This window comes from Pseudomonas bubulae, assembly GCF_037023725.1.
Taxonomy (GTDB): Bacteria; Pseudomonadota; Gammaproteobacteria; order Pseudomonadales; family Pseudomonadaceae; genus Aquipseudomonas; species Aquipseudomonas bubulae.
In genome coordinates, this window is sequence record NZ_CP146077.1 from 2,414,451 (window position 1) to 2,529,793 (window position 115,343).

Genomic DNA, 115,343 nt, shown 5'->3' on the forward strand with positions numbered 1-115,343 from the left:
AAGGGGCTGTTCGCCACTGTCGACAATGGCTTTCAGGGCGGCGAGCAGGGCCGCCACACCCGCCTTGTCATCCAGATGCCGCGCACTGATATGGCCACTTTCGGTAAATTCCGGCAGTGGGTCGAACGCTACGAAGTCACCAATATTGACCCCCAGGGAATCGCAATCCGCGCGGGTGGCGCAGTAGGCATCCAGGCGCAACTCGATATGGTCCCAACTGATCGGCAGTTCATCCACGCCGGTATTGAAGGCATGGCCAGAAGCCATTAATGGCAGGACACTGCCACGGATCACGCCGTTGTCGGTAAACAGGCTGACGCGGCTGCCTTCGGCAAACCGGCTCGACCAGCAACCAACAGGTGCCAGCACCAGCCGGCCGTTGTCCTTGATCGCCCGCACGCTGGCGCCAATCGTATCCAGATGCGCGGACACGGCGCGGTCCGGGCTGTTTTTCTGGCCCTTGAGGGTGGCGCGCAAGGTGCCGCGGCGGGTCAGTTCAAAAGGGATCCCCAATTCGTCGAGGCGTTCGGCGACATAGCGCACGATGGTGTCGGTAAAACCGGTGGGGCTGGGAATGGCGAGCATTTCCAGCAATACCCGTTGCAGGTAGTCGAGGTCGGGTTCAGGGAGGCTGCGGTTCATAAAAACTCCTGAGGGCCGGTCAGCTATTGAGCAGGCTGACTGTGGGGAAACAACAGATCGATAAAGCGCTCGGCGGTGGGCTGTGGTTCATGGTTGGCCAGCCCGGCGCGTTCGTTGGCTTCAATAAATACATAGTCGGGTTGGTCGGCGGCGGGCACCATCAGGTCGAGCCCCACCACCGGAATATCCAGGGCCCGGGCTGCGCGAATGGCGGCGTCGGCCAGCACCGGGTGCAGCACGGCGGTGACGTCTTCCAGGCAGCCGCCGGTGTGCAGGTTGGCGGTGCGGCGCACGGCCAGTACTTGCCCGGCAGGCAGGATGCTGTCGTAGTCATAGCCTGCGGCCTGCACGGTGCGCAGGGTTTCGGCGTCCAGCGGGATTCGGCTTTCGCCACCGGTGGCGGCCTGGCGTCGGCGGCTTTGCGCCTCGATCAGGCGCTGAATGCGGTGCTGACCGTCGCCGATCACTTGCGCGGGACGGCGGATGGCGGCAGCCACCACCTCAAAGCCGATCACCACGATGCGCAGGTCGAGGCCTTCGTGAAAGCTCTCGAGCAGCACCCGGCTGTCGAACGCCCGCGCTGCCTCGATGGCCTGTTGCACCTGTTCGATGCTGTCCAGGTCCACCGCTACGCCATTGCCTTGCTCGCCATCCACCGGTTTGACCACCACCCGGCCGTGCTCTTCGACAAACGCCAGGTTGTCATCGGCATTGCCCGCCAGTTGCTGGGTCGGCACGTTCAGGCCGGCCTGGCTGAGCACCTTGTGGGTCAGGCACTTGTCCTGGCACAGGCTCATGCTGATGGCGCTGGTCAGGTCGCTGAGGGACTCGCGGCAACGAATCCGTCGCCCGCCGTGGCTAAGGGTGAACAGGCCGGCGGCCGCGTCGTCAATTTGCACGTCGATGCCACGTTTGTAGGCTTCTTCAACGAGGATGCTGGCATAGGGGTTGAGTCCGACCTCGGGACCAGGCCCCAGAAACAGCGGCTGGTTGATGCCGTTCTTGCGCTTGATGGCAAAGGTCGACAGGGTGCGAAACCCCAGTTTGGCATACAGGTTCTTGGCCTGGGCATTGTCATGCAGCACCGACAGGTCGAGATAGCTCAGGCCGCGGCTCATAAAGTGTTCGACCAAATGCCGCACCAGCACTTCACCCACTCCCGGGCGTGAACAGAGCGGGTCGACCGCCAGGCACCAGAGGCTGCTGCCATTTTCGGGGTCGTTGAATGCGGTGTGATGGTTCAAGCCCATGACACTGCCGATCACCGCGCCGCTGTCCTCGTCTTCGGCCATCCAGTACACCGGGCCGCCGTCGTGGCGCGAGGTCAGCAGGGTCGGGTCGATGGGCAGCATGGAGCGTGACAGGTACAGGGTGTTGATCGCGTTCCAGTCCGCCTCGCTTTGTGCGCGGCGGATACGGAAGCCGCGAAACACGCGGGTGGCCTGGCGGTAATCGGTAAACCACAGGCGCAGCGTATCCGAGGGGTCGAGAAACAGTTGTTGCGGCGACTGCGCCAGCACCTGCTGGGGCGCGGCGACATACAGGGCAATATCGCGCTCGCCGGGCTGCTCGTTGAGCAGCTCTTCGGCCAGGGTGACGGGATCGGGAAAGGTATGCCCGATCAACAGCCGGCCCCAGCCGCAGTGTACGGCCACGGGGCAGGCATTCAGTTCGCTGCCATCCTCGGCAAAGCGGGCTTGCAGGCGTTCATAGGAAGGCGTCTGGCCACGCAGTAAACGCTGGCTATAAGCCGTAGCGAGAGGTTTCATCGATCAGATTCCTTGTTCGCTCAGCCACAGGTTCAGGGCGGCCAGTTGCCACAGCTTGGAGCCGTTGAGAGGGGTCAGCTGGCTTTGCGGGTTGGTCAGCAACTGGTCAAGCATGGCTGGCTGGAACAGGCCGCGATCCTGGCTCGGGTCCAGCAGCAGGTCGCGCACCCAGTTGAGGGTGTTGCCCTGCAAGTGCTTGAGCCCCGGCACCGGGAAATAGCCTTTTTTGCGGTCGATGACTTCGCTGGGGATCACCAGTCGTGCGGCTTCCTTGAGTACCTGCTTACCGCCGTCGGGCAGTTTGAAGCGCGCTGGAATCCGCGCTGACAGCTCGGCCAGGCGGTAATCGAGAAACGGCGTGCGGGCTTCCAGGCCCCAGGCCATGGTCATGTTGTCCACCCGTTTGACCGGGTCATCCACCAGCATCACGGTGCTGTCCAGGCGCAAGGCCTTGTCCACCCCGGCCTGGGCCCCCGGCTGTGCGAAATGCTCACGCACAAAGTCGCCAGCGGCGTCATTGGCTGTCAGCCATTGTGGCTGGACGGTGGCCTTGTACTCGTCGTAACTGCGGTCGAAAAAGGCTTCGCGGTACGCGGCATAAGGATCGCTGGCGCCATCTACTTGTGGATACCAGTGATAGCCGGCAAACAGTTCGTCAGCGCCCTGGCCGCTTTGCACCACCTTGCAATGCTTGGCCACTTCACGCGACAACAGATAAAAGGCGATGCAGTCATGACTGACCATCGGCTCGCTCATGGCGCGGAAGGCCGCTGGCAGTTGCTCGATGATTTCGTGCTCGCCAATGCGCAGTTGGTGATGGCGCGTGCCGTAATGCCGGGCAATCAAATCCGAATACTGGAATTCATCCCCGCGCTCGCCGCCTGCGTCCTCAAAGCCGATGGAGAAAGTCGACAGATCCTGTACGCCCACATCGCGCAACAACCCCACCAACAAACTGGAGTCGACACCGCCAGAGAGCAGCACGCCGACATCCACCGCCGCCCGTTGGCGGATAGCCACGGCTTCGTGGGTGCTGTCGAGGACACGATCGCGCCAATCTTCCAGGGTCAGATTGACTTCATCGGCACGGGGGCCGTAGGGCAGGGTCCACCAGGTTTTTTGCTCGGTGTGGCCATTGGCGTCAATACGCAACCAGGTCGCGGGTGGCAGCTTTTCGATACCGGCAATCAGCGTGCGTGGCGCTGGTACAACGGCATGAAAATTCAGGTAGTGATTAAGCGCCACCGGGTCGAGCATGGGGCTGATATCACCGCCCTTGAGCAGCGCCGGCAGGGTCGAGGCAAAGCGCAAGCGCTCACCGGTACGCGACAGATACAGCGGCTTGACCCCCAGACGATCGCGGGCCAGAAACAGGCGCTGGGCATCGCGTTCCCAGATGGCAAAGGCAAACATGCCATTGAGCTTGGGCAGCAGCGCTTCGCCCCAGGCGTGATAGCCCTTGAGCAGAACTTCGGTATCGCCACCCGAATAAAAGCTGTAGCCCAGGGCTTCAAGCTCGGCGCGCAGCTCGGGGAAGTTATAGATCGCGCCGTTGAAGGCCAGCGACAAACCCAGCTGGCTGTCGATCATCGGTTGGGCTGAACCATCCGACAAATCCATGATTTTCAGGCGGCGATGGCCCAGGGCTATCGGCCCCTGGCTGTGAAAACCCCAGGCATCGGGGCCACGTGGTGCAAGGTGGTGGGTGATGCGTTCGATGGCTGCCAGGTCGGCAGGGTGTTGATCAAAACGTAACTCGCCAGCTAATCCGCACATGGTGTGTAAATCCTTGGTCTTTCGGCATGTGGTGCTACAGGGATGAGTCAGCGTCTTTGCAGGACGCCTGGTAGCGCTTTGGGCCCGGTTTTAAAGGGCGATGCAGTTTTTGACTGCATCGCCAGCCCTTGCGGTGCAAGGCACAAGGCACTCGCTCCGGCATAAATGACCGTGTTTTATCGAGTGACCTGTGCCCGGATCGTTCAATAAAAGTTACAAGTGGTTGTTTTGTCGGGGCTTGGGAGGCCAGCAGGGTTTTGGCTGAAGAGCACTATTTATCTATGTCACATCCCCTGCGACGCCACGTTAGGTTAGGCGCTCTCTGACCTGCAGAAGACCGGATATGCCCCGCCATATGCCCCCGCTGGATGCTCGCGATACCACGCTCAGTGACCTGGAACCCCTGGAGCTGGTCCACAGCCATATGCCCAAATGGTTGTTGGGCGCTGATCCACAGGTCATTGCGGCCATGAATGCATCCATGGCCAGTAGCCGTTTCTATCATGGCCTGGTCGGCAAGAAGTTCGGTGAGCTGCAAAGTGTCGAGGTGTACTGCGGGGCATTGCTGGCAGCCGAGGTCAGGCGTGAGTTCGGGTCGTCACTGAATATTCACCGTGACTATCTGGCGGTGGTGCATGTTCACCTGATCCCCAATATCACGTTGTTCAGTTCCGTTCGCCATTACCTGGTGCATGACGAGCCGAAAACCCTGCTGTGGGCAGCCCTGCAGAATTTTTCGGCCGACGAGGCCCTTGCAAACGGCTTTAATCCGCAAAGCCATATCCGCTACGGTGGCCATCCTCAGCAGATCAGCCCTCTCGAGCCCTGCCACTTTGCCGCGCTATGCCGCAGGCTGGATCTGGGGCTCAAGTATCAACAGTATCTGGAGCATGCTTTGGGCGTTACGGCGTCGGGAACTCCCGGGCCCAGGCATTTGGCGACAGAGTCGAACCTCAGGCTTTTAAAAACCCATGACATGGCGGTCGACGCGCATGTCGCCTACCTCAAGAAACAAATCAGTCAGGCAGCCTATACCACACTGCTTGCCGCCCTGGCTCTGCCCGCCAGTACTGCCCAGGTGCACGGGGTGCAACTGGACGGCAAGCCGATGGTGCCAAGTTCCTTGTCGATACTGGACACGGAAATTGACGGGGTGGTGGTCTTCTCTTCCGACACCTTGTTGTTGCACCCCGGCAACCGCTTGATTGCCTATATCCCCAATGACCCGCGGGCACCCTTGTTCGAGTTCAGTTCATTGCAGGTATTCACCGATGAGTTGAAGCATCGCCTGCTGGATCCGGCGTATGCCAGGTTTTTCTCCCGCTTCACCGCCTTGAATGTACGGCCGCTGTTTATGCAAAAGGTCGCTGGCAGGCCCGAGCATCTGGCCCTTACCGCAACCCCTCTGACCATCAGCGCAGCGCATTACCTGTGCACGGTGCAGCTCAGGAACATGTTTGCCGATGCCCGGCAACTGGCCGTGCCCACCGGCGTGCTGGACGAGCGCGAACGCGAAGAGCGCTGGCAGATGTACAAAACGGCAGGGTTGTTTCTGGTAAACGTCGCGGCCCTTTTTGTGCCGGTGCTGGGCGATCTGATGCTGGCGGTGGCCATTGGGGAGATGCTCAAAGAAGTCTATGAGGGGGTGGAAGACTGGGCCCAGGGCGATGTTGACCATGCTCGCGAGCACTTGCTCAATGTCGCCACGGATCTGGCCGTCAACGCAGGGGTAGTGGTCGGGCTGGGAGCTGTCAAAGCCGCTGCCAGTCGTTTGAGCGCAGCCACCCGGGCGCACTTTGAAGGCTTTCAACCCGTCAGTCGTGATGATGGCACCACCCGGTTATGGAATAAAAACCTGCAGCACTACGAGCATAAAGTAATGGGCGAGCATCGCTATACAGCTGATGCCCAAGGTTTACTCAGCCTTCATGGCAGGCAGTATGTAGACGTGGACGGCAAGCACTATCCTGTCGAATTCGACAGCGAGCGCAGGCAATGGCGCATACCTCATCCGCGCAGGGCCGATGCTTTCAGGCCTGCCTTGCTACATAACAACGAAGGGGCCTGGCAGCATGCCCATGAGCGGCCACTGGAGTGGCAAGACAGTGCGACGCTGCTGGGCCGTTTGGGATCGGCAACAGCAGCACTGGACAGGCAGACACTGGAACGGATTCGGGAACTGACTGACACGGCACCGGGCGTCCTGCGCCGCATGCATCTGGAAAGTCTGGCGCCGCCTTCCTTGCTGAAAGTCAGCCTCAAGCGCTTTGAAATCAACCAGCTTATCGACACCTTTGTCGCACAGATGAGTACCGACCAGTATGCCTCCCGGCGCTGGAGCGAGCTGCAATTACAGCTCTTGCCGGCATTGCCGAAATGGCCAGCGGGCAAGGTGTTGACGGTTGCCGACGATACGGGAAACCGCCTTGCGCACTATGCCAGTGTGATGTGGCCGGCTACGTCCCATATCAACCTGACAAGCTCTGTCGTTGAGCAAGGCAAGTTGCTGGATGCTGTTCTTGCGGCCTTGTCCGACTCACAGGTCAGGGCACTGCTGGGCAATGACCTGCCTGCTCCGGGGGCACTGGCCCGCAGACTGGCCCTGGTATTGGGCAGTCATGCGCGGGATAACAAACGTCAGGTCTTCGAGAGGTTGTATGGGCTTTTCAATATCTCGTCTGCGGCAGAAGCCTTGCCCATCGAACGTGACTTTCCGGGGTTGCCCCGTACGGTAGCGCAAGCGTTGGTTGAGTCGGCCAGTAATCCGCAGCTTGAACATTTGCGCAGGGGCAGAGTGCCGCTGGAACTGGCCGAGCTGGCGCGCATGCACCTGCGTGAGGCCAGGATAAACCGGGCGATCGAAGGCTTTTATCTTGAGCATCAGGCCAATGACGACACTGAGCGGCTGGCCTTGCATTATCTGGATCAACTGCCCGGCTGGCCTGCTGACAAGGCGCTGGAGATTCGCGAAGATTCGATTTCAGGCGCCATGACTCATTATTGGGGCGGCGTACAGACGACCCCACCGCACGTGCTGGTCAAAACGCTGCGGGGCTACGAGCGTTACCGGCCACGCGGTCATGTCCATTTGCTTGAGCCTGGCGGTCCTCTGCCATTATCCACTGCCGTGTTTGAATCCCTGACCGATCTTGAGCGCGATGCCATGGGCTTTGCTGCAAACACGGATGCCCCGGCGTTCAATGCGGCCCTGGCAAAGCGGGCGGCCAATGCCCGTCAGGAGTCCGCCCAGGTGTTGCGCATACAGCCGATCAAACCGGGGTTCAAACCGCCGATTACCCTGGCAGATGGTCAGGTGGGCTACCCCCTGTGCGGAATGACATCCGGTGAGCACTCCTGGGAATTGCAGCGCCGTGTGCGCAGGATTTACTCCGACTTTGAAGATGAGCAAGTCATTGAATACCTCGACACCCTGGTCGAGCGGGGGCTTGAACCGCTCAATATCCTGCGTGAGCGCAAGCGCGAGAGAAGGGCCTTGCTAACGAGCCTGCAAGCCTGGATCGATGCCACTCCGGGTGAAGTTGTTCCGACCGATACCCTATATGACTACCCCGAGAACCGATATCAGGCTGCAGGGCTGATTGAGCGTTGCTGGCGTAAAAACCCCGCTCATATTCCCTGGGCTCACAACGAAGAGTTGCACAGCCTGAGCCTGGACGGCTTTCGATTGGGCAACTTTCCGGATCTGCCAGCCATTGCCGACTTCAGCCATGTGCGGGAATTGAAACTCAGCAACATGAATTGCCGGGACACGGCCAATGCATTCCTTGAACATTTCAGCGGGCTGGTTGCCCTTGAAATGGATAACAATCGCATGGTCAACCTGCCCAGGCAGTTGGAGCGCATGCCCAATCTGCAGCGTTTGTCCCTGGCCCGTAACCTGTTGTATCTGAACCCGGGCAACCTGTCGGTATTGAACTCGCTGGGCAAGCTGCAAGTGCTCAACCTCAATGACAACCTGCTGGGTCCGAACCTTAGCCTCAGTAATCTGGGTTTTTTGCGTCGGGTCTATTTGCGTCGTACCTGGATCGACCAATGGCCGCAAGACCTGATATCCCGCCCGTTTCTTGAGTCGGCCGATCTGCGGGAAAACCGTATTATCGACATACCTGAACATGTCTATCAGGCCTCACCCACTGTGACGCGCAATATTTCCCTGGCCGGCAACCCGTTGTCCGCCACCAGCCGCCTGCGTCTGGCCCGCTATGCCATGCAGGGTGGCAGCAGCATGGGCATCAACAGCGAACAGTTGATGAGCGAGGCGGCGGCGTTCGAGTTCTGGACGGCGGGTATTACCGCTCAGGAATTGCGAAGAAGAGAGCTGTTATGGAACAGCTTGCGAGCCGATGCGGCTTCAGACGATTTTTTTACGGTGCTCAGCCGTTTGACATCGACTGCGGACGCCCATGAAGTGCGTCAGGATTTCAGCCGACGTGTCTGGGAAATGATTGAAGCGGCCAACGAGAGCTCCTCCTTGCGCCGTGATGTGCTGGATATTGCGGCTTCGCCGCGTAGCTGTACAGACAGTGTGGCTTTTACGTTCAGCGAGATGGAAGTGCAAATGGAACTGTCCGGGCTTTCAGGCGCGGGCTCGCCTCAGAAGCAGCAACTGCTGACTCTGGGCAAAGGGCTTTTCAGGCTCGACAGGCTCGCCAGAATCGCCCACGAGCACTTTTTGTTACGCCTTGAGGGGGCAGGCCCGGCACCGGACGAGCTTGAGATGCACCTGGCTTACCGTGTGGGCCTGGCGCGAGCCCTTGAGCTGCCGGGGCAACCTGAAAGCATGGCGTTTAAATCACTGGCCGGGGTGACTCAGGCAGATCTGGACATTGCGCGGCTGGAAGTCGAAAAGGCCGAGAAAACGGCCTCGCTGAACATCTTTATCAGCACCCGCCAGTTTTGGCGGGAGTACTTGATACGTACCCACAGGACGCAATATGGCGCGCTGACCGAGCCGTACTTCGAGGCGTTAAGCAACTTGCTTAAAAGATCTCCAGAAATGAACAGTGAGCGCTATCTGCGCGAGGTCAGCGAAGTTCGCCATCAGATGGACGCGGCTGTCGATGTCTGGAGCCTGCAAAAGACCGAGGCGCTGCTGGCGCCCAAGTCCCTTGAGGGGTCGCCCTCTACAGCCCTTTGATCAGGGCCCGCAGCCCGAACCGGTTCGGCAGGCAGGCTTCGGCCACTGCTCTGGATACGGGCAGGGGTTCATCGTTGATCCAGGCGGCGAGTATTTCGCCAGACAGGGGTGCGGTGATGAGCCCGCGAGAGCCGTGGCCGCTGTTGACGTACAAGCCATCAAGCCACGGGCAGGGGACGTCAGGCACCTGTCGGGCATCCTTGCGCAACACGCCATAGGCGCTGGCGAACTGCTCCGGATCCGCGAGCGGGCCTACAATTGGCAAGTAGTCCGGGCTGGTGCAGCGGAACGCTGCCCATCCACGCAGGGTGTCAGGGTTGAGTTGTTCGTCACCGAGCCGATGGGCCAGGTCCGGTGAGATTTCCTCGAGCAGCTCGAGGTTACCTTGATGCCCCTGCGGGGTGGTGGTCAGGTCTTCGTTATCAAAGTCGAAGCTGGCGCCCAGCGTGTGCTCACCGAGGCGGCCAGGAGCCACATAGCCCTCGGCACACACTACGGTTTTCAATACGGCGCTGGCAGGGGTTTCTACCAGTTGAGTGATTTGCCCGCGAATCCGTTTGAGTGGCAGGCCGCTGCTGGCCGGGAAGCGCTTGACCTCGGCAGCGCCAGCCAGAATGACAACCGGAGCGCTGGCCAGTACCTGGTCGTTGTGGCACGCCTGCCATTGCTCATTGACCTTGTGCAGTTGCAAAATGTCATGGTGGGTCAGCACCCGAACCTTGGGGTGCAGGGCCTGGTAGTGGCAAAGCGCTGGAGGGTGAACCCAGCCGCCTTCGGGGTAGAACAGGCCGCCGTGGGCCAGTTCGATCCCGGCCAGGGCTTGTGCCTGGGGTTGGTCAAGCAGATGCACCAGCGCCGGGGGAAAGGCTGCGGCCAGTTGGGCCTGTCGTGCGGCTTCCTTGGCGTTGAAAGCCAATTGCAGGACCCCGCAATCATCCCAGTCGCGCCCGCGCTGCAGGTGTTCCAGCAGACGACGGGTGTAGCCAAAGCCGCTGACGATCATCTGCGACAAAGTCGTACCGTGTGCCGAGAGCTTGAGGTACAGAACGCCTTGCGGGTTGCCCGACGCTTCCTTGGCCAGTCTTTCGTGGCGCTCCAGCAATATCACCGTCCAGCCGCGGCGGGCCAGGCTATTGGCGCTGGCGCAACCCGACAGGCCGCCACCGATGACCAGTGCTGTACGCGGGCCTTTGATCCGGGGCGGGCGGGCAAACCAGGGTTTGACTGTGGGTGCTGTTGAAGCGGTGTCCGGCAAGCCGACAAAGGTGCCGCGCAGGATTTCCCACTTATGGCCTATGCCTGGCGTGCGGCGCATCTTGAATCCGGCGTCATTCAGTGCGCGGCGTACCCAGCCGGTGCTGGTGAATGTGCTGATTGTCGAATCGGGTGCCGCCAGGCGTGCCAATTGCGCGAACAGTTCCGGGGTCCACATGTCGGGGTTTTTCGCCGGGGCAAAACCGTCTAGAAACCATGCATCAACTTTGGCGTCGAGTTGCGGCAACTGTTCAAGTGCATCGCCGATCAATAACGTGAGCGTGACCCGGCCATCGGCCAGGGTCAGGGTCTGAAAGCCCGGATGGATTGCAAAATACACGGCCAGCAATTGTTCGCTGAGGGGCGTCAGCTCCGGCCACAGGGCCAGCGCGCGTTGCAGGTCGTTGCGGGTCAGCGGGTATTTTTCGACGCTGATGAACTGCAGGCGCGCATCGGGGTGGGCATGTTGCTCGAACAGCTGCCACGCGCACAAAAAATTCAGCCCGGTGCCGAAACCGGTTTCGCCAATAACCAGATGGCCGTCAGCGGGCAGGGCGGCGAAACGCTCTGCAAGGGCGTTCTGTTCGATAAAGACATAGCGGGTTTCTTCAAGCCCCGACTTGTCCGAAAAATACACGTCATCAAACACCCGTGAATGGGGGCGACCTTGGTCATCCCAGTCGATCTGGGCATTGGCAGTTTCAGTAGTCATGTGTGGCTCGGCAACGGCAAGGCAGCCATTCTAGCCGATCAGTCAGGCCGGGACTGATCCATGACAGGTTTGCTCGGTTTCTTCCTGCATATTGCAGAGCAATCCGCTAGGCTTGGTTCATCTTGCCAGGGAGCATTCCATGTTCGAATCAGCTGAAATCGGCCATTTCATCGATAAAGAAACCTACGACAGGGAAGCCCCCGCTTTACGTGAAGCGTTGCTTGAAGCCCAGTTTGAGCTCCATCAGCAAAAGCGTGCTTCGGTCATTGTGCTGATCAATGGCATTGAAGGCGCCGGCAAGGGTGAAACGGTCAAACTGCTTAGTGAATGGATGGATCCGCGCCTGATCGAAGTGCGGACTTTTGATAGCCAGACCGATGAAGAGCTGGCTCATCCGCCGGCCTGGCGTTACTGGCGTCAATTGCCCGCCAAGGGGCGGATGGGCGTGTTTTTTGGCAATTGGTACAGCCAGATGCTCCAGGGCCGGGTTCACGGCCTGTTCAAGAATGCCGTGCTTGATCAGGCGATCACGGGCGCCGAACGTCTGGAAAAGATGCTGTGCAATGAGGGCGCAGTGATCTTCAAGTTCTGGTTCCACCTGTCCAAAAAACAAATGAAGGAACGCCTGCAAACCCTCAAGGATGACCCATTGCACAGCTGGCGCATCAGCCCGCTGGACTGGCAGCAGTCCAAAACTTATGACAAGTTCGTACGCTATGGCGAGCGGGCGATCCGCCGCACCAGTCGTGATTACGCACCGTGGAATATCGTCGAAGGTATTGACCCCTATTACCGCAGTCTGACTGTGGGCAAAATCCTTCTTGAAGGGTTGCAGGCGGCGTTGCATACCCCCAAGGTTGCAGCCCGCCCGGCGGGTGTGCCGCCGTTACCGGACAAGCAAGGCGAATTGACCCTGCTCGATTGCCTGGACCTGACCCGGCATCTTGAAAAAGAGGATTACCAGGAGCAATTGATCACTGAGCAGGCGCGTCTATCGGGCCTGATGCGTGACAAACGGATGCGCCGGCATTCATTGATCGCCGTATTTGAAGGCAATGATGCCGCAGGCAAAGGCGGCTCTATCCGGCGGGTGGCGGCAGCGCTGGACCCGCGTCAGTACATCATTGTGCCTATTGCTGCGCCTTCCGAGGATGAGCGAGCACAACCTTATCTTTGGCGTTTTTGGCGACATATCCCGGCGCGGGGCAAATTCACCATTTTTGACCGTTCCTGGTATGGCCGGGTGCTGGTTGAACGGGTCGAGGGTTTTTGCACGAAAGCGGACTGGATGCGCGCTTATGGCGAGATCAACGATTTCGAAGAGCAACTTACGGCAGCAGGCGCGATTGTCGTCAAATTCTGGCTGGCAATCGACAAGGACACCCAGCTTGAGCGTTTTCAGGAGCGTGAAGAAATCCCGTTCAAACGCTTCAAGATTACCGAGGAAGACTGGCGTAATCGCGAAAAGTGGGATGTGTACCGCAGTGCGGTATGCGACATGGTGGATCGCACCAGCACCGAAATCTCGCCCTGGACCCTGGTTGAAGCCAATGACAAGCGCTGGGCACGGGTAAAGGTGCTACGCACGATCAACGAGGCTCTGGAAGCAGCCTTCGAGAAACGCGACAGGCAGGAAAAAAAGCGCAAGAAGAAGTAACACGGCACTTACCCTGTGGTGCTTCGCTTGTGCGCGGCAACACGGGGTTAGCCTGCGACTATATATCTACCACTGATGCACTCCAGGTTTCTGTTCAGATCAGGTGACTGTCGATCACTTGGGATGAACGCTTTCATGTCCGAAAACAGCCACACCCTTAACGCTGACCAGTACCTTTCATTTGGCAGCCTGTCTATCAATTTGCCCGGTACTCTGCGAGAGCGAAAAGTCTCACGCTACGAAGCAAGCCTGCAGTCATTTATAGGCACTGCTGATCAGGCGATGACTCGCTTGGCCGCTTACCGGGATACTCATGAGCAGGCTCTGACCCAGTGTGCCGAAACTCAACAGGCAACGGACAGGCTGCTCGAGGGGGCCGAGTCTCAGGGCACCGACTTCTGGACCCGGCTGGATGCCGGCGGGCTTAGTCTGTTGCAGCGTTTGTCTACGGGCAGGTCGCGCAGCTTGCTGGCCGAAGCACAGTTGCAAGTGTATGAAGGCCGGTTGAGCGAATCTGCGTATCAACAGATAAAAGAAGTTGTCAGCGAACCCTGGTCTTCACTCCGCGGGCAAAGTGTCAGCTGCGTTTGCGACCTGTCCCTGGGCACCTCGCAACGCTCTTATTTGCTGCAGGGGGCGATGGTGATAACTCGTCAGCCTGCGCTTGATGACCATCAACATCCGGAGCCCGTATTTCTGTTCGTTCCGGGCAATGCGGGCGGTTTGCAAGCATTCACTTCCGTGGCTCAGCTCAAGACCCAACTGGCCCGCAGCGTTCGGGCCGATCCGGACGGGTTCTGGCTCGGCCATGTTTCGCTGAAAAACCGCGCTGCTGCTCGGGCAGCGATAATGCTCGAGGGTACTGAAAGCCCCGTTATCCTGCGTGTGCTCGATGGTCATGCCTTCAGTCTGGGGGTTGAGGATCAAATCGCCGGCTATAAAGAAATTGCTTCGCTTATAGCCAGGGGCCAGTTGTTGTACAGCGAATCGACGGTTGCGCAGTCTCTTGAGCGCTTGCGTCTGGAAACCGCACAAAACCTGCTGGCGCCGGGCAATGAGGCCCGTGAACAGGGCATTGACCTTGTGGCTGAACAATTGCGTACGGCACAGGCTACGCAGGACTTGCCGGACTGGTTGCTGCGGGCATCGGTCGAAGAGCGGGCCGAATATGCCAAGGGACTTGTGGTTTATGCACGTAATGCCCTTTGGCTGGAGGACGATCTGAACCGTCATCTGCCGTCATTCGAGGTGTTTACCCGCGATAAGCTGGCTGAGCGGCTCAAGGCCGATTTAAAACGAGATATCGATCCGGATGCGGTCAGGGTCGATATGCCCGATCGGGTCATCGTTGAGGTGTTGCAAACGAGCGAGAGGGCCGAGCGTCCGCATCTGGCGGGCGATACGTCGGAAAGCATAGCGATCACCGGCTTTTCAACCTGGGATGACGTCAGTCTTGCGCGTCACACCTTCAGCTTGTCCGAGCTGGCTCGCAAGAATATTGATGTGAATGACGAACAGCAGATGCTGCGTCTCAAGCACAGCTACTTCACTCTGGATGGCTTGGATACCAAGGCGCTGGGTATTGACCTTAAGTATCTGCTCAAAACCATTCCGGATCTGGATGTTGCCATGCTTTACAGCATGAGGATCACCCGTGCTTTTCTGGGTCGCACACTAGGGGGTAGCCAGCCCGGAGCTCCCGATATTGCCAGGCGACTGGGAGTGTTCAGGCAAGCCATCAACCTTGAGGCCTGGGTCGCACGTCAGCGCAGCCACCTGTCAGAGCGGGGGTACAGGCTGGCGCAGGCAGCGACCGCACCCGGCAATGGTAATCACAAACCTGACGCCGAATTCGACATCGAATACCGTTATACCTGGTTACGCTCACCAGACCGGGGGGACAGTTCCTATACCGAACAAGCCTTGATCGGGGTGTCTGTGGTGCATGACAAAACCTCTGGGCTGGCGCTGATGTATCTGGCGGGCGCTCCGGGTAATCAGAAGTTCTTCGAAGGTTCCGGGTTCCAGCATCTGATTGAACGTCTCTCCAATCATGTGCTGCTCAACAGGGAGCTGCTCACCTACTTCGCAAACAGTACAGAGACCGGTTCGAGCGTTGCGCGGAATATTCAGAACATCAATGCCATTTTGCGTGTCGGAACTTACGGTTTTCTCGTGATTGACCCGGTCAAGGCGTCCCATGTGTCCCTGACGGACATGCAGTACCTGGCACGCATGGGGCGGCTCAAGGAGCAGGTCTATGGTTCCTCCAGATCGGCGCTGGATATCGAGCGCCGTCAGATGGAGCGTATTGCGCAGCGGGATCTGAGCTACATAAAGATTGGCCTGTCGGTTATTCCGGGTATTGGCACAACCATTGGTGTCTATGACGGCTGGAATGACGCATCTGCGGCCATCAGTGCGTTTGCCCGAGGCGATTACAAGGCGGGAGCGTGGCTGGCTTTCTCTGCCGCGCTTAATTTGGGCGAGGCGGTTCTTACGCTCGCACCTCTGGTGGCGCGCCCCAGAGCAGTAAGCGCAGTGCTGGGCAGCCTGGATGAAACGGTGACCAAGGCCGTAGCAACCCTATATGACGCAGGGTGGAGAGCCAGTAAATCGTTGCAGAAAAAACGCCTGAAGGATCTATTGCCGTCTGTCACTTCCCGCAAGCCCTGGCGTACCAAGGCATTCGAGGGCTATGAGGTCAAAGTCCCGCTCTATGACGCCGTGAGGCTCAGGGGGAAAAACGAAAATGTATATCTCTTGAATAACAAGATGTACATTCAGATCGATGAAAAAGTGTACGAAGTGTATCGTCGCTCAGGTGAGAAAACCCTTCGCCTCAAGGCGCGCCCGCCCAAGAACTATGAACCGCCGATCAGGATGGATGCACGGGGGCGCTGGGAGTATCACGCCGATGTCGGGGGCAAGGGAGGGGCGCCGTTTCCGGAGCTGGAAGAGCTGATTGTTGATTCAACCCCCGTTACATCCACGCGCAAGGTTCCTGATGGATACGCTGTGACGGCCGCGGTTACCCCGGCGCCAATTCCTGCCGTACATCCTCAAGGCGTCGAGTCGATGGACAGGGTGGTTATCGGCCATCGGGATTTGTTTGTTTCCAGCGAACTTGATAGTGCAGGCAATTTTGGAATCTATCGTATTGATCCTGCTGATCCGACCCGACTGCAGGCTCAGGGTGTATTAACGCCCGAAGGGGTATATCGCCTCACCGATCAGCCTCTAGTCTCCGGTAGCGATCTGTTTGAAGAAGTCGCCGAAGATTTTGTCTTTATGGACAACAAGTTCTATCGGGTGCAACTGGATACTGAGCAGTTTTCCTGGAAAGTGGTGCGCACGGGTGATGAGGGTAGCAGCACGCTGTTTATCGAAAGTGATGGGGTATTTGATCCGGTCACACAACGGTTGGTCATCAGCAACTGGCACCTGATGCCAAGGCTCGGAGAACATCCCAGTCTGGAGGCCCTGGTGCGCCAGGCGCTTGACTTGCCTGCAACCGGTTTTGACCACGAAGTCTATGCATTTTTGCGCAACTACACGCGCCAGATCATCCAGTCTGTCGACACACAGGTGATACGGGCACCTGATGTGCTGGAGCTGGAGCGTCTGTGTGAGCAGAGCCTGCGCCGCAAGCAATTCCCGGTGGGCAGGCTGGACGAAGCCTTGACGGCCATGGCCAACAAGCAGCCCCTGCCGATCTGGGCACCGGTCTATGACGAACTGCAGGGTATGCGCTCGGTGTTCCCGACGACATCCGGAAGGTATTACAACATTGATGCCGTGCGTCAATTGCGCAGTCATATGTCGATCCGCGATCTGGATGTGGAGGTTGCCGCCCTTATTGACAACTATGCAGCAATGCGTGCCGGATTGATCTCTACGTTTAATATGAGAAACACTCTGGCCAAAAGCGTCATGCAGTTGGTCTTGAAAAAGCGTGGTTACACATTACTTGATGGCGGTCGCTACAAAGTGGGGGCTGCCGGTTTCGGTATGGTGCTACGTGGTCCCAACGGTGATCTGTATCTGATGGAAGTCAGGCATATACGGGCTACCGGCAACACTTGGGGGCATGTTTTTTTTGATCGTGGATCCGCGAGTAAACTAGTCATGATGTCTGACGAATGGGTCGATATCGTCGTGCGAAAATCCCTGGAGGAAGTGCCATTCAACCCTGCAGCTGTGGCAGTACAGCAAGCCAGGGCAGATGGCCGCTTGTTCAAACTGGTTGGCACCATCACCCCCGACAAGGAAGTGATGGTGTTCAAGGTAGCAACCCCGGGCCCAGGATTGTAAAAAACCGCCTAGCCGTGCTTGCCCGCGCCCAGCATGTTTTCAGGACGAACCCACTGGTCAAACTCGGCGTCCGTGAGGTAGCCCAGTTCCAGTGCTGCTTCGCGCAGGGTCAAACCTTCGGCATAGGCCTTTTTGGCAATCTCGGCTGACTTGTCATAGCCGATATGGGGGTTGAGTGCGGTCACCAGCATCAGGCCGCGCTCCAGGTGTTCGGCCATTTTGGCAGCATCGACCTCAAGGCCGGTGACGCAGTGTTTGAAAAAGTTGCTGCAACCGTCTCCCAGCAACTGGATGGATTGCAGCAGGTTGTGAATGATCACCGGTTTATAGACGTTCAGTTGCAAATGCCCCTGGCTTGCAGCAAAGCCGATGGCAACATCGTTGCCCATCACCTGGCACGCCAGCATCGACAAGGCTTCGCACTGGGTCGGATTGACCTTGCCCGGCATGATCGAACTGCCCGGCTCATTGGCGGGCAGTTTGATTTCGGCCAGCCCGGCGCGGGGGCCGGAACCCAGCAGGCGGAAGTCATTGGCCAGTTTCATGAGGGTCACGGCCAGGGTTTTGAGGGCGCCTGACAGGGTGGTCAAGGGCTCGTGGCCGGCCAGCGCGGCAAATTTATTCGGCGCGGTGACAAATGGCAGGCCAGATAACGCAGCCAGTTCAGCAGCAATCGCTTCGGCAAAACCGTGGGGTGCATTCAGCCCGGTGCCCACTGCGGTACCCCCCTGTGCCAGCTCACACACTGCGGGCAAGGCCGAACGTATGGCTTGCTCGGCGTAGTCCAGCTGCGCGATATAGGCTGACAGCTCCTGGCCGAAGGTGATCGGCGTGGCGTCCATCATATGGGTGCGGCCGGTCTTGACCAGTTTCATATGCCGTGCCGACAACTCGGCCAGGCCTCCTGCCAGTTCATTGATCGCGGGCAGCAAATGATTGTGCACAGCCTTGGCAGCGGCGATATGCATGGCGGTGGGGAAGCAGTCGTTGGAGCTTTGCGAGCGGTTGACATGGTCATTGGGGTGGACTGGCGACTTGCCGCCACGGCCTTTGCCCGCCAGTTCATTGGCGCGTCCTGCAATGACTTCGTTGGCGTTCATGTTGCTCTGTGTACCGCTGCCTGTCTGCCACACCACCAGCGGGAACTGGTCGTCGTGTTCACCGTTGAGCACTTCATCGGCGGCCTGTTCGATCAGGCGGGCGATATCGGCAGGCAAATCACCGTTGCGGTCATTGACCCGCGAGGCAGCCTTTTTGATCAAGACCAGGGCATGCAGAACCGCCAGCGGCATTTTTTCGTTGCCGATGGCAAAGTTGATCAGTGACCGCTGTGTCTGCGCCCCCCAATAAGCCTCATCGGCCACGCTTACTTCACCCAGGCTGTCGGTTTCGATACGGCTCATCGGCTCTTTCTCCTTGAAGTCTGACCTGACAGCTTAGGCGTTGATTCACACTAAGGGTTCAATCTTGCGTTTTCGGTGCTTTTGGTCGGCTGATGAGAACGTCTATCAGTGTCGGGGTTGAGTGACACACTTTATTAGGCGCAGAATGGCCGCCCTTGGGGTTAAACCTCGCTTGCTAGAAAAGGAAACTCGATGACCCGTCTTCGCGCCATCTGTACAGCGGTAGCTCTGGTTTGCGCCAGCGGCCAGGTTTTCGCCGATGCAGCTAGCCACGCTGCCAGTGCTGAAACGTTCCTGAAACTGGCACATGCCGATAAGCTGGGTACCCCGGTGTATATGCAAGTGCAGCAAATGTTCGCTCAGCGTTTCGAGCAAACCAAAGCACCAGCCTCCAAGAAAGCCCTGCTGGAAACTTACCAGGCCAAAGCCAACACCGCTCTGGATCAAGCCATTGGCTGGAACAAGCTGAAGCCGGACATGGTCAAGCTCTACACCACCAATTTCACCGAGTCTGAGCTCAAGGACCTGGTAGCGTTCTACCAGTCGCCTCTGGGCAAGAAAGTGCTGGAAAAAATGCCGCAACTGACCCAGCAATCGGCACAAATGACCCAGGCCAAACTGGAAAGTGCAGTGCCGGTTGTCAACAAGCTGCTAGAAGACATGACAGCCGAGCTGGAGCCAAAAGCGGCCCCGGCCAAAAAGAAGTAAGCGGAGCCTGAATGAGCATGCAACAGCGTATTGAAGCGGCGCTAGGCGCTCTGCAACCCGAGCACCTGAGCGTGCTGGATGAAAGCCATATGCACAGTCGTGGGTTGCAGACCCACTTCAAGGCAGTGGTGGTCAGCGAGCAGTTCGCCGGGCTTAACAGCGTCAAGCGTCATCAAAAGGTCTATGCCACCCTGGGTGACCTGATGGGCGAGTTCCATGCGCTGGCTTTGCACACGTACACGCCTGTGGAATGGGCGAAAATCGGCACGGCCCCGGCATCGCCGACCTGTGCTGGCGGTGGGCACTGAGTTGGCGTAATCCGCCTGCTTTTTGTTAGAATCCGCAACGCGCCGCTTCGTCGGCGCGTTTTTTTTTGCGCCCGGTTCACCCTTTACGAGGGTAGCCACCTGGAGATTGATGCGATGACTTCGCCTGTTGTTGTAGCTGCACTGTATAAATTCGTCACCCTTGAGGACTACGTCGAGCTGCGTGAGCCACTGCTCAAGGCCATGGTCGACAACGGTATCAAGGGCACCTTGCTGATCGCCGAAGAAGGCATCAACGGTACGGTATCCGGCAGCCGTGAAGGTATTGACGGGCTGATGGCCTGGCTCAAGACTGATCCGCGCATGGTCGATATCGATCACAAGGAATCCTACTGCGATGACCAGCCGTTCTATCGGACCAAGGTCAAGCTCAAGAAAGAAATCGTCACCCTCGGTGTTGATGGCGTGGACCCGAACAAGAAGGTCGGGACCTATGTCGACCCCGAGAACTGGAATGCGCTGATCAGCGATCCAGAGGTGTTGTTGATCGACACCCGCAACGATTACGAGGTTTCGATCGGTACGTTTGAAGGCGCTATCGACCCGAAAACGACCAGCTTTCGCGAATTTCCCGACTATATCAAAGCCAATTTCGACCCTGCCAAGCACAAGAAAGTCGCGATGTTCTGCACCGGCGGCATTCGCTGTGAAAAGGCTTCGAGCTATATGCTCAGCCAGGGTTTTGACGAGGTTTATCACCTCAAGGGCGGTATCCTGAAGTACCTCGAAGAGGTACCCCAGGAAGAAACCAAATGGCAGGGCGACTGCTTTGTATTTGATAACCGCGTTACCGTGCGCCATGACCTCAGCGCCGGCGAATACGATCAGTGCCATGCCTGCCGCACCCCGATCAGCCTCGCTGATCGCGAGTCCGAGCACTATCAACCCGGTATCAGTTGCCCGTATTGCTGGGACAGCTTGAGCGAGAAAACCCGTCGCAGCGCCATTGATCGCCAAAAGCAGATCGAGCTGGCCAAGGAGCGTAACCAGCCGCACCCGATCGGTCACAACTACCGTAAAGCTGCCGAGGCCTGATATGACAGCGCGCCTGCTCTATGTGATGGATCCAATGTGCTCCTGGTGCTGGGGTTTTTCGCCCATCGCCCAGGCGCTGGTTGAGCAGGCGCAGGCCGCAGGCGTTGAGTTGCATCTGGTAGTGGGAGGTTTGCGCACCGGCAGTGGCTCGGCGCTTGAGCCTGCTACGCGGCGCTATATTCTTGAGCACTGGCAGGCGGTCACAGAGGCCACCGGGCAACCTTTCAACTTCGAGGGGGCCTTGCCCGACGGCTTTATCTACGACACCGAACCTGCCTGCCGGGCTATTGTCGCGGTACGCAGCCTTGCCCCCGATTGCGCCTGGAAGCTGGTCAAACTGATACAGCAGGCGTTTTACGTACAAGGCCGTGATGTGACCCAGGCCAGTGTGCTGGTCGAACTGGCTGAAATCGCGGGAGTGCCGCGTATCGAATTTGCTGCCGCTTTTGACTCTGCCGAGCAGCATGCAGCGACAGCCGCGGATTTTACCTGGGTGCAGGATCTGGGGATTGCCGGTTTTCCGACCTTGCTTGCCGAGCGCAACGGCCAGCTGGCGTTGTTGACCAACGGCTATCAGCCGCTTGCGCCCTTGTCTGACTTGCTTGCTCGCTGGCTTGAACGCGCTGCACGTGTTTGATCCCTCTGCTGTACCGCCTGCGGCTGCGGTGACGGATCGCCTGACCTGGGCCGAAATCCGCCGCCTGGCCCTGCGCCATAAAAAAGCCCTGTGGCTTGCCAACGGCGTTGCCGTGCTGGCGACCCTGTGCAGTGTGCCGATCCCCTTGCTTCTGCCTTTGCTGGTGGACGAGGTGCTGTTGGGTAACGGGGACGCTGCGCTGAAGATCATGAACCACTGGCTGCCGACTGCGTGGCAAAGCGCGGCAGGCTATATCGGCCTGATGCTGGCGATTACCCTGTTGCTGCGCTGCGGTGCTTTGCTGTTTAACGTGCTGCAGGCGCGGCTGTTTTCGCGGCTGGCCAAGGACATTGTGTTTCGCATTCGCCTGCGCCTGATCGAACGCTTGAAGCGAATATCACTGGCCGAGTACGAAAGCCTGGGCAGCGGCACGGTGACGACTCATCTGGTCACCGACCTCGATACGCTCGACAAGTTTGTCGGAGAAACCCTGAGCCGATTTTTGGTGGCGATGCTCACTCTGGTGGGGACCTCGGCGATTTTGTTGTGGATGCACTGGCAGCTGGCGCTGCTGATTTTGTTGTTCAACCCGCTGGTGATTTACGCCACGGTGCAGTTGGGCAAGCGGGTCAAGCACCTGAAAAAGCTTGAAAACGACAGCACGGCGCGCTTTACCCAGGCCCTTACCGAGACGCTGGATTCCATCCAGGAAGTGCGTGCAGGTAACCGCCAGGGCTTTTTCCTGGGCCGTCTGGGGTTGCGGGCGCGAGAAGTGCGGGACTTTGCCGTGGCTTCACAGTGGAAGAGCGATGCCTCCAATCGCGCCAGCGGTTTGTTGTTCCAGTTCGGGATCGATATTTTTCGAGCCGCCGCGATGTTGACGGTATTGTTTTCGGATCTGTCGATCGGTCAGATGCTCGCAGTGTTCAGTTATCTGTGGTTCATGATCGGGCCGGTTGAGCAGTTGCTCAATTTGCAATATGCCTTCTATGCCGCTGATGGAGCCGTTACGCGGATCAATCAGTTATTGGCGCGCAACGACGAGCCACAATACCCCGGCGGCGCCAATCCATTTGTGGGGCGACAGACGGTCGGCATCGAAGTGCGTGACCTTAGCTTCAGCTATGGCGACGAAAAGGTACTCGATCACCTTAACCTGACCATTGCTCCTGGTGAGAAGGTGGCCATTGTCGGCACTAGCGGTGGTGGTAAAAGCACCCTTGTGCAACTGTTGCTGGGCTTATACACGCCGCAGTCGGGGAGTATCCGCTTTGCTGATGCCAGCCAGCCCGAAATCGGCCTGCAGACCATTCGCGAGCATGTGGCGGTGGTGCTGCAACACCCGGCATTGTTCAACGATACCGTGCGTGCCAATCTGACCATGGGCCGTGAACGAACCGATGAAGCGTGCTGGCACGCCCTGCAAATCGCTCAGCTCGATGGCACCATTGATGCGCTGCCCCAGGGCCTGGACAGCATCGTGGGGCGTTCGGGGGTGCGTTTGTCCGGCGGTCAGCGTCAGCGCCTGGCGATTGCGCGCATGGTATTGGCCGAACCCAAGGTGGTGATCCTCGACGAGGCCACCAGTGCCCTGGATGCTGCCACCGAATACAACCTGCATCACGCTTTGGGAAAATTTTTGAGCGGGCGCACAACTTTAATCATCGCTCACCGTTTATCTGCGGTAAAACAGGCTGACCGGGTGCTGGTGTTTGATGGTGGGTGCATTGCCGAAGAGGGCGATCACCAGCAGTTGATTGCAGAGGGTGGGCTCTATGCCAAGCTCTACGGGCATCTGCAGCAGACGTGATGTCGCAGGGTTGTGGGGGCGAGCCTGCACGCGAAAGCCCATGAACATCGCAGTTATCCGGCCAATACACGGTATTGCTCACGATCTTCTCGAGCAGGTTCTTTTGCACAGGCGCATTGCTTGCTTCAATGAACATAATGATGCGGCTGCACGCTTATTGAAGATTTAGATCGGCTCAGACTACTCAATTTTTGAAAAATTGGCCTAGGCTGACTTGTAGTGAGATTTTCTCTCTGGTTTTCATTTGACTCCATGAAGCAAAGGGAACTCATGAAATCTAAACGCCCCCTTGGTACACCACGCTTATTGGGCATTGTTTGGCCTTTTATTGCTGTCGTGCTGTTCCAGGCGTTATTGGGGTGCGTGAGTCTGTATATGCTTTCTGCCGTGAGGAGTTATGTCGGTGGCGAAAGTTTATGGTCCAAGGGGCAGAAGGACGCCATCTACTTTCTCTATCTGTATTCCGATACCCATGACCCGGTTTATTACGAAAAATACACACAGGCCATAAGTGTTCCCCAGGGCGACCATAAGTTACGCCTGGCGATGGATGAGTCCCCACCCAATGAAGTCGCTGCCCGCGAAGGCATTCTGCAGGGCGGCAACAGCGCGCAAGATGCCTCGAGCATTATCTGGTTTTACCGCTACTTCCGCCATGTAAGCTATATGGAAACCGCCATCGAGAAGTGGGCCATAGGTGATGCTTACCTGCTCAAGCTCGACAATCTGGCCCAGGAGATGCACAAGGCCATCCTCGCCGGCAATGCCGATGCTGCGGAGTCCCAGCGCTGGGAAGACGAGATTTTCGCCATCAACGAGGGTATTGCGCCTTCTGCCAAGGCTTTCAGTGATGCGCTGGGTGAAGGCTCGCGCTTTATCTGGCGGTTGCTGGTGGTCATAAACCTGGTCACGGCGGTGGCGCTGATCCTGCTGGTACTCAAGCGCACCCATAAAGTGCTCAAGCAGAGCCGTGCTTTTGCCGAGGCGCTGCAGCTGGAAAAAGAGCGGGCGCAAATCACCCTGCAGTCGATTGGCGACGGTGTTATCACCACCGACGTCAATGGCGCGATTGCCTATATGAACCCTGCGGCCGAGAACTTGACCCAGTGGAAGTCCGAGCAGGCGCAAGGCATTTCCCTGGCTGCGCTGTTCAAGTTGCTTGATGACAACGATCAGGACGAAGGCCCCAGGCTGGTCGAGCGTATTCTCACTGGCGAGCTGGGTAACAGTCGCGAGCACTCCCGGCAGATTCAACGCATGGATGGCAGTACCGTTGCGGTAACCCTTGTGGGTGCGCCAATCCTTCACGATGGCGATGTCAGTGGCGCAGTGCTGGTGCTGCATGACATGACCCAGGAGCGCCAGTACATTGCCAACCTGTCCTGGCAGGCGACCCATGATGCACTGACCGGGCTGGCCAACCGACGTGAGTTCGAATACCGCCTGGAGTTGGTACTGAAGAACCTGGGGCGCCAGCAGGGCCGGCATGCCCTGATGTTTCTTGATCTGGACCAGTTCAAGCTGGTCAATGACACCTGCGGTCACGCGGCGGGTGATGAGCTGTTGCGGCATATTTGTACCTTGCTGCGTACCGGCCTGCGTGAAGGCGATACCCTGGCCCGGCTGGGTGGGGATGAGTTTGGCATCCTGCTGGAAAACTGCCCGGTGGACATGGCGGAAAAAATCGCCGGCGGTTTGCGTCAGGCGGTGCAAAGCCTGCATTTTGCCTGGAAAGGGCGCCCGTTCATGAGCACCATCAGCATCGGCCTTGTGCATATCCATAAAGCGCCAGTCACCCTTGAGTCTTTGATGCGGGCTGCGGACATGGCCTGTTATATGGCCAAGGAAAAGGGCCGTAACCGGGTGCAAGTTTATCATGTGGATGACACGGAGTTGTCATTGCGCTTTGGTGAAATGGCCTGGGTGCAGCGCTTGCATGTCGCACTGGAAGAAAACCGTTTCAGTCTGTATGCCCAGGAAATAACCCCCCTGGGACCTGTGCAGGACGGGGGCGGGCATATCGAGATTCTGTTGCGCCTGCAAGATGAAAACGGTCGCATTGTATTCCCCGACAGTTTTATTCCTGCGGCGGAACGTTATGGCTTGATGAGTTCGATAGACCGCTGGGTGGTCGAAAATGTGTTCAGGATCATTGCGGAATGTTCAGCCCAGGCGGGTGGGCGGCCAATGGCCATGTGTGCGATCAACCTGTCTGGGTCAACCATTGGCGATGATGACTTTCTTGCGTTTTTGCATGAACAATTTGACTGTTACGGCGTGTCGCCAAAACTCATCTGTTTTGAAATTACTGAAACCAGTGCAATTGCCAACCTGGGTAATGCCATCCGTTTTATCAATGATCTTAAAACCCTGGGTTGTCACTTTTCGCTGGATGACTTTTGTGCCGGGATGTCCTCATTTGCCTATTTGAAACATCTTCCTGTCGACTTTTTGAAGATCGACGGCAGTTTCGTCAAGGACATGTTGGACGACCCGATCAATCGTGCCATGGTGGAAGTCATTAATCATATTGGCCATGTCATGGGCAAACGCACGATTGCCGAGTTTGTTGAAAGCACGCAGATTGAAGAGGCCTTGATTGAAATCGGCGTTGATTATGCGCAGGGCTATATTGTCCAGCGGCCACAGTTATTCACGTTCGATAGTTTGTTGCAGCGTCCTCAGCGTGCCCGGGCGTTGACATTGAAGTCCCCGGGCACGTTGCGTTGATCTGTTCTACATTTCTAAAGTCTATTATCAAAAAGGATTTGGATTGTGAGTGAAGTCTTCAACCGAACGGGGCCTCTTATGGAGGAAGCCAGTTACCCCCAGTGGGCCCGGCAGTTGATTCGGGACTGTAGCGAAAGCAAACGTCGGGCAGTCAAACACGAAATTTACAAGCGCATGCGTGACAACACCTTGAGCCCCAGAGCAATGCGCATGTTTCTCGTGGGCGGCTGGCCGGTAGTCGAGCAGTTTTCGTTGTACATGGGCCATAACCTGGGCAAGACCCGCTACGGGCGTCACCCTGGCGAAGACATGGCTCGCCGCTGGTTGATTCGCAATATCCGGGTCGAGCTTAATCATGCCGACTATTGGGTGAACTGGGCGCTGGCGCACGGGGTCAGCCTTGAAGACCTCAATGCCCAGGACCTGCCTGCCGAGTTTCAGGCGCTGAACGACTGGTGCTGGCATAGCTGTTCCAAGGATTCGCTGGCCGTGGCGATGGCTGCCACCAACTACGCCATCGAGGGTGCCGTGGGTGAGTGGGCGGCGATTGTCTGCTCGGCCGATATCTATGAAGAGTCGTTTGCGGTCGATCAACGCAAGCGCGCGATGAAGTGGCTGAAGATGCACGCCCAGTACGATGACGAGCATCCCTGGGAGGCGCTGGAAATTGTCTGTACCCTCGTGGGAATGAATCCGAGCCAGGAGCAGATCACTGAACTGCGCAAAGCCATCTGCAAGAGCTACGACTATATGTATTTGTTTCTGCAAAGTTGCCTGTTGTTCGACAAGGCCGCTGTGGCGCGTGAGCATCGGGAACTGGTCGAGAGCTGAACACCGGCTTTTCAGTGCATAAAAAAACCGCGGGCTGCATGGGATGCAGCCCGCGGTTTTTGTTTGTAGCCCTGTTACTGTGCGTTGAAAGCCTGCCCGTTGATCCCGGTACTGTCCGGGCCCATCAGGTACAGGTAAACCGGCATGATTTCGTGTGGCTCTGGATTGTTCTCGGGGTTTTCACCCGGATAGGCCAGGGCGCGCATGCTGGTGCGGGTCGCGCCGGGGTTGATGCTGTTGGCACGTACCGGGGCCACGCCGTCGACTTCGTCGGCCAGGGTTTGCATCAAGCCTTCGGTGGCGAACTTGGAGACGCCATAGGCACCCCAGTAAGCACGGCCTTTGCGCCCGACACTGCTGGAAGTGAAGATCACCGAGGCGTCCTGCGACAGCTTGAGCAGGGGTAGCAGGGTGCTGGTGAGCATAAACATGGCATTGACGTTGATATGCATCACGCGCATGAAATTTTCCCCCGATAGCTGCTCCAGCGGCGTGCGCGGACCAATGATCGAAGCGTTGTGCAGCAGCCCGTCAAGGCGGCCGAACTCGGTCTCGATCATGGCGGCCAGCTCATCGTATTGATGGGGTTGGGCGGTTTCGAGGTTGAACGGGATAACCACTGGCTGCGGATGGCCCGCAGCTTCGATTTCGTCGTAGACCTGGCTTAGGTTGGCTTCGGTCTTGCCCAGCAGCAATACGGTTGCGCCGTGTGCGGCATAGGTCCTGGCTGCAGCAGCGCCGATGCCGCGACCGGCGCCGGTAACCAGGATCACCCGATCCTGGAGCAGGTTGGGGCGGGCTGAATAATCAAACATAAAAAACCTCAACAAAATCGGTCATCGTTAGCAGCTGCACATCGCGTTATCCAGCACTTTGCGCAGTTCGGCCGGATGATCGACCACCACGTCCGCACCCCAGTGATCAGGGTTGTCGTCAGGGTGGATATAACCAAAGCGCACGGCTGCAGTTTTGGTCCCGGCATCGCGCCCGGACTCGATATCGCGCAGGTCATCGCCTACAAACAGTACGCTGGCCGGGTCAAGGTCGAGCATTTTGCAGGCCAGAATCAGCGGCTCGGGGTCTGGCTTGCTGTTTTTGACGTGGTCGGGGCAAATCAGCAGCGCCGAGCGCTCGGCCAGGCCCAGGCGCTCCATGATTGGCTGGGCGAACCGCACCGGTTTGTTGGTGACGACGCCCCACACCAGATGGGCCTTTTCGATATCGGCGAGCAACTCTTCCATGCCATCAAACAGCTTGGTATGGACTGCGCAATCGCGCTGATAGCGCTCCAGGAACTCCTGACGCAGCTCTTCAAAGCCAGGTGCGTCAGGGTCCATGTTGAAGGTCGCTGCCACCATGGCGCGTGCACCGCCGGAAATCTCGTCGCGGATAAGTTTGTCTGCGACGGGAGGCAGGTCGCGATCGGCGCGCATGGCCTGGCAGATGGCGATAAAGTCCGGCGCGGTGTCGAGCAGGGTGCCGTCCATGTCAAAAAGAACTGCTCTTAAACGCATGTGTTACTCCTCGCGAAGGGTCTGGATCATGTAGTTGACGTCAACATCGGCGGCCAGCTTGTAGTGCTTGGTCAGTGGGTTGTAGGTCAGGCCGATGATGTCCTTGACGCTCAATCCGGCCTGGCGGCTCCAGGCGCCCAGCTCGGAAGGGCGAATGAATTTTTTGAAGTCATGGGTGCCACGGGGGATCAGCTTGAGTATGTATTCCGCACCGAGGATAGCGAACAGATAGGACTTGGGGTTGCGGTTGATGGTCGAGAAGAACACCTGGCCACCGGGCTTGACCATTTTGTAGCAGGCGCGGATCACCGACGACGGGTCGGGTACATGCTCAAGCATTTCGAGGCAGGTGACTACATCGAACTGCCCGGGCATTTCTTCAGCAAGATCTTCAGCAGTGACCTGGCGGTACTCAACGTTTACGCCGGACTCGAGCTGATGCAGCTGTGCCACGGCCAGCGGGGCTTCGCCCATGTCGATGCCCATTACGGTGGCGCCGCGCTGAGCCATCGACTCGCTGAGAATGCCGCCGCCGCAGCCGACGTCGAGGACTTTTTTGCCAGCCAGTTGTACGCGCTCGTCAATCCAGTTGACGCGCAGCGGGTTGATGTCGTGCAGCGGCTTGAACTCGCTCTCACGGTCCCACCAGCGATGGGCTAGCGCTTCGAATTTGGCGATCTCGGCGTGGTCAACGTTGCTCATGGGTAAATCCTCTAAAGCTGAATAATCTGGTAAAGCTCCGGGCGCAGGCCCGAAGGTACTGAATCAATGAGTATGGCCGCTTATGCGTTCGCCCCAGGCCCTTGCGGTTGCGCAGAGTTGCTGCTCGTCCAGGCGGGTCAGGTGTCGATCCTCGAGCAACTGCTTGCCTGCGACCCACACATGTTTAACGCAATCGCGGCCTGTGGCGTAGATCAACTGCGAAACGGGGTCGTAGACCGGTTGCTGGGCCAGACCGCTGAGGTCAAAGGCTACCAGGTCGGCGGCCTTGCCGATTTCGATCGAGCCGGTGTCGCTTTCAATGCCCAGGGCGCGCGCGCCATTGAGGGTGGCCATGCGCAGTGCGCGGTGGGCGTCCAGCGCGGTGGCAGAGCCTGCAACGGCCTTGGCCAGCAAGGCGGCGGTGCGGGTTTCGCCGAGCAGATCGAGGTCATTGTTGCTGGCCGCACCGTCGGTACCCACCGCCACATTGACTCCGGCTTGCCACAGGCGCTCCACCGGGCAGAAGCCACTGGCCAGTTTGAGGTTGGACTCGGGGCAATGAACCACGCTGGAGTTGCTTTCTACCAGCATGGCCAGGTCGTCATCGCTGATCTGGGTCATGTGTACGGCCTGGAAGCGCGGGCCCAGCAAGCCCAGGCGGGCGAGGCGGGCCATCGGGCGTTCGGCGTGTTGCTCGACGGCCTGATGCACTTCGAAGGCGGTTTCGTGAACGTGCATATGAATGGCGGCATCCAGCTCGTCGGCGATGACCCGGATTTTCTCCAGGTTGTCGTCGCTTACGGTGTAAGGCGCATGGGGGCCGAAGGCAATTTTGATCCGCGGGTGAAACTTCAGGTCGGCAAACAGTTCGACGGCCTGGCGCAGGGATTCGTCTGCGCTGCTGGCGCCGGGAATCGGAAAGTCGAGAATCGGAATGGCGATTTGTGCACGGATACCGCTCTTGTGCACGCACTCGCTGGCAACTTTCGGGAAAAAATACATGTCGCTGAAACAGGTGATGCCGCCCTTGAGCTGTTCGGCGATGGCCAGGTTGGTGCCGTCGCGCACGAACTGCTCATCGACCCATTTGCCCTCGGCCGGCCAGATATGCTGTTCGAGCCAGGTCATCAGGGGCAGGTCGTCGGCCATGCCGCGGAACAGCGTCATGGCCGCGTGCCCGTGCGCGTTGATCAGCCCCGGGCTGAGCAGCATGTCCGGCAGCTCGCGGGTTTGCGTGGCGGTGAGCTTCAGCGCCTGTTCGCGCGGGCCGATGAACACAATGCAGCCGTCGCGAATGCCCACGCCGTGATCCTTGAGTACGACACCGGCCGGTTCTACAGGCACCAGCCAGGTGGGTAACAGCAGTAAGTCCAGGGGCGTGGTTGGGGTCGGCATCGAAAACTGATTCCAGTGCGTTATAAAAGGAGGCGAAGTATACCCGAGCGTCTTGGGGGTGGGCTCGCTATAATCGGCCGCTTTGTTACCAGGTAATGGGGGAAGGCATGCGCGATCGACTGTTGGCTGCGGAAAAGGTTAAGGCCATCGATTGGCGGGATGACGCCCTGTATCTGCTGGATCAACGCATTCTGCCCTTTGAAGAGAGCTGGTTGGCGTACACCGGCGTTGACGGTGTGGCGCAAGCGATTCGCGACATGGTCGTGCGCGGCGCCCCGGCAATCGGTATCGCGGCGGCCTATGGCGTGGTGCTGGCTGCACGTGTGCGCAAGGCTGCAGGTGGTGACTGGCTGGCAGCGCTGGAAGAGGACTTCACCCTGCTGGCGGACTCGCGTCCTACGGCAGTGAACCTGTTCTGGGCCTTGAATCGCATGCGCGAACGTCTGGCTCGAAGCCAAAACCGCGCGGATGTATTGCAGGTGCTTGAGGCAGAGGCTGTTGCCATCCACGAAAGTGATCGCGAGGCCAATCTGACCATGGCGCAGTTGGGTGTCGATGTCATTCGCCGCCATCAGGGCAATGCCCAGGCGGTGCTGACCCACTGCAACACCGGAGCCCTGGCCACAGGCGGCTTTGGTACGGCGCTGGGGGTCATCCGGGCGGCCTGGCTCGAAGGCATGATCGAGCAGGTCTATGCCGACGAAACCCGGCCCTGGCTGCAGGGTTCGCGCCTGACTGCGTGGGAGCTGGCCAATGAAGGCATCCCGGTGGTGCTGAATGTCGATTCGGCAGCAGCGCATATCATGAAAACCAAAGGCGTCACCTGGGTGATCGTGGGCGCTGACCGCATCACTGCGAATGGCGATGTGGCGAACAAGATCGGCACCTACCAACTGGCGGTCAACGCCATGCACCACGGCGTGCGCTTTATGGTGGTGGCCCCGAGCTCGACCATCGACATGGATCTGGCCTCGGGTGATGACATCCCGATTGAGGAGCGTGACGGCCGCGAACTGCTGGAAGTGGGTGGCAAGCGGGTCGGCGCGGATGTGCAGGCCTTCAACCCGGTGTTTGATGTGACGCCTGCGGACCTGATCGATGTGATTGTCACCGAGAAGGGTGTGATTGAACGCCCGGATGCGGCGAAGATGGCGCAATTGATGTGCCGCAAGCGCTTGCATTGAAACGCAAGCCTGTCATCGCTGCCGAAGGTCGCGAAGAGGAATGCGGGTGCTTCAAATCGCCTCCAGAGTCCCTCTGGGGCCCTTCAGGCCGATAAACGTCGTAATTACTACGCTCCATGCGCATCTGAGGGATAGGTGCGTGGCGGCGATTGTGATAACATTCGGCGGTTTCCAGGGTGACCCGCAAGGGTTGCCCTTACTGCGCAAATCCGTGACATAACTTGTTGATTTGTCGTAAGTCGTTGCGTGGCACGTGGCCAGCGGCGGCGAGCTTCGTTCGTCCCGAATGGATGTGGCGAAGTTTCACCCGAAAAAGGAATCAGGCTTCTCATGGGCGAACTGGCCAAAGAAATCCTCCCGGTCAATATCGAAGACGAGCTGAAACAGTCCTACCTCGACTACGCAATGAGCGTAATTGTCGGGCGGGCACTGCCTGATGCGCGCGATGGCTTGAAGCCCGTGCACAGGCGTGTGCTGTTTGCGATGAGCGAACTGAACAACGACTGGAACAAGCCGTACAAGAAATCTGCCCGTGTGGTCGGTGACGTAATCGGTAAGTATCACCCGCATGGTGATACTGCTGTTTACGACACCATCGTTCGAATGGCTCAGCCATTCTCCCTGCGCTACCTGCTGGTAGACGGTCAGGGCAACTTCGGTTCGGTCGACGGCGACAACGCTGCGGCCATGCGATACACCGAAGTGCGCATGACCAAGCTGGCCCACGAATTGCTGGCCGACTTGCACAAAGAGACCGTGGACTGGGTGCCGAACTACGACGGCACGGAAATGATCCCGGCCGTCATGCCGACACGAATTCCCAACTTGCTGGTCAACGGCTCAAGCGGTATCGCCGTGGGTATGGCCACCAATATTCCGCCGCATAACCTGGGTGAAGTCATCGACGGCTGCCTGGCGCTGATCGACAACCCGGAACTGAGCATCGATGAACTGATGCAGTTCATCCCGGGCCCGGACTTCCCGACTGCCGCCATCATCAACGGCCGTGCCGGTATCATCGAAGCCTATCGCACGGGCCGTGGCCGCATTTACATGCGCGCCCGCTCGATGATCGAAGACATCGACAAGGTCGGTGGTCGTCAACAGATCGTCATCACCGAACTGCCGTACCAGCTGAACAAGGCTCGCCTGATCGAAAAGATCGCCGAGCTGGTAAAAGAGAAGAAGCTAGAAGGCATCACCGAGCTGCGTGACGAGTCTGACAAAGACGGCATGCGCGTTGTGATCGAGCTGCGCCGTGGTGAGGTGCCGGAGGTTATTCTCAATAACCTTTATGCCCAGACCCAGCTGCAAAGTGTTTTCGGTATCAACATCGTTGCGCTGATCGATGGCCGCCCGCGCATCCTGAACCTCAAGGACCTGCTCGAAGCTTTCGTACGTCACCGTCGAGAAGTGGTCACCCGTCGTACTGTTTTCGAGCTGCGCAAAGCCCGCGAGCGAGGCCATATCCTTGAAGGCCAGGCCGTAGCCCTGTCCAACATCGATCCGGTCATTGCACTGATCAAGGCCTCGCCAACCCCGTCCGAAGCCAAGGAAGCGCTGATCAGCACCCCTTGGGAGTCGACAGCGGTAGTGGCCATGGTTGAGCGCGCCGGTGCCGATTCGTGCCGTCCGGAAAACCTCGATCCGCAATACGGTCTGCGTGATGGCAAATACTTCCTGTCGCCGGAGCAGGCCCAGGCCATTCTTGAGTTGCGCCTGCACCGCTTGACCGGTCTGGAGCACGAAAAGCTGCTGGCCGAGTACCAGGAAATTCTCAACCAGATCGGTGAGCTGATCCGCATCCTCAATAGCGCCGTGCGCCTGATGGAAGTGATCCGCGAAGAGCTGGAAGTCATTCGCGCCGAATACGGCGATGTGCGTCGTACCGAAATCCTGGATCACCGTCTTGATCTGACCCTGGGTGACATGATCCCGGAAGAAGAGCGCGTTGTGACCATTTCCCACGGTGGCTATGCCAAGACCCAGCCATTGGCTGCGTACCAGGCCCAGCGTCGTGGCGGTAAAGGCAAGTCGGCTACTGGCGTCAAGGATGAGGACTACATCGCTCACCTGCTGGTTGCCAACAGTCACACCACGCTGCTGCTGTTCTCCAGCAAGGGCAAGGTGTACTGGCTGAAGACCTATGAAATTCCTGAGGCGTCCCGCGCTGCCCGTGGTCGTCCGCTGGTGAACCTGCTGCCGCTGGATGAGGGTGAATACATCACCACCATGCTGCCGGTCGAAGAGTACACCGAGGGTCACTTCATCTTTATGGCGACCGCCAACGGCACCGTGAAGAAGACCCCTCTGGAAGCCTTCAGTCGTCAGCGCAGCGTAGGCTTGATCGCGCTGGAACTGGACGAAGGCGACGTGCTGATCAGCGCCGCGATCACCGATGGCGAGCGTGAAGTCATGCTGTTCTCCGACGGTGGCAAGGTGACTCGCTTCAAAGAGTCCGATGTCCGTGCCATGGGTCGTACTGCCCGCGGTGTACGCGGCATGCGTCTGCCAGAAGGGCAGAAGCTGATTTCCATGCTGATCCCTGAGGAGGGTAGCCAGATCCTTACCGCTTCGGCGCGTGGCTATGGCAAGCGTACGGCGATCAGCGAGTTCCCAGAGTACAAGCGTGGCGGCCAGGGTGTTATCGCCATGGTCAGCAACGAGCGTAATGGCCGTCTGGTCGGTGCGGTTCAGGTGCAGGACGGTGAAGAAATCATGTTGATTTCGGATCAGGGCACTCTGGTACGTACGCGCGTCGACGAAGTGTCGAGCCTGGGTCGTAATACCCAGGGCGTCACCTTGATCAAGCTGGCCAGTGACGAAACGCTGGTAGGGCTTGAGCGGGTTCAGGAGCCTTCTGAAGTTGAAGGCGAAGAGCTCGAAGATGAAGGCGGTGCAGAGTTCGACGGTGAGGCCATCCAGGATGGCGCAGACGACGAGCAGCCGCTAGAGGCTGGCGCTGACGAAGAGCCGCAGGAATAAGCGGACACACAGGGGGCGGATGAGAATTCGCCCCCTTGTTGTATGTCCAGTATGAAAGTTTGCGACACTGTGGGAGCGAGCCTGCTCGCGATGGCATCAGCGCGGTATGTCAGATAGACATTACTGCCCGTATCGCTAGCAAGCCCGCTTCTACAAGCAACAATGTGTCGAGAGTTGATTTATTGCGTGACCACCAAATCAGAGTGAGAGTGGAAGTGAGCAAACGAGCCTATAACTTCTGCGCAGGTCCTGCTGCGCTACCTGAAGCTGTTCTGTTGCGTGCCCAGTCCGAGTTGCTCGACTGGCATGGCAAGGGCCTCTCGGTCATGGAAATGAGCCATCGCAGCGATGAGTTCGTGTCCATTGCGACCAAGGCTGAGCAGGATCTGCGTGACCTGCTGTCTATTCCCTCGAACTACAAAGTCCTGTTTCTGCAAGGCGGTGCCAGCCAACAGTTTGCCCAGATCCCGCTGAATCTGTTGCCTGAAAATGGCAAGGCGGATTACATCGATACCGGTATCTGGTCGCAGAAGGCCATTGAAGAGGCGTCGCGTTTCGGTCACGTCAACGTGGCAGCAACCGCCAAACCTTACGATTACTTCGCGATTCCTGGTCAGAATGAGTGGAATCTGTCGAAAGACGCGGCCTACGTTCATTACGCGCCAAACGAAACCATCGGCGGTCTGGAATTCAACTGGATCCCTGAGACTGGCGATGTGCCATTGGTCGCTGACATGTCTTCGGATATTCTGTCGCGCCCGGTTGATGTGTCCCGTTTTGGCATGATCTACGCGGGTGCCCAGAAAAACATCGGCCCAAGTGGCATCGTGGTCAATATCATTCGCGAAGATCTGCTGGGTCGTGCGCGTTCGATCTGCCCGACCATGCTCGATTACAAGGTCGCGGCTGACAACGGCTCGATGTACAACACGCCGCCGACCCTGGCCTGGTACCTGTCAGGTCTGGTATTCGAATGGCTCAAGGAGCAGGGCGGTGTCGAGGCAATCGGCAAGCTCAATGAAGTGAAAAAACGTACCTTGTACGACTTTATCGACGCCAGTGGCCTGTACAGCAACCCGATCAACCTTTCTGATCGCTCGTGGATGAACGTCCCGTTCCGTCTGGCGGACGATCGCCTCGACAAGCCATTCCTGGCAGGCGCTGAAGCACGCGGGCTGCTGAACCTCAAGGGGCACCGCTCCGTTGGTGGTATGCGCGCATCGATCTATAACGCTGTGGATATCAACGCGGTTAACGCGCTGGTGGCTTACATGGCAGAGTTCGAAAAGGAACACGGCTAATGTCCGAGCAAGAACTCAAGGCGCTGCGCCTGCGTATCGACAGTCTGGACGAAAAAGTCCTGGAGCTTATCAGCGAGCGGGCGCGTTGTGCCCAGGAAGTGGCGCGGGTCAAGATGGCTTCCCTGGCTGAGGGTGAAGTGCCGGTATTTTACCGGCCTGAGCGTGAGGCTCAGGTGCTCAAGCGCGTTATGGAGCGCAATAAAGGCCCGTTGGGCAACGAAGAGATGGCGCGGTTGTTCCGCGAAATCATGTCCTCGTGCCTGGCGCTGGAGCAGCCGCTGAAAGTGGCTTATCTCGGCCCCGAGGGTACCTTTACCCAGGCTGCGGCCATGAAGCACTTTGGGCATGCCGTGATCAGCAAGCCGATGGCTGCCATTGACGAAGTATTCCGCGAAGTGGCTGCCGGTGCAGTGAATTTTGGCGTGGTGCCAGTGGAAAACTCCACAGAAGGCGCAGTCAACCACACTCTCGACAGCTTCCTTGAGCATGACATGGTGATCTGCGGTGAAGTAGAGCTGCGCATCCACCATCACCTGCTGGTCGGCGAAAACACCAAAACGGACAGTATCAGCCGCATTTACTCCCACGCCCAGTCGCTGGCTCAGTGCCGCAAATGGCTGGATGCACACTACCCGAATGTCGAGCGTATTGCGGTGTCGAGCAATGCCGAAGCGGCCAAACGGGTCAAGGGAGAGTGGAACTCCGCTGCCATTGCCGGTGATATGGCTGCTGGCCTGTACGGCTTGACCCGACTGGCCGAAAAAATTGAAGACCGCCCGGACAACTCCACGCGGTTCTTGATGATTGGCAGTCAGGAAGTGCCACCCACTGGCGATGACAAGACGTCGATCATTGTGTCCATGAGCAACCGTCCTGGCGCCCTGCATGAGCTGCTGGTGCCGTTCCATGAGAACGGGATCGATCTGACGCGTATTGAGACGCGTCCTTCGCGTAGCGGTAAATGGACCTATGTGTTTTTCATCGACTTTGCTGGTCATCACCGCGACCCCTTGGTCAAAAGTGTCCTGGAGCAGATCAGTCAAGAAGCCGTAGCGCTTAAAGTATTGGGTTCCTACCCGAAAGCGGTTCTCTGAGGCGATAAAACATGAGCGGTGATTTCCTCGCCCTGGCACAGCCGGGCGTACAACAACTTTCGCCTTATGTCCCGGGTAAACCTGTGGATGAGCTGGCGCGTGAACTGGATCTGGATCCGGCCACGATCGTCAAGCTGGCCAGCAACGAAAACCCTTTGGGTGCGAGCCCCAAGGCGCTGGAAGCCATTCGTGCCGAGCTGGCCGAATTGACGCGCTACCCGGATGGCAATGGCTTTGCCCTGAAAAGCCTGTTGGCTGAGCAGTGTGGCGTACAGCTTGACCAGGTAACACTGGGCAACGGTTCTAACGATATTCTGGAGCTGGTGGCGCGTGCCTACCTGGCGCCGGGGCTAAATGCCGTGTTCAGTGAGCATGCATTTGCCGTGTATCCGATTGTGACCCAGGCGGTAGGTGCCCAGGCCCGCGTTGTGCCGGCCAAGGACTGGGGGCATGACCTGCCTGCCATGCTGGCTGCCATCGACAGTGATACCCGGGTGGTCTTTATTGCCAACCCGAACAACCCGACCGGTACCTGGTTTGGCGTCGATGCGCTGAACGAGTTTTTGCAGGACGTGCCCGAACACGTGCTTGTGGTGCTGGACGAAGCTTATATCGAGTACGCAGAGGGCGGTGATCTGCCCGATGGTCTGGAGTTTTTGTCGGGGTATCCCAACCTGCTGGTTTCCCGCACGTTCTCCAAGGCCTATGGCCTGGCCGCGTTGCGGGTGGGTTATGGGTTGTCAACGGCGGTGGTGGCCGATGTGCTGAACCGCGTTCGCCAGCCATTCAACGTCAACAGTCTGGCGCTGGCTGCGGCTTGCGCGGCGCTTAAAGACAGCGATTACCTGGAGCAAAGCCGCCGCCTGAACGAGGCCGGCATGCAGCAGTTACAGGACGGTTTTCGTGAGTTGGGCCTGGGCTGGATCCCGTCGCGCGGCAATTTTATCGCGCTGGATCTCGGTCAGGTAGCGGCTCCCGTCTATCAGGGGCTGTTGCGTGAAGGTGTCATAGTGCGTCCGGTGGCCAACTACGGAATGCCTGACCATCTGCGTATCACTATTGGTTTGCCGGCGGAAAACACTCGCCTGCTTGAAGCGCTGTCCAAGGTTCTTGCTCGTGGTTGATGTAATGTCTGTGCAATCTGTAAGGCCTGTAATAGGGCGGCTGGTCGTTGTCGGGTTGGGTCTGATTGGCGGGTCTTTCGCCAAGGGCATGCGTGAGAGCGGTCTGTGCGACGAAGTGGTCGGTGTTGATCTCGATCCCGAATCCTGTGTTCTGGCCGTTGAGCTGGGAGTGGTCGATCGCTGTGAAGCAAATCTGGCCGCTGCTTGCGTGGGCGCAGATGTGATTCAGTTGGCCGTGCCGATTCTGGCCATGGAAAAAATGCTCGGCCTTCTGGCGGGCATGGATCTGGGTAACGCGGTGCTTACCGATGTGGGCAGTGCCAAAGGCAATGTTGTGCGGGCAGCGGCACAAGCCTTTGGTGGCATGCCTGCGCGCTTTGTACCTGGCCATCCGATTGCCGGGTCTGAACAGAGTGGTGTAGAAGCTTCGAATGCCAGTCTGTTTGAGCGGCACAAGGTGATTTTGACGCCTGTGGCTCAGACCGATGCCGATGCGCTGGCTCTGGTTGATGCGATGTGGCGCGCCCTGGGGGCAGACGTCGAGCATATGCAGGTCGAGCGACATGACGAGGTACTGGCTGCAACCAGCCATTTACCTCATTTGCTGGCTTTCGGGCTGGTGGACTCTCTTGCCAAGCGCAACGAGAATCTGGACATCTTCCGTTACGCAGCGGGTGGCTTCCGTGATTTCACAAGAATCGCCGGCAGCGACCCGGTAATGTGGCATGACATTTTTCTCGCTAATCGCGAGGCAGTGCTGCGCACATTGGATACATTTCGCAGTGATCTCGACGCTTTGCGCGACGCGGTCGATGCAGGGGATGGGCATCAATTGCTGGGCGTTTTCACTCGCGCCCGGGTTGCCCGCGAGCATTTCAGTAAAATCCTGGCCCGCCGGGCATATGTGGACGCTATGAATTCCAACGATCTGATTTTTTTGGCAAATCCTGGTGGTCAAGTAACTGGCCGAATTCGCGTACCAGGCGACAAATCCATTTCCCACCGCTCGATCATGCTCGGCTCGCTGGCTGAAGGTACGACCGAAGTGGAAGGTTTCCTTGAGGGTGAAGATGCCCTGGCGACGCTGCAGGCGTTCCGTGACATGGGCGTGGTGATTGAGGGCCCGCATCATGGTCGCGTGACCATTCATGGCGTTGGCCTGCACGGTCTGAAAGCGCCACCTGGCCCGATCTACCTGGGCAACTCGGGTACTTCGATGCGCCTGTTGTCCGGCCTGCTGGCAGCACAGAGCTTCGACACCACCCTGACCGGCGATGCGTCCCTGACCAAGCGCCCGATGAACCGTGTGGCCAATCCATTGCGTGAAATGGGTGCCGTGATTGAGACCGCTGCCGAAGGTCGCCCGCCGATGACCATTCGTGGTGGTCATGCGCTCAAGGGCATGGATTACACCTTGCCGATGGCCAGTGCCCAGGTTAAATCCTGCCTGTTGCTGGCGGGCCTGTATGCAGAAGGCAAGACCTCGGTAACCGAGCCTGCACCGACTCGTGACCATACCGAGCGCATGCTGCAAGGCTTCGGATACCCGGTAACTGTTAATGGTCCTACTGCTTCGGTTGAGTCGGGCCACAAGCTGACGGCGACCCATATCGAAGTGCCGGGGGATATTTCCTCGTCGGCGTTCTTCCTGGTCGCCGCTTCGATCGCAGCAGGCTCGGACCTGCTGCTTGAGCATGTGGGCATCAATCCGACCCGTACCGGCGTTATCGACATCTTGCGTCTGATGGGGGCGGATATCACCCTGGAAAATCAACGCGAAGTGGGCGGTGAGCCGGTGGCGGACCTGCGCGTGCGGGCTGCTAAACTCAAGGGTATCGAGATTCCGGAAGAGCTGGTGCCGCTGGCGATTGACGAGTTCCCGGTACTCTTTGTGGCTGCGGCCGTGGCTGAGGGTCGTACGATCCTTCGGGGTGCTGAAGAGCTGCGGGTCAAGGAGTCCGACCGGATCCAGGTAATGGCAGATGGCTTGCTGACCCTGGGCGTGAAGTGCGAGCCGACACCGGATGGCATCATCATTGATGGTGGCACAATTGGCGGTGGTGAGGTTCATGGTCATGGCGATCACCGTATCGCAATGGCCTTCAGTGTGGCTTCGTTGCGCGCAACCGCACCCATCCGTATCCATGATTGCGCCAACGTGGCGACTTCTTTCCCCAACTTCCTTGCTCTGTGCAAGCAAGTGGGCATGCGTGTTGCTCAAGAGGCAAACTCGTGATGGTTTCGGCACCGGTTATCACCATCGACGGCCCAAGCGGTTCAGGTAAAGGCACGGTTGCTGGCATCCTGGCCAAGCGCCTGGGGTGGAATTTGCTCGACTCCGGTGCTCTGTACCGCCTGCTGGCGTTTGCCGCAGGTAACCATGGTGTGGCCCTGGATAACGAGGCGTTGCTGGAAAAACTGGCTGCGCATCTTGATGTGCAGTTCATCGGCGCGACGGACGGTAAGCCGGCGCGGATCATTCTGGAAGGTGATGACGTGACTCACGCCATCCGCAGTGAGACCGTAGCGGCCGGAGCCTCGAAAGTCGCGGCTTTGCCGGCTGTTCGCGATGCGTTGCTGCAGCGTCAGCGTGCTTTCCTTGAGTTCCCGGGGCTGGTTGCAGATGGTCGGGACATGGGTACCGTGGTCTTTCCTGACGCGCCATTGAAGGTTTTTCTGACCGCTAGCGCTGAGGAACGGGCCCGCCGCCGTTACTTGCAGTTGAAGGCCAAGGGCGATGATGTTAGTCTCTCGGGTCTGCTAGATGAGATTCGTGCCCGCGACGAGCGTGACACACAGCGTGCAATAGCCCCGCTCAAGCCGGCGGCTGATGCCATACAGCTGGACTCCACGGAGTTGTCCATCGAGCAGGTGCTGGAACGCATCATGAGCGAAATCGCACTTCGCGATATCGCTGGATGACCAAGAAAGCGTGCAGGAGACCAGAAATAGTCCTGCATGCCTTCTTTTATATGAACGTAACCCACATTGTCTGGAATGTGGCTGATGGGCGTATTCCTTCGCCCTTGAACAACAGGAATTAAAATGAGCGAAAGCTTTGCAGAACTCTTTGAAGAAAGCCTAAAAACCCTGAATCTTCAGGCTGGCTCGATCATCACCGCTATCATCGTTGATATCGATTACCAAGCTGGTTGGGTTACCGTTCACGCTGGTTTGAAGTCGGAAGGCCTCATCCCGCTGGAGCAGTTCCACAACGACGCTGGCGAACTGAACATCAACATCGGTGATGAAGTTCACGTTGCGCTGGACGCGGTCGAAGACGGCTTTGGCGAAACCAAACTGTCCCGTGAAAAAGCCAAGCGCGCTGAATGCTGGATCGTTCTGGAAGCAGCCTTCGCAGCAGAAGAAGTGGTCAAGGGCGTTATCAACGGTAAGGTTAAAGGCGGCTTCACTGTCGACGTTAACGGCATCCGTGCGTTCCTGCCAGGTTCTCTGGTTGACGTTCGTCCAGTGCGCGATACTACGCACCTGGAAGGCAAAGAGCTGGAATTCAAGGTCATCAAGCTGGACCAGAAGCGCAACAACGTAGTTGTTTCGCGTCGCAGCGTGCTGGAAGCAGAGAACTCCGCCGAGCGTGAAGCTCTGCTGGAATCGCTGCAAGAAGGTCAGCAAGTTAAAGGTATCGTCAAAAACCTCACCGATTACGGCGCATTCGTCGATCTGGGTGGCGTTGATGGCCTGCTGCACATCACTGACATGGCTTGGAAGCGTATCAAGCATCCTTCCGAAATCGTCAACGTTGGCGACGAGATCGATGTCAAGGTTCTGAAATATGATCGCGAACGCAATCGTGTTTCCCTGGGCCTGAAGCAACTGGGCGAAGATCCATGGGTTGCTATCAAAGCCCGTTACCCAGAAAGCACTCGCGTTACCGCTCGTGTAACCAACCTGACTGACTACGGCTGCTTCGCAGAGCTGGAAGAAGGCGTTGAAGGTCTGGTACACGTTTCGGAAATGGACTGGACCAACAAAAACATCCACCCTTCGAAAGTCGTACAAGTCGGCGACGAAGTGGAAGTTATGGTTCTGGACATCGACGAAGAGCGCCGTCGTATCTCCCTGGGCATCAAGCAGTGCAAATCTAACCCATGGGAAGATTTCTCTGGCCAGTTCAACAAGGGCGATAAAATCTCCGGCACCATCAAGTCGATCACCGATTTCGGTATCTTCATTGGTCTGGACGGCGGCATCGACGGCCTGGTTCACCTGTCCGACATCTCCTGGAACGAAGTTGGCGAAGAAGCCGTACGTCGTTTCAAGAAGGGCGACGAGCTGGACACCGTTATCCTGTCTGTTGATCCAGAGCGCGAGCGCATCTCCCTGGGTATCAAGCAGCTGGAAAGCGATCCGTTCTCCGAGTACGTACAAGAGAACGACAAAGGCGCAATCGTTAAGGGCATCGTGAAAGAAGTTGACGCTAAAGGCGCCATCATCACTCTGGCCAACGATATCGAAGCGACTCTGAAAGCCTCCGAAATCAGCCGTGACCGCGTTGAAGACGCGCGCAACGTTCTGAAAGAAGGCGAAGAAGTAGAAGCCAAGATCATCAGCGTTGATCGCAAGAGCCGCGTAATCCAACTCTCCATCAAGTCGAAAGATGATGCTGAAGAGAAAGAAGCAATCCAGAGCCTGCGCGACAAGCCAGCTACCTCTGACATTGCTGCTGGTCCGACCACTTTGGGCGACCTGCTGCGTGCACAAATGGAAAAACAGAACTAAGTTCTGATTGACCATAGAAAAAGGGCGACTTAGGTCGCCCTTTTTTGTGCCTGCGATTTGTGATGGTGCTTAGCAGGATCTTTTGTAGGTCGGTTTGCTGCACGTCAGGGAGCTAGCTGTGGGGCAGGGTGAGTGCTGTCGCTGTGCGGCCTGTGAGCGACCATGGGCTGTTTGGGCCTGATGGCTATGATGGTGGGTGGTGGAGTCGATTTTTTACAGTGCTTATGCGGGTTGTAAAGATAAGTCAATCCCTGGGCTGTTCAAATTCATTCGATCATGCTAAAACCTTGGGAGCGCTGATCTAGCTGCTTGAAAAAGAAGGGAAAAATATGACGAAGTCGGAGTTGATCGAACGAATTGTCACCCATCAAGGGCTACTCTCATCCAAGGATGTGGAGTTGGCCATCAAGACCATGCTTGAACAAATGTCTCAATGCCTCGCGACCGGGGATCGTATTGAAATCCGTGGTTTTGGCAGCTTCTCCCTGCATTACCGCGCCCCTCGTGTAGGCCGCAACCCCAAGACAGGCCAGTCGGTCAGCCTGGATGGAAAATTTGTGCCTCATTTCAAACCGGGCAAAGAGCTGCGAGACCGGGTGAACGAGGATGAGGAAGACGACATTTAACCTTCAGGGAACAGGAGTTGCCGATGCGTACCTTTAAGCGTGCTGCGTCAGTGGTATTTGGGCTGATTGTCATTTTTGGGGTGCTTATTTTTATCCTGGAAAATCAACAGCCTGTAGCATTGGTGTTTTTGGGCTGGCGCACACCCGAATTACCTGGGTCGTTGTTGATCATCTGCGCACTGCTGCTAGGTATGGCTATCGGCCCTGGTCTGGGTTGGCTAGCCTACAGTCGCAAAGCCCGCAAGCTGAAGCTCGAGCTGATGGTGCAAGCCAAGCCAGCAATTTAGGCGCGTCTGGATCCCATTTGCACCATGGATGGCGCATTAGGCAGGGAAAGGAATGTCTGGATAGTTGGTATTTAAAGAATGGTTTAAGCCTCAAACATTCCGTTGAGCCGGAAACAACATCATTGTGCCACTCTTATATTGAAATGTTCTGGAATGCTGGCAAAATGCGGGCTGCTCTCGATTGCCAGTGATTTTTATGCTTTATCAGGTGCGCATTGATGCTCAAGCCTGATGATTAAAACAATAAAAGCCAGTTAAGCGTATGTAAGAATTCCTGCATAACGAGCCCGCAGTTTCTTTTAGAAGGCAGGCCCCGGTTGTGAATAGCAAATCCCGTATCCCCGCTGGAAATCCGTCGTTTGAAGTGGACCTGTTCACTTTATTTCAGGCGGTCTGGAACAAAAAATCCATCATCATTGCAACGAGCGCGCTTTGTGGCATTGCAGCATTGGGTTATGCCTATTTCGTGACGCCTGAGTACCAGGTGAGCAGCATCTTGCGGCCTGCCGCGATCAACGAACTGGATGCCCTCAATCGTTCGGGTGTTTACACCTTGCCGCCTAAAGAAGCTTTGTTAAAAGTCGGTTCATCACTTGAGTCCTATGAGACGCGCCTGAGCTTTTTCAAAGCTAATCAGGCTCTGTTCAGCCAATTCAAGCGTCCGGGCCGGACCTTGGAGCAGAGTTTTGAAGATTTCAATCGTGACTCGCTTAAGCTGATTCTGCCTGATCCAACAAAAGCTGATTCGCTTAATGTTTCCATAGGCTTGGAGCTGAACTACCCCAAGGGTGTGGACGGTGTGCAAATTCTTAACGGATTTGTGGATCACGCCATTACAGCTGAGCGTGATCAAATTTCCGCCGATCTGAAGGTTATCGTCAATAATCGTTTAACCGAGCTCAAGGGTAAGATCGACGCTGCTCGCTCCAACTATGAGACCGAAAAGCAGGCGCGGATTGCTACCTTGCTCGAGACGGATAATCTCAAGCGCGCGCAATTGCAGGACGAACTCAAGGCTTTGCGTCAACAGCTCAAGACTGGACGCATGGATCGTATGGCCCAGTTGAGTGAGGCCATTGGCATTGCCAAGGCGCTGGGTATACAAAAGCCTACAACCCCCTCCGCTTTGGGCGATTCTGCGCGACCGGCTGATTCCAGTCTTATGCGCACCGAAATAAACAATCAACAGATCCCCTTGTACTTTCTTGGTGTAGAGGCGCTAGAGGCAGAGCGTGCTGCTTTGAAGAATCGTAGTAACGACGATTTTACCGAAAACCGTATCGCCCAGATCGCTCGTGAACTGTTGTTGTTGCAAAGCAACCGTGAAGTCGAAGTTCTTAAGCTGCGTCAAAATGAAGACCTCTTTTTAAGTGGTGTCGAGCCACTGCGTGCAGAAATTGTCCGTTTGGGTGGGGTTAGCAATCTCGATTTTACTAATTTGAAGCTGGTATCCATTGACCGCAAGGCTCTGGAACCCGTGGCTCCAATCAAGCCAAAAAAAGCCTTGATTACCTTGTTGGGGTTGGTGCTGGGCGCTCTGTTTGGCATCTTGATCGTTATCGCCAAGTACTTTGTAGCTCAGCGTCGTGACGGGCTTCAGCAGCCTCTCTCGGTGCAAAGCCGAAGAGATCCGACTGAAACGACGGGTGCTGGTAACCTTTTACAAAAGGATCTGCGCTGATAGGGGGCTGGGCTGACACATTGCAAGCCACTAGTTGATGGATTAATTGCTTCTTCATGGAGCTGTACTGAGAGCAACCTGTACCTTATCAGCTCATGTTTCAACATGGCGCCGTCAACGGCGTCATGGGTTCGCACCATCAGTTGCAGATGGGCACCCTGAGTAATCTGTTAATCGACGGCGGTCTGTTTCAGGGCAATGAGCGCACTGTCAGCGGTGTCATCGGTGCATTGCATCCGCGAAAACTTTGTACTTGCCGGTATCAAAGTGCTGATGCTTACCCATGTCCAAGCTGATCATGTCGGATGCATTCCATAATTTTTTGGCGGCAGGTCTCAAGGATCCGATTGTGTGCAGTGATGCTCCCTCGCCGAAATTATTGGCGTTGGTGCTTTAAGGCTAATTGCGCCTGGAATTGAGCAGAGAGTCGGCACACATTGATCCTTGTCTGAGACGGCTGAAGCAGCACATGACCGAGATGCCTGCTCATCAGTGGTTCTGCATAAGTCAAGAATGACACTCTGCAGACGCAGACCAGATACAAAAGTACGGCCACCCAAGCGGTTATGTTGAATTGGAGGGCAAGCGCTGTATCATTCGCGCAGGCATCAGCACCTTGGGTGGCAATTTTCCCATGCCGATCAGCATGGTTTGCTCGGCTTTGTTTCAGGTATGAAGCATTGGGCCGAGAAATATGCTTGGGGTATGGCGAAATAGTGGCGGAACGGGTGGTGGCAGTGAAATTGTCAAACCTGTATCAAACTCAAAACAGATTCGTTGAGGCATTCATCCCGGCGAGCTGAAGGCCACCCTGTTATTGGCACATGCACTGTACGATGGTAAAACACGGAAGAACTTACTAAATGAATTATCCATGCCCATGATCAGCACCGCAGCAGCTCAGGAATCGACAGTGGCCACAACCGGCGAGTGGTATCTGGTGCAATGCAAGCCCAGACAGGACGAGCGTGCAGAAGAAAACCTTATACGCCAGGGTTATGGGTGTTCACGGCCCACATGCAGGCGTGAGCGAACCCTGCGTGGCCAGATGCACTACGCTGAGGAATCGCTGTTTCCTGGCTACTTGTTTATACATATGCCTGAAGGTGCCAACTGGGCTCCTCTACGCTCCACCCGTGGCGTAGCTCGAGTGGTGGCCTTTGGTGGTCGGCCGCTGGCAGTCGGTCACGAGCTGATTATGCAGCTGCAGAGTCGCGCGAGTACTCATATTATCGCCAAATTTAACCCTGGCGATAAAGTCACCATCCTTGATCAAGGTTTCGCAGGTATTGAGTCCATTTTCATGACAATGGACGGCGAAGAGCGGGTCATCCTGCTTATTAACTTGATGAATCGTCAGCAACAGATCAGCTTGCCTTTGGCGAGTATCGCCAATCGTTGAATAAACGCAGACTAAAGCCGGGGCTATCAATAGTCTTACAACCGTTCTCAGGAAATCGACGAAGAATCCTGGGGCGGTAGCGTACTTTTTTAAAACTCAAATTTATCTCATCACCGGCCAGCGCTGCGAGTGGTGCATTCGAATAATTAAGGAAGTGCTTGAAACATGATCTCGATCAAGCGTAAAGGCATCATTCTTGCTGGTGGCTCAGGTACGCGCCTGCATCCGCTCACGCTGGGAGTCTCTAAACAGATGCTGCCGATCTACGACAAGCCGATGATCTTTTACCCGCTGTCTGTTTTGATGCTGGCGGGGATACAGGAAATTCTGATTATTTCTACTCCGGAAGATCTGCCAAGTTTTGAAAAATTGCTAGGTAATGGCAGTCATTATGGTATTGAGCTCAGTTATGCCGAACAACCTAGTCCCGACGGACTGGCACAAGCCTTTATTATTGGTGAGGCCTTTATTGGTCAAGATCCGGTCTGCCTGATTCTGGGTGACAATATTTTCTATGGACAGCACTTCTCGGACAACTTGCGCTCAGCAATGTCAAAGACGGTAGGTGCTACAGTTTTTGGTTATCACGTCAGTGACCCCGAGCGTTTTGGCGTCGTGGAGTTTGACAGCTCTGGCCAGGCGCTTAGCATCGAGGAGAAACCGCCTAAACCCAAATCGAACTATGCAGTGACCGGGCTGTATTTCTACGACAACCAGATTGTTGAGATAGCGAAGAAGATCAAACCTTCGGCAAGGGGCGAGCTTGAGATTACCGATGTCAACCAGGCATATCTAGAACAGAAAGAACTGAGCGTTGAAATATTGGGGCGCGGGTTTGCCTGGCTTGACACTGGGACCCATGAATCACTGCTGGAGGCGAGTCATTTTGTCCATACCATTGAGAAGCGCCAGGGATTGAAGGTTGCTTGCCTGGAAGAAATTGCATTCAACAATGGCTGGATAACCTCTCAGGTGTTGGCTGAGCAGGCCGAAAGATTTAAAAAAACCGGTTACGGACAATACCTGGGCAAGCTGTTATCTGAGGGGAGCGGTGCATGAAATTTATGCCATCAACATTGCCTGGCGTGGTGATCATCGAGCCGGACGTTTACGAAGATGAACGCGGCTGGTTCATGGAAAGTTTCAATGCTCGCAAGTTTGAAGACGGCTTGCAGCAATTGGGGCTGCCGATTCCTGATCCCTTTGTACAAGACAATCAGTCTTGCTCCAGAAAGGGCGTGCTACGTGGATTGCATTATCAAATCGAGCCTTTTGCACAAGGGAAATTGGTCAGTGTAACCCAGGGTGCTGTTTTTGATGTGGCGGTCGATATTCGTGTGCAGTCGCCGACTTTTGGTCAATGGTTTGGACTGGAACTCAGTGCGGATAATAAAAAAATGTTGTGGATACCTGCGGGTTTTGCACATGGCTTTCTTGCGTTGGAAGACCATACAAAGTTCAGCTATAAAACCACCAATTTTTACGATCAGACATCGGAACGGAGTGTGCTCTGGTGTGATGAAGATCTTGCAATAGAGTGGCCGGATGTGAGGGATTATATAATTAATGAGAAAGACCAGCACGCCCCTGTGCTACGGCCGTAAAAAGTGATGATGGTTTTGGTATGCAGGGTATAAGGTTTTCAAGAAGTTAATGCAAATGGCGGATCGCTTACTGTGTGACTTGGAGGATAAACACTATTAAATCACGAGTGAGCAGGTGGGTGTGAGTGGAAAGTGTCAAAAGCAATGCAGTTTCTTATGGTGTGATACTGAGTGCATGCCTGTTGGTCGTCTTGGGTGATTTGCGCAGTCTAATATCGCCAACAGGATATTGGGCGCTCTGGGGTGTCGTTGTGCTGGTTGGGTTTTTAGCTGCCCCGGAGAGGCTGAACCTCAAGGTGTCTCGAGAGCTAGGTATTTATATGCTCGGATTCTTGTTGCTGTTTTTCGCCTTTGGGTTGTCAGCCTTAGTTAATCTCGACGTTCAGACTTTCTATCAGGCCCTTAAGGTGATGTGCATCGGACTGGTGTTTGTATGCATTTACACACACTCACAACGTCTTGAGCAAAGCAGTTACTTTTCGATCAGCGCGATCTCTATCTGCGTAGGTTTCTGCTGTTTTTTCTTTGCTAAGTACTTTTTGGTGGGCTTGTATATTGAGCTGGGCGATGGAAGGCAGGGCAGTCAGTTTGCATACCCCGGGGTTTTATGGAAAACCTGTGCTTTTTTTGCCGGGTTCGTGATCATTGGCATGCTGTTCGATGCGAAAAATAAAGTAGTTAGCCTTCTGGTCCTGATGGCGGCGCTGTATGTGCTGGTGATGGACTCCAGTCGCACAGGCTTCATAGTTTTCCTGTTCGAGTTGATTTTGATATTCCTGTTGAGTGTGCACGTTAGGCCACAAGTGACTCTGCTACTGTGCTTTCTCGGTTTGATAGCAGTGACAACGGGGTTGATACTGTACAGCAGCGGCTATGATTTTATGAATATGAATGACAGTCCCTTGGTGGTGGACAGACTCGCCGCAGGTGATCCTATTCGTTCTAGAATGCTGGCAGACGGCCTAAATCAATTTGAATCCTGCATGCCGTTTGGCTGTGGCTTCGGATCCACGACTACGCAAGTGGATGGCGAGCCGATGGTTGTACATAACGCATTTCTTACGTCTGGCGGAGACATGGGTGCATTGGGATTGATAGGTTTGCTGATCCTTGTGTTTACACCGTTATTGATCTTTATATCAAGGCTGTGGCGTTATGCGAAGTACCAGTACAAAGAAAAACAGGTCTTCATCTACTCTGTCGCTGCGTTCGGCGGTTCTTTGGGATTTGCGCTGTTGTTGATGCTGCATCCTTTCAGTACCGAACTGTCCGAGTGGGGGATCTGGATGATCATGACGTCCGCGCTATCCGTGTTGTCGCATCAGTTTTTGGTCGGCGAGCAGGGCCCACAGTCATAGTTCGGTGTCTACAATGAGAGTGCAATTCAAAAATGTGAGTTTGCTGTTTATAGCTCAATTGGTCAGCTATTTAATACCCATCCTTGAGATCCCTATTCTGGCGAAGTCGCTTGGGGTGGATCAATATGGTCAGGTCCTGCTCATTCAGACAACGGCATTGTTATGTTCTTTAATCGTCGAGTATGGGTTCTCGCTTAGCGGCGCAAGGCAGGTTGCCGTTTGCGGCATTGACAATAAATCGCAGCTTTCAAAGATTTACAATGGCGTGACGTCGGCCAAGGTTCTGTTGTCAGGCTCGATGATTGGCTTGTCAGTACTGGTACTTTCATTGGCGGATCTGAGTATCGGTTTTGAAGCAGTTGTGTGGGGGTATTTATATTTCCTCGCGTTCAGCTTCAGTAATATCTGGTTGTTCCAGGGGTTGGAGAAAATCACCTTTGTAGTGGTATTCGAGTTGGTACTCAGGTTTATAGGTTTGGGGGTGCTGTATCTGGTGTTGGCGCACTCTGCAAAAGCCGGTTTTGCGCTTATGATTATGTCCTCGTTTGCACTGTTGAATACAGTCATTGGCCTTTACCTGGCCCATAGGGTGGTCGGTTCCTTTTCAATCGACTTCAAGGCCGGCATGGAACAAATTAAAAACGGTTTTCATGGATTTATATATAAAAGTTCCAATAACATCATGCTGAGTGCTGGCCCGGCTTTGGTAGGCGCTATGTGTGGCCAGGCATCCGTGGCCAAATTCGTTCCCGCCGAAAAAATAATAAAAGCCTCTGTGGGATTGGTGGGGCCGGTCCTCATAGGTTTGTACCCCTATTTGAGTCGGCGGCTGTTACAGACATCAGAAATAAACTTGAAGCTGTCGAGTGTGATTATCGCTTTTCTGTTCGCAGCGGGGATCGTAGGCGCGGCAATTATTGCCTGGGCGGGTGAGTTTTTAATCCATCTGATGCTCGGGTCTGGCTTCGAAGAGGCGGCCTCGATCCTGCAGGTGTTTGTGTTTATCATCCCGTTTCGTATGATGAACCAGTCTATTGGTCTCACCATCTTCATGCCCCTGGGTAAAGATAAAGTATTGAGCATGTGCTTGATGCTTTTCTCGATGCTGTCTTTGTGTTTAGCGGCGGTCTTGTCGTATGAGTATGATTTGGCAGGTATAGTTTATGGTCTGGTGCTGGCAGAGATTCTGTTTTCAATCACGTTGATCGTGCTGGCATTCAAAATAAAATAGAAGGGCGGGTTTTATGATTACTGTACTGACAGCAACTTATAACCGTGCCTATACCCTGAGTCGGTTGTATGAAAGCCTAGCGCGGCAGACCAACGAGTCTTTCGAGTGGGTGGTTGTTGACGATGGTAGCACTGATAACACCCTTGACTTGTTAGCTGGTTTTCAAAAAGAGTCGAGTTTCCCGATTAAGGTCTTGCGGCAGGAAAATGCCGGAAAGCATATTGCTATCAATACTGGAGTATTGGCAGAAGGGCATGATTGGATATTGCTGGTGGACAGTGACGATGCCCTCTCACCGGATGCGATCGAGGTTTTTTTAAATGACTTAAGTGCCCATAGTGCCCAGGATATCGTGGGTTACTGTTACCGAAGAGCCGATCTTGACGGGCGCTTGATTGGTAATGTCATTACTGACGTTGCCGATGATTCTGCAATCATGCTACCTGTCGTGGCTGGCCCCTTATACGGTGGCGACTTGGCTTATGTGTTCAAGAGAAGCGTCTTGCTCAAACATCCATTCCCGAGGTTTGAAGATGAGAAGTTCGTGCCTGAACTGTTGATCTGGAACAGAATTTCTGACGATGGAAAGATTCTGTATTTTCATCATAAATTCATCTATCTGTGTGAATATTTGGCAGATGGCTACTCGGCCAATTTTTATCGAAACCTGCAGCGAAACCCAAAGGGCTTTGGGTCTTTCTACAAAGAGCAAATAGGTCGTGAAACCAACCTGGTCAGGAAATTGAAGTGTACGATCCGCTATGTACAATGTGTTCTGTTTAACTTCAAAAACAGGCGTGTAATGTGACATGAAAATTTTATATATCATCACTGGGCTGGGAGTTGGTGGGGCAGAACGACAGGTTCTTGATCTGGCTGAACGATTTCATCGGCAGGGCCATGAAGTGAAGATTTGCTATCTCACCGGCTCGGCTTTATTGCGCCCCCAGAGCAGTGACATTGAACTTATTGCCTTGGATTTTGAAAAAAGTATTTCTGGAGTCATCGGCGGCCTATTTAAGCTAAGAGGGTTAATCAAAGATTTTGCTCCTGATGTGGTGCACGCCAATATGGTGCATGCTAACTTGGTCTCACGGATTATTCGGCCTTTCTGCTCAATAAAAAAACTTGTCAATACCGCACACAGTACGAATGAAGGTGGCAAAGTAAAAATGCTGGCTTACCGGCTAACACATTCATTGGCTGATGTGACAACAAATGTCACACACGAAGCGGTGAGGGTATTCGAGCAAAAAAAAGCGTGCCCAGTAGGCGAGATGTTAGCGATACCCAATGGGGTTGATACCGAGCGTTTTAAACCCGATCCAGTCGCACGGGCAGCACTGAGAAGTTCCGAAGGTCTTGACGAGCAGGACGAGCTGATTCTTGCAGTAGGTCGGTTAGTTGAAGCCAAAGACTATCAAAACCTGTTGCATGCCTTTAGCATTCTTTCTGAAAGTCGCCCAAAAGCAAAGTTGTGGATTGTAGGGGATGGCCCGCAAAACCAGTTCTTGGCGGATCTTTCCGGCTCTTTGGGACTGGATCATGCTGTCAAGTTTTTAGGCGTTAGATCTGACGTCGATAAAATTTATAACGCTGCAGACCTCTATGTGCTTTCCTCCGCATGGGAAGGATTTGGCTTGGTGGTTGCTGAGTCCATGGCCACGGAGAAACTTGTTGTCGCTACCGATTGCGGGGGGGTCAAAGAGGTGGTGGGTGGATTGGGTTTCCTTGTGCCTGCAAAAGACTCACAGCGTCTGGCGCAATCCATGTGTGCTGCTTTGGATTTAGCTCCGAGTGAGAAAAACCGAATGACAAGTTCGGCAAGATCAAGAATTATTGATCATTACTCGATTCATAAGATTGTAGAAATCTGGGCGGGTGTATACACGTAATAAAAAGGGTGTTCATTGAGTGCGATAGTCGTCAGGTTCAAACATAAAGATCGCAGCGTTGAAGAGTGCTAGCGATAAAGATGATGAGTAAAAGTATAAGTTGTATTTGTTGTCTGGTTAATGTGTGTTGAATTATTTATTTTGGCTGTTCATGACTTTCTGGTCAGTGAGCCACAGGTTTTAAAAGATAAGGGTATATTCGATGACGCTGGCTGATTCTAATATTTGGCAAATGGTATGATTAACAGTATTGCTCTTGTAGGCACTGTCGCCTCCTGCGTAACAGGTTTTCGCAGAGACTTGATTAAATATTTAGTGGGTAAAGACATTACCGTTTATGCGTTTGCACTTGATTATGATGACGCTAGCAAGGCAGAAGTCAAGAAGCTGGGTGCAGTGCCTGTGGATTATACATTGAGCCGCTCGGGCCTCAATCCTTTCAAAGATATATCAGACACCATAAAGCTATCTAGAACTCTCCGTTCAATCAAACCTGATCTGGTTTTTTGCTACTTTTCCAAACCTGTCATTTTTGGAACCCTGGCAGCTAAATTAGCTGGGGTCAAAAGACGGATCGGTATGCTGGAAGGTTTGGGCTATGCTTTTACCGAACAACCTCACGCAGTGAAATTGAAAACGAAAATACTGAAAAATGTTCAGGTTATCTTGTATAAAATCTCAATGCCATTTCTGGAGCGTTTGATTTTGTTGAACGGCGATGACAAGAAGGACCTTGTCGATGCGTATGGTATTAACGTAAAAAACGTCGATATTATTGGCGGGATTGGCCTTGATTTAACCAGTTATCAGTATTCGGAACCGCCCCAAACACCGGTTGTATTTGTTTTTGTCGGACGTTTGTTAGCGGAAAAAGGGATACATGAATTTGTTAAGGCTGCTGAGCTTGTCAGGGAAAAATATAAAGACTCGCGCTTTCTTGTACTGGGCGGGATAGACATTGCCAACCCGGGAGCTCTCACCGAGGATGCCCTCGACCATGCCATAAAAAGTGGGTTGATAACCTACCCTGGGCATGTAAATAATGTTATCGAATGGCTGCATACATCAAGCGTTTTTGTGCTCCCTTCTTACAGAGAGGGAGTACCCAGGAGTACCCAGGAGGCGATGGCGATCGGTCGCGCTGTCATTACCTCCGATGTGCCGGGGTGTCGTGATACCGTGGTTGATGGTGTCAACGGATTCTTGACCACCCCGTGGTCCACATTGGATTTATATGAGAAAATGGAAAAGTTCATGATCGACAGAAAATTGATTGTAACGATGGGCGTTGAAAGTCGCGAAATGGCTATGCGCGATTTTGATGTAAACAGCGTTAATGATAAAATCTATGGGTTTTTGAGTTGATCTTTGAAGTTCTAAAAAATATTCAAATACCTTAGGTGTGTTCATGATGGGTAAAGATCAACTCAATGCCTGTAATAAAATACTCGTTACTGGTGCCAGTGGCTTTTTAGGTTCTGCACTTGTGGACCGGTTAGCCTCCCGCGAAGGGGCTGCCGTTTTGGCAATGTTACGCAGTGAGCATGCGTTTTCCAGCCCAAATGTGGAACCGCTTTATGCTGATCTGGACAATCTTTCATCACGCGCTTTATCACTAGCTGGGGTTGATGCGATTGTTCACTGCGCTGCGCGCGTACACGTAATGGATGATGGTTCCAGCGATCCTTTGACGGCATACCGAAAGATTAACGTGCAGGCCACTTTGGAGTTGGCCAATCAAGCGGTGTTGGCTGGCGTTAAGCGATTCATTTTTATCAGCTCAATCAAGGTTAACGGTGAAGCGACAGCTCCGGGCAAACCATACACGCCTGATGATCTTCCAGCCCCATTAGATCCTTATGGGGTGTCCAAGATGGAGGCGGAGGAGCAACTGAAGCTCCTCGCGGCTGCCTCAAATCTTGACGTTGTTATAATACGTCCGGTCCTGGTGTATGGTCCCGGTGTAAAAGCAAACTTCCACAGCATGATGCGATGGCTGAATAAAGGCTTGCCTTTGCCATTGGGTGGCGTTCGAAATCAGCGCAGCCTGGTTGCATTGGATAATTTGGTAGATCTGATTGTCACATGCCTTAACCATCCGGCTGCTGTTAATCAAACATTTCTGGTCAGTGACGGCGAAGATATGTCAACGACCCAATTGCTTAAGCGTATGGGAATTGCATTGTCACGGAGGGCACGTTTAGTGCCTGTGCCTGCAGCTGTTTTATTGACGTGTGCATCCGTTTTGGGACGCCGAGGGGTAGCCCAGCGCTTATGTGGTTCATTACAAGTAGATATTAAAAAAACACAAGATTTATTAGGCTGGTCCCCACCCATGTCGGTTGAGGATTCCTTGCGCAAAACCGCAGAAGCTTTCAAAAAGGCGTGAGTGGATTAATGAATCCTATGTTTGTAATGATGCGGAGTTGTCAATGAATTATTTGCTGTGGCTGGTCCCTGCTGTTGCGATACTGGCGCTTCTATTAACGTGGTTGTTACGACGGTACGCACTGGCGCGCAGCCTGATCGATATACCCAATGCGCGCAGTTCTCACTCAGTGCCTACACCCAGAGGTGGGGGTGTGGCTATCGTTATCAGTTTTCTTATTGCGCTTCCTTTTGTTTGGCTTGAAAACGCAATTGACAACCCTGTTTTTTTTGCACTAACAGGTGCGGGTGCTGCCATAGCATTGCTTGGATTTCTCGATGACCATGGCCATATTGCAGCGCGCTGGCGATTGCTTGGGCATTTTAGTGCCGCGGGATGGGCTATTTATTGGTTGGGAGGGCTGCCCGCGTTAAGTATTTTTGGACTCGACGTCGATATGGGTTGGCTGGGCTACATTTTCATTGCTCTATATCTTGTCTGGTTGCTCAATCTTTACAATTTCATGGATGGTATCGATGGCCTTGCCAGTATAGAAGCGCTGTGCGTGTGCCTGGGGAGCTGTTTGATCTACTGGTTGATCGGGGCCAGAGAGCTGGTTGTCCTTCCATTGCTCCTGAGCGCAGCCGTTGCTGGTTTCCTGTGCTGGAACTTTCCTCCCGCTAAAATATTCATGGGTGATGCGGGCAGTGGTTTTTTAGGCATCACCTTGGGTGTGATTTCATTGCATGCTGCATGGCATGATCAAACCTTGTTATGGGTCTGGTTGATACTCCTTGGGGTTTTTATCGTCGATGCGACTGTCACTCTTATTCGTCGCTTGCTGAATGGATGCAAGGTGTACGAGGCTCACCGTAGCCATGCCTATCAATTTGCATCCCGCTCCTTTGGGGGCCATTTGCCAGTGACAATGGCTGTTTTGGCGATAAACTGTTTGTGGCTGCTGCCCATAGCGCTATGTGTTGCCTTGCTGGGGCTCAATGGTGCAGTGGGACTGGTTGTCGCGTATGTCCCCCTCACGGTACTGGCCTTCAAGTTTCAAGCCGGGACAAAGGAAAATTCTTGAGGCTGGATGTTTAGTCAAGGATAGCGCATTGATTTTTTTGATGATGCATGCTCTGGCCGTGTGCGGGTTTGCAGTCATTATGTTTTTTGGTTGTTTTAGGGGGCAATATTTTCATGGATGGTATTAGGGCATATTTATTGAACTTATCGCGTAAGCAAAAGCGATTTATTCAAGTTGCGACAGATATTATTGTAGTCTGGCTGGCCCTATGGCTTGCATTTGTCGTGCGCCTCGGGATTGACGATATGATCAACCCGGTCAAGCTGCATATGTGGCTGTTTATCGGCGCCCCCTTGATTGCCATCCCGCTGTTTGTCCGTTTCGGTATGTACCGCGCCGTAATGCGCTATTTCGGCAACGATGCCCTGATCGCCATTATCAAGGCTGTCAGCCTCTCCTCGCTGATTCTGGCTGTGGTGGTGTACTGGTATAGCAACCATGAAAATGTCGTGCCTCGCTCGATCATTTTCAACTATTGGTGGCTTAGCCTGATCATGCTCGGTGGCCTGCGCCTTGCGATGCGCCAGTACTTCCTGGGTGACTGGTTCGCTGCCGCCCAACATGTGCCGTTTACCAATCGTGACGATGGCTTGCCCAGAGTAGCCATTTATGGAGCCGGCGCAGCTGGCAATCAATTGGTTGCCGCCTTGCGCATGGGCCGGATGATGCGCCCGGTCGCTTTTATTGACGATGACGGCAGCATTGCTGATCGCATCATCTCCGGCTTGCAGGTGTATACGCCTGCAAATATTCAACAGATGATCGATCGTACAGGTGCGCAGGAATTGCTTCTGGCGATTCCGTCCTCTTCCCGGGGGCGCCGTCGGGAAATCTTAGGTTTGCTTGAAGGTTTCCCGCTCCACGTCCGCAGTGTTCCCGGTTTTATGGATTTGGCCAGTGGCCGGGTCAAGGTCGATGATATCCAGGAAGTGGATATCGCCGATTTGCTGGGTCGTGATGCAGTCCCTGCTCAAGGTGAACTGTTAGAGCACTGCATCAAGGGGCAGTGCGTGTTGGTCACCGGTGCGGGTGGCTCCATTGGCTCGGAGCTGTGCCGGCAGATTCTTGCGCTGAGGCCGACGACGCTGCTGTTGTTTGAGCACAGCGAGTTCAATCTTTACAGTATTCTCAGCGAGCTGGAACAGCGGGTCAGTCGTGGGTCGCTGTCGGTCAAGGTTTTGCCGATTCTGGGGTCGGTGCGTAATCCGCAGAAGTTGCTGGACATGATGAAGACCTGGCAGGTCGATACGGTCTATCACGCTGCTGCCTACAAGCATGTGCCTATGGTCGAGCACAATATTGCCGAAGGCGTGTTGAACAATGTTATAGGCACGCTCAATACCGCCCAGGCTGCCTTGCAGTCCGGTGTGGCGAACTTTGTGCTGATCTCCACCGACAAGGCTGTAAGGCCGACCAATGTGATGGGCAGCACCAAGCGTCTGGCGGAGATGACACTTCAGGCTCTCAGTCGTGAAGTGGCTCCGGTACTGTTTGATGACAAGTCAAATGTCTCTCGGGTCAACAAGACTCGCTTCACCATGGTTCGTTTTGGCAATGTTTTGGGTTCATCAGGGTCGGTGATTCCGTTGTTCCACAAACAGATCAAGGCTGGCGGTCCCTTGACCGTTACTCACCCCAAGATCACTCGTTACTTCATGACTATCCCGGAGGCTGCCCAACTGGTGATTCAGGCGGGTTCAATGGGGCAGGGCGGGGATGTGTTCGTCCTCGATATGGGCGAGCCGGTAAAAATCGTCGAGCTGGCAGAGAAGATGATCCACCTGTCGGGCTTGAGTGTCCGTTCCGAAAAAAATCTTCATGGCGATATCGAAATCGAGTTCACCGGCTTGCGTCCCGGTGAAAAACTTTACGAAGAGCTACTGATCGGGGATAACGTCGTAGCAACCCAGCACCCGATGATCATGAGTGCCAACGAAGACATGTTGTCCTGGGATGAGCTTAAGGGGCGGTTAGGGCTATTACTCGACGCGGTTGATCAGGATGACTATGCCCGGGTTCGCCAACTGTTGCGTGAGACGGTAAGTGGCTATTCGCCCGAAGGGGATATTGTGGATTGGATCTACCAGCAAAGTCGTGTAGAACCGTCTTGAAATGGCTACCCTGCCCCTTGCCTTAGAGGGGGGCTACCCTTTGCACTTAATGAATTTATACCCTGTGAATTTGTCATTGACCTGCAACTGTACGCTGCAGTTTTTCTAAACCAGCCCGCAAACCTAGCAGGCGTGTAAAAGAAAGCATCTCCCTGCGTGCTTGATCCGAAGCTTTTACGCTCCTGATAAAACCTGCGCTTCGATACCAATCCTGGTGTCTGAGTGACGGTGTTCGTTAATCACCTCTTCTTGCACGGCGTTGTTTGGATAAACCGCGATTTAGCAAGGCAAAAACGCCTGAGGATAACCATTCGTTTTGCCATGTATGCGACTTGCTTAAATCCCCTGCTTGAAGCATCAGTGTGAGCTGATGCTTCAAGCTTTCTGAGAGCGACTTGCGGGAATTTAGATAATGGGCGCACTGGCAGGAGTGGCAGGGATAGTTGCAGAATTAACCTTTTTGCTCATGAACCTTTTTTCAATATGGATATAGGTCAGTGTCGATACCCAGGTTATCAACGGTATCGCAATCAAGTTGATTGACCAAAATGTTGTTTTGGATATTGTTGACATGTCTACGAAGTGTGAAGCAATTTTGAATGTCAAATAGAGGATGGGCAAATGCATCAGATAAATGCTGTAGCTGATATCACTCAATCGGTTAAGACACTGCGCATGTAAGATCCTGGGATTTGCAAGCGTAATGCACAAAAAGAAACAGGATGTGAGCGCGAACCGAAGCGCGTCGTATCCTTGTGGATTTTTGGTTCCGCAAGTGTATATAAATATGCCGAGCGCAATGATTGAGAGAGGCCAGGTCGCCGGCATGGTATGGCGGAGTTTGTTGTGAAGGGCTGCGGCAATAATACCGCTCAAAAAGTATGCCCAGCAAACAATGGTGCTCATGCTCAAGTCTATGGCAGCGAGTAATAATGCAATGGCCAGTACCCATTTGTTATATCTGGACTTGTAAGTCAGTGCAATAAGGGGTAGGACTGCATAGAATCGCCACTCATGGACCAGTGTCCAAGTGACTGAATTGAGCGGGGTCAGTACGATGCCGCCGATTTTGGATGGACCGTCAAGGAAGTTGAAGGTCAACATGCTGGCGACAGTCAGAAGTGTTTCTTTGTTGAAGATGTCGAAACCGGAATACAGGGCGGCAATGACAAAGACTATCAGTGAAGAGAAATAGTATAAGGGGGCTACGCGCCTGACGCGACCTTCAAAGAATTTTTCCCACTGGATGGCCGGACTTTTCATTATTTTATCGAAAAATAAAAAACCTGTAATGCAGAAAAATATTTGCACGCCAAAGGAGCCCAGGTTTACATATATCCAACCCCATGAAGAAAAATTATCGTTTTTCATTCCCATGTTGGCCAGCATGAAGGGAGCATGATTGATAACAACAAATACGGCCGCGAGACCTCTCAATCCGTTGATGAACTTATAGTCATGCTTGACTTCATTTAGCTCTATTTTGCTTTTGAGCAAAGTTGAAAAAAGTAAAAATAACAAGATGATTGATAAGGTTATTGCGAGTGTTTCCAGGGTGAATTCAGTATTCATTTTTATCGTTGGAATCCAAGTGTTTTTTAAATGCCACATTGTTGTTCAGCGTAAATCGCATTGTGACTGATTGTGTTTGTCTTCAAGATTGAGGGTGTCCAAGGTGGTCAACGTCCGGACATTGGATCGAATCATATCGCTCCAAGCCGAAAACTGCTAGGGAGGCTTAGGAAAAATCCGCTAGGCCTGTGTCAGTGTTCAACAGTATGAAATGGCCACGCACGCCAGTTGTTAAATGATTTGAGCCTAATTATCCTTGGCCTTGGAAGTGGTTTTTTTAGCACTGGCTAGTAGTCCGGTTTATGTGTAAGTGTCTGAATTCCCTACTTCTAAAAGCATACACACTCTGCAATGCACCCGTTTTTGACATTTTCCAGCCATCGCCTAAGTTTGAAATACAGCTCAGGAAAGCTGTTTTTAAATTAACGATGTTATGGAGTGTCAATTATGCGTACTGCTTTTCTCTCTTCGATTTTCTTTGCCTTGATGGTAGGTGTTTCCAGTGTGGCCCATGCCGCACCTGCGGCCGGAGCAGTTGAACCGGTGGTTGCTGCGCCAGTAGTGCTGGATGCCAAAGTGGTGACGATCAATATCAATACCGCAGATGAGGCTACCCTGCAGCGTGAACTTTCGGGTGTAGGGGCTGTTAAAGCCAAGGCGATCGTGGCTTATCGCGAGGCCAATGGTGATTTTACTTCAGTCGATGAGTTGCTTGAGGTCAAAGGCATAGGCAAGGTTATTCTGGAGAGAAACCGCGACAAGATCGTAATCAGCTAAGCCAGGTAACAGAACGAAAAAAGCCAGTCATAGACTGGCTTTTTTGTGGCTGTCAGCAAGCGTTCAGGCATAAGGCGCTGACGACTTCAATGTACTGCGCGTGACTTCGAAAATCTTCTGTTTCAGTGCATCACTCTCTGCGCCGCGAGCCAGAACCAGTGCGCCTACCAGGGTAGCGAAAATCACGATGCTTTTGTCTTCAGTGTCTGACCCTTGCAGGGTCGCCTGGATCTGTTTGAGCCTGGCATCGATGACATGGTCGGTGGTGACACTTGCCTGGCCCTGTTGGGCCATTTCAGCGGACATGGTCGGCAACGGGCAACCCTCATGGGGGGAGGTCAGATGCCACTCAGACAAGTAAGCATCGATAAATGCGTGCAGGGGGTGGGGCTGGCTGAACAGTTCGGCGCAGATACCGTCAACCTGGTTGGCTGCGTGCTGCAAGGCTTTTTCTACCAGGTCGTTTTTGGATGAAAAATGAGCATAGAAACCACCGTGAGTAAGGCCCAGTGATTTCATCAGGGGTTGCAGGCCTGTGGCGCCAATACCGTGTCGTCGAAAGAGCCCGGATGCTTCTTTAACGATGCGCTGATGGGTTTGGGCTTTATGATCTTGTGAATAGCGCATGACAGGTGTCTCTTTATGCAATGGACCATCATAGCGTCGACCTTCAAACAGATGCAGTGGTTAATCATGCAACTGTTTGTAGGTTTTTCCTCACCGATGCTCATTCCTTGGCATGCAGGCCCTGAGCGCTTGTCTGACTACCTGTCTTTTGATTCCTTGGCGTCCATTTCGGCATTGCGTTCGGCAACACGTTTGCGTTGCTCATCGGTCAGTTCAACTTTATTGGCTGTGTCACGTAGTGTCATCAGGGCGCCTACAATGACACCGATAGCGACGACGAGAATTAACCAGGCATACCAAGGCATAGAGTGTTCTCCGTGTTGAGTGCAGCACAGGGCAGGGGTTGCGCTGTGTGCTGCTGTTTATCCTGTTAAGTGAGTAAGTGTTGATTGCTTTCAGTGTAGGCCGGTTATTCAGTCATGTGCGGTATAAGCTTGGTAAAGACTAAAATCGTGTATTTGCGATCATCGGGTGCCGGTAAGCGGCTGGTTCCGCTACAATGCGCGCCGATTTCGACCAGCCTGAGAACCCGCTAATGTCCGACTGCCAGACTCCTATTATCGTCGCCCTGGATTTCCCGACCCGTGACGCCGCATTGAAACTGGCTGATCAGTTGGACCCCAAGCAGTGCCGTGTCAAGGTGGGCAAAGAGCTGTTCACCAGTTGCGCTTCGGAAATCGTCGGTACTTTGCGCGACAAGGGTTTTGAAGTATTTCTGGACCTGAAGTTCCACGATATCCCCAATACCACGGCAATGGCGGTCAAGGCCGCAGCTGAAATGGGCGTATGGATGGTTAACGTTCACTGTTCGGGCGGCTTGCGCATGATGGCCGCTTGCCGCGAAGTACTCGACAAGCGCACCGGCCCGCAGCCGTTGCTGATTGGCGTGACCGTGTTGACCAGCATGGAGCGTGAAGACCTGGCCGGTATTGGCCTGGATATTGAGCCTCAGGAGCAAGTGTTACGCCTTGCAGCCCTGGCCGACAAGGCCGGTATGGATGGCCTGGTGTGTTCGGCCCTGGAGGCGCAAGCGCTGAAGGCCGCGCACCCGGGTCTGCAACTGGTAACCCCGGGGATTCGTCCTGCGGGCAGTGCGCAGGACGATCAGCGTCGTATCCTGACGCCTCGCCAGGCACTGGATGCAGGTTCTGATTATCTGGTAATCGGGCGCCCGATCAGCCAGGCAGTGGATCCGGCCAAGGCACTCGCTGCCGTGGTAGCTGAGCTGGCTTAAGGCTGTTTGCCACCGTTCTGATTCGGCAATCGCGGGCAAGCCCGCGATTGCCGCGCCGCGGTCTGCCTTGACAGGCCGCGGTGCCTGTATTGCGAGCAAGTCCGCTGCCACCTGTATGTGGTGTGTCAGACCTTCAACACCAGCTTGCCGTGATTTTCCCCGCTGAACAGCTTCGCCAGGCTTTCCGGGAAGCTTTCCAGGCCTTCAACAATATGCTCTTTGCTTTTCAACTGGCCCTTGAGCAGCCAGCCCGCCATCTCTTGTCCGGCTGCTGCATAGCGATCGGCATAGTCCATTACCACAAAGCCTTCCATGCGGGCGCGATTGACCAGCAGTGACAAGTAGTTGGCCGGACCTTTAACGGCTTCCTTGTTGTTGTACTGGCTGATGGCTCCGCAGATGATGACCCGCGCCTTGAAATTCAAACGGCTCAATACGGCGTCGAGAATATCGCCGCCCACGTTGTCGAAAAACACATCTACACCCTTGGGGCATTCGCGTTTGAGGCCTGCGAGCATATCTTCGTTCTTGTAGTCGATTACACCGTCAAAGCCGAACTCCTCGACCAGCCGCTTACATTTCTCTTGGCCGCCGGCAATGCCTACCACGCGGCAGCCCTTCAACTTGGCGATTTGCCCGGCAATGCTGCCAACAGCACCCGCTGCGCCGGAAATCACCACGGTGTCTCCTGTTTTCGGTGCGCCGACGTCCAGCAGGGCGAAGTAGGCCGTCATGCCCGTCATGCCCAGTGCGGACAGATACACGGGCAGCGGTACCAGTTTCGGGTCGACCTTGTAGAAACCCCGTGGCTCACCGGTGAAGTAATCCTGCATTCCCAGGGCACCGTTGACGTAATCCCCCACAGCAAAGCCCGGGTGGGCGCTGGCAATCACCTTGCCCACTCCCAGGGCGCGCATCACATCACCCAGCGCTACCGGCGGAATATAGGACTTGCCTTCGTTCATCCAGCCACGCATGGCCGGGTCGAGGGACAAGTATTCATTTTTGACCAGGATCTGGCCGTCCTTGGGCTGTACTACGGGCACTTGCTGGAAGGTGAAGGTATCGCGGGTTGCTGCACCGACTGGACGTTTGGCGAGCAGGAATTGGCGGTTTGTCTGGTCAGTCATTGCTATAACTCTTTAGAGATTGATGGCTGTTGATAGACCTTCTCACGCTACAGGGCAAGTGAATACGCGCTTACGAATAGGTTTTTATCAGTGATGGTGATGGTTGTAGGCAGTCTTTTATCACTCGGATAAATAGGCGGATGGCCGTGCCCGAACGTTTCGGGGGTACAGATGCACTCTGCTGAGGGTTAAGACGATGGGCATGACGTTTACGGGGCAAGTGGCTGTAGTGACAGGGGGCGGGGCCGGTATCGGGAGGGCCACGGCGCTGGCATTTGCCGGCGAGGGTTTGAAGGTGGTGGTGGCCGATCGGGATGTGGCAGCGGGTGAAGACACTGTCGAGCAGATAAGGACTGCGGGCGGCAGTGCTGTTTTCGCAGGCTGCGATGTCACTGTAGAGGCGCAGGTCAGGCAACTGATGGAGCAGACAATCAGCACCTACGGGCGTCTGGACTATGCCTTCAACAATGCCGGGATCGAGATCGAGCATGGTCGCCTGGCCGACGGTACCCTGGATGAGTTCGATGCGATCATGGGGGTAAACGTCAAGGGCGTTTGGCTGTGCATGAAATATCAGCTGCCATTGATGCTGGCCCAAGGTGGCGGGGCGATCGTCAATACTGCCTCGGTGGCCGGACTGGGCGCCGCGCCAAAGATGAGCATTTACTCGGCGTCCAAACATGCGGTGATCGGGCTGACCAAATCGGCAGCCATTGAGTATGCGAAAAAGCATATTCGGGTGAACGCGGTGTGCCCGGCGGTCATCGATACCGATATGTTCCGCCGCGCTTATGAGGTCGACCCGCGCAAGGCTGAATTTGCCGCCGCGATGCACCCGGTGGGGCGTATCGGCACGGTCGAAGAAGTTGCCAGCGCCGTGCTGTACCTGTGCTCGGATGGCGCAGCATTTACCACAGGCCATGCGCTGGCGGTCGATGGCGGGGCACTGGCGATCTGATAGCTCAGCGTGATTTGACGTTCAGGATCATCAGGGTCAGTACGCCCGCAACAATGCCCCAGAAAGCCGAGCCAATTGAAAACAGGGTCATGCCCGATGCGGTGACCATAAAGGTCACCAGGGCAGCTTCACGCTCCCTGGCTTCGCCCATGGCAATACTCAGCCCGTTCATGATCGAGCCGAACAGTGCCAGTGCGGCAATCGACAGCACCAGTTCCTTGGGCAATGAGGCGAACAGGGCGGCCAGGGTGGCGCCGAATATGCCGGCGATGCCATAGAAAACTCCGCACCACACGGCTGCGGTGTAGCGTTTTTTCGGATCTTCGTGGGCATGGGGGCCGGTGCAGATGGCGGCACTGATGGCTGCCAGGTTGATGCCGTGGGAGCCGAAGGGGGCGAGCAGCAAGGAGGCTACCCCGGTGGTGGTGATCAGCGGCGAGGCGGGCACGTCATAGCCATCGGCCCGCAGTACGGCGATGCCCGGCATGTTTTGCGAGGTCATGGCCACCACAAACAGCGGGATGCCGATGCTGATGGTTGCCGCCAGCGAAAAGGACGGCGTGGTCCACACCGGCACGGCCACTTCAAGGGAAAAACCGCTGAAGTCCAGCAGCCCGAGCATGCCCGACAGCAGGGTGCCGATCAGCAGCGCCGCCAGTACGGCGTAGCGGGGTGACAGGCGCTTGACGATCAGGTAGGTGAAAAACATGCCGATCACCAGGCCGGTGCGATGTTGCGCCGCGACGAAGATTTCGCTGCCGATTTTAAACAGGATGCCCGCCAGCAACGCGGCGGCCAGGGATGAGGGGATGCGCTTGACCAGGCGCTCAAAACTGCCGGTGATGCCACAGATGATCACCAGTACCGCGCAGGTGATATAGGCGCCGATGGCCTCGCCGTAACTGACGCCGCCAAGGCTGGTGATCAGCAGTGCCGCCCCCGGTGTGGACCAGGCGATGGTGATCGGTGTGCGATAACGCAAAGACAAGCCTATGCTGCAAACAGCCATGCCGATCGACAGTGCCCAGATCCATGATGAAATCTGCCCGCTGGTAAGTCCCGCTGCCTGACCCGCCTGGAACATCAGGACCAGGGAGCTGGTGTAGCCGGTCATCATGGCGATAAAGCCAGCGACCACCGCCGAGGGCGAGGTGTCTGCCAGTGGATGCAAGCGCGGCTGCGGGGTGTCGGTCATGGAACGGTCTTCCTTGTGTGCTATAGGAGTTCGGGCAGGCGACAAGCCTAAACGTAAAGGTTGCATCTAGTTGCGATACAGCAGGGTTCGTAAACGACCGTACAGTCGTACTGGCACTCTGCTTTGTGTACAATGCGCCCTGTTTTTTGCATTAATTTCTGGTCGGTGACACCCGTTTACGTACTAGCGTAATCCCTTATTCGCCGCCGCTTCCCACACGAGTGCCCATGAACGAACAGTTGCAGCCTCTCAAGAAACAACCCCGCGCTGGCAAGGCCGGCCGCAGTGGAACCCAGGACGATATTGTCTATGCGCATATTTTCGAGGCGATCCTTGAACAGCGTCTGGCGCCTGGCACCAAGTTGAGTGAAGAGGCTCTGGGCGAAATCTTTGGCGTGAGCCGCACCATTATTCGTCGCGCCCTGTCGCGTCTGGCCCATGAAGGGGTTGTGCTGCTGCGCCCTAATCGTGGTGCAGTGGTGGCGAGCCCTAGCGTAGAAGAAGCGCGCCAGGTGTTTCTGGCCCGGCGACTGGTTGAAAAGGCCATTACCGAGCTGGCGGTGGTGCATGCTACGGCTGATGATCTGGCGCAACTGCGCAAGATGGTCCAGGACGAGCGCGACAGTTTTTCGCGGGGCGATCGGGGTGCGGGTATTCGCCTGTCGGGCGAGTTCCACCTGAAGTTGGCCGAAGCGGCGAAGAATGCGCCGCTGATCAGCTTTCAGCGCAGTCTGGTGTCGCAAACGTCGTTGATTATTGCCCAGTACGAGAGCGGCAACCGTTCGCACTGCTCTTATGACGAGCACATGCAATTGATCGATGCCATCGAAGCCCGTGATGCCGGCCAGGCCGTGCACCTGATGATGCATCACATGGATCACATTGACAGCAAGCTCAACCTTGACGAAGAAAGCGCTTCTGACGACTTGCACGCGGTGTTTTCGCACTTGCTGCAAACCAAGGGCAAAAGCCCTCGGCCTGCTGCCAAGCTTTAAGCTTCGGCTGCTCTTGTGGGAGCGGGCTTGCCCGCGATGCAGGCGACGCGGTGCTTCAGTAGAACCGCATCGATAACCTCGCGAGCAAGCCCGCTCCGACAAGGGAAATTATCAGCGCTGATGCACCAGATTGCCTGCCGCATAGGTTTGCTGCACGGTACGGTCATCCCCAAGGGTCATCAATACAAACAGCGTCTCGGCGATGTTTTTTGACTGCTTGAGGCGATAGCTCATCAGTGGCGTAGCGTTGTAGTCCAGTACCAGGAAGTCAGCGTCGCTGCCCGGTTGCAGATTGCCGATCTTGTCTTCCAGGCGCAGTGCTCGCGCCCCGCCCAACGTAGCCAGGTACAACGACTTGAACGGATCGAGGCGTGCGCCCTGCAGTTGCATGACCTTGTAGGCTTCGTTCAGGGTGTTGAGCAGCGAGAAGCTGGTCCCCGCGCCGACATCCGTGCCCAGGCCCACATTGAGTTTGTGTTTCTCGGCCATTGGCAGGTTGAACAGGCCGCTGCCCAGGAACAGGTTGGAAGTCGGGCAGAACGCCACTGCCGAACCGGTCTCGGCCAGCCGTGCACATTCCTCGTCACACAGATGCACACCGTGGGCAAATACAGAGCGTTCGCCCAGCAACTGGTAGTGGTCGTACACATCCAGATAGCCTTTTCGCTCCGGGAACAGTGACTTCACCCACTCGATTTCCTGAAGGTTCTCGCTGATATGGGTGTGTAGATACACATCCGGGTATTCGCCCAGCAGCTTGCCGGCCAGGGTCAATTGCTCCGGGGTGCTGGTCGGCGCGAAGCGCGGGGTGACGGCGTAATGCAGGCGGCCCTTACCGTGCCAGCGCTCGATCAGTGCCTTGCTTTCGCTGTAGCCGGTTTCGGCGGTATCGGTCAGATAGTCTGGGGCGTTGCGGTCCATCATCACCTTGCCGGCTATCAGACGCAGGTCCAGGTGCTGTGCGGCCTCAAACAGGGCATCCACCGATTGCGGGTGTACGCTGCCGAAGACCAGGGCGGTGGTAGTGCCGTTGCGTAGCAGTTCCTTCAGGAATACGTCAGCAACTTCGTCAGCATGGGCCTTATCGGCGAACTGGTTTTCGCACGGGAAGGTGTAGGTGTTGAGCCAGTCGAGCAGTTGCTCTCCGTAAGCGCCAATCATCCCGGTTTGCGGGAAATGGATATGGGTATCGATAAAGCCGGGGGTGATCAGTGCGTCTTTGTACTCGGTCACAGCAACGTCGGCGGCCAGTGTGCCAAGCAGTTCGCTGGCCGGGCCAACAGCCTTGATCTGGCCGTTGTCGACCACCAGCAAGCCGTCTGCGAAATATTCATAGGAGGCTTCGATCCCGACTTCGGCGGGGTCGGCGATGCTGTGCAAAATGGCGGCGCGATAGGCTTTACAAGTCATGGCAATTCTCAGTGTGTGGCATGGCTGCGTCGTGAAGACGGCAACAATTGTTTAATGGATTCAGATGACGCGCTGTCGGCGCTCGCAGTGTGCTGGCCGAAATGAGTGTTGTAGGTGGCGATGATTTCGCCGGCGATGGAGATCGCGATTTCAACAGGCAATTTGCCTTTGACTTCGCTCAAACCCATCGGGCAACGCATGCGCTGCAAAGGTGAAGCGTCGATACCGCGCTCACGCAGGCGATGTTCGAACTTCACGCGTTTGGTTTTCGAACCAATCAAGCCGAAGTAGGTAAAGTCGTTGCGTTTAAGCAGGGCGGCGCTGAGCTCCAGGTCCAGGGCGTGATTATGCGTCATGACGATGCAGTAGCAACCCGCAGGCAGGGCATCGACTTCATCTACCGGTTCGTCGGTAACGATTTTTTCCACGCCTTGAGGGATAAGTGTCGGGAATTCCTGCTCCCGCGAGTCGATCCAGCGCACCCGGCACGGCAGGCTGGCGAGCAGGGGTACCAGGGCTCGGGCCACGTGCCCTGCGCCAAACACCGCAATCTGAGCCTGCACCTTGCCCATCGGTTCGAACAGCAGCACGGCCACCCCTCCGCAACACTGGCCCAGGCTGGCGCCGAGGCTGAAGCGCTGTAGAAGGGTATCGTGCTTGCCGCTGCTGAGCATCTGACGGGCAATTTCCATTGCCTTGTACTCCAGATGACCGCCACCAATGGTGTCGAAGATTTTATCTGCACAAATGACCATCTTCGAACCGGCATTGCGCGGGGTAGAGCCTTGCTCTTCGATGATGGTCACCAGCACGCAGGGTTCGCCTTGCTGCTGCAACTCGGCCAGGGCACTGATCCAGTTATTCATGCTGATCTCCCGACAGGCTTTTGCGCATTTGCTCACAACCCCACAGCACCCGCTCCGGGGTGGCCGGGGCGTCAATCGCAGGTTGCACGCGGTAGTCGGCCAGGCTCGCCACCGCGTCCTTGATCGCGCACCATGCGGCGATGCCGAGCATAAATGGCGGTTCGCCCACGGCCTTGGAGTGGAACACGGTGTCTTCGGGGTTCTTGCGGTTTTCCACCAGGGTTACGCGCAGGTCCAGCGGCATGTCTGCCACCGCGGGGATCTTGTAGCTGGCCGGGCCGTTGGTCATCAGCTTGCCCTTGGCATTCCACACCAGTTCCTCCATGGTCAGCCAGCCCGCCCCCTGTATATACCCGCCTTCGACCTGGCCGATGTCGATGGCCGGGTTCAGCGAGGCACCGACATCATGGAGGATATCGGTACGCAACATTTTGTATTCGCCGGTCAGGGTGTCGACGATCACCTCGGCGCAGGCGGCGCCAAAGGCAAAGTAATAAAACGGCCGACCACGTGCCTGAGTGCGGTCATAAAAAATCTTCGGGGTTTTGTAGTACCCGGTGCTCGATAACGACACCTGGCCGAAATAGGCCTGCTGGATCAGGCTTTCAAAACTGATGATCTGCTCGCCAGCCTGCACCTGGCCGTTATGGAAGATCACCGCCCGTTGCTCGACCTGATATTTGTCGGCAGCAAATTCAACAAGTCGCTGCTTGATGGTTTCGGCTGCGTTTTGCGCGGCCTTGCCATTGAGGTCGGCACCGCTGGACGCTGCAGTAGGCGAGGTGTTTGGCACTTTGTCAGTGTTGGTTGCGGTGATCTGGATGCGGCTGATATCCACCTGGAACACTTCGGCGACCACCTGCGCGACCTTGATATTCAGGCCCTGGCCCATCTCGGTGCCGCCGTGGTTGAGGTGGATGCTGCCATCGGTATAAATATGGATCAGGGCGCCGGCCTGGTTGAGGAAGCTGGCGGTAAAGGAGATGCCGAATTTGACCGGGGTCAGCGCCAGGCCTTTTTTCAGGATCGGACTGCTGGCGTTGAACGCCTTGATCGCTTCCCGGCGCTCGGTGTACTGGCTGCTGGCCTCAAGGTCGGCGGTCATTTCTTGCAGCAGGTTGTGTTCCACGGTCTGGTAGTAGTGGGTCACGTTGCGTTCGGTTTTGCCGTAGTAATTGGCCTTGCGTACGGCCAGCGGGTCGAGGCCCAGATGGCGGGCGATACGGTCCATGACCTCTTCGATGGCGACCATGCCTTGCGGGCCACCAAAGCCGCGATAGGCCGTGTTGGAAGCCGTGTTGGTTTTACAGCGATAACCATTGATCGTCGCGTCGCCCAGATAATAGGCGTTGTCGGCGTGGAACATGGCGCGGTCGACAATGGAGTTGGACAAGTCCGGCGAACAGCCACAGTTGCCCGCCAGGTCCAGCTGGATGCCCTGCAAGCGGCCGCTGGCGTCGAAACCGACGTCATATTCGATATAAAACGGGTGGCGCTTGCCGGTCATCAGCATGTCTTCGACCCGCGGCAGGCGCATCTTGGCCGGTTGCCCGGTGAGGCGTGCCACCACTGCGCACAGGCAGGCGGGGCTGGCGGCCTGGGTCTCCTTGCCGCCAAAGCCGCCGCCCATGCGGCGCATATCGACAACGATCTTGTTCATTGAAACATCAAGGACTTCTGCCACCAGCTTCTGCACTTCAGTAGGGTTCTGCGTGGAGCAGTAAACGATCATCCCGCCGTCTTCGGTAGGCATGACCGATGAGATCTGGGTCTCGAGGTAAAAGTGCTCCTGCCCGCCAATATGCAGGCTGCCCTGCAGGCGATGTTCGGCCCCGGCCAGTGCGCCGGCAGAGTCGCCGCGTTGATGGGTGTGGGTATCGAGCACAAAGTGCTTCTGGCGCAGGGCCTGAACCACGTCCAGCACCGGCTCCAGGTCTTCGTATTCGATAATGGCAGCCATTGCCGCCTTGCGCGCGGTGTCCAGGTCGCAAGCGGCCACTGCCAGTACGGGCTGGCCGACAAACTCCACCTTATCGATGGCCAGTAGCGGATCGCCGGGCAGTAGCGGGCCAATGTCCTTCAGACCGGGGATATCTTCGTGGGTGATCACCAGGCGCACGCCTGCGAAGGCGTAGCAGGGCGTGGTGTCGACACGCAGGATTCTGGCGTGGGCGCGGTCGGACAGGCGTGCGAAAAGGTGCAACTGGTTGGGGAATTCCAGGCGGTCATCGATGTACTGCGCTTCGCCGCTGACATGTTTTTCGGCACTGTCATGCTTGACGCTGCGACCCACACCGGTTTTCAAGTCCTGCTGGAAGAGTGCGGCCAGCTCAGCCTGGGTTGGGGCAACCTTGTGATGGTTAGACATAAGCTGTTACCCGCGTCTCGAGATGTGGCGTTTGCAGTTCGATAAAGTATTTGCGCAGCAGGTTTTGTGCACTCAGCAGACGGTATTCCTTGCTGGCGCGAAAGTCCGAGAGCGGGGTGAAGTCGTTTGCCAGTGCAGCGCAGGCCCGTTCGATGCTGGCGCTGTTCCAGTCAGCGCCGAGCAGTGCGGCTTCGCAGGCGGCGGCGCGTTTGGCGATGGCCGCCATGCCGCCGAATGCCACGCGGGCACCGGTCACCACGCCGTTGTCGATGTGCAGGTTGAACGCTGCGCACACGGCGCTGATGTCGTCATCCAGGCGCTTGGAGATTTTATAGGCGCGAAATGCATGGCTGGGGTCGGCGCGAGGGATGATGATTTTTTCGATAAATTCGCCTTCCTGGCGTGCCGTCACCCGGTAGTCGATGAAGTAATCCTCGATCGCCAGGGTGCGCAGGGTTTGCCCTTTGCGCAGTACCAGTTGTGCGCCGAGGGCAATCAGCAGCGGTGGCGAGTCGCCAATGGGCGAGGCATTGCCGATGTTGCCGCCCAGGGTGCCCTGATTGCGGATTTGCAGGGAGGCGAAGCGTTGCAGCAATTCGCCGAAGTCCGGGTACTCGGCCTTGAGCGTGCCGTAGGCGTCTGTCAGCGACACCGCCGCGCCGATTTCAATACGGTCATCAAAGCGCTCGATGTGCTTCATTTCGGCCACGTTGCCGACGTAGATCATGACCGGCAGCGGGCGATGAAACTGGGTCACCTCAAGCGCCAGGTCGGTACCGCCGGCCAGCAGGCGGGCCTGGGGTTGGGATTCGTACAGCTGGGCCAGGTCGCTGATGGTCATGGGCAGCAGGCAGCGCTTGTCGCCGCTGTTCAGTTCGCCGGTTTGGGTCGGGGTGATGGTCTTGAGCAGGGCAATGGTCGCGCTCTGGTGTGTATCGAACTGATCCTGTTGTTGCCCGCTGCAAGCCTGTTCGGCAGCCGCCAGAATAGGGCGGTAGCCGGTGCAGCGACAGAGGTTGCCCGCCAGGGCTTCATGGGCCTGATGGCCATGAGGCTGGCCCGTGCTGTTTTTTTGCAGGGCGAACAGTGACATCACAAATCCCGGCGTGCAAAACCCGCACTGTGAGCCGTGGCAGTCGACCATCGCCCGCTGCACGCTGTGCAACTGCCCCTGGTGCTTGAGGTCTTCGATGCTGATCAGTTGCTTGCCGTGCAAAGCCGAGACAAAGGTCAGGCACGAATTGAGGCTGCGATAGCGCAGCCGTTCAAGGCCTTCAGCGTCGGTGTGAAGTTCGCCGACAACCACGGTACAGGCCCCACAGTCGCCGCTGGCGCAACCTTCTTTGGTACCAGGCTTGTGCAGGTGTTCACGCAGGTAATTGAGCACGGTCAAATTCGGGTCGAGCGTGTGCTCGGTGCGCAGCGTCTGGTTGAGTAGGAACTGGATCACGGAAGGCCTCGCATAATAATTATTGTTGTAACGCGGGATGCACTGAATTTAGCTAAAGCTGACCTGCGGGTCAAGAAATAGCGATCGGTAATCCCTGTGATTGATAACCGGGGGATTTATTTGCGGGTTTCGTGCCATATTCAGCCCCTGAGGCTCTGCGCGAGGGCATATCAAGTGCGTTACACTGCACCGCCTGCACTGATCAAAGATTTTGAAGGTAAAACATGACGTTCAAGGCGCCGGACAGCCTCGCCGAGCAAATCGCTCACCACCTCGCCGAACGCATCATTCGCGGCGAGTTAAAGCCTGGGGAACGCATTCAGGAACAGAAAGTGACGCTGGCGCTGAATGTCAGTCGCGGCTCTGTGCGCGAAGCATTGTTGATCCTTGAGCGTCGACATCTGATCGCCATCCTGCCGCGTCGTGGCGCCCATGTGACCGAGCTTACGGCGCACAAGGTGCAGAGCCTGTGCACGCTGATGAGCGAAATGTACATCCTGCTCGGCAATGCCGTAGCCCAGCGCTGGGCAGTTCCGGCCGACCTGGGGCCGTTCTTGCAGATCCAGCAGCGCCTGGCCGCCAGCTACGAACGCCAGGACATCAGCACCTTCGTTGAAGACAGCTTCAATGTGATGCGTGCGGCGTACCCGTTCGCCGACAACCCCTATTTGCAGGAAACCGTCGAGAACCTGCACCCGGCCATGAGCCGTGCCTATTACCTGGCACTGGACCAGCGCAAGGCGGAAATGAGCGAGTTCCTGGCGTTGTTTGCGCAGTTGCTCGACGCCGTGCTGGCGCGTGACCTGGCGCAGATTCGCGTGGTGCTGAGCAGCTATGCCCAGCGCAGTTGTGCCCTGGTGCTGTCTGCCTTGACGGTTGCCTGAGCGTGCGCCTGACCTGTATCAAGCTGGCCGGCTTCAAGTCCTTCGTTGACCCGACAACCGTTACCTTTCCAAGCAATATGGCGGCGGTGGTAGGCCCCAACGGCTGTGGCAAGTCCAATATCATCGATGCCGTGCGCTGGGTCATGGGCGAAAGCTCGGCCAAGAACCTGCGCGGCGAGTCGATGACCGACGTTATCTTCAACGGCTCCACCACGCGCAAACCGGTGAGCCAGGCCAGTATCGAACTGGTCTTCGACAACTCCGACGGCACGCTGCTGGGCGAGTATGCGGCCTATGCCGAGATATCGATCCGCCGCAAAGTCACCCGCGACAGCCAGACCACCTATTACCTCAATGGCACCAAGTGCCGTCGTCGTGACATTACCGATATCTTCCTCGGTACGGGGCTGGGGCCGCGCAGCTACTCGATCATCGAGCAGGGCATGATCTCCAAGCTGATCGAGTCCAAGCCCGAAGATCTGCGCAACTTTATCGAAGAGGCGGCGGGCATTTCCAAGTACAAGGAGCGCCGCCGCGAGACTGAAAACCGTATCCGCCGTACCCACGAAAACCTTGCCCGTCTGACTGACCTGCGCGATGAGCTGGGGCGTCAGCTGGAGCGTTTGCACCGCCAGGCCCAGGCCGCCGAGAAATATCAGGAATACAAGGCCGAAGAGCGTCAGCTCAAGGCCCGGCTGTCGGCTCTGCGCTGGCAGGCCCTGAATGAGCAGGTGGGGCAGCGCGAAGCGGTCATCGGTAATCAGGAAGTCAGTTTCGAAGCCCTGGTGGCCGAGCAGCGCAATGCCGATGCCAGCATCGAACGCCTGCGTGACGGGCACCATGATCTGTCAGAGCGCTTCAATCTGGTGCAGGGGCGCTTCTATTCGGTAGGGGGCGATATTGCCCGGGTCGAGCAGAGCATTCAGCATGGCCAGCAACGTTTGCGCCAGTTGCAGGATGACCTGCGCGAAGCCGAGCGCTCGCGCCTGGAAACCGAATCCCATCTGGGGCATGACCGCACCTTGCTGGCGACTCTGGCTGAAGAGCTGCACATGCTTGAGCCCGAGCAGGAACTGACCAGCGCGGCCGCCGAAGAGGCTGCCGCTACTCTGGAAGTGGCCGAGCAAACCATGCATGGCTGGCAGGAGCAGTGGGACATTTTCAACCTTCGCTCGGCCGAGCCGCAGCGCCAGTCCGAAGTGCTGCAAGCCCGTATCCAGCAGCTGGAAACCAGTATGGAGCGCGTTGCGGAACGTCAGCGCCGCCTGGCTGAAGAGCGTGCCTTGCTGGCCGCAGACCCTGAAGATGCGGCCATTCTGGAGCTCAGTGAGCAACTGGCCAGCAGCGAAATGGCCCACGAAGAGCTGCAGGCCAGTGAGCAGCAACTGGTCGAGCAGCTCGAGCAAGTGCGTCACGACTTGCAACAGGCCACGCAGAACCAGCAGCAGGCCCAGGGCGAGCTGCAGCGCCTCAACGGTCGTCTGGCATCGCTGGAGGCCTTGCAGCAGGCTGCGCTTGATCCGGGTACCGGTACTGGCGAATGGTTGCGCGATCAGCAGCTTGCCGAGCAGCCACGACTGGCAGAAGGCCTGCGCGTAGAGGCTGGCTGGGAGCTGGCGGTAGAGACCGTGTTGGGGGCTGATTTGCAGGCCGTACTGGTCGAGGATTTTGCCCGGCTGGATCTGGCAGGGTTTGCCCAGGGTGATTTGCGCCTGTTCAGTGATGCAGGGCAGGCCCCTCGCTTGGCGGGCAGCCTGCTTGACAAGGTCACGGCCGATTTTGATCTGGCGCCGTGGCTGGGCCAGGTCAAACCGGTCGAAACACTGGAGCAGGCACTGGCCTTGCGTGCTCAACTGGCCGAGGGCCAGAGCCTGATCAGCCGTGATGGCTATTGGGTCGGGCGCAACTTCCTGCGGGTGCGCCGCGCCAGTGAAGCCGAAAGCGGGGTGCTGGCCCGGGGCCAGGAAATCCAGCGCCTGGGGCTTGAGTGCGAAGAGCGTGAAGCCACCCTGGCGGCCCTGGAGGAACAACTACAAAGCATGCGTGAGCAACAGCGTATGCAGGAAGACTCTCGTGAGCAGCTTCGCCGTCGCTTGCAGGATGAAGCTCGCCACCAGGGTGAGATCAAGGCCAAGCTCTCCGCCAGCAAGGCCAAGGTCGAGCAATTGACCTTGCGCCGCCGCCGTCTGGACGAAGAACTGGCCGAGTTGGGTGAGCAGCGCGCCCTGGAGCATGAGCAGGTAGGGGAGGCGCGCCTGCTGTTGCAGGACGCCCTGGATGCCATGGCCACCGATACCGGGCAGCGCGAGCTGTTGCTGGCCCGTCGCGACAGTCTGCGCGAGCAGTTGGATCGGGTGCGTCAGGATGCTCGACAACATAAAGACCACGCCCACCAGTTGGCTGTCCGCCTGGGGTCGCTCAAGGCGCAGCATGATTCCACCCGCCAGGCTCTTGAGCGCCTGGAAATGCAGGCCGAGCGCCTGGCTGAAAAGCGCGAACAGCTGACCCTCAATCTGGAGGAGGGCGAAGCGCCGCTGGAAGAGTTGCGCCTCAAGCTTGAAGAGTTGCTCGACAAGCGCCTGAGCGTGGATGAAGAACTCAAGATTGCCCAGACCGCGCTCGAAGATGCCGATCGCGAATTGCGCGATGCCGAAAAACGCCGCAATCAGGCTGAGCAACAATCGCAATTGATTCGTGGCCAGCTCGAACAGCAGCGCATGGAGTGGCAGGCCTTGAGCGTGCGTCGTACTGCGTTGCAGGATCAGTTGCTGGCCGATGGCTATGACCTGCACGGGGTGCTGGCCACCCTCGATGCCGAGGTCAACGAGCAGCAGGCCGAAGAAGAACTGGAGCGTATCGCTGCGCGAATTCAGCGCCTGGGCGCGATCAACCTTGCAGCCATTGATGAGTATCAGCAGCAATCGGAGCGCAAGCGCTATCTGGATGCTCAGGATGCTGATCTGGTCGAGGCACTCGATACCCTGGAAAACGTCATCCGCAAGATCGACAAAGAGACCCGCAGCCGCTTCAAGGACACCTTTGATCAGATAAATGGTGGATTACAGGCACTTTTCCCAAAAGTTTTCGGTGGCGGCAGCGCTTATTTGGAACTGACGGGCGAAGATCTACTCGATACAGGGGTGACCATCATGGCGCGTCCGCCGGGCAAGAAGAACAGCACGATCCATTTGCTGTCCGGTGGCGAGAAAGCCTTGACGGCCCTGGCGCTGGTTTTTGCCATTTTCAAGCTCAACCCGGCGCCGTTTTGCATGCTCGACGAAGTCGATGCACCGCTTGATGACGCTAACGTAGGCCGCTATGCACGCTTGGTAAAGGAGATGTCGCAGACCGTGCAATTTATCTATATCACTCACAACAAGATCGCCATGGAGATGGCGGATCAGTTGATGGGGGTGACGATGCATGAGCCGGGCTGTTCACGTCTTGTAGCGGTTGATGTTGAGGAGGCAATGGCAATGGTCGATGCTTGAGCTATAAGCATGTAGGACGATTTTTTTCTTCTTGTAAGAAAAATTTCAAGCATTTGACCGATATGACGTGTAGGTCGAAGGCAGCATGGGCCTAGCTCAATGCGACAGACGGTGTAAAGTTATCTTTGGTCGTGTTAATTTAATGTCTAATTTTTTTGTACGTGGGTAAAACGCCATTCAGAACATAGAGTTGGCGCCACGTTTTAAAGGGCTTTAGGCTCTTCTTCATAGAATCATTTTTTAGGGGCAAGGGATTACATGGAAATCGGTCTGCGCGAATGGCTGATAGTCATCGGCATAGTGGTAATCGCCGGTATTCTTTTTGATGGCTGGCGCCGCATGCGTGGTGGCAAAGGCAAGCTCAAGTTTCGACTTGATCGCAGTTTTTCCAATGCCCCTGACGACGAGCACAGCCCTGAGTTGTTGGGCCCGTCACGGGTGCTGGATACGCCAACCCATAAAGAGCCGCAACTTGATGAGCACGACTTGCCATCGGTCAGCATGCCTGCACGGGACAAAGGTGCCAAGCGCGGCAAGCGTGGCGGTGAGCCGAGCCAGGGTGACCTGAACCTTGATCTTGAACTGGATGAAGGCCCGAGCATCAGTGCTCGTGATGATGATCATGTAGCGCCAGTCAAGCCGGCGCGTGGTCGTGCCAAGCCGAGCGTAGCGGACGTTGAAGTCAAGGAGCCTGCACCGCAGCAGGCCGCCGAAGAAGTGCTGGTGATCAGCGTGATCAGCCGTGACCCGGCAGGCTTCAAAGGCCCGGCACTGTTGCAGAACATCCTCGAAAGCGGTTTGCGTTTTGGCGAGATGGATATTTTCCATCGCCACGAAAGCATGGCCGGTAATGGCGAAGTGCTGTTCTCCATGGCCAATGCGGTGAAACCGGGTGTATTCGACCTGGATGATATTGACCTGTTCAGTACGCCAGCTGTCAGCTTTTTCCTTGGTTTGCCCGGCCCGCGCCATCCCAAGCAGGCTTTTGATGTGATGGTTGCCGCTGCACGCAAGCTGTCCCAGGAGCTCAATGGTGAGCTTAAAGATGACCAGCGCAGTGTGTTGACGGCCCAGACTATCGAGCATTACCGCCAGCGCATCGTTGAATTCGAGCGCCGTGCCCTGACTCAAAAACGCTGAACATGTGGGGGCGGCTTGCCTGCTCCACCCACATGCAGCATGAATAACACAAGGAGCAGCCTCGGCTGCTCTTTTGCTTTGTGAGAGAACACCCCATGACCGCCGCCAATACCCGCATTCTAGAGCTGCGCGCTGAACTGGATCAGCATAATTACCGCTACCATGTACTCGACGAGCCAAGCATTCCGGACGCCGAGTACGATCGCCTGTTCCGCGAGCTGAAGGCCCTGGAGGCCGAACATCCTGAGCTGGTGACCGCCGACTCGCCCACTCAGCGCGTTGGCAGCGCAGCCTTGTCTGCCTTTACTCAGGTGCGTCACGAAGTGCCCATGCTGAGCCTGGGTAACGCATTCGATGAAACCGATATGCGCGAATTCGATCGCCGTGTCAGCGAGGGCCTGGATCTGCCCGCGGGCGATCTGTTTGGTGGCGGCGCTGAAGTTGAATACAGCTGTGAGCCCAAGCTGGACGGGCTGGCAGTCAGCTTGTTGTACCGGGATGGCAGCCTGGTGCGTGGTGCCACGCGGGGTGATGGCACTACCGGTGAAGACATCAGCGTCAACGTACGCACCGTGCGCAATATTCCGCTCAAGCTGCATGGCAGCGGCTGGCCAGCGGTGCTGGAAGTGCGTGGCGAAGTGTTTATGTCCAAGGCCGGCTTTGAGCGTCTTAATGAGTCTCAGCTGGCTGCTGGCGGCAAGACCTTTGCCAATCCGCGCAACGCAGCGGCGGGCAGCTTGCGTCAGCTGGATTCGAAGATCACGGCCAGCCGCCCGCTGGAATTTTGCTGCTACGGTCTGGGGCAGGTCTCTGAAGAGTTTTCGGACACCCATATCGGCAACCTCAAACAATTGCAGCAATGGGGCATGCCCATCAGTCATGAGCTGAAGCTGGCAAAGGGAATTGCCGAGTGCCTGGACTATTACCGTGATATCGGTGAGCGTCGTGCTTCCTTGCCCTACGAGATCGACGGAGTGGTGTTCAAGGTCAACAGCCTGGCGTCGCAGCGCGAGCTGGGCTTTCGTGCGCGTGAACCGCGCTGGGCCATCGCGCACAAGTTTCCGGCCATGGAGGAACTGACCGAGTTGCTGGATGTTGAGTTTCAGGTCGGACGCACCGGTGCAGTAACGCCCGTGGCGCGTCTCAAACCGGTCAAGGTGGCCGGGGTGACCGTATCCAATGCCACCCTGCACAATATGGATGAAGTGGCGCGGCTGGGCCTGATGATTGGCGATACCGTGATTATTCGCCGTGCTGGTGATGTTATCCCGCAGGTTGTGCAGGTGGTGCTGGAGCGTCGCCCTGAAGATGCCCGGCCGGTGCAGATCCCTGAAAGCTGTCCGGTGTGCGGCTCCCACGTTGAGCGCACGCAGCTGATCAAGCGCAGCAAGGGCCGTGAAACCGTCAGCGAAGGTGCGGTGTACCGCTGTGTCGGCCGGCTGGCCTGTGGTGCCCAGCTTAAACAGGCGATCATTCATTTTGTTTCGCGCCGGGCGATGGACATTGAAGGCCTGGGGGAAAAAAGTGTCGAGCAGTTGGTCGATGAGGGCCTGGTGAGTTCGCCGGCAGACCTCTATACCCTGCAGTTCGAGCAGATCGTCGATCTCGAAGGCTTTGCCGAGCTGTCGAGCAAGAACTTGCTGCAGGCCATCGCCGACAGCAAGCGTCCGACGTTGGCGCGTTTTATCTACGCATTGGGCATTCCCGATGTGGGCGAAGAGACTGCCAAGGTGCTGGCGCGTTCATTGGCCTCCCTGGAGCGTGTGCAGCGGGCCTTGCCGCAAGTGCTTACCTACCTGCCGGACGTGGGGCTGGAAGTGGCGCACGAGATTCATAGTTTCTTCAGTGACGCACACAACCAGCAGGTGATTGATCAACTGCTGGAGCGTGGTCTTGAGTTGCAGGATCAAGGTGAGCTGGGTGCCGAGTTTGCCGCCAGCACAACCTTGGGCGGGTTGATCGACAAGTTGCATATTCCTTCGGTGGGGCCGGGCGGGGCGCAAAAACTGGCCGACAGGTTTGGCTCCCTTGAAGGGGTGATCACTGCAGACTGGCTCGATATGCGCCAGGCCTTGCCGGAAAAACAGGCCAAGGCGGTACGCGAGTTCTTCGATAACCCTGAAAATGCCCGTATGGCGCTGGCAATCGAAGCGCAACTGCGTGATTTCGGCATGCACTGGCACAGCGAGAAAAAGGCCGTGGAAGGTTTACCGCTGGCAGGCCAGACCTGGGTGTTGACCGGCTCGCTGGAATTAATGAGTCGCGATGTGGCCAAGGACAAGCTGGAAAGTCTGGGGGCCAAGGTTTCGGGCTCGGTGTCGGGCAAGACCCATTGCGTCGTAGCGGGGCCGGGAGCAGGCTCCAAGCTGGCCAAGGCCAACGAGCTGGGGCTCAAGGTGCTGGATGAAGAAGCTTTTGTCGCGTTTTTGAGCGAACAGGGTATTTCGATTACGTAATGGCTGTGGCAGCGGGCTTGCTCGCGATGCAGGCGACGCGGTGTCTCAGTTGAGCCGCGCAGAAGCCATCGCGAGCAAGCCCGCTCCCACAAATGACCTGTGCCGGGTTGCGAGGCGGTGTTTCAACCCGAATCCAAGTGCTTGAGCCCATTCATTTTTTTATTCTTGCCGCAGCGGTTGTAAGTTTTTCTCAGACAGGTACAATGGCGCCGTTCGCTGCTAAGCGGATGTTGTTATGGTGACCCTATCGGTCCCCCCGCAACGATTACCCGTGAACCTGGTCAGATCCGGAAGGAAGCAGCCACAGCGGGAACATTGTGTGCCGGGGTGTGGCTGGTGGGGTTGCCTCCATTTTAAACCCGCAGTTCTGTCGGGTTCGAACCAAACTCCAAATCTTGCAGTCAGGCCTTGTTCGACGGTCAAAAGACCGGGCGATGATTTTCTGTGCGTGGGTAAAAAGGTCTATGCCAAGGCTGCGCGCAGTTAAACGTGCGCATCGGATGCAATTTTGCCCTTGCTCCGCTAGCATTAGCCCCCTCCGCTTTTCTGACGCGACGGTTATCAATGAGTTATCAGGTTCTTGCACGTAAATGGCGTCCGCGCTCGTTCCGCGAAATGGTCGGCCAGACCCATGTGCTCAAGGCTCTGATCAATGCCCTGGACAGTCAGCGCCTGCACCACGCTTACCTTTTCACCGGTACCCGTGGCGTCGGCAAGACCACCATTGCGCGGATCATCGCCAAATGCCTGAACTGTGAAACAGGTATCACCTCGACTCCCTGTGGCGAGTGCTCCGTGTGCCGTGAAATCGATGAAGGGCGCTTTGTCGACCTGATCGAAATCGACGCCGCCAGCCGCACCAAGGTCGAGGACACCCGCGAACTGCTCGACAACGTGCAGTACGCGCCGAGCCGCGGGCGCTTCAAGGTCTACCTGATTGACGAAGTGCACATGCTCTCCAGCCATTCGTTCAATGCGCTGCTCAAGACCCTTGAAGAGCCGCCGCCTTACGTCAAGTTCATCCTCGCGACCACCGACCCGCAGAAATTGCCGGCCACGATCCTGTCGCGCTGCCTGCAGTTTTCGCTGAAGAACATGACGCCCGAGCGCGTGGTCGAGCATTTGACCCACGTTCTCAGTGTCGAAAATGTGCCGTTTGAAGATGATGCGCTGTGGCTGCTCGGTCGCGCCGCCGATGGCTCGATGCGTGATGCCATGAGCCTCACCGATCAGGCCATTGCCTTCGGTGAGGGCAAGGTACTGGCGGGTGATGTGCGGGCGATGCTTGGTACGCTGGATCACGGTCAGGTGTTCGACCTGTTGCACGCCTTGATCGAAGGTGATGCCAGGGCCATGCTCGAGGCCGTTCGCCATCTGGCCGAGCAGGGCCCGGACTGGAATGGCGTGCTGTCCGAGATCCTCAACGTCTTCCATCGCGTGGCCATTGCCCAGGCGCTGCCCGAAGGCGTCGATAATGGTCACGGCGACCGCGATCGCGTCTTGGCCCTGGCCAAGGCATTGCCTGCCGAAGATGTGCAATTTTATTACCAGATGGGCCTGATTGGCCGGCGCGATTTGCCGCTGGCGCCAGATCCGCGTGGTGGCTTTGAAATGGTCCTGCTGCGAATGCTGGCCTTCCGCCCGGCAGACACCGGCAACGCGCCGAGTCAGCCGCTAAAGCCAGTGGGGATCAGCCAGGCCACAGTTGATTCCGCCCCAACCGTGGCGGCCATGTCCCCTGTCGAGCCAGTGCCGGCCGCGCCGGCACCGGTGGCAGTGCAACCGGTACCGCCTGTGGTCGAAGCGGTTGCCGAGCCTGTGCAGGCGCCCAAGGCTCCGTCAGTGGCGGAAAAGGACTTGCCCTGGAACGAGCCGGCTGCCCCGGTGATTGAGCTCAAGGTTGCGCCCGAGTCGGTGCTGGACACTATTGGCGAGCCTCCTGAGTTGCCGCCGATGCCGCTGCCGACGCCGGACAGTGTGGTGCCGGATGCGCCGGAGTGGATCGCGGCGCCGCTTCCAGAGCCGACCGTCGAGCAGGTGGACGCAGCGGTGTCGGGCATGGATCGTGACGACGAGCCGCCCCTGGACGAAGACTACATTGAGCCGGACATGGATTCGGCGGCCTACAGCTACCTCGACGAGCTGGCCAGTGAGCATGCCAGCGAGCCTGCGCCTGCGCCCGAACCGCTGCCTGCGGCGATGCCGGCGACCGGTCTGGCCCTTGAATGGCTGGAGATGTTCCCCAAATTACCGGTGTCGGGCATGACCGCCAGCATTGGCGCCAACTGCACGCTGATTGCAGTTGACGGTGATGACTGGCTGTTGCATCTGGACCCGGCCCACAGCGCGTTGTTCAACCTGACCCAGCAGCGTCGACTCAACGATGCACTGAACCAGTTCACTCAGCGTACACTCAAAGTCACGATTGAGCTGGTCAAGCCGGAGCAGGAAACCCCGGCCCAGGCGGCTTCGCGTTTTCGCGCAGAGCGCCAGCGTCTGGCCGAAGAGTCGATCCATGCCGACCCGGTGGTCCGGCAGATGGTCGAGCAGTTCGGTGCGGCCGTACGCGAAGATACGATTCAACCTTTAGAGGTGGCTCAGGCTCAAGTGTCGTAACGCCAGAGCAGAAACTTACAGCCCGCAGTCGTTTTGATTGCGGGTGCATTGTCCAAATAACGTTTGAGGTGATTCCCATGATGAAAGGTGGCATGGCCGGCCTGATGAAGCAGGCGCAGCAGATGCAGGAAAAAATGGCCAAGATGCAGGAAGAGCTGGCCAATGCTGAAGTCACCGGCAAGGCGGGTGGCGATATGGTCACTGTGGTCATGACCGGCCGTCATGACGTCAAGCGGGTGAGCATTGACCCGACTTTGCTGGAAGGTGTGAGCGAAGACGACCGCGAAGTGCTGGAAGACCTGTTCGCCGCAGCGGTCAACGACGCCGTGCGCAAGATCGAAGCCAACAGCCAGGACAAAATGTCTGGTGTGACCGCCGGCATGCAACTGCCGCCGGGCATGAAGATGCCGTTCTAAGGCATGCTGAAATGCCAGGCCATGAGCCTGGCATTTTTTTGCCTGTTTTACGGGTATTTGACGCTAGCTCACACCGAGGGTATAAACCGCGTCTCGTTGTTTTGTCGGACCTTTCCTTATGAGCTTTAGCCCTCTGATTCGCCAACTGATCGATGCCTTGCGTACCTTGCCGGGCGTGGGTCAAAAGACCGCCCAGCGCATGGCGTTGCAATTGCTTGAGCGTGATCGCAGTGGTGGCTCGCGCCTGGCCCTGGCGCTGACTCAGGCGATGGAAGGTGTGGGGCATTGCCGTTTGTGCAGAACCCTGACCGAAGACGATCTGTGCCCGCAGTGTGCCGATGTGCGCCGGGATGACACCTTGCTGTGCGTGGTCGAGGGGCCGATGGACGTGTATGCCGTGGAGCAGACCGGTTATCGCGGCCGTTACTTTGTGCTCAAGGGGCATTTGTCGCCGCTCGATGGTTTAGGCCCTGAGGCGATAGGCATTCCGCAATTGATGGCGCGTATTGCAGAGCAGGGTACGTTTGCGGAGGTGATCCTGGCCACCAATCCAACGGTTGAGGGCGAGGCCACTGCGCATTACATCGCCCAGTTGCTGAGCAACAAAGGCCTGATCGCTTCGCGTATCGCCCACGGTGTGCCGCTGGGTGGCGAGCTGGAACTGGTGGATGGCGGTACTTTGGCGCACTCGTTCTCGGGGCGTCGGCCGATTACGCTCTGACTGCGATTGCAGGGGAGAGGGGACTCCTGTGGGAGCGGGCTTGCTCGCGATGCAGGCACCGCGGTATTCAGTTGAACCGCGCTGATGCTATCGCGAGCAAGCCCGCTCCCACGTGTCGGTATTACTCGGTTAACGAAAATTCCGTCAGGCAGAAAGTAGGCACACCCAAATCCTGCAAGCGCTGCGAACCGCCCAGTTCGGGCAGGTCGATAATGGCCGCTGCTTCAAACACCTGCGCACCCATGCGTCGCACCAGGTTAGCTGCCGCAATCAGCGTGCCGCCCGTAGCAATCAGGTCATCGACGATCAGCAGCGAGTCGCCCTCGCACAGGCTGTCGGCGTGAACCTCCAGAAACGCTTCGCCATATTCCGTCTGATAGCCTTCGGCCAAAACGTCTGCGGGCAATTTGCCCTGTTTGCGAAACAGGATCAGCGGTTTATTGAGCTGGTGGGCCAGTACCGAGCCGATCAGGAAGCCGCGGGCATCCATGGCGCCGATATGGCTGAAGTCAGCCTCGACGTAGCGCTCGATAAAGCTGTCGGCGATCACGCGCATGGCGCGGGGCGACTGGTAGAGGGGGGTGATGTCGCGAAAGATGACGCCCGGCTTGGGGAAATCAATAACCGGGCGAATCAGGGTTTTGAGGCAAAAATCGTCGGAGACCATATCGGGCTGTCCTGGGGAGCGTTAAGCGCGCCAGTATAACCCGTCAGGCCGTGTCAAACCTCCAGCGAACCACCGGCCAGGGCACACAGCTTGATCGGGTCAAGAATATGCACTTCCTTGCCTTCGGCAGTGATCAACTGGTTTTCCTGCAGGCGGGTAAACACGCGGGACACGGTTTCAACGGCCAGGCCCAGGTAATTGCCGATTTCGTTGCGCGACATGCTCAGGCGGAACTGATTGGCCGAGAAGCCGCGAGCACGAAAACGCGCTGACAGGTTGACCAGGAACGTGGCGATACGTTCGTCGGCGGTTTTTTTCGACAGCAGCAACATCATTTGCTGATCGTCGCGGATTTCGCGGCTCATCACACGCATCAGCTGGCGACGCAGTTGCGGCAGTTGCACGGAGAGTTCGTCGAGACGTTCGAAAGGGATTTCGCATACCGGTGTAGTCTCTAGCGCCTGGGCCGATACCGGGTAGGTTTCAGTGTCCATACCCGACAGGCCGACCAGTTCGCTGGGCAGGTGGAAGCCGGTAATTTGCTCTTCACCGTTGTCGCTCAGGCTAAAGGTTTTCAGTGCGCCGGAACGTACCGCGTAAACCGAGCCAAACGTGTCGCCCTGGCGGAACAGGAACTCGCCTTTTTTCAGTGGGCGGCCGCGCTTGACGATTTCTTCCAGCGCATCCATGTCTTCCAGGTTCAACGAAAGTGGCAAACAGAGTGGGGCCAGGCTGCAATCCTTGCACTGTGCCTGAGTGTGAGCGCGCACTTTTACTGGCTCGGACATTTCTTAAATCCTTGTAGGAAAACACACATAAGATGCAAGGGTAACCCAGCGTGGGGGGGCTAGACCAGCCGCACCATGCCAGGGCACTCATCTCATGCTGTAGAGGTCGTGTTTGCGACCTTAGATCACCCGCGAATAGCGCTGACGGGTTTGTTGCTCAAGGTAAGCGTCGAACACCATGCACACCGAGCGCACCAGCAGCCTGCCAGCAGGCAGCACAGTCAGTTGCTGGTCGTCCAGGGCGATCAGGCCGTCGGCGGCCATGGTCTTGAGCGTCGGCCACTGAGGGGCAAAATAGCCGCGAAAGTCGATATTGAACGCCTGCTCCACGGTCGCGAACGGCAGGTGCAAATTGCAGATGATCTGCTGGATGACCTCGCGACGGATACGGTCATCCTGATTGCATACCAGGCCACGGCTGGTGGCGAGCTGGCCGCTGGCCAGGGTGTGCTGGTATTTGGCCAGGTCGCTGTCATTTTGGCAGTACAGGTCGCCGATCTGGCTGATGGCGGAGACACCAAGCCCGATCAGGTCGCAATGGCCGTGGGTGGTATAACCCTGGAAGTTGCGTTGCAGGGTTGATTCTTCCTGGGCGATGGCCAGTTGATCGTCTGGCAGGGCGAAATGATCCATGCCGATATAGCGGTAGCCGGCGCCGGTCAGTTGCTCGATGGTGCGCTCCAGCATCTGTAGCTTGGCGGCAGGCGAGGGCAGGTCGCTGGTGTTGATGCGTCGTTGGGGCATGAAACGTTCAGGCAAGTGCGCGTAGTTGAACACCGACAGGCGATCGGGCTGCAGGCTGATCACTTCTTCAACGGTGCGGGCAAAGGCTTCCGGGGTCTGCTTGGGCAGGCCGTAGATCAGGTCGATATTGATCGAGCGAAATTGCAGCGTGCGTGCAGCGTCGATCACTGCCCGGGTCTCTTCCAGGCTTTGCAGGCGATTGACCGCCCTTTGCACGTCCGGGTCGAGGTCTTGCAGGCCGATGCTGACACGGTTGAAGCCCAGTTCACGCAACAGGCCCATGGTCGACCAGTCGGCTTCGCGGGGGTCGATTTCGATGCCGTAGTCGCCGGAGTCGTCGTCCAGCAGATTGAATTGCTGACGCAGCTTGGCCATCAGTTGGCGCAATTCGTCGTGGCTAAGAAAAGTCGGGGTGCCGCCGCCAAAGTGCAGTTGCTCGACCTTCTGCCTGGGGTCGAGGTGGCAGGCGATCATCTGGATTTCCTGCTCGAGTTTCTGCAGGTAGGGCTGGGCCCGGCCACGGTCTTTGGTAATGACCTTGTTGCAGGCGCAGTAATAGCAAATATTGGCGCAAAACGGCACGTGCACATACAACGACAGCGGGCGCAGAGCCTTGCGGCTTTCGCGCAGGGCGTGCAGCAGGTCGAACGGGCTGACCTGGCTGTTGAACTGCATGGCTGTCGGGTATGAGGTGTAGCGCGGTCCGGCAAGATCGTAGCGGCGGATCAATTCTGGGTCCCAACGAATGGCGTCGAGCATGCGGGCATTCCCCTGGGATGGCTGGCAATGCTCCGGATTCTAGGGGGTGGGTCGTTGTAGCATCTTGATTTGCATCAACAGCTGTGATTGGCAAGTGCACCTGTGGGAGCGAGCTTGCTCGCGATACCGGCGACGCAATGTGTCAGGCAAATCGCGGTGATGCCATCGCGAGCAAGCTCGCTCCCACGGGTTCTGTCTAGTGCCCCATCAACCAGTGCTGATGCGGGCCGGGCAGGGTCCAGATACCGAACAGGATCACCAGTAATCCTCCAGCCATGCGCACGCTGCGTTTGCGCAGCACTGCGGTAACACGTTCTGCGGCAAGGCCGGTGGCCAGCAGTACGGGCCAGGTGCCCAGCCCGAACCCCAGCATCAGTAATGCACTGTCGACTGCGCTGCCCTGGCTGGCGGACCAGATCAGCGTGCTGTACACCAGCCCGCAGGGCAGCCAGCCCCACAGTGCCCCCAGCAGCAAGGCGCGCGGCAGGCTGGTGACCGGCAACAGGCGGCTGGCCACGGGCTGGATATGCCGCCACAGGCCGCGGCCCAGGCTTTCAATGCGGGTCAGGCCGCTCCACCAGCCGGCGAGGTACAGGCCCATGCAAATCAGCAGCAAACCGGCGAGGATGCGCATAAACATGGCCGCCGGGCTGTTGGCCACAGCCCAGCCTGCCAGCCCCAGCAGTAGTCCTGCTGTGGCATAGCTGAGAATTCGGCCAAGGTTGTAGGCCAGCAGCAGCCTGAAGCGTCGGCTGCGTTGCTCTTTGGGGATGGCCAGCGTCAGCGCGCCCATCAGACCGCCGCACATGCCCAGGCAGTGTCCGCCCCCGAGCAGGCCCAGGATAACGGCCGATACCAGCAGCGGGGCCAGCTCAAGCATGGGGCGGGGCTTTTTTGTCGGTGTCGCTGGCCGACTCCGGGTGCAGGTTTTTGGCTTCTTCGACGGCAGCGGTATGCTGCGGATCCTGGTCATCGAACAGGATGCTGTGGGCTGGGCTGTCCAGGTCATCATACTGGCCGCTGTCGACTGCCCAGAAGAAGATAAAGATGCAGATGGCGACAATCAGCAGGGCCGCCGGAATCATGATGTAAAGCGCTGGCATAAGGGCTCCAGGGGACCGGGTCAAGCCGGTAGCGGGCGAGAGTGTGGCATGGCTGGAGTATGCGCCTGGGCGGGCATGCGCGTCAGGCGCAAGGCGTTGAGCACCACGGTCAGTGAGCTGATCGACATGCCGATGGCGGCCCAGATCGGAGTAATCCAGCCCAGTGCGGCGAATGGCAGCATCAGGCCATTATAGAGTCCGGCCCACAACAGGTTTTCGATGATCACCCGTCGGGTCCGTCGCGCCAGGCTGAACGCTTGCACCAGCGCGTCCAGGCGGTTGGACAGCAGCACCGCATCGGCGCTGGTTTTCGCCAGGTCGGTCGCCGAGCCCATGGCCACGCTGATATCGGCAGCGGCGAGCACAGGTACATCGTTGACACCATCCCCCAGCATCAGCACCTTGCGGCCTTGGGCGTGCAGTTTTTGCAAGACCTGCAATTTGTCATCCGGGCGCAAGCCGCCCTGAGCTTCATCGATCCCCAGTTCGGCGGCCACGCTGGCGACCATCGGCGAACTGTCCCCCGACAGCAGCAGCGTGTGCCAGCCGCGGGCCTTGCACGCTGCCAGCAATGCCGGGGCATCGTCCCGCAGGCGGTCGTCCAGAACAAACCAGGCCAGCACGCCTTGGGTGTCGCCCAGCAGCAGCCATTGGCCGGGTTCGTCCGGCATGTCCGGGATCGGGCACTGGCTCAGCTCACAGGCAAATCCTGGCTGGCCTATGCGCAAGCGCTGCTCGCCGACCAGCCCTTCAAGGCCCAGTCCAGGCACGCTGCGTACTTCTTCAGCGGCTTGCGCAGCGCGGCCAAACGCACGGGCAATCGGGTGCTCGGAGCGGTTTTCCAGAGCGGCCGCAAGGGCCAGGCAGTGGTCGCTGTCCAGCTCGCGCAAAGGGCGAATGGCCCGCAGCGCCAGGCGTCCTTCAGTCAGGGTGCCGGTCTTGTCGAAAATCACTGTGTCGATCTGGTTCAGGCCTTCGATCACATGGCCACGGGTCAGTAGCAGGCCCAGCTTGTGCAGGGTGCCGGTAGCGGCGGTGAGTGCGGTCGGCGTCGCCAGCGACAAAGCGCAAGGGCAGGTGGCGACCAGCATCGCCAGGACAATCCAGAAGGCCCGTGATGCATCAAGTTGCCACCACCACAGGCCGATACCCGCAGCAGCGATCAATGAGAACAGCAGGAACCACTGCGCGGCCTTGTCGGCAATCTCCGCAAGGCGAGGTTTTTCGCTTTGAGCGCGATCAAGCAGGCGCACGATGGCGGACAGGCGCGTGTCCTGGCCCAGCGCCATGACTTCAACGGTCAGCGCGCCTTCCACATTGAGGGTGCCGGCCGTGACGGCGTCGCCAATCTGCCGTGGTTGTGGCAGGTATTCGCCAGTCAGCAGGGATTCGTCGATGCTGGACTGACCATCCAGGATCTTGCCGTCAGCCGGCATGATTGAGCCGGGGTGCACCAGCACCCGGTCGCCGACCTTGAGTTCAGTCAGCAGAATGCGTTCGCTTTGCCCGTCAGCGCTCAGGCGCAGGCATGAGGCTGGCAGCAGGTTGACCAATTGCGCAGTGGCGGCGGCGGTGCGCTCGCGGGCGCGGCGCTCCAGATAGCGGCCGGCCAGCAAAAACAGGGCAAACATGCCCACAGCATCGAAATACAGCTCGCCGACGCCGGTGATGGCCGTCCAGATCCCGGCGATATAAGCACCGCCGATGGCCAGGGAGACTGACACATCCATGGTCAGGTGGCGGGTGCGCAGGTCGCGCATGGCGCCTTTGAAAAAGGGGGCGCAACTGTAGAACACGATAGGTGTTGTCAGAAACAACGCTACCCAGCGCAGGATGGTGTGCATCTCGGGGCTGAGGTCGATATTGAACTCTGGCCAGGTGGCCATGGTAGCCATCATGGCCTGAAACCACAGCAGCCCGGCGACACCGAGCTGGCGCAAGGCCAGGCGGTTTTCGCTGGCCAATTGTTCGGTGGCACGGTCGGCCTGGTACGGGTGCGCGGCATAGCCGATATGGCGCAGTTCGCTGAGGACTTCACTCAATGGCAATTGGCTATCGTCCCAGCGTACCTGCAGGCGATGGTTGGACAAGTTGAGTCGCGCTTCACTGACGGCTGGCAGATGGCGCAGGTGCTTTTCGATCAGCCAGCCACAGGCGGCGCAGCTGATGCCTTCGATCAGCAGGGTGGTTTCGGCTTGCTCGCCCTCATGTCGGACAAAGGGTTTTTGCACATCGGGGCGGTCATACAGCGCCAACTCTTCAACCAGTTGCACGGGCAGGGCTTGAGGGTTGGCGGATGCTTCACTGCGGTGCTGGTAATAGCTTTCGAGACCGCCAGCGACGATAGCCTCGGCCACTGCCTGGCAGCCGGGGCAGCAGAACTCGCGAACTTCGCCCAGAACAACGGCGGTAAACCGGCTGCCGGGCGGGACGGGCAGGGCGCAGTGATAGCAGGGAACGGGAGTGGTCATGGTGCTCTATCGCGATATTGTGTCACCAGAAAATACGTCATCGCGGACAAGACCGCTCCCACAGGGTTCGCGCATCCCTGTGGGAGCGGGCTTGCCCGCGATGGGGTTATTTCGACTTGTGGTCTTCAGCGCCTTGAATGGGCTCGTCGCCCAGCAGCAGGTCCTTGTCGTGGCCGACCAGTTCTTCTTCGAACAGGCGCCAGGTCTTGCCATCTTCAACACCCAGCAGCTCAACAAAGCGGCGACCTTCAATCTTGTCATCCAGTTGGCCGATATAGCGACCCGGTTCCGTTGCGCTCTGGCTCAGGCTGACCTTGCGGTCTTTTTCCGGCTGGGTCGGTGAAATCAGGTTCAGTTCCAGCACTTGCGGCTTGCTGTTGCCCTCAAGCAGCAGCACGACTTCGCCGGTCATTTCATCCAGGCGCAACTTGGCTTTGAGTTGCAGGGTCTGGCCCAGCAGCTCACGGTCCAGTGCCCGATTGATGCCTTTGCCCGCCTCGTAGTAATTATCGTTGACCAGGTTGTCCGGGTTGTTCACGGCAATGGTGACCATCGACAGGGTCAGGGTTACCGAGCAGGCCAGGATGGCAATGATGATCCATGGCCAGATGTGCTTGTACCAGGGGCTGGAAGCATTTGCTGCGGGCATGTCGAGTTCTCTTATCTGATTTGTGGGCCGATGAATCGGCTCTTGGCTTTAACGTTGACGTCGTTGTTGTCGGCGTCCTTGAGGATAAAGAACACCTCGTTGGTACTCGACGGCAGCTTCTCGGGGGCAATTGACAGCTCGACCGGCAGGCTGACGATATCGCCGGCCGCGACCTTGATTTCGCGTTTGCCCTGCAGCTTGAGATCCGGCAGGCCGGTGGCCTCCAGCACGTAGGTGTGGTCGTGCTGGTCCTTGTTCATGATCTTCAGGCTGTAGACGTTTTCGATCCGCCCTTCGGCGTTCTCGCGATACAGCACGCGGTCTTTGCTCACGTCGAAGCCTACCAGCGTGCGGGTAAAGAACGCAGCGGCCAGCAGACCCATCATGGTCAGCAATACCAGGGCATAGCCGATCAGGCGCGGACGCAGCTTATGGGTTTTCTGGCCGGAGAGGTTGTGCTCGGTGGTGTAGCTGATCAAGCCGCGGGGGTAGTTCATCTTGTCCATGATGCTGTCGCAGGCATCGATACAGGCCGCGCAGCCGATGCACTCGATCTGCAAGCCATCGCGGATATCAATCCCGGTCGGGCATACCTGCACGCACATGGTGCAGTCGATGCAGTCGCCCAGGCCCATGGCCTTGTAGTCGGCGTCCTTTTTGCGCGGGCCACGGACTTCACCACGGCGCGGGTCGTAGGAAACGATCAGGGTGTCTTTATCAAACATCACGCTCTGGAAGCGCGCATACGGGCACATATAGATGCACACCTGCTCGCGCAGCCAGCCGGCGTTGCCATAGGTGGCGAGGGTGAAGAAGCCGACCCAGAAATACGCCCAGCCATCAGCCTGACCAGTGAAGAAGTCGATCACCAGTTCGCGGATGGGTGAGAAGTAGCCGACAAAGGTCATGCCGGTGACAAAGCCGATCAATAGCCAGAGTGTGTGCTTGCTGAACTTGCGCACAAACTTGTTGGCGCTCATCGGTGCCTTGTCGAGCTTGATGCGCTGGTTGCGGTCGCCTTCAGTGACCTTCTCGCACCACATGAACACCCACGTCCAAACGCTTTGCGGGCAGGTGTAGCCGCACCACACGCGCCCGGCGTAAACCGTAATAAAGAACAGGCCAAAGGCCGCGACGATCAGCAGCCCCGAGAGCAGGATGAAATCCTGTGGCCAGAAGGTGGCGCCAAAAATAAAGAATTTGCGTTCGGGCAGGTTCCACCACACCGCCTGGTGACCGCCCCAGTTGAGCCATACCGTACCGAAATACAGCAGGAACAACAGCGCTCCGCCGCCAATGCGCAGATTGCGGAAAAGCCCGGTAAAGGCGCGGGTGTAGATTTTCTCCCTGGCCGCGTACAGGTCAGTGCTTTCAGCGGGTTTTTTGGCAGGTGGAGTGACGTTGTGTACAGGAATCTGATTGCTCATTAGTGCGTCCCACGGCAGTGGAAAATGCCTCGGTCAGTACGTGCCGACCGCGGTCAGAAGGTGTTGCGATAGCGTAATGATACCCCTGTGACTCTAGCTCAAGGGTGCGACCTTTGGTCGCGTTCCGGAAAATGGCAAGTTGGTATAGGAGTTGTAACAACTCATGACATGGATCAATTGACTTACACCTGCAGGTGAGTTGCGTCCTGGCTGAGTCAAAGCTCCCAAGGGTTGAGCAAAGGGGCGCCGCTAAAGGCAAAGTCCCGGGTATTGCGGGTAACCACGGTCATGTCATGCACCAGTGCGGTGGCCGCGATCAGGGCGTCGCATTCATTGCTGCGGTCAGGCACATGCAGGCGGGCGCAGCGTCTGGCAACGGCGCCATCGACTGACAGCACGCGCCCGGCAAAAGCAGACATAACATGTACTTCAAGCCAGTTGCGCAAGGGGGCGGCCTGACCCGGGTCGCGGCGCTCCAGGCGCAAGATGCCAGTTTCGATTTCCAGCAGGGTAATGGCCGAGATATACAGTTTGTAAGCCGGGACGCTGCGGGCCCAGGCCACCACTGCAGAGTCGGCCTGGGTTTTGCGCAGTTCAGAAACTACGTTGGTATCGAGCAGGAACATTAGAAATCCACTGGGCGCGGCGTGATGACTGCGCGTTCGGGTTCGAATTCAACCGGCGTTGTTTCGGGCATCACCAGCAGGTCGACAATGCTGGTGTCCAGGCCGGTTAGCCGTTGGTACTCCTCCATGCATAGCAGTACATGGGCGGGGCGGCCACGGTCAGTGATGTAAACAGGCCCTTGTTGCGATGCTTTTTTGGCACCGCTTGTGTCCTGGTTGAATTCGCGGCTTGAAATGGTGGTGATGGTCATGGGCTGATCCTCCCCAAAAATACAATGTAGAAACGTTACTACCTTGTGGGTGTGTACGGCAATAGCTGCTGCAGCCCTGAAACAAAATGGCCCCGCCAACTGTCGTTGGCGGGGCCATTTTTTGCAGCGTTCAAACTAACGCGTTACTCGTCTGTCTTGGCTTCATCACCATGGGACAGGCTGTACACGTAGGCAGCCAGCAAGTGAACCTTGTCGTTCCCCTGCAGGTCAGCCTGGGCAGGCATCTGGCCCTGACGGCCGTAGCGGATGGTCTGCTGCAGTTGAGCAAAGCTCGAACCGTAGATAAACGCCCCCGGGTGAGTCAGGTTGGGTGCGCCCATCAGCGGGTTGCCCTTGCCCTCCGGCCCGTGGCAAACCGCACAGTTGGTCGCGTAGATTTCCTTGCCTTTGGCAGGGTCGGCTTTCGCACCTTCCGGCAGCTTGCGCCCGTCGAGACTGGTCAGCACGTAGGCGGCCACGTCGCTGACGCCTTGCTCACCGATCACTTCGGACCAGCCCGGCATGACCGCGTGACGGCCGGCCATAATGGTGGTCTTGATGTCGGCAGGCGTCCCGCCCCAGCGCCAGTCGGCGTCGGTCAGGTTGGGGAAGCCATAGGCGCCTTTGGCGTCGGAGCCGTGGCACACCGAACAGTTGGAGGCGAACAGGCGGCCACCCATTTTCAGTGCTTGCGGGTCCTTGGCCACTTCTTCAATGGGCATGGCGGCGAATTTGGCGAAGATCGGCCCAAACTTGGCGTCCGATTTGGCCATTTCCTTTTCCCACTCGTGTACACCGGTCCAGCCGGTCTGACCATTGGCAAACGGCGTCTGCTCTTTGGTATCCAGGTACTGATAGCCCGGCAGCAGGCCTTTCCAGTTACCCAGGCCCGGGTACAGCACGAGGTAGCCGAGAGCGAAAATGACGGTGCCCACAAACAGCATGAACCACCATTTCGGCATTGGGTTGTCGTACTCTTCGATGCCGTCGAACGCGTGGCCGACTTTCTCGTCGGTCTGCTCGCTGCGCTGGCCCTTGCGGGTGGCCAGCAACAACCAGGTCAGGGCGAAGATGGTACCCAGAGTGAGGACTGTAACGTACAGACTCCAGAACGTAGTCATTCTTTGTTACTCCTAGAAGCTTGCTCTTGCTCGACGTGCTTGATGGCTTCGGGATCATCCTTGAACGGCAACAGGGTCGCGTCGTCAAATTCTGACTTGCGTCGCGGGCTGAATACCCACAATGCCAAACCGATAAAAGCCACCATCACGACGACAGTGCCCAGGCCACGAATCATCCCGATATCCATTCAGATCACCGTTTGCTTTTGATGATGGTGCCCAAGCCCTGGAGGTAAGCCACCAGTGCGTCCATTTCGGTTTTGCCCTTCACTGCATCCTTGGCCCCGGCGATGTCTTCGTCGGTGTAAGGGACGCCAAGCGTGCGCAAGACTTCCATTTTTTTCGCGGTGTCCTTGCCGTCCAGCTTGCGCTCAACAAGGAACGGGTAAGCCGGCATGATCGATTCGGGCACGACGTTGCGCGGGTTATACAAGTGCGCGCGCTGCCAGTCATCGGAGTAACGCCCGCCCACTCGGGCCAGGTCCGGGCCGGTGCGTTTGGAGCCCCACAGGAACGGGTGGTCCCACACGCTTTCACCGGCAACCGAATAGTGGCCATAGCGTTCGGTTTCGGCACGGAACGGACGGATCATCTGCGAGTGGCAGCCGACACAGCCGTTGGCGATATAAATGTCACGGCCTTCCAGTTCCAGCGCGCTACGCGGCTTCATGCCCTCGACCGGGGTGTTGGTCACGTCCTGGAAGAACAGCGGAACGATTTGGGTAAGGCCGCCGATGCTCACGGCGATAACCATGAAGAAGGCCATCAGGCCGATGTTCTTCTCGATTGTTTCGTGCTTGATCATCAGTGCGCTCCAACTACAGCGATCTTGGTCGCCGCTTCAGCTTCTACCGGGTTCGAGGCACGCACGGTGCGGAACACGTTGTAGGCCATGAACAGCATACCGCTGGCGAAAATGGCACCGCCAAGGGCGCGAACAATAAAGCCCGGGTGGCTGGCTTGCAGTGCTTCGACAAACGAGTAGGTCAGGGTGCCGTCGTCGTTGATCGCACGCCACATCAGGCCCTGGGTGATGCCGTTGACCCACATCGAGGCGATGTAGAGCACGGTACCGATAGTCGCCAGCCAGAAGTGAACGTTGATCAGGCCGGTGCTGTACATCTGCTTCTGGCCATAGACTTTGGGGATCATGTGGTACATGGCACCGATCGAAATCATCGCCACCCAGCCCAGAGCGCCGGCGTGTACGTGGCCGATGGTCCAGTCGGTGTAGTGCGACAGCGCGTTGACGGTCTTGATCGCCATCATCGGGCCTTCGAAGGTCGACATGCCGTAGAAGGCCAGGGATACCACGAGGAAGCGCAGGATCGGGTCGGTGCGCAGCTTATGCCAGGCGCCCGAGAGGGTCATCATGCCGTTGATCATGCCGCCCCAGCTGGGTGCCAGCAGGATGATCGACATCGCCATGCCCAGAGACTGGGCCCAGTCCGGCAGTGCGGTGTAGTGCAAGTGGTGCGGACCGGCCCAGATATACAGGGTGATCAGCGCCCAGAAGTGCACGATGGACAGGCGATAGGAGTAGATCGGACGTTCGGCCTGCTTGGGCACGAAGTAGTACATCATCCCCAAAAAGCCGGTAGTCAGGAAGAAACCTACCGCGTTATGGCCGTACCACCACTGAATCATGGCGTCAGTCGCACCGGCGTAAGCCGAGTAGGACTTGAAGAAGCTCACCGGCAGGGACGCGTGGTTGACGATATGCAGCATTGCCGTCACGACAATGAATGCACCGTAGAACCAGTTACCGACATAGATATGCTTGGTTTTACGCTTGGTGATGGTGCCGAAGAACACAATGCCGTAGGTCACCCAGACAATCGCCAGCAAAATAGCCAAAGGCCATTCCAGCTCGGCGTATTCTTTGGTGGTGGTGTAACCCAGTGGCAGGGTGATGATCGCGCCGACGATAACCGCTTGCCAACCCCAGAAGGTAAACGAGGCCAGCGAATCGGAGATCAGTCGTGTCTGGCAGGTTCGCTGCACGACGTAGTAGGAGGTGCCAAACAATGCACAGCCACCAAAGGCAAAGATCACAAGGTTGGTATGCAGGGGACGCAGACGGCCGAAGGTTGTCCACTCGAGGCCAAGGTTCAATTCAGGCCACACAAGCTGTGACGCGATGAAAACCCCGAGCCCCATGCCAAGGATCCCCCAGACCACCGTCATGATGGCGAACTGGCGGACTACCTTATAGTTATAAGCAGTCGGGCTGATTGCTGTGCTCATTCTAAGGTTCCACGGTTTAGGTATTTTATTAGGATAAAAATCGGTCGCAAGTATGTATAAAGCGTAGGGCTATTGCAACGAACCATGACCCCGGTCAATGCTTTCCAAGGCTTGTTCTGCGGCCTTTCCATGCGCGGAGTAAGGTCAAAGTGACCTCGCCAAAAACGCCGCATGCAGGGCAAAAGTGGAGGGGTCGAGGCGGGCGGGTTGAGGTGGGGGGCAAGGCGCGGCAAACATCGTAATGCACGATAGCCGGTGCAAACCCACCATTGTGGCCCGTAACGCTGCCCTTCAACTTACCGGTTAGTTTCACTTGACGTGGCGCTGCACAGATCCGGCTCACACAAGCGTTGAGCTTAGTCCTGAATGGCGGGAGAGCAATGGCGGGGCTGAAAGAGGTGCGACACTTGGTCGCGCTTTGAGGCGGGAACTGCCGCACCAAAATGATGCGGCAGGAAATGTCCGGTAATTATTCGGCTATTTTTTCCTCTTGATTACCGTGTGACAAGCTGAACACGTAGGCCGCCAGCAGCTGCACCTTGTCGTTGCCCAGCAAATCGTTTTGCGCAGGCATGTGGCCCTGACGGCCATGGCGAATGGTTTGTTGCAATTGCGCCAGGCTGGTGCCGTAGATAAAACCGGCAGGTTGGGTCAGGTCTGGCGCGCCCATCAGCGGCATGCCTTTACTGTTTGCCCCGTGGCAGGCCACGCAAGTGGTTTCGTAGGCTTGCTTGCCAGCCGTCAGATCGACAGTGGCGCCTTCAGGGAGGGGCAGGCCCGCCAGGTCGTGGCGTACATAGGCGGCGACGTTTTTGACTCCGTTTTCACCCAGTACTTCACCCCAGGCCGGCATTGCCGCGATGCGACCGCCCATGATGGTGGCCTTGATCGTGTCGGCGTCGCCGCCCCAGCGCCAGGTGTTGTCGGCCAGGTTAGGGAAGCCGAAAGCGCCCTTGGCATCCGAGCCGTGGCACACCGAGCAGTTGGAAGCAAACAGGCGCCCGCCCATTTTCAGTGCTGCCGGATCCTGAGCGACTTGTTCAACGGGCATGGAGGCATATTTGGCGTAGATGGGCCCAAATTTGGCGTCCGCCTTGTCCATTTCCTTTTCCCACTCATGTACACCGGTCCAGCCATTCTCATAGCCGGGCAGCAGGCCTTTCCAGTTGCCCAGGCCCGGGTACAGGATCAGGTAGCCCACGGCAAATACCAGCGTGCCGACGAACAGCATGAACCACCATTGTGGCAGCGGGTTGTCGTACTCCTCGATGCCGTCAAAGCTGTGGCCCATGGTTTCGACCGTATCGCTTTTGGTCTCGCCCTTGCGCGTGCTGACCAGCAGCCAGGTCAGGCCGATCAGCGTGCCGATAGTCAGCACGCATATGTACAGACTCCAGAAGGTGGTCATGCTTTTTTACTCCTAGACGCTTGTTCTTTCTCGACGTGTTGAATCGCCTCTGGATCGTCCTTGAATGCCAGTAAGGTCGCGTCTTCAAACTCCGATTTGCGTCGCGGGCTGAACACCCACAGCGCCAGGCCTATAAACGCCACGGCCACCACCACGGTACCCAGGCCGCGAATCATTCCACTACTCATCTCCAAGACCATGGCTCACCTCTTGCTCTTGATGGCAGTGCCCAGCACTTGCAGGTAGGCGACCAGAGCGTCCATCTCGGTCTTGCCCTGCACGGACTGCTTGGCGTTGGCGATGTCTTCGTCGGTGTAAGGCACGCCCAGGGTGCGCATCACTTCGAGTTTTTTCTCGGTATGGCTGCTGTCTACCGGCGAGGCCACCAGCCATGGGTAAGCTGGCATTTTTGATTCGGGCACGACGTTGCGCGGGTTGTACAAGTGCGCGCGGTGCCAGTCATCCGAGTAGCGGCCACCGACGCGGGCCAGGTCCGGCCCGGTGCGCTTGGAACCCCACAGGAAGGGGTGATCCCACACGCTCTCACCGGCTACCGAGTAGTGACCATAACGCTCGGTCTCGGCACGGAACGGACGGATCATCTGCGAGTGGCACTGCACGCAGCCTTCACGGATGTAGATGTCGCGACCTTCCAGTTGCAGTGCGGTGTAAGGCTTCATGCCCTCCACCGGGGTGTTGGTCACGTCTTCAAAGAACAGCGGGACGATTTGCGTCAGGCCGCCCACGCTTACGCACAGGATCATCAGCAACAGCATCAGGCCGATATTTTTTTCAACGACTTCGTGTTTCATTGCCAACTCCTCAGGCCATCTGCGCGGCGGCTACGACTTCAGCGGGCTCGGCGTTACGCACGGTGCGCCAAGTGTTGTAAGCCATCAGCAACATGCCGCTGAAGAAGATTGCACCACCGACCAGTCGCACGACATAACCTGGATGGCTGGCCACCAGAGTTTCGACGAAGGAGTAAGTCAGCGTGCCGTCTTCGTTGACTGCGCGCCACATCAGGCCCTGGGCAATGCCGTTGACCCACATCGAGGCGATGTAGAGCACGGTGCCGATGGTGGCCAGCCAGAAGTGCGCGTTGATCAGGCCCAGGCTGTACATCTGCGGGCGGCCGAAGATTTTCGGGATCATGTGGTACAGCGCGCCGATCGAAATCATCGCCACCCAGCCCAGGGCACCGGCGTGTACGTGGCCGATGGTCCAGTCGGTGTAGTGGGAGAGGGCGTTGACGGTCTTGATTGCCATCATCGGGCCTTCGAAGGTCGACATGCCGTAGAAGGCCAGGGACACCACGAGGAAGCGCAGGATCGGATCGCTGCGCAGCTTATGCCAGGCGCCCGAGAGGGTCATCATGCCGTTGATCATGCCGCCCCAGCTCGGTGCCAGCAGAATCAGCGACATCACCATGCCCAGCGACTGCGCCCAGTCCGGCAGCGCGGTGTAGTGCAGGTGGTGGGGGCCCGCCCAGATGTACAGGGTGATCAATGCCCAGAAGTGCACGATGGACAGGCGATAGGAGTAGATCGGACGTTCGGCCTGTTTAGGCACGAAGTAGTACATCATCCCCAAGAAGCCAGCTGTCAGGAAAAAGCCCACAGCGTTATGCCCGTACCACCACTGCACCATGGCGTCAGTGGCGCCACCGTAGAGCGAGTAGGACTTGGTGAAACTGACCGGAATTTCCAGGTTATTGACGATGTGCAAAATCGCCACGGTCACGATAAACGCGCCGAAGAACCAGTTGCCCACGTAAATATGCTTGGTTTTGCGCTTCATGATCGTGCCGAAGAACACGATGGCGTAGGCCACCCAGACAATGGTGATCAAAATGTCGATCGGCCATTCCAGCTCGGCGTATTCCTTGGAGCTGGTGTAACCCAGCGGCAGGCTGATGGCCGCCAGGACGATGACCAGCTGCCAGCCCCAGAAGGTAAACGCCGCGATTTTCGGCGAAAACAGGGTGGCCTGGCAGGTGCGTTGCACCGAGTAGAATGAGGCCGCGAACAGCGCGCAGCCGCCGAAGGCGAAAATCACCGCATTGGTGTGCAATGGGCGCAGGCGCCCGAAACTGGTCCAAGGCAAATTGAAGTTAAGTTCTGGCCAAACCAACTGCGCGGCGAGAAAAACGCCGAGCCCCATACCGACGATGCCCCAAACCACCGTCATAATGGCAAATTGGCGGACCACCTTGTAGTTATAGGCGGTACTTGTAGAAGTGTTCATGGTTCCCCATCCACGGTTCAGGCGCGTCAAACGCACGCCTGGAGTTATAGGCAGACTAAAAGCGAGGCAAGCATGGTCGTAGCGGGCAAGGCCGGTATTGACGGGGATCAATGGGCGCAGTGCGTGCAGGACAGGGGCTGGCTGTGGAATGGCGCGTCAGCGGGTTCAACCGCGACCCTTATCCTGGCCCACGGCGCGGGTGCGCCGATGGACAGCAGCTGGATGAACGGCATGGCTGCACGCCTTGCTGCACGCGGGGTGAGCGTGTTGCGCTTCGAGTTCCCGTATATGGCGCAGCGCCGTCTCGATAATGGCAAAAGGCCTCCTAATCAGCAGGCGAAACTGCTCGAAAGCTGGCGTGAAGTTTTTACCGAGGTGCGACGGCATGTCGCTGGGCCATTAGCCATTGGCGGCAAGTCAATGGGTGGGCGTATGGCCAGTCTGCTGGCCGATGAGCTGCAAGTGGACGCGCTGGTGTGCCTGGGTTATCCGTTCTATGCCGCAGGCAAGCCGGAAAAACCCCGGGTGGCGCACCTGGCTGAATTGGCAACGCCGACGTTGATCGTACAAGGCGAGCGCGATGCCTTGGGCAACCGCGAAGCGGTAGAGGCCTACACGCTGGCGCCGGGCATTGAAGTGTCGTGGCTGCTATCGGGGGATCACGACCTTAAGCCGTTGAAGGCCTCCGGGTTTACCCATGAGCAGCATCTGGATGCGGCGGCGGACCGGATTGCGCGGTGGTTGCAGCAACCTTGAACAATTTGTGGGAGCGAGCCTGCTCGCGATTGGATCGCTCCCACAAGGCTCAGCGGTTAAACCGCTCCACCAGCGAATACTGGGTGTTGACGGTCTGGGTCAGTTCTTCGCTGAGCAGCGCCGAATGCTGCGCCTGCTCTGAGGTCTGGTCAGCCAGGTCGGCAATGGTGCTGATATTGCGGCTGATTTCTTCAGCCACGGCGCTTTGCTCCTCGGTCGCTGCCGCGATCTGGGTGGTCATGTCGGTGATATTGGCCACCGCTTCGCTGATGCCCACCAGTGCCTGATCTGCTTCCAGTACCCGCGCTACGCCTTCTTCCGCCTGACGATGGCCAGCGTCCATGGTTTGCACCGCGGTGGCTGCTGTCTGCTGCAGCTTGGCGATCAGGCTGTGAATCTGCCCGGTCGAAGCGCTGGTGCGTTGCGCCAGCTGGCGCACTTCGTCAGCCACCACGGCGAAGCCCCGGCCCATTTCTCCAGCCCGTGCCGCTTCGATGGCGGCGTTCAGGGCCAGCAGGTTGGTCTGGTCGGCAATGCCCTTGATCACATCGACCACGCCGCCGATCTCGTCACTGTCCTTGGCCAGTTGCGTTACCGTGGCCCCGGTTTCACCCACCACAACCGACAGGCGCTGGATCGCTTCGCGGGTTTCGCCGGCAATATCGCGACCGCGACTGGTCAGACGGTTGGCTTCCTGGGTCGCGTCGGCAGTGCGCTGCACATGGCTGGCCACTTCCTGGGTGGTGGCAGCCATCTGGTTGACGGCGGTAGCCACTTGCTCGGTCTCGACGCGCTGGCGCTCCAGTCCGGTCGAGCTTTTGTGTGCCAGAATGTCGGACTGACGGGCCTGGCCGCTGAGGTGTTCGGCGGTATCCTGCAGGCGTGTCAGGCAGGTCTTCAGGCGCGCTTCCTGGCTCAGGATGGACATTTCCAGACGCGCTTGCGGGCCACGGCTGTCGGTGTACATCTGGGCAATCAACGGGTCGGAGGTGGTCTGCTCGGCCAGACGCAGCAGGCGTTTGACCCCGCGCTGTTGCCAGCTCAGGCCCAGCAGCCCCAACGGTATCGACAGCAGGGCTGCCAGGGCAAAACCCCAGCTCGAATTGAGCATGGCGCCAATCATGAAGCTCAATTGGCTGACCAGGATAAAGGGCAGCCAGTCCTGCAGCACCGGCAGCCACTTGTCGCGCTGAGGCACCGCGGATTTGCCGCGGTTGAGGCGTGTGTACAGGGCTTCGGCGCGGCGGATCTGTTCGGCCGTTGGCTTGACCCGCACCGACTCGTAACCCACGACCTGCTCATTCTCGAAAACCGGCGTTACATAGGCGTTAACCCAGTAATGGTCGCCGTTTTTGCAGCGGTTTTTGACGATGCCCATCCACGGCGAACCCTTTTTCAGGGTGCTCCACATATGCTCGAAGACTGCTGAGGGCACGTCCGGGTGGCGCACCAGATTGTGCGGCGCGCGTATCAGCTCCTCACGCGAAAACCCGCTGATTTCCCTGAACGCATCGTTGCAGTAGGTGATCACGCCTTTGGCATCGGTCGTGGAAATCAACCGTTGTTGCGCGGGGAATGTGCGTTCGCGTTGAGTGATGGGCTGGTTGTTACGCATGTCGTTTCAATCCGCAAGACTTTGACAGGCTGTCGGCATGCTCAAGGAATTGTTTAATTTATATTTCAGGCCCCTGGCCTTCAGGGGGCGAGCATCGGGTAGGTAAAAAACAGGAAATGCAGCACATTGAGGCCAAAGTGGGTGGCGATCGCCGCACCCAGCCCGCCAAAGCGGTAGGCCAGGCCGTAACCGACACCGGCCAGCCCGGCCAGTAGCATCCATTGCCAGCCGGCGGGTGCATGGGCCAGGCCAAACAGTATCGAGGCCAGCACCAGCGCAATGCTCTGCCCATGGGGCAGCAACTTGAACTTGCGGCTAAGTCCGCCCTGGATGTAACCGCGAAACAGCGCTTCTTCAACCAGGGTGACCAGCAGTAGATTATTCAGCAGCCAGAGGGTGCTCTGATGAGGCCATTTCGGTGCCCAGGCAATCATGCCCAGCAGCATCGCTCCGCCCAGCGCCGCAATGGCGGCCAGGGCCAGACCCATTGCAGTGGCCCCCAGGGATACCCGCCAGGCAAAGCGCGGTGCTATCCAGGGGCATACCAGCAGCAGCCAGAAGCCAATCAGCGGTTTGTCCAGATTGAAGTACATCGAGAAGGGCACGGCATCAGGGGTCAGTCGCGTGGGGGTGATGGCGCGACCGTTATGGAAACCTGGCAGCCAGTGCAAGGCCAGCGCCAGCGCCAGCAGCACAAACAAGGCATGCCCGGCATAGCGCAGCAAATGGCTTTTGTTCTGCACAACGGCAAACCCGCTGACAGTCAACAAGGCTAGCGCGATGAGGGTTTGAGCGCCTAATTGCCCGTAGCTGAGGGCAAGGCCGTAGCCCAGGGTCAGTAGTGCCAGATAAGGCCAGGGCAAAGCAATCATGTGAATCCTTGCAATCGTTAAAAAACACCCCGGATCCAGTCCGGGGTGCGCAAGTATAACGATTCGTGGCCCTGTGGGAGCGGGCTCGCTCGCGATGGCATCACCTCGGCCTGGCTGACAGACCGTGTAGTCCGAATCGCGAGCAAGCCCGCTCCCACAAGGTTGAGGTGCGTCTATGAAGCAATCAGCTGACGCAGCACATAGTGCAAAATCCCTCCGGCCTTGAAGTATTCCACCTCGTTAAGGGTATCGATTCTGCAGAGCACTTCGACTTTTTCCTGGCTGCCGTCCTCGCGGGTGATGACCAGGGTCAGGTTCATTCGCGGTTGCAGTTCGGTACCGGTCAACCCGAGGATATCCAGGGTTTCCTTGCCTGTAATGTTCAGGCTTTTGCGGTTCTGATCGAGCTTGAACTGCAAGGGCAGCACGCCCATGCCCACCAGGTTGGAGCGGTGGATGCGCTCGAAACTCTCGGCAATCACCGCCTTGACCCCCAACAGGTTGGTGCCCTTGGCCGCCCAGTCGCGGCTTGAGCCAGTACCGTATTCCTGGCCGGCTATCACCACCAGCGGAGTGCCTGAGGCCTGGTAACGCATGGCCGCGTCAAAGATCGGCAGTTTTTCACCGGTGGGGATGTAGATCGTATTGCCGCCTTCTTCGCCGCCGAGCATTTCGTTGCGAATGCGAATATTGGCGAAGGTACCGCGCATCATCACTTCATGGTTGCCACGCCGCGAGCCGTAAGAGTTGAAGTCCCGTGGTTCTACGCCCTTGTCGCGCAAGTAGCGCCCGGCGGGGCTGTCAGCCTTGATATTGCCGGCCGGGGAAATATGGTCGGTGGTGACCGAGTCACCCAGCAACGCAAGGATGTTTGCGCCTTTGACGTCGGCAATCACCGGTAGTGGCCCGCTGATTTCGTCGAAGAACGGCGGATGCTGGATGTAGGTTGAGTCCTCTTGCCAGACATAAGTTGCGGCTTGCGGTACTTCGATGGCTTGCCACTGTTCGTCGCCGGCAAACACCTCGGCGTATTCCTTGTGGAACATGCCTGTGGTCACCTGGGCCACGGCGTCGGCGATTTCTTTCTGGCTGGGCCAGATATCGCGCAGGTACACCGGTTTGCCGTCTTTTCCGGTCCCCAGCGGTTCACGGCTGATATCAATGCGTACTGTGCCCGCAAGGGCATAGGCCACCACCAGGGGTGGCGAGGCCAGCCAGTTGGTTTTCACCAGCGGATGCACGCGCCCCTCAAAGTTGCGGTTGCCCGACAGCACTGAAGCCACGGTCAGGTCGGACTGGGTAATGGCCTTTTCGATCGGCTCGGGCAGTGGCCCGGAATTGCCGATACAGGTGGTGCAGCCGTAGCCCACCAGGGCAAAGCCCAACTGGTCGAGGTACGGGGTCAGGCCGGCGGCCGCGTAGTAATCGGTGACTACCTTGGAGCCCGGTGCCAGCGACGTCTTGACCCACGGTTGGCGTGTCAGGCCTTTTTCGACGGCTTTTTTGGCCACCAGGCCTGCGGCCATCATCACACTGGGGTTCGAGGTGTTGGTGCAGGACGTAATGGCGGCAATCACCACAGCGCCGTTTTTCAGGCGATAGGTATGGCCTTCGTAACTGTAGTCCGCTTCACCGATCAAGTCGGCATTGCCCACGGCAACACCGCCGCCACCTTCGCTTTCAAGGCGGCCTTCTTCTTTTTTAGTGGCCGGCTTGAATTGCAGGCTGAGAAAGTCGTCGAAAGCTTGCCCGACATCGGGCAGTGCAACCCGGTCTTGCGGTCGTTTTGGCCCGGCCAGGCTGGCTTCGACGGTGCCCATGTCCAGAGCCAGGGTTTCGCTGAAAACCGGCTCCTGGCCTGCGACCCGCCATAGCCCTTGGGCCTTGCAGTAAGCCTCGACCAGTTTGACTGTGGCCTCTGGGCGGCCTGAAAGACGCAGGTAATCCAGGGTGATCTCATCCACCGGGAAAAACCCGCAGGTGGCGCCGTATTCCGGGGCCATATTGGCAAGCGTGGCACGGTCGGCCAGCGGCAGATCCGCCAGGCCATCGCCATAGAATTCTACGAACTTGCCGACCACACCCTTGCTGCGCAGCATTTGCGTCACGGTCAGCACCAGGTCGGTGGCGGTGATGCCTTCTTTGAGCTTGCCGCTGAGCTTGAAGCCCACGACTTCGGGGATCAGCATCGACACGGGCTGGCCCAGCATGGCCGCTTCGGCTTCAATGCCGCCCACGCCCCAGCCCAGCACACCCAGGCCATTGATCATGGTGGTATGGGAGTCGGTGCCTACCAGGGTGTCGGGGAAGGCGTAGGTGCGGCCGTCTTCATCCTTGGTCCAGACCGTGCGGCCCAGGTATTCCAGGTTCACCTGATGGCAAATCCCGGTACCGGGTGGGACCACGCTGAAATTATCGAAGGCATTTTGACCCCAGCGTAAAAACGCATAGCGTTCGCCGTTGCGCTCCATCTCTATATCGACGTTTTGCTCGAAGGCGCTGGCGCTGGCAAACCGGTCGACCATCACCGAGTGGTCAATTACCAGGTCCACGGGGGACAGCGGGTTGATACGTTGCGGATCACCCCCGGCTTTGGCCATGGCGGCGCGCATGGCGGCCAGGTCGACCACTGCCGGTACGCCGGTGAAGTCCTGCATCAGCACCCGCGCAGGGCGGTACTGGATTTCCCGGTCGCTGCGCCGTGCCTTGAGCCAGGCGGCCAGAGCTTTGAGGTCGGGCTCGGTGACGGTTTTACCGTCTTCCCAGCGCAGCAGGTTTTCCAGCAGCACTTTGAGTGACATGGGTAGCCTGCTCAAATCGCCGAGTGATTTGGCGGCGAGGGCAAGGCTGAAATAGTGATAAGTCTTATCGTCGACTTTTAGTGTGGCTAGGGTGTTCAGGCTATCGAGGGAGGACATGAAATGACTCCTTTAGACGGATCACGTGGCACAAGCAGAGCTTCTAACCTAGCTCTGATTAGGGGCTGTGGCTAATAACTGGACTGTCTATGCGGGTTCAAGGTTCCGAACTCGGCTATCATGCCGACCTTTTCGTGACAGTCCTTGCGCCAAATCAAGGATGCGCAGCCGGGCAATTCCTGCCCGCTGCCCAGGAGTAATTCAATGAACACCGTTTTTATGCACTGCCGGCCCGGGTTTGAAGGCGAAGTCTGCTCGGAAATCGCCGAGCACGCCGCCCGCCTTAATGTGGCTGGCTACGCCAAGGCCAAGCCTGGCACTGCCTGTGCCGAGTTTGTGTGCACTGAAGAGGGCGGCGCTGAACGGCTGATGAACAGCTTGCGTTTTGCCGAACTGATTTTCCCGCGTCAATGGGCTCGTGGCGGCTTTGTCGAGCTGCCGGAGACCGACCGGATCAGCGTGATCCTCGAACACATGGCCGACTTCCCGGTGTGTGGCAGCCTGTGGCTGGAAATCGTCGACACCAATGACGGCAAGGAACTGTCCAACTTCTGCAAAAAGTTCGACGGTCATCTGCGCAAAGCGCTGATCAAGGCCGGCAAACTGACTGAAGAAGAGGACGGGAGCAAACCGCGCCTGCTGCTGACGTTTAAAAGTGGTCGTGAAGTGTTTCTTGGCCTGGCCCCGGCCAACAACTCGGCCATGTGGCCCATGGGCATCCCGCGCCTGAAATTCCCCCGCGAAGCGCCTAGCCGTTCAACCCTCAAGCTTGAAGAGGCCTGGCACCATTTTATCCCCCGCGACCAGTGGGACGAGCGCCTGCACAGCGACATGACCGGTGTTGACCTTGGCGCTGCGCCGGGTGGCTGGACCTGGCAACTGGTCAACCGTGGCATGATCGTGACTGCCATCGACAATGGCCCTATGGCTGAAAGCCTGATGGATACCGGTCTGGTGCAGCACTTGATGGCCGATGGCTTTACCTTCAAGCCCAAGCAGCCGGTGGACTGGATGGTCTGCGATATTGTGGAGAAACCGGCGCGCAATGCGGCCATGCTCGAAGAGTGGATTGGTGAAGGTCATTGCCGTGAAGCGGTAGTCAACTTGAAGCTGCCGATGAAACAACGTTACGCCGAAGTACGCCGTTTGCTCGACCGTATTGCAGACGGTTTCAAGGCACGCGGCATTCAGGTTGAAATCGGCTGCAAGCAGCTGTACCACGACCGTGAAGAAGTGACCTGCCATTTGCGTCGACTGGACGTTAAAAAAACCAAATCTCGCTGATCTGGGAGTAAGTGATGAGTTTTACCGACCTGCCGGTTGACGGCACCCTGGACGCTACCGGCCTGAACTGCCCGGAGCCGGTGATGATGCTGCACCAATATATTCGCGACCTGGCGCCGGGTGGCTTGTTGAAAGTCATTGCGACGGATCCTTCGACCCGCCGCGACATTCCCAAGTTCTGCGTGTTTCTGGACCATGAACTGGTGGGCCAGCAGGAAGAGGCGGGCACGTACTTGTACTGGATCCGCAAGAAGCAGGATTGACGGCGCCCATAGCAATTGCGCCGGTCTTGTGGGAGCGGGCTTGCTCGCGATGCAGGCGCCACGGTCTGTCAGGCAAACCACGCTGATGCCATCGCGGGCAAGCCCGCTGCCACCGCATTTATGTGCGGCGGCGGATATGTTTTTTCGCACTGCGCGCCAACCGCACACCCAGCATCAGTGCCGCGCAGGTCAGGCCAACGATCAAGCCCTGCCATAGCCCGCTCGGGCCATTGGCCGGGCCGAACCAGTCGGTCAGCCCCAGGGCGTAGCCCACCGGCAAACCAATCCCCCAGTAGGCAAACAGGGTCAGGATCATCGTCACTCGTGTGTCCTGATAACCGCGCAGGGCACCGGCAGCGGTGACCTGGATCACGTCCGAGAACTGATACAGCGCAGCAAACATCAACAGCATGGTCGCCACCTCGATCACCATGGGATCGGCGGTGTAGACGGTGGCAATCTGCTCACGCAGCAGCAGGATCAGACTGGCGGAAATCGCCGCCCAGACCAGTGCGGTGCCCATGCCCACGCCCGCTACAAAGCGTGCCTCGCGCGGTTGCTGGCGGCCCAGGGCCTGACCCACGCGCACGGTAATCGCCATACCCAGTGAGTATGGAATCATAAAGACCAGCGAACTGAAGTTCAGGGCGATTTGATGGCCCGCCACCACCGTGGCCCCCAAACTGCCGATCAACAGCGCAATCACCGCAAAAATGCTCGATTCGGCAAAGACTGCGATGCCAATCGGCAAGCCCACACTGAGCAAACGCTTGAGGATCGCCCATTTTGGCCATTCAAAATGGCTGTAGACCTTACTCGACTGGTAGATGGCCCCTCTGAACGTCCAGACCACCATGCCCAGAGCCATAAACCACATCACAATGGCCGTGGCCCAGCCGCAGCCCACGCCGCCCATGGCCGGGACGCCAAAGTGGCCATAGATGAAGATGTAGTTGATCGGGATATTCAGTGCCAGGGCACTGAGCCCCAGGATCATGCTTGGCCGGGTTTTTCCCAGGCCATCGCTGAAATTACGCAACACGCAATACAGCCCCACGGCGGGCATGCCGCTGGCGATCCCGTGCAGGTAACCCATGCTGGGGGTGATCAGCTCAGGGTCGACCTTCATCAGATGCAATAGCGGCTCGGCCGCGATCAGGATCAACGCTGCGCACAGGCCGGTAATCAGTGCCAGCCACAGTGCCTGGCGTACGATGGGGCCGATTTCGCCGTGTGCATTGGCGCCAAACCGCTGGGCGACCTTGGGCGTGGTCGCCAGCAGAATGCCGGACATCAACAAAAACACCGGAACCCAGATCGAGTTGCCCAGTGCCACGGCGGCCAGATCCCGAGGGCCGACGCGCCCGGCCATCACGGCATCGACAAAACCCATGGCCGTGGTTGCGATCTGCGAAATGATGATGGGAAATGCCAGCGCCAACAGCGCGCGCACCTCGGTGCGTACCCGGGCCGGGCGGCTGACAGGGAGGGAAGAGGGGGGGTGAGTCACAGAGTTCACTGGCTTGTATCCACAGGGTTAAACGCGCAAAGCCGGGGATTGTACGCCTGACCATGTGGTCAGTTAATAGCGAGTTGTAGGCCCTTTGTAAGCGTGCCCGCAAGTACCTGCACACCCGGCTGGCCCATTGCGCGTAACAACGCCTACACTGCCACTCCGCGAAAGGAGCCTGCCATGTTGATTGTTGCTGATGAAAATATTCCGCTGATCGAAGAATTTTTTGCTGACTTCGGTGAAATACGCCGCTTGCCGGGGCGCCAGATCAACCGTGCAGACGTTCACGATGCCGATGTTTTGCTGGTGCGCTCGGTGACCAAAGTGGACCGCGAGCTGCTCGAAGGCAGTGCAGTGCGGTTTGTCGGAACCTGCACCATCGGCACTGATCACCTGGCGCTGGATTACTTCCAGCAGTCTGGTATCCACTGGTCCAGTGCTCCTGGCTGCAATGCCCGTGGCGTCGTGGACTACGTGCTCGGCAGCCTGCTGACGCTGGCTGAAATCGAAGGCGCCGACTTGACCCAGCGCACCTACGGCGTGATTGGTGCCGGTGAAGTGGGCGGTCGCCTGGTCAACGTCTTGCGTTCACTGGGCTTCAATGTGCTGGTTTGCGACCCGGTGCGGGCGGCGGCCGAGGGCGGTGACTATGTCAGCCTTGAGCACGTGATCGAGCAGTGCGATGTACTCAGCCTGCATACGCCGCTGGACAGGACCGGCGATTACCCGACCTGGCATCTGCTTGATCAGCAGCGGCTGGAACAGCTGAAACCGGGTACCTGGCTGATCAACGCCAGCCGCGGCCCGGTGGTGGATAATGCCGCGCTGCGTGAAGTTTTGACCCGCCGGGATGATCTGCAAGCGGTACTGGATGTATGGGAGGGTGAGCCGCAAGTAGACCGCGAACTGGCGGATCTGTGCGTGCTGGCCACCCCGCATATTGCCGGCTACAGCCTGGATGGCAAACAGCGGGGTACGGCACAGATTTATCAGGCATTGTGCGATTTTCTGGGGCATAGCCCTGAAGTCAAACTGGCCGACCTGCTGCCGTCCCCCTGGCTGGCCAAGGTTGAACTGAGTGCTGACAGCGACCCGGCATGGGCCCTGGCCATGCTCTGTCGCGGTGTGTACGACCCGCGCCGTGACGATGCCGACTTTCGCCGCAGTTTGAGTGGAACCGTCCAGGAGCAAAAGCTGGCATTCGACGGACTGCGCAAAAACTACCCGATTCGCCGCGAAATTGAAGGCTTGCCGGTGCATATCGCGGGTGATTCAGTGGCCCTGAAGCAACTGGTAAAAGCCTTGGGCGCCGTGCCGGTCTGAATGTGCAGGCCTAAAAAAACCGGCCCTACGCAGTAAGGCCGGTCAGTGACGCGAATGCTGTTTAATCATGTACAGGGTCTTGTTGGCAAGGATCAGCCCTTGCGTGATGGCGTGACCAGGCGTTGCTCCAGCTCATGGCAGGCGTCCTGAATCATCGCCTCGGTGATCAGGATCTCCTGACCATTTTCGTCGATAAACGCGCACCCCAGAGATTGCTGTGGCTGGGTACGAATCACCGGTACGGCTTGAGCGTTCTGTTGCAAATCCATGGCCTGTCTCCTCATCAGGGTGTAGCGCTACTTTAGATCCGTTTAATGACCAAGCTGTTACAAACTTGGCGACCACCCCAGTCCAACAGAAATATCCTGAAACTTCCAGCCCGACTTTAGAACATTACTGTCTAGGGTTTGTGGTGACAGGTCATATTCAAAACGAGTGAGAAAGATTTACCGGTTTTAGGCGAACTTCGTTGTAGGCTGTGTAAGGCTTTTTACGCTGATCCACACTGCGGATACCCTCCCATGCTTTCTTCCCGTCATCGCCGCGCCATTCGTCTGGCAGCGCATTTTATTGCACCCTATCGTTGGCAGGCTCTTGGCGCCCTGCTGGCGCTGATTGTTACGGCGGGTATTACCTTGTCGATGGGGCAGGGCATCCGTCTATTGGTCGACAAGGGTTTCATGACCCAGTCAGCGCATTTGCTAAACCAGTCCATCGGCTTTTTTCTGTTGCTGGTGCTGGGCTTGTCAGTGGGCACTTTCGTGCGCTTTTACCTGGTGTCATGGATCGGTGAACGGGTGGTCGCCGATATTCGGCGCCAGGTGTTCAATCACCTGATCGGTCTGCACCCGGGGTTCTACGAGAACAACCGCAGCTCGGAAATCCAGTCGCGGCTGACCACGGATACGACCTTGCTGCAGTCGGTGATCGGTTCATCGCTGTCGTTGTTCCTGCGCAACAGCCTGATGGTGATCGGCGGCGTGGTGCTGTTGTTTGTCACCAACCCCAAGCTCACCAGTATCGTGGTGGTGGCCTTGCCACTGGTGCTGGTGCCCATCCTGTTTTTTGGTCGCCGGGTGCGCAGTCTGTCGCGCCAGAGCCAGGACCGTATCGCTGATGTCGGCAGTTATGTCGCCGAGGCCCTGGGCCAGATCAAGACGGTGCAGGCTTATAACCATCAACAGCAAGACCAGCAACGCTTTGCCAGTACCGTGGAGCAGGCGTTTGCCACTGCCCGCAAACGCATCCTGCAACGGGCGTGGTTGATCACGCTGGTGATCTTGCTGGTGCTGGGCGCCGTGGGGGTGATGCTGTGGGTCGGCGGCATGGACGTGATCGCCGGGCGCATCACCGGCGGCGAGCTGGCCGCCTTTGTGTTTTACAGCCTGGTGGTGGGCAGCGCATTTGGCACCCTGAGCGAAGTGATTGGCGAGTTGCAACAGGCGGCGGGCGCGGCCGAGCGAATTGCCGAGCTGTTGCAGGCGAAAAGCTTGATCCTGCCACCGAGCACGGATTTGCGCGTGTTACCCGCACGGGTGAAGGGCAATTTGCAGCTTGAAAACTTGCGCTTTTCTTACCCTTCACGGCCCGAAAGCCATGCGATCGATGGCCTGAGCCTGACGATCAATGCGGGAGAAACCCTGGCGCTGGTCGGCCCTTCCGGGGCGGGCAAGTCAACATTGTTCGACTTGTTGCTGCGCTTTTACGATCCGCAACAAGGGCAAATCCTGCTTGAAGGGCAGCCGATCACTCAGCTTGACCCGCAAGACCTGCGTCGTTGTTTTGCCCTGGTGGCGCAAACACCTGCGCTGTTTTTCGGCACCATTGAAGACAACATCCGTTATGGCAATGCTGCTGCCAGCGATGAGCAAGTCGAAGCGGCGGCGCGAATTGCCCACGCCCACGACTTTATCCTGCAAATGCCTGAGGGCTATAAAACTCACTTGGGTGATGGTGGCCTGGGCTTGTCGGGCGGTCAGCGCCAGCGTCTGGCGATTGCCCGGGCGTTGCTGGTGGATGCGCCGATCCTGTTGCTGGACGAGGCCACCAGTGCCCTGGATGCCCAAAGCGAGCATCTGATCCAGCAGGCTTTGCCGAGCCTGATGCAAGGCCGTACCACACTGGTGATTGCCCACCGTCTGGCCACCGTGCAAAACGCTGATCGTATCGCGGTAATGGATCAGGGCAAGCTGGTCGCCATCGGCACCCATGCCCAATTAATCGCCGCCAACCCGCTGTATGCACGGTTGGCGGCGTTGCAGTTCAACGTAGGGGTGTAGCTGTGGGAGCGGGCTTGCTCGCGATGGCATCAACGCGATTCAACAGACAGACCGGGTCGTCTGTATCGCGAGCAAGCCCGCTCCCACATGGCAGCATCAAGACAGTTGCTGCCAGAGGGAGATTTAGCGGTACTCACACAGGTAGGCGGTATCCACTGCGACCTTGAGCTGAAACTTGCTGTTGGCCGGCACGTTGAACTGGCTGCCGGTCTTGAAGGTTTCATATTCGCTGCTGCCCGGCAACTTGACGCTCAGCTCGCCCGAGACCACGTGCATGATTTCACGCTCGGCGGTGCCGAACTCGTATTCACCTGCAGCCATGACGCCAATGGTGGCCTTGCCTTCGGTTTGGGCGAAGGCAATCGACTTGACGGTGCCGTCGAAGTATTCGTTGACTTTAAACATGGCGATTCCTCGGAATGGGCTAAAAAGGGCTGGCCAGTATGCAGAAGCGGTTTTATCCCGTCACGCCCTTTTATGGCCGTCACCCCTTGAGCACCAGGGGCAATAAACGCGCAGTATTACGGGCATCTTCCAGGGCCCGGTGCTGTTGACCATTGAATTGCATTCCGGCCAGTTGCAACGCGCTGTTCAGGCCCAGCGGCTGCTTTAACTGGCGGGCCCTGGCAAATTGCTGCTTGAGGTTCATATGCGGCAATTGCTGCAGGGCGCTGTGCAGTTGTTTGTGCTGCCATTCCTGTTCCAGTTGTTTTCGGTCGTAATCGCCCCAGCTGGCCCAGCCTTCAAGCTTGGGCAGGTGCTGGCCGAGCCAGCGTTCAAATTGCTCCCAAACCAAAGGCATCGATGCAGCGGCATCAATCTTGGCCTGGGTGATGCGGGTCAGTTGCCGACAGAAAGGGGTCAACAGCGGACGACGTTGCGGGCGAATAAATCGCTGAAAATGATCCACCTCACGACCTGCGCGGGTGACCACGCTGGCGCCGATTTCGATCACTTCCATTTCCTCCAGGGGCCAGCCGCCATCATCGGTAGTGGCTTCCAGGTCAATTACCAGCCAGTGAGGCATGTGCAGCTTCCTTTAACAGCATCGGCGTTGAAGTTGGAGCGTAGCTAAAACACTGAGCACGGTGCTTATTTTGTAGTGGGCCAGTCGACCCCTTGCTTGCTAGTCTATATGCGCTTTAATGGTGTGCGTGCCCGATCTCAGGTCGTGTGTCGATCAATAAGTTCCAGCCATGAACGGCGTCAGGTGTGTATGGTTTTGAAGTGTTCGCCAATTCAATTGGCCCACAGCCTG

The 115,343-nt window shown here is 57.2% G+C and carries 92 protein-coding genes, 1 other RNA gene and 1 pseudogene (2 of these 94 cut by a window edge); 51 read left to right on the top strand and 43 right to left on the bottom strand.

The genetic code is table 11. The features are described from left to right. The 3 genes in view from V6L81_RS11240 to V6L81_RS11250 are tightly spaced (at most 23 nt apart) and all read right to left on the bottom strand, a layout consistent with a single transcriptional unit that may run on beyond the window. Nucleotides 1-642: the 5' portion of an osmoprotectant NAGGN system M42 family peptidase gene (locus V6L81_RS11240; RefSeq protein ID WP_095003282.1), read on the bottom strand. It extends 546 nt beyond the left edge of the window; 642 of the gene's 1,188 nt are visible here — the first part of the coding sequence; the start codon lies at nt 640-642; its stop codon lies off the left edge, out of view. Between the two features lie 23 nt (nt 643-665). Beyond that, the gene (ngg, locus tag V6L81_RS11245) at nt 666-2,411 is read right to left on the bottom strand and encodes an N-acetylglutaminylglutamine synthetase (protein ID WP_095025108.1); all 1,746 of its coding nucleotides are present in this window, start codon (nt 2,409-2,411) and stop codon (nt 666-668) included. Between the two features lie 3 nt (nt 2,412-2,414). Further along, on the bottom strand, nt 2,415-4,187 hold the full coding sequence (locus V6L81_RS11250) for an N-acetylglutaminylglutamine amidotransferase (protein ID WP_338659928.1): 1,773 nt from the start codon (nt 4,185-4,187) through the stop codon (nt 2,415-2,417). A 343-nt stretch (nt 4,188-4,530) separates the two neighbouring features. Here V6L81_RS11250 and V6L81_RS11255 point away from each other — a divergent pair, with 343 nt between their 5' ends. Continuing rightward, complete coding sequence (locus V6L81_RS11255; RefSeq protein WP_240881512.1) at nt 4,531-9,345, top strand: NEL-type E3 ubiquitin ligase domain-containing protein; 4,815 nt, start codon at nt 4,531-4,533, stop codon at nt 9,343-9,345. On the opposite strand, the gene mnmC is transcribed toward V6L81_RS11255, so the two are convergent. Next, nucleotides 9,332-11,311, bottom strand: a complete 1,980-nt coding sequence (gene mnmC / locus V6L81_RS11260; RefSeq protein ID WP_095031739.1) for a bifunctional tRNA (5-methylaminomethyl-2-thiouridine)(34)-methyltransferase MnmD/FAD-dependent 5-carboxymethylaminomethyl-2-thiouridine(34) oxidoreductase MnmC — start codon at nt 11,309-11,311, stop codon at nt 9,332-9,334. The genes V6L81_RS11255 and mnmC overlap by 14 nt on opposite strands. A 139-nt stretch (nt 11,312-11,450) precedes the next feature. Between mnmC and pap the strand changes: the two genes are divergently transcribed. The 3 genes and pseudogenes from pap (at nt 11,451) to V6L81_RS11275 (ending at nt 17,282) form a co-directional block, all read left to right on the top strand. Beyond that, on the top strand, nt 11,451-12,968 hold the full coding sequence (pap, locus tag V6L81_RS11265) for a polyphosphate:AMP phosphotransferase (RefSeq protein WP_095002821.1): 1,518 nt from the start codon (nt 11,451-11,453) through the stop codon (nt 12,966-12,968). Between the two features lie 282 nt (nt 12,969-13,250). Then, nucleotides 13,251-13,727: pseudogene (locus V6L81_RS24195) on the top strand (dermonecrotic toxin domain-containing protein); the annotation flags it as partial. A 255-nt stretch (nt 13,728-13,982) separates the two neighbouring features. Further along, nucleotides 13,983-17,282 carry a dermonecrotic toxin domain-containing protein gene (locus V6L81_RS11275; RefSeq protein ID WP_338661119.1) on the top strand — a complete coding sequence of 1,100 codons (3,300 nt, stop codon included), beginning with the start codon at nt 13,983-13,985 and terminating at the stop codon, nt 17,280-17,282. An 8-nt stretch (nt 17,283-17,290) separates the two neighbouring features. Here V6L81_RS11275 and V6L81_RS11280 read toward each other — a convergent pair whose 3' ends face one another. After that, a complete protein-coding gene (locus V6L81_RS11280; RefSeq protein WP_095002819.1) occupies nt 17,291-18,685 on the bottom strand; it encodes a class II fumarate hydratase in 1,395 nt (464 codons plus the stop codon). 192 nt (nt 18,686-18,877) lie between these two features. Between V6L81_RS11280 and V6L81_RS11285 the strand changes: the two genes are divergently transcribed. The 7 genes from V6L81_RS11285 to V6L81_RS11315 all read left to right on the top strand — a co-directional run bounded on the left by V6L81_RS11285 (nt 18,878) and on the right by V6L81_RS11315 (nt 26,762). Then, nucleotides 18,878-19,393, top strand: coding sequence for a DUF2059 domain-containing protein (locus tag V6L81_RS11285; RefSeq protein WP_095002818.1), 516 nt, complete (start codon nt 18,878-18,880; stop codon nt 19,391-19,393). 11 nt (nt 19,394-19,404) lie between these two features. After that, on the top strand, nt 19,405-19,701 hold the full coding sequence (locus tag V6L81_RS11290) for a BolA family transcriptional regulator (RefSeq protein ID WP_130871743.1): 297 nt from the start codon (nt 19,405-19,407) through the stop codon (nt 19,699-19,701). A gap of 114 nt (nt 19,702-19,815) precedes the next feature. Continuing rightward, the gene (locus V6L81_RS11295) at nt 19,816-20,754 is read left to right on the top strand and encodes a rhodanese-related sulfurtransferase (RefSeq protein ID WP_095020244.1); all 939 of its coding nucleotides are present in this window, start codon (nt 19,816-19,818) and stop codon (nt 20,752-20,754) included. A gap of 1 nt (nt 20,755) precedes the next feature. Continuing rightward, a complete protein-coding gene (locus V6L81_RS11300) occupies nt 20,756-21,391 on the top strand; it encodes a DsbA family protein (RefSeq protein ID WP_095002815.1) in 636 nt (211 codons plus the stop codon). 28 nt (nt 21,392-21,419) lie between these two features. After that, nucleotides 21,420-23,201 (top strand): ABC transporter ATP-binding protein, encoded by a 1,782-nt coding sequence (locus V6L81_RS11305; protein WP_169916727.1) that lies wholly within the window; start codon nt 21,420-21,422, stop codon nt 23,199-23,201. 270 nt (nt 23,202-23,471) lie between these two features. Beyond that, nucleotides 23,472-25,931 (top strand): EAL domain-containing protein, encoded by a 2,460-nt coding sequence (locus V6L81_RS11310; protein WP_095020242.1) that lies wholly within the window; start codon nt 23,472-23,474, stop codon nt 25,929-25,931. Between the two features lie 45 nt (nt 25,932-25,976). Further along, entirely contained in the window at nt 25,977-26,762 is a 786-nt protein-coding gene (locus V6L81_RS11315; protein ID WP_095019029.1) for a TenA family transcriptional regulator, read from the top strand. Between the two features lie 74 nt (nt 26,763-26,836). On the opposite strand, the gene V6L81_RS11320 is transcribed toward V6L81_RS11315, so the two are convergent. From V6L81_RS11320 to V6L81_RS11335, 4 genes are all read right to left on the bottom strand, one after another. Then, complete coding sequence (locus V6L81_RS11320) at nt 26,837-27,577, bottom strand: YciK family oxidoreductase (protein ID WP_095002811.1); 741 nt, start codon at nt 27,575-27,577, stop codon at nt 26,837-26,839. Between the two features lie 27 nt (nt 27,578-27,604). Then, complete coding sequence (gene mupP, locus V6L81_RS11325) at nt 27,605-28,276, bottom strand: N-acetylmuramic acid 6-phosphate phosphatase MupP (RefSeq protein ID WP_095002810.1); 672 nt, start codon at nt 28,274-28,276, stop codon at nt 27,605-27,607. Nucleotides 28,277-28,279: 3 nt separating this feature from the next. Beyond that, nucleotides 28,280-28,978, bottom strand: a complete 699-nt coding sequence (gene ubiG, locus V6L81_RS11330) for a bifunctional 2-polyprenyl-6-hydroxyphenol methylase/3-demethylubiquinol 3-O-methyltransferase UbiG (RefSeq protein ID WP_095002809.1) — start codon at nt 28,976-28,978, stop codon at nt 28,280-28,282. A gap of 63 nt (nt 28,979-29,041) precedes the next feature. Beyond that, entirely contained in the window at nt 29,042-30,373 is a 1,332-nt protein-coding gene (locus tag V6L81_RS11335; protein WP_095019028.1) for a TRZ/ATZ family hydrolase, read from the bottom strand. Between the two features lie 107 nt (nt 30,374-30,480). Between V6L81_RS11335 and mtnA the strand changes: the two genes are divergently transcribed. The 22 genes from mtnA (at nt 30,481) to V6L81_RS11445 (ending at nt 58,448) form a co-directional block, all read left to right on the top strand. Further along, nucleotides 30,481-31,557: an S-methyl-5-thioribose-1-phosphate isomerase gene (gene mtnA / locus V6L81_RS11340; protein WP_095002807.1), complete on the top strand. Its 1,077-nt coding sequence runs from the start codon at nt 30,481-30,483 to the stop codon at nt 31,555-31,557. 330 nt (nt 31,558-31,887) lie between these two features. Further along, nucleotides 31,888-34,542, top strand: a complete 2,655-nt coding sequence (gyrA, locus tag V6L81_RS11345) for a DNA gyrase subunit A (RefSeq protein ID WP_095002806.1) — start codon at nt 31,888-31,890, stop codon at nt 34,540-34,542. A 215-nt stretch (nt 34,543-34,757) separates the two neighbouring features. Then, nucleotides 34,758-35,843, top strand: coding sequence for a 3-phosphoserine/phosphohydroxythreonine transaminase (serC, locus tag V6L81_RS11350; RefSeq protein ID WP_095002826.1), 1,086 nt, complete (start codon nt 34,758-34,760; stop codon nt 35,841-35,843). Further along, nucleotides 35,843-36,937, top strand: a complete 1,095-nt coding sequence (pheA, locus tag V6L81_RS11355; protein ID WP_016780245.1) for a prephenate dehydratase — start codon at nt 35,843-35,845, stop codon at nt 36,935-36,937. The genes serC and pheA overlap by 1 nt, the downstream gene beginning before the upstream one ends. Before the next feature lie 11 nt (nt 36,938-36,948). Beyond that, nucleotides 36,949-38,061 carry a histidinol-phosphate transaminase gene (gene hisC, locus V6L81_RS11360; RefSeq protein WP_095002805.1) on the top strand — a complete coding sequence of 371 codons (1,113 nt, stop codon included), beginning with the start codon at nt 36,949-36,951 and terminating at the stop codon, nt 38,059-38,061. A 4-nt stretch (nt 38,062-38,065) separates the two neighbouring features. Beyond that, nucleotides 38,066-40,297: a bifunctional prephenate dehydrogenase/3-phosphoshikimate 1-carboxyvinyltransferase gene (locus V6L81_RS11365; RefSeq protein ID WP_095038554.1), complete on the top strand. Its 2,232-nt coding sequence runs from the start codon at nt 38,066-38,068 to the stop codon at nt 40,295-40,297. After that, the gene (cmk, locus tag V6L81_RS11370) at nt 40,297-40,983 is read left to right on the top strand and encodes a (d)CMP kinase (RefSeq protein ID WP_083369851.1); all 687 of its coding nucleotides are present in this window, start codon (nt 40,297-40,299) and stop codon (nt 40,981-40,983) included. The genes V6L81_RS11365 and cmk overlap by 1 nt, the downstream gene beginning before the upstream one ends. Nucleotides 40,984-41,106: 123 nt before the next feature. Beyond that, nucleotides 41,107-42,801 (top strand): 30S ribosomal protein S1, encoded by a 1,695-nt coding sequence (rpsA, locus tag V6L81_RS11375; RefSeq protein WP_016780248.1) that lies wholly within the window; start codon nt 41,107-41,109, stop codon nt 42,799-42,801. 329 nt (nt 42,802-43,130) lie between these two features. Next, nucleotides 43,131-43,427 carry an integration host factor subunit beta gene (gene ihfB, locus V6L81_RS11380; RefSeq protein WP_003447108.1) on the top strand — a complete coding sequence of 99 codons (297 nt, stop codon included), beginning with the start codon at nt 43,131-43,133 and terminating at the stop codon, nt 43,425-43,427. Nucleotides 43,428-43,450: 23 nt separating this feature from the next. After that, the gene (locus tag V6L81_RS11385) at nt 43,451-43,714 is read left to right on the top strand and encodes a lipopolysaccharide assembly protein LapA domain-containing protein (RefSeq protein ID WP_338659930.1); all 264 of its coding nucleotides are present in this window, start codon (nt 43,451-43,453) and stop codon (nt 43,712-43,714) included. Nucleotides 43,715-44,033: 319 nt separating this feature from the next. Continuing rightward, nucleotides 44,034-45,395, top strand: a complete 1,362-nt coding sequence (locus tag V6L81_RS11390; protein WP_254925262.1) for a Wzz/FepE/Etk N-terminal domain-containing protein — start codon at nt 44,034-44,036, stop codon at nt 45,393-45,395. 874 nt (nt 45,396-46,269) lie between these two features. Continuing rightward, entirely contained in the window at nt 46,270-46,797 is a 528-nt protein-coding gene (gene rfaH, locus V6L81_RS11395) for a transcription/translation regulatory transformer protein RfaH (protein WP_095019025.1), read from the top strand. 165 nt (nt 46,798-46,962) lie between these two features. Further along, nucleotides 46,963-47,856: a glucose-1-phosphate thymidylyltransferase RfbA gene (gene rfbA, locus V6L81_RS11400; protein ID WP_095019024.1), complete on the top strand. Its 894-nt coding sequence runs from the start codon at nt 46,963-46,965 to the stop codon at nt 47,854-47,856. Then, entirely contained in the window at nt 47,853-48,401 is a 549-nt protein-coding gene (gene rfbC / locus V6L81_RS11405) for a dTDP-4-dehydrorhamnose 3,5-epimerase (protein ID WP_095025917.1), read from the top strand. Before rfbA ends, rfbC begins: the two co-directional genes overlap by 4 nt. Nucleotides 48,402-48,526: 125 nt before the next feature. Beyond that, nucleotides 48,527-49,759, top strand: coding sequence for a hypothetical protein (locus V6L81_RS11410; RefSeq protein WP_138738852.1), 1,233 nt, complete (start codon nt 48,527-48,529; stop codon nt 49,757-49,759). Between the two features lie 13 nt (nt 49,760-49,772). Then, on the top strand, nt 49,773-50,990 hold the full coding sequence (locus tag V6L81_RS11415; protein ID WP_095025919.1) for an oligosaccharide flippase family protein: 1,218 nt from the start codon (nt 49,773-49,775) through the stop codon (nt 50,988-50,990). Between the two features lie 13 nt (nt 50,991-51,003). Beyond that, nucleotides 51,004-51,798, top strand: a complete 795-nt coding sequence (locus V6L81_RS11420; RefSeq protein ID WP_338659931.1) for a glycosyltransferase family 2 protein — start codon at nt 51,004-51,006, stop codon at nt 51,796-51,798. 1 nt (nt 51,799) lies between these two features. Beyond that, nucleotides 51,800-52,885 carry a glycosyltransferase gene (locus tag V6L81_RS11425; RefSeq protein WP_095025921.1) on the top strand — a complete coding sequence of 362 codons (1,086 nt, stop codon included), beginning with the start codon at nt 51,800-51,802 and terminating at the stop codon, nt 52,883-52,885. Nucleotides 52,886-53,122: 237 nt separating this feature from the next. Further along, nucleotides 53,123-54,250 carry a glycosyltransferase family 4 protein gene (locus V6L81_RS11430; protein WP_095025922.1) on the top strand — a complete coding sequence of 376 codons (1,128 nt, stop codon included), beginning with the start codon at nt 53,123-53,125 and terminating at the stop codon, nt 54,248-54,250. A 43-nt stretch (nt 54,251-54,293) separates the two neighbouring features. Further along, nucleotides 54,294-55,274, top strand: coding sequence for an SDR family oxidoreductase (locus V6L81_RS11435; protein ID WP_238705570.1), 981 nt, complete (start codon nt 54,294-54,296; stop codon nt 55,272-55,274). A gap of 43 nt (nt 55,275-55,317) precedes the next feature. After that, nucleotides 55,318-56,337: a glycosyltransferase family 4 protein gene (locus V6L81_RS11440; protein ID WP_095025923.1), complete on the top strand. Its 1,020-nt coding sequence runs from the start codon at nt 55,318-55,320 to the stop codon at nt 56,335-56,337. Between the two features lie 113 nt (nt 56,338-56,450). Further along, nucleotides 56,451-58,448 carry a nucleoside-diphosphate sugar epimerase/dehydratase gene (locus V6L81_RS11445; RefSeq protein ID WP_095025924.1) on the top strand — a complete coding sequence of 666 codons (1,998 nt, stop codon included), beginning with the start codon at nt 56,451-56,453 and terminating at the stop codon, nt 58,446-58,448. A gap of 405 nt (nt 58,449-58,853) precedes the next feature. Here V6L81_RS11445 and V6L81_RS11450 read toward each other — a convergent pair whose 3' ends face one another. Further along, nucleotides 58,854-60,020, bottom strand: coding sequence for an acyltransferase (locus V6L81_RS11450; RefSeq protein ID WP_176465228.1), 1,167 nt, complete (start codon nt 60,018-60,020; stop codon nt 58,854-58,856). A gap of 447 nt (nt 60,021-60,467) precedes the next feature. Between V6L81_RS11450 and V6L81_RS11455 the strand changes: the two genes are divergently transcribed. Then, nucleotides 60,468-60,797, top strand: a complete 330-nt coding sequence (locus V6L81_RS11455; protein ID WP_095002782.1) for a helix-hairpin-helix domain-containing protein — start codon at nt 60,468-60,470, stop codon at nt 60,795-60,797. Nucleotides 60,798-60,860: 63 nt separating this feature from the next. Here V6L81_RS11455 and V6L81_RS11460 read toward each other — a convergent pair whose 3' ends face one another. After that, nucleotides 60,861-61,424 carry a TetR/AcrR family transcriptional regulator gene (locus V6L81_RS11460; protein ID WP_095002781.1) on the bottom strand — a complete coding sequence of 188 codons (564 nt, stop codon included), beginning with the start codon at nt 61,422-61,424 and terminating at the stop codon, nt 60,861-60,863. A 137-nt stretch (nt 61,425-61,561) separates the two neighbouring features. After that, the gene (locus tag V6L81_RS11465; protein WP_095002780.1) at nt 61,562-61,729 is read right to left on the bottom strand and encodes a DUF2897 family protein; all 168 of its coding nucleotides are present in this window, start codon (nt 61,727-61,729) and stop codon (nt 61,562-61,564) included. Nucleotides 61,730-61,959: 230 nt separating this feature from the next. Here V6L81_RS11465 and pyrF point away from each other — a divergent pair, with 230 nt between their 5' ends. After that, nucleotides 61,960-62,658, top strand: coding sequence for an orotidine-5'-phosphate decarboxylase (pyrF, locus tag V6L81_RS11470; protein WP_165446498.1), 699 nt, complete (start codon nt 61,960-61,962; stop codon nt 62,656-62,658). A 125-nt stretch (nt 62,659-62,783) separates the two neighbouring features. On the opposite strand, the gene V6L81_RS11475 is transcribed toward pyrF, so the two are convergent. Further along, entirely contained in the window at nt 62,784-63,788 is a 1,005-nt protein-coding gene (locus tag V6L81_RS11475) for an NADP-dependent oxidoreductase (RefSeq protein WP_095002778.1), read from the bottom strand. Nucleotides 63,789-63,984: 196 nt separating this feature from the next. Here V6L81_RS11475 and V6L81_RS11480 point away from each other — a divergent pair, with 196 nt between their 5' ends. Further along, nucleotides 63,985-64,746 carry an SDR family oxidoreductase gene (locus V6L81_RS11480; RefSeq protein ID WP_095020227.1) on the top strand — a complete coding sequence of 254 codons (762 nt, stop codon included), beginning with the start codon at nt 63,985-63,987 and terminating at the stop codon, nt 64,744-64,746. Between the two features lie 4 nt (nt 64,747-64,750). On the opposite strand, the gene V6L81_RS11485 is transcribed toward V6L81_RS11480, so the two are convergent. Further along, entirely contained in the window at nt 64,751-65,941 is a 1,191-nt protein-coding gene (locus V6L81_RS11485; RefSeq protein WP_095025014.1) for a benzoate/H(+) symporter BenE family transporter, read from the bottom strand. 227 nt (nt 65,942-66,168) lie between these two features. Between V6L81_RS11485 and V6L81_RS11490 the strand changes: the two genes are divergently transcribed. Continuing rightward, on the top strand, nt 66,169-66,936 hold the full coding sequence (locus tag V6L81_RS11490; protein WP_095002775.1) for a GntR family transcriptional regulator: 768 nt from the start codon (nt 66,169-66,171) through the stop codon (nt 66,934-66,936). A gap of 111 nt (nt 66,937-67,047) precedes the next feature. On the opposite strand, the gene guaD is transcribed toward V6L81_RS11490, so the two are convergent. Genes guaD through xdhA form a run of 4 tightly spaced genes read right to left on the bottom strand, consistent with a single transcriptional unit; the run spans nt 67,048 to nt 73,030 of the window. After that, nucleotides 67,048-68,346: a guanine deaminase gene (guaD, locus tag V6L81_RS11495; RefSeq protein ID WP_165484586.1), complete on the bottom strand. Its 1,299-nt coding sequence runs from the start codon at nt 68,344-68,346 to the stop codon at nt 67,048-67,050. A gap of 8 nt (nt 68,347-68,354) precedes the next feature. Next, on the bottom strand, nt 68,355-69,212 hold the full coding sequence (gene xdhC, locus V6L81_RS11500) for a xanthine dehydrogenase accessory protein XdhC (protein ID WP_095025015.1): 858 nt from the start codon (nt 69,210-69,212) through the stop codon (nt 68,355-68,357). After that, the gene (gene xdhB, locus V6L81_RS11505; protein WP_095032191.1) at nt 69,205-71,580 is read right to left on the bottom strand and encodes a xanthine dehydrogenase molybdopterin binding subunit; all 2,376 of its coding nucleotides are present in this window, start codon (nt 71,578-71,580) and stop codon (nt 69,205-69,207) included. The genes xdhC and xdhB overlap by 8 nt, the downstream gene beginning before the upstream one ends. Further along, nucleotides 71,573-73,030: a xanthine dehydrogenase small subunit gene (xdhA, locus tag V6L81_RS11510; protein ID WP_133144949.1), complete on the bottom strand. Its 1,458-nt coding sequence runs from the start codon at nt 73,028-73,030 to the stop codon at nt 71,573-71,575. Before xdhA ends, xdhB begins: the two co-directional genes overlap by 8 nt. Nucleotides 73,031-73,254: 224 nt before the next feature. Between xdhA and V6L81_RS11515 the strand changes: the two genes are divergently transcribed. From V6L81_RS11515 to recR, 8 genes are all read left to right on the top strand, one after another. Next, nucleotides 73,255-73,914, top strand: coding sequence for a GntR family transcriptional regulator (locus V6L81_RS11515; RefSeq protein ID WP_095002770.1), 660 nt, complete (start codon nt 73,255-73,257; stop codon nt 73,912-73,914). A gap of 2 nt (nt 73,915-73,916) precedes the next feature. Next, nucleotides 73,917-77,405, top strand: coding sequence for a chromosome segregation protein SMC (gene smc / locus V6L81_RS11520; protein WP_095024096.1), 3,489 nt, complete (start codon nt 73,917-73,919; stop codon nt 77,403-77,405). Between the two features lie 258 nt (nt 77,406-77,663). Further along, the gene (gene zipA / locus V6L81_RS11525; protein ID WP_095002768.1) at nt 77,664-78,545 is read left to right on the top strand and encodes a cell division protein ZipA; all 882 of its coding nucleotides are present in this window, start codon (nt 77,664-77,666) and stop codon (nt 78,543-78,545) included. A 95-nt stretch (nt 78,546-78,640) separates the two neighbouring features. After that, nucleotides 78,641-81,001: an NAD-dependent DNA ligase LigA gene (gene ligA / locus V6L81_RS11530; RefSeq protein ID WP_338659932.1), complete on the top strand. Its 2,361-nt coding sequence runs from the start codon at nt 78,641-78,643 to the stop codon at nt 80,999-81,001. Between the two features lie 245 nt (nt 81,002-81,246). Beyond that, nucleotides 81,247-81,343: signal recognition particle sRNA small type (gene ffs, locus V6L81_RS11535), an RNA gene on the top strand. Between the two features lie 222 nt (nt 81,344-81,565). After that, the gene (dnaX, locus tag V6L81_RS11540) at nt 81,566-83,617 is read left to right on the top strand and encodes a DNA polymerase III subunit gamma/tau (RefSeq protein WP_095026138.1); all 2,052 of its coding nucleotides are present in this window, start codon (nt 81,566-81,568) and stop codon (nt 83,615-83,617) included. 77 nt (nt 83,618-83,694) lie between these two features. Beyond that, nucleotides 83,695-84,033 carry a YbaB/EbfC family nucleoid-associated protein gene (locus V6L81_RS11545; protein ID WP_095002765.1) on the top strand — a complete coding sequence of 113 codons (339 nt, stop codon included), beginning with the start codon at nt 83,695-83,697 and terminating at the stop codon, nt 84,031-84,033. Between the two features lie 118 nt (nt 84,034-84,151). After that, complete coding sequence (recR, locus tag V6L81_RS11550; RefSeq protein WP_016780292.1) at nt 84,152-84,754, top strand: recombination mediator RecR; 603 nt, start codon at nt 84,152-84,154, stop codon at nt 84,752-84,754. 121 nt (nt 84,755-84,875) lie between these two features. On the opposite strand, the gene V6L81_RS11555 is transcribed toward recR, so the two are convergent. The 18 genes from V6L81_RS11555 to ccoN (V6L81_RS11640) form a co-directional block, all read right to left on the bottom strand. Beyond that, on the bottom strand, nt 84,876-85,421 hold the full coding sequence (locus V6L81_RS11555; protein ID WP_095002764.1) for an adenine phosphoribosyltransferase: 546 nt from the start codon (nt 85,419-85,421) through the stop codon (nt 84,876-84,878). Nucleotides 85,422-85,474: 53 nt separating this feature from the next. Further along, nucleotides 85,475-86,209: a fumarate/nitrate reduction transcriptional regulator Fnr gene (gene fnr / locus V6L81_RS11560; RefSeq protein ID WP_029611340.1), complete on the bottom strand. Its 735-nt coding sequence runs from the start codon at nt 86,207-86,209 to the stop codon at nt 85,475-85,477. A 120-nt stretch (nt 86,210-86,329) separates the two neighbouring features. After that, complete coding sequence (hemN, locus tag V6L81_RS11565) at nt 86,330-87,712, bottom strand: oxygen-independent coproporphyrinogen III oxidase (protein ID WP_338659933.1); 1,383 nt, start codon at nt 87,710-87,712, stop codon at nt 86,330-86,332. 196 nt (nt 87,713-87,908) lie between these two features. After that, nucleotides 87,909-88,592 (bottom strand): sulfite exporter TauE/SafE family protein, encoded by a 684-nt coding sequence (locus tag V6L81_RS11570; RefSeq protein WP_095002762.1) that lies wholly within the window; start codon nt 88,590-88,592, stop codon nt 87,909-87,911. Then, nucleotides 88,585-88,815: a cbb3-type cytochrome oxidase assembly protein CcoS gene (gene ccoS / locus V6L81_RS11575; RefSeq protein WP_095002761.1), complete on the bottom strand. Its 231-nt coding sequence runs from the start codon at nt 88,813-88,815 to the stop codon at nt 88,585-88,587. The genes V6L81_RS11570 and ccoS overlap by 8 nt, the downstream gene beginning before the upstream one ends. Nucleotides 88,816-88,835: 20 nt before the next feature. Further along, a complete protein-coding gene (locus V6L81_RS11580; protein ID WP_150627978.1) occupies nt 88,836-91,286 on the bottom strand; it encodes a heavy metal translocating P-type ATPase in 2,451 nt (816 codons plus the stop codon). A gap of 106 nt (nt 91,287-91,392) precedes the next feature. Continuing rightward, nucleotides 91,393-91,935, bottom strand: coding sequence for a FixH family protein (locus V6L81_RS11585; RefSeq protein WP_095002759.1), 543 nt, complete (start codon nt 91,933-91,935; stop codon nt 91,393-91,395). 11 nt (nt 91,936-91,946) lie between these two features. Continuing rightward, nucleotides 91,947-93,362, bottom strand: coding sequence for a cytochrome c oxidase accessory protein CcoG (gene ccoG / locus V6L81_RS11590; RefSeq protein ID WP_095002758.1), 1,416 nt, complete (start codon nt 93,360-93,362; stop codon nt 91,947-91,949). Between the two features lie 215 nt (nt 93,363-93,577). Continuing rightward, nucleotides 93,578-93,988, bottom strand: a complete 411-nt coding sequence (locus tag V6L81_RS11595; protein WP_338659934.1) for a type II toxin-antitoxin system VapC family toxin — start codon at nt 93,986-93,988, stop codon at nt 93,578-93,580. After that, nucleotides 93,988-94,239 carry a type II toxin-antitoxin system Phd/YefM family antitoxin gene (locus V6L81_RS11600; RefSeq protein ID WP_095002756.1) on the bottom strand — a complete coding sequence of 84 codons (252 nt, stop codon included), beginning with the start codon at nt 94,237-94,239 and terminating at the stop codon, nt 93,988-93,990. Before V6L81_RS11600 ends, V6L81_RS11595 begins: the two co-directional genes overlap by 1 nt. A 143-nt stretch (nt 94,240-94,382) precedes the next feature. Continuing rightward, nucleotides 94,383-95,360, bottom strand: a complete 978-nt coding sequence (gene ccoP, locus V6L81_RS11605; RefSeq protein WP_095002755.1) for a cytochrome-c oxidase, cbb3-type subunit III — start codon at nt 95,358-95,360, stop codon at nt 94,383-94,385. Continuing rightward, on the bottom strand, nt 95,357-95,548 hold the full coding sequence (locus V6L81_RS11610; RefSeq protein WP_003447209.1) for a CcoQ/FixQ family Cbb3-type cytochrome c oxidase assembly chaperone: 192 nt from the start codon (nt 95,546-95,548) through the stop codon (nt 95,357-95,359). Before V6L81_RS11610 ends, ccoP (V6L81_RS11605) begins: the two co-directional genes overlap by 4 nt. Before the next feature lie 5 nt (nt 95,549-95,553). Further along, the gene (gene ccoO, locus V6L81_RS11615) at nt 95,554-96,165 is read right to left on the bottom strand and encodes a cytochrome-c oxidase, cbb3-type subunit II (RefSeq protein ID WP_016780305.1); all 612 of its coding nucleotides are present in this window, start codon (nt 96,163-96,165) and stop codon (nt 95,554-95,556) included. Beyond that, the gene (ccoN, locus tag V6L81_RS11620; RefSeq protein WP_095002754.1) at nt 96,165-97,607 is read right to left on the bottom strand and encodes a cytochrome-c oxidase, cbb3-type subunit I; all 1,443 of its coding nucleotides are present in this window, start codon (nt 97,605-97,607) and stop codon (nt 96,165-96,167) included. Before ccoN (V6L81_RS11620) ends, ccoO (V6L81_RS11615) begins: the two co-directional genes overlap by 1 nt. A 469-nt stretch (nt 97,608-98,076) precedes the next feature. Continuing rightward, nucleotides 98,077-99,015: a cytochrome-c oxidase, cbb3-type subunit III gene (gene ccoP / locus V6L81_RS11625; RefSeq protein WP_338659935.1), complete on the bottom strand. Its 939-nt coding sequence runs from the start codon at nt 99,013-99,015 to the stop codon at nt 98,077-98,079. Next, nucleotides 99,012-99,203, bottom strand: a complete 192-nt coding sequence (locus V6L81_RS11630; protein ID WP_338659936.1) for a cbb3-type cytochrome c oxidase subunit 3 — start codon at nt 99,201-99,203, stop codon at nt 99,012-99,014. The genes ccoP (V6L81_RS11625) and V6L81_RS11630 overlap by 4 nt, the downstream gene beginning before the upstream one ends. Before the next feature lie 15 nt (nt 99,204-99,218). Next, on the bottom strand, nt 99,219-99,827 hold the full coding sequence (ccoO, locus tag V6L81_RS11635) for a cytochrome-c oxidase, cbb3-type subunit II (protein ID WP_095002752.1): 609 nt from the start codon (nt 99,825-99,827) through the stop codon (nt 99,219-99,221). A gap of 10 nt (nt 99,828-99,837) precedes the next feature. After that, a complete protein-coding gene (ccoN, locus tag V6L81_RS11640) occupies nt 99,838-101,262 on the bottom strand; it encodes a cytochrome-c oxidase, cbb3-type subunit I (protein WP_019826669.1) in 1,425 nt (474 codons plus the stop codon). Between the two features lie 72 nt (nt 101,263-101,334). On the opposite strand from ccoN (V6L81_RS11640), the gene V6L81_RS11645 reads away from it, so the two are divergent. Next, entirely contained in the window at nt 101,335-102,018 is a 684-nt protein-coding gene (locus V6L81_RS11645; protein ID WP_095024089.1) for an alpha/beta family hydrolase, read from the top strand. 49 nt (nt 102,019-102,067) lie between these two features. On the opposite strand, the gene V6L81_RS11650 is transcribed toward V6L81_RS11645, so the two are convergent. The 3 genes from V6L81_RS11650 to acnA form a co-directional block, all read right to left on the bottom strand. After that, complete coding sequence (locus V6L81_RS11650) at nt 102,068-103,633, bottom strand: PAS domain-containing methyl-accepting chemotaxis protein (RefSeq protein WP_095002750.1); 1,566 nt, start codon at nt 103,631-103,633, stop codon at nt 102,068-102,070. Between the two features lie 80 nt (nt 103,634-103,713). Further along, the gene (locus V6L81_RS11655; RefSeq protein WP_095018986.1) at nt 103,714-104,505 is read right to left on the bottom strand and encodes a CPBP family intramembrane glutamic endopeptidase; all 792 of its coding nucleotides are present in this window, start codon (nt 104,503-104,505) and stop codon (nt 103,714-103,716) included. Nucleotides 104,506-104,678: 173 nt separating this feature from the next. Continuing rightward, a complete protein-coding gene (acnA, locus tag V6L81_RS11660) occupies nt 104,679-107,423 on the bottom strand; it encodes an aconitate hydratase AcnA (RefSeq protein WP_095020214.1) in 2,745 nt (914 codons plus the stop codon). Between the two features lie 204 nt (nt 107,424-107,627). Between acnA and rlmM the strand changes: the two genes are divergently transcribed. Beyond that, complete coding sequence (rlmM, locus tag V6L81_RS11665) at nt 107,628-108,707, top strand: 23S rRNA (cytidine(2498)-2'-O)-methyltransferase RlmM (RefSeq protein ID WP_095018984.1); 1,080 nt, start codon at nt 107,628-107,630, stop codon at nt 108,705-108,707. A 14-nt stretch (nt 108,708-108,721) separates the two neighbouring features. Next, on the top strand, nt 108,722-108,970 hold the full coding sequence (gene tusA / locus V6L81_RS11670) for a sulfurtransferase TusA (protein WP_095002746.1): 249 nt from the start codon (nt 108,722-108,724) through the stop codon (nt 108,968-108,970). Between the two features lie 118 nt (nt 108,971-109,088). Here tusA and V6L81_RS11675 read toward each other — a convergent pair whose 3' ends face one another. After that, nucleotides 109,089-110,489 carry an MATE family efflux transporter gene (locus V6L81_RS11675; protein WP_095018983.1) on the bottom strand — a complete coding sequence of 467 codons (1,401 nt, stop codon included), beginning with the start codon at nt 110,487-110,489 and terminating at the stop codon, nt 109,089-109,091. A 174-nt stretch (nt 110,490-110,663) separates the two neighbouring features. On the opposite strand from V6L81_RS11675, the gene pdxB reads away from it, so the two are divergent. Next, nucleotides 110,664-111,806, top strand: a complete 1,143-nt coding sequence (gene pdxB / locus V6L81_RS11680) for a 4-phosphoerythronate dehydrogenase PdxB (RefSeq protein WP_095002744.1) — start codon at nt 110,664-110,666, stop codon at nt 111,804-111,806. A gap of 92 nt (nt 111,807-111,898) precedes the next feature. Here pdxB and V6L81_RS11685 read toward each other — a convergent pair whose 3' ends face one another. Next, on the bottom strand, nt 111,899-112,075 hold the full coding sequence (locus V6L81_RS11685; protein WP_165446486.1) for a PA1571 family protein: 177 nt from the start codon (nt 112,073-112,075) through the stop codon (nt 111,899-111,901). A 252-nt stretch (nt 112,076-112,327) separates the two neighbouring features. Here V6L81_RS11685 and V6L81_RS11690 point away from each other — a divergent pair, with 252 nt between their 5' ends. Beyond that, complete coding sequence (locus V6L81_RS11690; protein WP_133144955.1) at nt 112,328-114,085, top strand: ABC transporter transmembrane domain-containing protein; 1,758 nt, start codon at nt 112,328-112,330, stop codon at nt 114,083-114,085. A gap of 123 nt (nt 114,086-114,208) precedes the next feature. Here V6L81_RS11690 and V6L81_RS11695 read toward each other — a convergent pair whose 3' ends face one another. Then, the gene (locus V6L81_RS11695) at nt 114,209-114,490 is read right to left on the bottom strand and encodes a pyrimidine/purine nucleoside phosphorylase (RefSeq protein ID WP_016780320.1); all 282 of its coding nucleotides are present in this window, start codon (nt 114,488-114,490) and stop codon (nt 114,209-114,211) included. Nucleotides 114,491-114,569: 79 nt separating this feature from the next. Beyond that, the gene (locus V6L81_RS11700) at nt 114,570-115,112 is read right to left on the bottom strand and encodes an exonuclease domain-containing protein (protein WP_095002742.1); all 543 of its coding nucleotides are present in this window, start codon (nt 115,110-115,112) and stop codon (nt 114,570-114,572) included. 189 nt (nt 115,113-115,301) lie between these two features. Between V6L81_RS11700 and V6L81_RS11705 the strand changes: the two genes are divergently transcribed. Beyond that, on the top strand, nt 115,302-115,343 hold the beginning of the coding sequence (locus tag V6L81_RS11705; RefSeq protein ID WP_095018980.1) for an ABC transporter substrate-binding protein. It continues 750 nt past the right edge of the window; the window shows 42 of its 792 coding nt (coding positions 1-42); the start codon lies at nt 115,302-115,304; its stop codon lies beyond the right edge, outside the window.

Excerpts from the sequence above, each read along its gene's own strand:
- V6L81_RS11440 (WP_095025923.1), top strand. The coding sequence starts at position 55,318 with ATGAATTATTTGCTGTGGCTGGTCCCTGCTGTTGCGATACTGGCGCTT.
- V6L81_RS11300 (WP_095002815.1), top strand. The coding sequence starts at position 20,756 with ATGACAGCGCGCCTGCTCTATGTGATGGATCCAATGTGCTCCTGGTGC.
- ubiG (WP_095002809.1), bottom strand. The coding sequence starts at position 28,978 with ATGAGCAACGTTGACCACGCCGAGATCGCCAAATTCGAAGCGCTAGCC.
- V6L81_RS11455 (WP_095002782.1), top strand. The coding sequence starts at position 60,468 with ATGCGTACTGCTTTTCTCTCTTCGATTTTCTTTGCCTTGATGGTAGGT.
- hemN (WP_338659933.1), bottom strand. The coding sequence starts at position 87,712 with ATGCTCGACGCCATTCGTTGGGACCCAGAATTGATCCGCCGCTACGAT.
- V6L81_RS11570 (WP_095002762.1), bottom strand. The coding sequence starts at position 88,592 with ATGCTTGAGCTGGCCCCGCTGCTGGTATCGGCCGTTATCCTGGGCCTG.
- V6L81_RS11290 (WP_130871743.1), top strand. The coding sequence starts at position 19,405 with ATGAGCATGCAACAGCGTATTGAAGCGGCGCTAGGCGCTCTGCAACCC.
- mtnA (WP_095002807.1), top strand. The coding sequence starts at position 30,481 with ATGCGCGATCGACTGTTGGCTGCGGAAAAGGTTAAGGCCATCGATTGG.
- xdhB (WP_095032191.1), bottom strand. The coding sequence starts at position 71,580 with ATGTCTAACCATCACAAGGTTGCCCCAACCCAGGCTGAGCTGGCCGCA.
- acnA (WP_095020214.1), bottom strand. The coding sequence starts at position 107,423 with ATGTCCTCCCTCGATAGCCTGAACACCCTAGCCACACTAAAAGTCGAC.
- pap (WP_095002821.1), top strand. The coding sequence starts at position 11,451 with ATGTTCGAATCAGCTGAAATCGGCCATTTCATCGATAAAGAAACCTAC.
- fnr (WP_029611340.1), bottom strand. The coding sequence starts at position 86,209 with ATGTCCGAGCCAGTAAAAGTGCGCGCTCACACTCAGGCACAGTGCAAG.
- ccoG (WP_095002758.1), bottom strand. The coding sequence starts at position 93,362 with ATGAGCAATCAGATTCCTGTACACAACGTCACTCCACCTGCCAAAAAA.
- V6L81_RS11425 (WP_095025921.1), top strand. The coding sequence starts at position 51,800 with ATGAAAATTTTATATATCATCACTGGGCTGGGAGTTGGTGGGGCAGAA.
- pdxB (WP_095002744.1), top strand. The coding sequence starts at position 110,664 with ATGTTGATTGTTGCTGATGAAAATATTCCGCTGATCGAAGAATTTTTT.
- V6L81_RS11460 (WP_095002781.1), bottom strand. The coding sequence starts at position 61,424 with ATGCGCTATTCACAAGATCATAAAGCCCAAACCCATCAGCGCATCGTT.
- V6L81_RS11595 (WP_338659934.1), bottom strand. The coding sequence starts at position 93,988 with ATGTTCCTGCTCGATACCAACGTAGTTTCTGAACTGCGCAAAACCCAG.
- V6L81_RS11435 (WP_238705570.1), top strand. The coding sequence starts at position 54,294 with ATGATGGGTAAAGATCAACTCAATGCCTGTAATAAAATACTCGTTACT.
- gyrA (WP_095002806.1), top strand. The coding sequence starts at position 31,888 with ATGGGCGAACTGGCCAAAGAAATCCTCCCGGTCAATATCGAAGACGAG.
- ccoP (WP_338659935.1), bottom strand. The coding sequence starts at position 99,015 with ATGACCACCTTCTGGAGTCTGTACATATGCGTGCTGACTATCGGCACG.
- dnaX (WP_095026138.1), top strand. The coding sequence starts at position 81,566 with ATGAGTTATCAGGTTCTTGCACGTAAATGGCGTCCGCGCTCGTTCCGC.
- V6L81_RS11310 (WP_095020242.1), top strand. The coding sequence starts at position 23,472 with ATGAAATCTAAACGCCCCCTTGGTACACCACGCTTATTGGGCATTGTT.
- V6L81_RS11650 (WP_095002750.1), bottom strand. The coding sequence starts at position 103,633 with ATGCGTAACAACCAGCCCATCACTCAACGCGAACGCACATTCCCCGCG.
- V6L81_RS11685 (WP_165446486.1), bottom strand. The coding sequence starts at position 112,075 with ATGGATTTGCAACAGAACGCTCAAGCCGTACCGGTGATTCGTACCCAG.
- xdhC (WP_095025015.1), bottom strand. The coding sequence starts at position 69,212 with ATGAATAACTGGATCAGTGCCCTGGCCGAGTTGCAGCAGCAAGGCGAA.
- cmk (WP_083369851.1), top strand. The coding sequence starts at position 40,297 with ATGGTTTCGGCACCGGTTATCACCATCGACGGCCCAAGCGGTTCAGGT.
- pyrF (WP_165446498.1), top strand. The coding sequence starts at position 61,960 with ATGTCCGACTGCCAGACTCCTATTATCGTCGCCCTGGATTTCCCGACC.
- V6L81_RS11465 (WP_095002780.1), bottom strand. The coding sequence starts at position 61,729 with ATGCCTTGGTATGCCTGGTTAATTCTCGTCGTCGCTATCGGTGTCATT.
- V6L81_RS11295 (WP_095020244.1), top strand. The coding sequence starts at position 19,816 with ATGACTTCGCCTGTTGTTGTAGCTGCACTGTATAAATTCGTCACCCTT.
- V6L81_RS11480 (WP_095020227.1), top strand. The coding sequence starts at position 63,985 with ATGGGCATGACGTTTACGGGGCAAGTGGCTGTAGTGACAGGGGGCGGG.
- hisC (WP_095002805.1), top strand. The coding sequence starts at position 36,949 with ATGAGCGGTGATTTCCTCGCCCTGGCACAGCCGGGCGTACAACAACTT.
- ccoO (WP_095002752.1), bottom strand. The coding sequence starts at position 99,827 with ATGAAACACGAAGTCGTTGAAAAAAATATCGGCCTGATGCTGTTGCTG.
- V6L81_RS11285 (WP_095002818.1), top strand. The coding sequence starts at position 18,878 with ATGACCCGTCTTCGCGCCATCTGTACAGCGGTAGCTCTGGTTTGCGCC.
- rpsA (WP_016780248.1), top strand. The coding sequence starts at position 41,107 with ATGAGCGAAAGCTTTGCAGAACTCTTTGAAGAAAGCCTAAAAACCCTG.
- ccoS (WP_095002761.1), bottom strand. The coding sequence starts at position 88,815 with ATGCCAGCGCTTTACATCATGATTCCGGCGGCCCTGCTGATTGTCGCC.
- V6L81_RS11420 (WP_338659931.1), top strand. The coding sequence starts at position 51,004 with ATGATTACTGTACTGACAGCAACTTATAACCGTGCCTATACCCTGAGT.
- V6L81_RS11485 (WP_095025014.1), bottom strand. The coding sequence starts at position 65,941 with ATGACCGACACCCCGCAGCCGCGCTTGCATCCACTGGCAGACACCTCG.
- mnmC (WP_095031739.1), bottom strand. The coding sequence starts at position 11,311 with ATGACTACTGAAACTGCCAATGCCCAGATCGACTGGGATGACCAAGGT.
- V6L81_RS11365 (WP_095038554.1), top strand. The coding sequence starts at position 38,066 with ATGTCTGTGCAATCTGTAAGGCCTGTAATAGGGCGGCTGGTCGTTGTC.
- mupP (WP_095002810.1), bottom strand. The coding sequence starts at position 28,276 with ATGCGTTTAAGAGCAGTTCTTTTTGACATGGACGGCACCCTGCTCGAC.
- V6L81_RS11555 (WP_095002764.1), bottom strand. The coding sequence starts at position 85,421 with ATGGTCTCCGACGATTTTTGCCTCAAAACCCTGATTCGCCCGGTTATT.
- tusA (WP_095002746.1), top strand. The coding sequence starts at position 108,722 with ATGAGTTTTACCGACCTGCCGGTTGACGGCACCCTGGACGCTACCGGC.
- V6L81_RS11585 (WP_095002759.1), bottom strand. The coding sequence starts at position 91,935 with ATGCCCGCAGCAAATGCTTCCAGCCCCTGGTACAAGCACATCTGGCCA.
- ngg (WP_095025108.1), bottom strand. The coding sequence starts at position 2,411 with ATGAAACCTCTCGCTACGGCTTATAGCCAGCGTTTACTGCGTGGCCAG.
- V6L81_RS11415 (WP_095025919.1), top strand. The coding sequence starts at position 49,773 with ATGAGAGTGCAATTCAAAAATGTGAGTTTGCTGTTTATAGCTCAATTG.
- ccoO (WP_016780305.1), bottom strand. The coding sequence starts at position 96,165 with ATGATCAAGCACGAAACAATCGAGAAGAACATCGGCCTGATGGCCTTC.
- V6L81_RS11580 (WP_150627978.1), bottom strand. The coding sequence starts at position 91,286 with ATGACCACTCCCGTTCCCTGCTATCACTGCGCCCTGCCCGTCCCGCCC.
- ihfB (WP_003447108.1), top strand. The coding sequence starts at position 43,131 with ATGACGAAGTCGGAGTTGATCGAACGAATTGTCACCCATCAAGGGCTA.
- V6L81_RS11700 (WP_095002742.1), bottom strand. The coding sequence starts at position 115,112 with ATGCCTCACTGGCTGGTAATTGACCTGGAAGCCACTACCGATGATGGC.
- rlmM (WP_095018984.1), top strand. The coding sequence starts at position 107,628 with ATGAACACCGTTTTTATGCACTGCCGGCCCGGGTTTGAAGGCGAAGTC.
- V6L81_RS11335 (WP_095019028.1), bottom strand. The coding sequence starts at position 30,373 with ATGCCGACCCCAACCACGCCCCTGGACTTACTGCTGTTACCCACCTGG.
- V6L81_RS11610 (WP_003447209.1), bottom strand. The coding sequence starts at position 95,548 with ATGGATATCGGGATGATTCGTGGCCTGGGCACTGTCGTCGTGATGGTG.
- V6L81_RS11655 (WP_095018986.1), bottom strand. The coding sequence starts at position 104,505 with ATGATTGCTTTGCCCTGGCCTTATCTGGCACTACTGACCCTGGGCTAC.
- pheA (WP_016780245.1), top strand. The coding sequence starts at position 35,843 with ATGTCCGAGCAAGAACTCAAGGCGCTGCGCCTGCGTATCGACAGTCTG.
- ccoN (WP_019826669.1), bottom strand. The coding sequence starts at position 101,262 with ATGAACACTTCTACAAGTACCGCCTATAACTACAAGGTGGTCCGCCAA.
- ccoP (WP_095002755.1), bottom strand. The coding sequence starts at position 95,360 with ATGACTACGTTCTGGAGTCTGTACGTTACAGTCCTCACTCTGGGTACC.
- V6L81_RS11695 (WP_016780320.1), bottom strand. The coding sequence starts at position 114,490 with ATGTTTAAAGTCAACGAATACTTCGACGGCACCGTCAAGTCGATTGCC.
- rfbA (WP_095019024.1), top strand. The coding sequence starts at position 46,963 with ATGATCTCGATCAAGCGTAAAGGCATCATTCTTGCTGGTGGCTCAGGT.
- V6L81_RS11515 (WP_095002770.1), top strand. The coding sequence starts at position 73,255 with ATGACGTTCAAGGCGCCGGACAGCCTCGCCGAGCAAATCGCTCACCAC.
- V6L81_RS11250 (WP_338659928.1), bottom strand. The coding sequence starts at position 4,187 with ATGTGCGGATTAGCTGGCGAGTTACGTTTTGATCAACACCCTGCCGAC.
- V6L81_RS11445 (WP_095025924.1), top strand. The coding sequence starts at position 56,451 with ATGGATGGTATTAGGGCATATTTATTGAACTTATCGCGTAAGCAAAAG.
- zipA (WP_095002768.1), top strand. The coding sequence starts at position 77,664 with ATGGAAATCGGTCTGCGCGAATGGCTGATAGTCATCGGCATAGTGGTA.
- V6L81_RS11255 (WP_240881512.1), top strand. The coding sequence starts at position 4,531 with ATGCCCCGCCATATGCCCCCGCTGGATGCTCGCGATACCACGCTCAGT.
- V6L81_RS11545 (WP_095002765.1), top strand. The coding sequence starts at position 83,695 with ATGATGAAAGGTGGCATGGCCGGCCTGATGAAGCAGGCGCAGCAGATG.
- rfbC (WP_095025917.1), top strand. The coding sequence starts at position 47,853 with ATGAAATTTATGCCATCAACATTGCCTGGCGTGGTGATCATCGAGCCG.
- guaD (WP_165484586.1), bottom strand. The coding sequence starts at position 68,346 with ATGACTTGTAAAGCCTATCGCGCCGCCATTTTGCACAGCATCGCCGAC.
- ccoN (WP_095002754.1), bottom strand. The coding sequence starts at position 97,607 with ATGAGCACAGCAATCAGCCCGACTGCTTATAACTATAAGGTAGTCCGC.
- recR (WP_016780292.1), top strand. The coding sequence starts at position 84,152 with ATGAGCTTTAGCCCTCTGATTCGCCAACTGATCGATGCCTTGCGTACC.
- V6L81_RS11280 (WP_095002819.1), bottom strand. The coding sequence starts at position 18,685 with ATGAGCCGTATCGAAACCGACAGCCTGGGTGAAGTAAGCGTGGCCGAT.
- V6L81_RS11490 (WP_095002775.1), top strand. The coding sequence starts at position 66,169 with ATGAACGAACAGTTGCAGCCTCTCAAGAAACAACCCCGCGCTGGCAAG.
- V6L81_RS11450 (WP_176465228.1), bottom strand. The coding sequence starts at position 60,020 with ATGAATACTGAATTCACCCTGGAAACACTCGCAATAACCTTATCAATC.
- V6L81_RS11600 (WP_095002756.1), bottom strand. The coding sequence starts at position 94,239 with ATGACCATCACCACCATTTCAAGCCGCGAATTCAACCAGGACACAAGC.
- rfaH (WP_095019025.1), top strand. The coding sequence starts at position 46,270 with ATGCCCATGATCAGCACCGCAGCAGCTCAGGAATCGACAGTGGCCACA.
- V6L81_RS11645 (WP_095024089.1), top strand. The coding sequence starts at position 101,335 with ATGGTCGTAGCGGGCAAGGCCGGTATTGACGGGGATCAATGGGCGCAG.
- V6L81_RS11630 (WP_338659936.1), bottom strand. The coding sequence starts at position 99,203 with ATGAGTAGTGGAATGATTCGCGGCCTGGGTACCGTGGTGGTGGCCGTG.
- V6L81_RS11690 (WP_133144955.1), top strand. The coding sequence starts at position 112,328 with ATGCTTTCTTCCCGTCATCGCCGCGCCATTCGTCTGGCAGCGCATTTT.
- V6L81_RS11475 (WP_095002778.1), bottom strand. The coding sequence starts at position 63,788 with ATGACTGACCAGACAAACCGCCAATTCCTGCTCGCCAAACGTCCAGTC.
- V6L81_RS11430 (WP_095025922.1), top strand. The coding sequence starts at position 53,123 with ATGATTAACAGTATTGCTCTTGTAGGCACTGTCGCCTCCTGCGTAACA.
- V6L81_RS11385 (WP_338659930.1), top strand. The coding sequence starts at position 43,451 with ATGCGTACCTTTAAGCGTGCTGCGTCAGTGGTATTTGGGCTGATTGTC.
- ligA (WP_338659932.1), top strand. The coding sequence starts at position 78,641 with ATGACCGCCGCCAATACCCGCATTCTAGAGCTGCGCGCTGAACTGGAT.
- V6L81_RS11320 (WP_095002811.1), bottom strand. The coding sequence starts at position 27,577 with ATGTTTGATTATTCAGCCCGCCCCAACCTGCTCCAGGATCGGGTGATC.